This window comes from Bacillus sp. EB106-08-02-XG196, assembly GCF_013396335.1.
Lineage (GTDB): Bacteria > Bacillota > Bacilli > Bacillales > Cytobacillaceae > Neobacillus.
The window spans coordinates 230,982-345,586 of record NZ_JABWSY010000002.1 but is presented as its reverse complement, the minus strand read 5'-3'; the positions used below and the strand labels follow the sequence as shown (position 1 = coordinate 345,586).

The 114,605-nt window shown below is 37.5% G+C and carries 129 protein-coding genes, 1 pseudogene, 1 riboswitch and 1 other annotated feature (2 of these 132 cut by a window edge); of the genes and pseudogenes, 107 read left to right on the top strand and 23 right to left on the bottom strand.

Features of this window, described 5'->3' with window-relative positions; all coding sequences use genetic code 11:
- The 5 genes from MLOOGBEN_RS05335 to MLOOGBEN_RS05315 form a co-directional block, all read left to right on the top strand.
- A protein-coding gene (locus MLOOGBEN_RS05335) for a peptidase U32 family protein (RefSeq protein WP_179157215.1) crosses the window boundary here: on the top strand, positions 1-1,214 show its 3' portion. 58 nt of this gene lie to the left of the window's left edge; 1,214 of the gene's 1,272 nt are visible here — the last part of the coding sequence; its start codon lies off the left edge, out of view; the stop codon is at positions 1,212-1,214.
- Between the two features lies 1 nt (position 1,215).
- Positions 1,216-1,851: a uridine kinase gene (udk, locus tag MLOOGBEN_RS05330; RefSeq protein ID WP_179157214.1), complete on the top strand. Its 636-nt coding sequence runs from the start codon at positions 1,216-1,218 to the stop codon at positions 1,849-1,851.
- Positions 1,852-2,012: 161 nt separating this feature from the next.
- Positions 2,013-2,489, top strand: coding sequence for a transcription elongation factor GreA (gene greA, locus MLOOGBEN_RS05325; protein WP_179157213.1), 477 nt, complete (start codon positions 2,013-2,015; stop codon positions 2,487-2,489).
- A 66-nt stretch (positions 2,490-2,555) separates the two neighbouring features.
- Positions 2,556-4,316 carry a peptidoglycan D,D-transpeptidase FtsI family protein gene (locus MLOOGBEN_RS05320; protein WP_179157212.1) on the top strand — a complete coding sequence of 587 codons (1,761 nt, stop codon included), beginning with the start codon at positions 2,556-2,558 and terminating at the stop codon, positions 4,314-4,316.
- Between the two features lie 111 nt (positions 4,317-4,427).
- Positions 4,428-5,090 carry a YrrS family protein gene (locus tag MLOOGBEN_RS05315; protein WP_179157211.1) on the top strand — a complete coding sequence of 221 codons (663 nt, stop codon included), beginning with the start codon at positions 4,428-4,430 and terminating at the stop codon, positions 5,088-5,090.
- 30 nt (positions 5,091-5,120) lie between these two features.
- Here the strand turns inward: MLOOGBEN_RS05315 and MLOOGBEN_RS05310 are convergent, their stop codons facing one another.
- The gene (locus MLOOGBEN_RS05310) at positions 5,121-5,327 is read right to left on the bottom strand and encodes a DUF2536 family protein (RefSeq protein ID WP_179157210.1); all 207 of its coding nucleotides are present in this window, start codon (positions 5,325-5,327) and stop codon (positions 5,121-5,123) included.
- Between the two features lie 215 nt (positions 5,328-5,542).
- Between MLOOGBEN_RS05310 and mtnN the strand changes: the two genes are divergently transcribed.
- From mtnN to MLOOGBEN_RS05270, 8 genes are all read left to right on the top strand, one after another.
- Entirely contained in the window at positions 5,543-6,238 is a 696-nt protein-coding gene (gene mtnN / locus MLOOGBEN_RS05305) for a 5'-methylthioadenosine/S-adenosylhomocysteine nucleosidase (protein WP_179157330.1), read from the top strand.
- Between the two features lie 125 nt (positions 6,239-6,363).
- Positions 6,364-6,612, top strand: coding sequence for a YrhC family protein (locus MLOOGBEN_RS05300; protein WP_179157209.1), 249 nt, complete (start codon positions 6,364-6,366; stop codon positions 6,610-6,612).
- 417 nt (positions 6,613-7,029) lie between these two features.
- A complete protein-coding gene (locus MLOOGBEN_RS05295; RefSeq protein WP_179157208.1) occupies positions 7,030-7,170 on the top strand; it encodes a YrzI family small protein in 141 nt (46 codons plus the stop codon).
- Positions 7,171-7,200: 30 nt separating this feature from the next.
- A complete protein-coding gene (locus MLOOGBEN_RS05290) occupies positions 7,201-7,341 on the top strand; it encodes a YrzI family small protein (protein WP_179157207.1) in 141 nt (46 codons plus the stop codon).
- A gap of 26 nt (positions 7,342-7,367) precedes the next feature.
- Positions 7,368-7,511, top strand: coding sequence for a YrzI family small protein (locus tag MLOOGBEN_RS05285; protein ID WP_179157206.1), 144 nt, complete (start codon positions 7,368-7,370; stop codon positions 7,509-7,511).
- 545 nt (positions 7,512-8,056) lie between these two features.
- On the top strand, positions 8,057-8,773 hold the full coding sequence (gene sigK / locus MLOOGBEN_RS05280) for an RNA polymerase sporulation sigma factor SigK (protein WP_179157205.1): 717 nt from the start codon (positions 8,057-8,059) through the stop codon (positions 8,771-8,773).
- Between the two features lie 113 nt (positions 8,774-8,886).
- On the top strand, positions 8,887-9,048 hold the full coding sequence (locus MLOOGBEN_RS05275) for a hypothetical protein (protein ID WP_179157204.1): 162 nt from the start codon (positions 8,887-8,889) through the stop codon (positions 9,046-9,048).
- Positions 9,049-9,167: 119 nt separating this feature from the next.
- The gene (locus tag MLOOGBEN_RS05270; RefSeq protein WP_179157203.1) at positions 9,168-10,967 is read left to right on the top strand and encodes a M3 family oligoendopeptidase; all 1,800 of its coding nucleotides are present in this window, start codon (positions 9,168-9,170) and stop codon (positions 10,965-10,967) included.
- A 39-nt stretch (positions 10,968-11,006) separates the two neighbouring features.
- Here MLOOGBEN_RS05270 and pssA read toward each other — a convergent pair whose 3' ends face one another.
- Entirely contained in the window at positions 11,007-11,546 is a 540-nt protein-coding gene (gene pssA, locus MLOOGBEN_RS05265) for a CDP-diacylglycerol--serine O-phosphatidyltransferase (protein ID WP_179157202.1), read from the bottom strand.
- Positions 11,547-11,680: 134 nt separating this feature from the next.
- Here pssA and MLOOGBEN_RS05260 point away from each other — a divergent pair, with 134 nt between their 5' ends.
- Positions 11,681-12,481: a phosphatidylserine decarboxylase gene (locus tag MLOOGBEN_RS05260; protein WP_179157201.1), complete on the top strand. Its 801-nt coding sequence runs from the start codon at positions 11,681-11,683 to the stop codon at positions 12,479-12,481.
- Between the two features lie 53 nt (positions 12,482-12,534).
- Here the strand turns inward: MLOOGBEN_RS05260 and MLOOGBEN_RS05255 are convergent, their stop codons facing one another.
- A complete protein-coding gene (locus tag MLOOGBEN_RS05255; protein WP_045517793.1) occupies positions 12,535-12,675 on the bottom strand; it encodes a sporulation histidine kinase inhibitor Sda in 141 nt (46 codons plus the stop codon).
- A gap of 399 nt (positions 12,676-13,074) precedes the next feature.
- On the opposite strand from MLOOGBEN_RS05255, the gene MLOOGBEN_RS05250 reads away from it, so the two are divergent.
- Genes MLOOGBEN_RS05250 through MLOOGBEN_RS05215 form a run of 8 tightly spaced genes read left to right on the top strand, consistent with a single transcriptional unit; the run spans position 13,075 to position 18,109 of the window.
- On the top strand, positions 13,075-13,590 hold the full coding sequence (locus MLOOGBEN_RS05250; protein ID WP_179157200.1) for a YqeG family HAD IIIA-type phosphatase: 516 nt from the start codon (positions 13,075-13,077) through the stop codon (positions 13,588-13,590).
- A gap of 30 nt (positions 13,591-13,620) precedes the next feature.
- Complete coding sequence (gene yqeH / locus MLOOGBEN_RS05245) at positions 13,621-14,703, top strand: ribosome biogenesis GTPase YqeH (protein WP_218781062.1); 1,083 nt, start codon at positions 13,621-13,623, stop codon at positions 14,701-14,703.
- Between the two features lie 28 nt (positions 14,704-14,731).
- Complete coding sequence (gene aroE / locus MLOOGBEN_RS05240; RefSeq protein WP_179157198.1) at positions 14,732-15,571, top strand: shikimate dehydrogenase; 840 nt, start codon at positions 14,732-14,734, stop codon at positions 15,569-15,571.
- Entirely contained in the window at positions 15,565-15,855 is a 291-nt protein-coding gene (yhbY, locus tag MLOOGBEN_RS05235) for a ribosome assembly RNA-binding protein YhbY (protein WP_179157197.1), read from the top strand. Before aroE ends, yhbY begins: the two co-directional genes overlap by 7 nt.
- A gap of 17 nt (positions 15,856-15,872) precedes the next feature.
- Positions 15,873-16,442, top strand: a complete 570-nt coding sequence (locus MLOOGBEN_RS05230; RefSeq protein ID WP_179157196.1) for a nicotinate-nucleotide adenylyltransferase — start codon at positions 15,873-15,875, stop codon at positions 16,440-16,442.
- A complete protein-coding gene (gene yqeK / locus MLOOGBEN_RS05225) occupies positions 16,432-17,001 on the top strand; it encodes a bis(5'-nucleosyl)-tetraphosphatase (symmetrical) YqeK (protein ID WP_179157195.1) in 570 nt (189 codons plus the stop codon). Before MLOOGBEN_RS05230 ends, yqeK begins: the two co-directional genes overlap by 11 nt.
- On the top strand, positions 17,001-17,357 hold the full coding sequence (gene rsfS / locus MLOOGBEN_RS05220) for a ribosome silencing factor (RefSeq protein WP_179157194.1): 357 nt from the start codon (positions 17,001-17,003) through the stop codon (positions 17,355-17,357). The genes yqeK and rsfS overlap by 1 nt, the downstream gene beginning before the upstream one ends.
- Complete coding sequence (locus MLOOGBEN_RS05215) at positions 17,354-18,109, top strand: class I SAM-dependent DNA methyltransferase (protein ID WP_179157193.1); 756 nt, start codon at positions 17,354-17,356, stop codon at positions 18,107-18,109. The genes rsfS and MLOOGBEN_RS05215 overlap by 4 nt, the downstream gene beginning before the upstream one ends.
- Before the next feature lie 61 nt (positions 18,110-18,170).
- Here the strand turns inward: MLOOGBEN_RS05215 and comER are convergent, their stop codons facing one another.
- A complete protein-coding gene (comER, locus tag MLOOGBEN_RS05210) occupies positions 18,171-18,995 on the bottom strand; it encodes a late competence protein ComER (protein ID WP_179157192.1) in 825 nt (274 codons plus the stop codon).
- Positions 18,996-19,082: 87 nt separating this feature from the next.
- On the opposite strand from comER, the gene MLOOGBEN_RS05205 reads away from it, so the two are divergent.
- From MLOOGBEN_RS05205 to MLOOGBEN_RS05195, 3 genes and pseudogenes are all read left to right on the top strand, one after another.
- A complete protein-coding gene (locus tag MLOOGBEN_RS05205) occupies positions 19,083-19,718 on the top strand; it encodes a helix-hairpin-helix domain-containing protein (RefSeq protein ID WP_179157191.1) in 636 nt (211 codons plus the stop codon).
- A gap of 79 nt (positions 19,719-19,797) precedes the next feature.
- A pseudogene (locus MLOOGBEN_RS05200) lies at positions 19,798-20,244 on the top strand (ComE operon protein 2); the annotation flags it as partial.
- A 77-nt stretch (positions 20,245-20,321) separates the two neighbouring features.
- Positions 20,322-22,652 carry a DNA internalization-related competence protein ComEC/Rec2 gene (locus tag MLOOGBEN_RS05195; RefSeq protein WP_179157189.1) on the top strand — a complete coding sequence of 777 codons (2,331 nt, stop codon included), beginning with the start codon at positions 20,322-20,324 and terminating at the stop codon, positions 22,650-22,652.
- A 71-nt stretch (positions 22,653-22,723) separates the two neighbouring features.
- Here MLOOGBEN_RS05195 and MLOOGBEN_RS05190 read toward each other — a convergent pair whose 3' ends face one another.
- Positions 22,724-22,858, bottom strand: coding sequence for a YqzM family protein (locus MLOOGBEN_RS05190; RefSeq protein ID WP_179157188.1), 135 nt, complete (start codon positions 22,856-22,858; stop codon positions 22,724-22,726).
- A 309-nt stretch (positions 22,859-23,167) separates the two neighbouring features.
- Here MLOOGBEN_RS05190 and holA point away from each other — a divergent pair, with 309 nt between their 5' ends.
- Positions 23,168-24,184, top strand: coding sequence for a DNA polymerase III subunit delta (gene holA / locus MLOOGBEN_RS05185; protein ID WP_179157187.1), 1,017 nt, complete (start codon positions 23,168-23,170; stop codon positions 24,182-24,184).
- Between the two features lie 173 nt (positions 24,185-24,357).
- Here the strand turns inward: holA and rpsT are convergent, their stop codons facing one another.
- Complete coding sequence (gene rpsT, locus MLOOGBEN_RS05180; RefSeq protein WP_179157186.1) at positions 24,358-24,618, bottom strand: 30S ribosomal protein S20; 261 nt, start codon at positions 24,616-24,618, stop codon at positions 24,358-24,360.
- A gap of 213 nt (positions 24,619-24,831) precedes the next feature.
- On the opposite strand from rpsT, the gene gpr reads away from it, so the two are divergent.
- The 13 genes from gpr (at position 24,832) to deoC (ending at position 39,968) form a co-directional block, all read left to right on the top strand.
- Complete coding sequence (gene gpr / locus MLOOGBEN_RS05175; protein WP_218781040.1) at positions 24,832-25,968, top strand: GPR endopeptidase; 1,137 nt, start codon at positions 24,832-24,834, stop codon at positions 25,966-25,968.
- 94 nt (positions 25,969-26,062) lie between these two features.
- Positions 26,063-27,253, top strand: coding sequence for a stage II sporulation protein P (spoIIP, locus tag MLOOGBEN_RS05170; protein ID WP_179157185.1), 1,191 nt, complete (start codon positions 26,063-26,065; stop codon positions 27,251-27,253).
- A gap of 19 nt (positions 27,254-27,272) precedes the next feature.
- Complete coding sequence (locus tag MLOOGBEN_RS05165; protein ID WP_179157184.1) at positions 27,273-27,599, top strand: YqxA family protein; 327 nt, start codon at positions 27,273-27,275, stop codon at positions 27,597-27,599.
- Positions 27,600-27,877: 278 nt separating this feature from the next.
- Positions 27,878-29,713: a translation elongation factor 4 gene (gene lepA, locus MLOOGBEN_RS05160; RefSeq protein WP_179157183.1), complete on the top strand. Its 1,836-nt coding sequence runs from the start codon at positions 27,878-27,880 to the stop codon at positions 29,711-29,713.
- Between the two features lie 76 nt (positions 29,714-29,789).
- Positions 29,790-30,932, top strand: coding sequence for a radical SAM family heme chaperone HemW (gene hemW, locus MLOOGBEN_RS05155; protein WP_179157182.1), 1,143 nt, complete (start codon positions 29,790-29,792; stop codon positions 30,930-30,932).
- 124 nt (positions 30,933-31,056) lie between these two features.
- A complete protein-coding gene (gene hrcA / locus MLOOGBEN_RS05150; protein WP_179157181.1) occupies positions 31,057-32,088 on the top strand; it encodes a heat-inducible transcriptional repressor HrcA in 1,032 nt (343 codons plus the stop codon).
- 154 nt (positions 32,089-32,242) lie between these two features.
- Positions 32,243-32,833 carry a nucleotide exchange factor GrpE gene (grpE, locus tag MLOOGBEN_RS05145; protein ID WP_306430723.1) on the top strand — a complete coding sequence of 197 codons (591 nt, stop codon included), beginning with the start codon at positions 32,243-32,245 and terminating at the stop codon, positions 32,831-32,833.
- Between the two features lie 33 nt (positions 32,834-32,866).
- A complete protein-coding gene (gene dnaK / locus MLOOGBEN_RS05140) occupies positions 32,867-34,699 on the top strand; it encodes a molecular chaperone DnaK (protein ID WP_179157180.1) in 1,833 nt (610 codons plus the stop codon).
- A gap of 188 nt (positions 34,700-34,887) precedes the next feature.
- Entirely contained in the window at positions 34,888-36,018 is a 1,131-nt protein-coding gene (gene dnaJ / locus MLOOGBEN_RS05135) for a molecular chaperone DnaJ (RefSeq protein ID WP_179157179.1), read from the top strand.
- Positions 36,019-36,035: 17 nt separating this feature from the next.
- The gene (prmA, locus tag MLOOGBEN_RS05130) at positions 36,036-36,977 is read left to right on the top strand and encodes a 50S ribosomal protein L11 methyltransferase (RefSeq protein WP_179157178.1); all 942 of its coding nucleotides are present in this window, start codon (positions 36,036-36,038) and stop codon (positions 36,975-36,977) included.
- 104 nt (positions 36,978-37,081) lie between these two features.
- Positions 37,082-37,834, top strand: a complete 753-nt coding sequence (locus tag MLOOGBEN_RS05125) for a 16S rRNA (uracil(1498)-N(3))-methyltransferase (RefSeq protein WP_179157177.1) — start codon at positions 37,082-37,084, stop codon at positions 37,832-37,834.
- A 5-nt stretch (positions 37,835-37,839) separates the two neighbouring features.
- Positions 37,840-39,198 (top strand): tRNA (N(6)-L-threonylcarbamoyladenosine(37)-C(2))-methylthiotransferase MtaB, encoded by a 1,359-nt coding sequence (mtaB, locus tag MLOOGBEN_RS05120; protein ID WP_179157176.1) that lies wholly within the window; start codon positions 37,840-37,842, stop codon positions 39,196-39,198.
- A 95-nt stretch (positions 39,199-39,293) separates the two neighbouring features.
- A complete protein-coding gene (deoC, locus tag MLOOGBEN_RS05115) occupies positions 39,294-39,968 on the top strand; it encodes a deoxyribose-phosphate aldolase (RefSeq protein ID WP_179157175.1) in 675 nt (224 codons plus the stop codon).
- 30 nt (positions 39,969-39,998) lie between these two features.
- Here deoC and MLOOGBEN_RS05110 read toward each other — a convergent pair whose 3' ends face one another.
- A complete protein-coding gene (locus tag MLOOGBEN_RS05110) occupies positions 39,999-40,928 on the bottom strand; it encodes a Na/Pi symporter (RefSeq protein WP_179157174.1) in 930 nt (309 codons plus the stop codon).
- A 211-nt stretch (positions 40,929-41,139) separates the two neighbouring features.
- Here MLOOGBEN_RS05110 and rpsU point away from each other — a divergent pair, with 211 nt between their 5' ends.
- From rpsU to MLOOGBEN_RS04990, 24 genes are all read left to right on the top strand, one after another.
- Positions 41,140-41,313, top strand: coding sequence for a 30S ribosomal protein S21 (rpsU, locus tag MLOOGBEN_RS05105; protein ID WP_007087607.1), 174 nt, complete (start codon positions 41,140-41,142; stop codon positions 41,311-41,313).
- A gap of 15 nt (positions 41,314-41,328) precedes the next feature.
- Positions 41,329-41,775, top strand: a complete 447-nt coding sequence (locus tag MLOOGBEN_RS05100) for a GatB/YqeY domain-containing protein (protein ID WP_095250131.1) — start codon at positions 41,329-41,331, stop codon at positions 41,773-41,775.
- A 114-nt stretch (positions 41,776-41,889) separates the two neighbouring features.
- The gene (locus MLOOGBEN_RS05095; protein WP_179157173.1) at positions 41,890-42,522 is read left to right on the top strand and encodes an NfeD family protein; all 633 of its coding nucleotides are present in this window, start codon (positions 41,890-41,892) and stop codon (positions 42,520-42,522) included.
- Between the two features lie 53 nt (positions 42,523-42,575).
- The gene (gene floA, locus MLOOGBEN_RS05090) at positions 42,576-43,541 is read left to right on the top strand and encodes a flotillin-like protein FloA (protein ID WP_133367663.1); all 966 of its coding nucleotides are present in this window, start codon (positions 42,576-42,578) and stop codon (positions 43,539-43,541) included.
- 33 nt (positions 43,542-43,574) lie between these two features.
- Positions 43,575-44,006 carry a hypothetical protein gene (locus MLOOGBEN_RS05085; RefSeq protein WP_179157172.1) on the top strand — a complete coding sequence of 144 codons (432 nt, stop codon included), beginning with the start codon at positions 43,575-43,577 and terminating at the stop codon, positions 44,004-44,006.
- A 95-nt stretch (positions 44,007-44,101) separates the two neighbouring features.
- Positions 44,102-44,404: a sporulation protein YqfC gene (gene yqfC / locus MLOOGBEN_RS05080; RefSeq protein WP_179157171.1), complete on the top strand. Its 303-nt coding sequence runs from the start codon at positions 44,102-44,104 to the stop codon at positions 44,402-44,404.
- The gene (gene yqfD / locus MLOOGBEN_RS05075; RefSeq protein ID WP_179157170.1) at positions 44,401-45,594 is read left to right on the top strand and encodes a sporulation protein YqfD; all 1,194 of its coding nucleotides are present in this window, start codon (positions 44,401-44,403) and stop codon (positions 45,592-45,594) included. The genes yqfC and yqfD overlap by 4 nt, the downstream gene beginning before the upstream one ends.
- Positions 45,591-46,559: a PhoH family protein gene (locus MLOOGBEN_RS05070; RefSeq protein ID WP_179157169.1), complete on the top strand. Its 969-nt coding sequence runs from the start codon at positions 45,591-45,593 to the stop codon at positions 46,557-46,559. The genes yqfD and MLOOGBEN_RS05070 overlap by 4 nt, the downstream gene beginning before the upstream one ends.
- A 188-nt stretch (positions 46,560-46,747) precedes the next feature.
- Entirely contained in the window at positions 46,748-48,916 is a 2,169-nt protein-coding gene (locus MLOOGBEN_RS05065) for an HD family phosphohydrolase (RefSeq protein ID WP_179157168.1), read from the top strand.
- Positions 48,913-49,386, top strand: coding sequence for an rRNA maturation RNase YbeY (gene ybeY / locus MLOOGBEN_RS05060; RefSeq protein ID WP_179157167.1), 474 nt, complete (start codon positions 48,913-48,915; stop codon positions 49,384-49,386). The genes MLOOGBEN_RS05065 and ybeY overlap by 4 nt, the downstream gene beginning before the upstream one ends.
- Positions 49,370-49,747, top strand: a complete 378-nt coding sequence (locus MLOOGBEN_RS05055; RefSeq protein ID WP_179157166.1) for a diacylglycerol kinase family protein — start codon at positions 49,370-49,372, stop codon at positions 49,745-49,747. The genes ybeY and MLOOGBEN_RS05055 overlap by 17 nt, the downstream gene beginning before the upstream one ends.
- Positions 49,748-49,941: 194 nt before the next feature.
- Positions 49,942-50,340, top strand: a complete 399-nt coding sequence (locus tag MLOOGBEN_RS05050; RefSeq protein ID WP_179157165.1) for a cytidine deaminase — start codon at positions 49,942-49,944, stop codon at positions 50,338-50,340.
- Positions 50,333-51,253, top strand: a complete 921-nt coding sequence (era, locus tag MLOOGBEN_RS05045) for a GTPase Era (protein WP_179157164.1) — start codon at positions 50,333-50,335, stop codon at positions 51,251-51,253. The genes MLOOGBEN_RS05050 and era overlap by 8 nt, the downstream gene beginning before the upstream one ends.
- Before the next feature lie 168 nt (positions 51,254-51,421).
- Positions 51,422-51,565: a YqzL family protein gene (locus tag MLOOGBEN_RS05040; RefSeq protein WP_075686228.1), complete on the top strand. Its 144-nt coding sequence runs from the start codon at positions 51,422-51,424 to the stop codon at positions 51,563-51,565.
- A gap of 31 nt (positions 51,566-51,596) precedes the next feature.
- Positions 51,597-52,352 (top strand): DNA repair protein RecO, encoded by a 756-nt coding sequence (gene recO, locus MLOOGBEN_RS05035; RefSeq protein WP_179157163.1) that lies wholly within the window; start codon positions 51,597-51,599, stop codon positions 52,350-52,352.
- A gap of 48 nt (positions 52,353-52,400) precedes the next feature.
- Positions 52,401-52,586, top strand: a binding site (T-box leader).
- Positions 52,587-52,655: 69 nt separating this feature from the next.
- Positions 52,656-54,038: a glycine--tRNA ligase gene (locus MLOOGBEN_RS05030; protein ID WP_179157162.1), complete on the top strand. Its 1,383-nt coding sequence runs from the start codon at positions 52,656-52,658 to the stop codon at positions 54,036-54,038.
- 266 nt (positions 54,039-54,304) lie between these two features.
- Positions 54,305-54,940: a transcriptional regulator CcpN gene (gene ccpN / locus MLOOGBEN_RS05025; RefSeq protein ID WP_218781039.1), complete on the top strand. Its 636-nt coding sequence runs from the start codon at positions 54,305-54,307 to the stop codon at positions 54,938-54,940.
- 68 nt (positions 54,941-55,008) lie between these two features.
- Complete coding sequence (locus tag MLOOGBEN_RS05020; protein ID WP_179157161.1) at positions 55,009-55,818, top strand: pyruvate, water dikinase regulatory protein; 810 nt, start codon at positions 55,009-55,011, stop codon at positions 55,816-55,818.
- 382 nt (positions 55,819-56,200) lie between these two features.
- Positions 56,201-56,470, top strand: coding sequence for a DUF188 domain-containing protein (locus MLOOGBEN_RS05015; RefSeq protein WP_256988880.1), 270 nt, complete (start codon positions 56,201-56,203; stop codon positions 56,468-56,470).
- Positions 56,471-56,508: 38 nt separating this feature from the next.
- Entirely contained in the window at positions 56,509-58,317 is a 1,809-nt protein-coding gene (dnaG, locus tag MLOOGBEN_RS05010; protein ID WP_179157160.1) for a DNA primase, read from the top strand.
- Positions 58,318-58,359: 42 nt separating this feature from the next.
- Positions 58,360-59,487, top strand: a complete 1,128-nt coding sequence (rpoD, locus tag MLOOGBEN_RS05005; RefSeq protein WP_179157159.1) for an RNA polymerase sigma factor RpoD — start codon at positions 58,360-58,362, stop codon at positions 59,485-59,487.
- A 503-nt stretch (positions 59,488-59,990) separates the two neighbouring features.
- Positions 59,991-60,347 (top strand): cytochrome c550, encoded by a 357-nt coding sequence (cccA, locus tag MLOOGBEN_RS05000; protein ID WP_179157158.1) that lies wholly within the window; start codon positions 59,991-59,993, stop codon positions 60,345-60,347.
- A gap of 79 nt (positions 60,348-60,426) precedes the next feature.
- Entirely contained in the window at positions 60,427-61,158 is a 732-nt protein-coding gene (locus MLOOGBEN_RS04995) for a tRNA (adenine(22)-N(1))-methyltransferase (RefSeq protein WP_179157157.1), read from the top strand.
- Positions 61,136-62,251 carry a Nif3-like dinuclear metal center hexameric protein gene (locus MLOOGBEN_RS04990; protein ID WP_179157156.1) on the top strand — a complete coding sequence of 372 codons (1,116 nt, stop codon included), beginning with the start codon at positions 61,136-61,138 and terminating at the stop codon, positions 62,249-62,251. The genes MLOOGBEN_RS04995 and MLOOGBEN_RS04990 overlap by 23 nt, the downstream gene beginning before the upstream one ends.
- A 24-nt stretch (positions 62,252-62,275) precedes the next feature.
- Here MLOOGBEN_RS04990 and MLOOGBEN_RS04985 read toward each other — a convergent pair whose 3' ends face one another.
- Positions 62,276-63,214, bottom strand: coding sequence for a 4-hydroxy-3-methylbut-2-enyl diphosphate reductase (locus tag MLOOGBEN_RS04985; protein ID WP_179157155.1), 939 nt, complete (start codon positions 63,212-63,214; stop codon positions 62,276-62,278).
- 158 nt (positions 63,215-63,372) lie between these two features.
- The gene (vrrA, locus tag MLOOGBEN_RS04980; RefSeq protein WP_179157154.1) at positions 63,373-64,032 is read right to left on the bottom strand and encodes a VrrA/YqfQ family protein; all 660 of its coding nucleotides are present in this window, start codon (positions 64,030-64,032) and stop codon (positions 63,373-63,375) included.
- 261 nt (positions 64,033-64,293) lie between these two features.
- Between vrrA and MLOOGBEN_RS04975 the strand changes: the two genes are divergently transcribed.
- Together MLOOGBEN_RS04975 and MLOOGBEN_RS04970 are read left to right on the top strand one after the other, a co-directional pair.
- Positions 64,294-65,604, top strand: coding sequence for a DEAD/DEAH box helicase (locus MLOOGBEN_RS04975; protein WP_179157153.1), 1,311 nt, complete (start codon positions 64,294-64,296; stop codon positions 65,602-65,604).
- 24 nt (positions 65,605-65,628) lie between these two features.
- Entirely contained in the window at positions 65,629-66,522 is an 894-nt protein-coding gene (locus tag MLOOGBEN_RS04970) for a deoxyribonuclease IV (protein WP_179157152.1), read from the top strand.
- 38 nt (positions 66,523-66,560) lie between these two features.
- Here MLOOGBEN_RS04970 and MLOOGBEN_RS04965 read toward each other — a convergent pair whose 3' ends face one another.
- Positions 66,561-66,815, bottom strand: a complete 255-nt coding sequence (locus MLOOGBEN_RS04965; protein ID WP_179157151.1) for a DUF2624 domain-containing protein — start codon at positions 66,813-66,815, stop codon at positions 66,561-66,563.
- Positions 66,816-66,984: 169 nt separating this feature from the next.
- Between MLOOGBEN_RS04965 and tnpA the strand changes: the two genes are divergently transcribed.
- The 5 genes from tnpA (at position 66,985) to zur (ending at position 71,221) form a co-directional block, all read left to right on the top strand.
- The gene (tnpA, locus tag MLOOGBEN_RS04960) at positions 66,985-67,389 is read left to right on the top strand and encodes an IS200/IS605 family transposase (RefSeq protein WP_179157150.1); all 405 of its coding nucleotides are present in this window, start codon (positions 66,985-66,987) and stop codon (positions 67,387-67,389) included.
- Between the two features lie 4 nt (positions 67,390-67,393).
- Entirely contained in the window at positions 67,394-68,809 is a 1,416-nt protein-coding gene (locus tag MLOOGBEN_RS04955) for an RNA-guided endonuclease TnpB family protein (RefSeq protein WP_179157149.1), read from the top strand.
- Positions 68,810-69,174: 365 nt separating this feature from the next.
- On the top strand, positions 69,175-69,954 hold the full coding sequence (locus tag MLOOGBEN_RS04950) for a metal ABC transporter ATP-binding protein (RefSeq protein ID WP_179157148.1): 780 nt from the start codon (positions 69,175-69,177) through the stop codon (positions 69,952-69,954).
- Positions 69,951-70,814: a metal ABC transporter permease gene (locus tag MLOOGBEN_RS04945; RefSeq protein WP_179157147.1), complete on the top strand. Its 864-nt coding sequence runs from the start codon at positions 69,951-69,953 to the stop codon at positions 70,812-70,814. The genes MLOOGBEN_RS04950 and MLOOGBEN_RS04945 overlap by 4 nt, the downstream gene beginning before the upstream one ends.
- Positions 70,811-71,221, top strand: coding sequence for a zinc uptake transcriptional repressor Zur (gene zur / locus MLOOGBEN_RS04940; protein ID WP_045517657.1), 411 nt, complete (start codon positions 70,811-70,813; stop codon positions 71,219-71,221). Before MLOOGBEN_RS04945 ends, zur begins: the two co-directional genes overlap by 4 nt.
- A gap of 78 nt (positions 71,222-71,299) precedes the next feature.
- On the opposite strand, the gene MLOOGBEN_RS04935 is transcribed toward zur, so the two are convergent.
- On the bottom strand, positions 71,300-71,863 hold the full coding sequence (locus MLOOGBEN_RS04935) for a hypothetical protein (protein WP_179157146.1): 564 nt from the start codon (positions 71,861-71,863) through the stop codon (positions 71,300-71,302).
- A 108-nt stretch (positions 71,864-71,971) separates the two neighbouring features.
- Here MLOOGBEN_RS04935 and MLOOGBEN_RS04930 point away from each other — a divergent pair, with 108 nt between their 5' ends.
- The gene (locus MLOOGBEN_RS04930) at positions 71,972-72,340 is read left to right on the top strand and encodes a DUF4190 domain-containing protein (protein WP_256988879.1); all 369 of its coding nucleotides are present in this window, start codon (positions 71,972-71,974) and stop codon (positions 72,338-72,340) included.
- Positions 72,341-72,530: 190 nt separating this feature from the next.
- Here MLOOGBEN_RS04930 and ispG read toward each other — a convergent pair whose 3' ends face one another.
- From ispG to MLOOGBEN_RS04915, 3 genes are all read right to left on the bottom strand, one after another.
- Positions 72,531-73,637, bottom strand: coding sequence for a flavodoxin-dependent (E)-4-hydroxy-3-methylbut-2-enyl-diphosphate synthase (ispG, locus tag MLOOGBEN_RS04925; protein ID WP_179157326.1), 1,107 nt, complete (start codon positions 73,635-73,637; stop codon positions 72,531-72,533).
- Positions 73,638-73,755: 118 nt separating this feature from the next.
- Positions 73,756-74,085 carry a hypothetical protein gene (locus MLOOGBEN_RS04920; RefSeq protein WP_179157145.1) on the bottom strand — a complete coding sequence of 110 codons (330 nt, stop codon included), beginning with the start codon at positions 74,083-74,085 and terminating at the stop codon, positions 73,756-73,758.
- Between the two features lie 85 nt (positions 74,086-74,170).
- Positions 74,171-74,950, bottom strand: coding sequence for a DUF1189 domain-containing protein (locus tag MLOOGBEN_RS04915; protein ID WP_179157144.1), 780 nt, complete (start codon positions 74,948-74,950; stop codon positions 74,171-74,173).
- A gap of 139 nt (positions 74,951-75,089) precedes the next feature.
- Here MLOOGBEN_RS04915 and MLOOGBEN_RS04910 point away from each other — a divergent pair, with 139 nt between their 5' ends.
- Entirely contained in the window at positions 75,090-75,572 is a 483-nt protein-coding gene (locus MLOOGBEN_RS04910) for a DUF456 domain-containing protein (RefSeq protein ID WP_179157143.1), read from the top strand.
- Positions 75,573-75,612: 40 nt separating this feature from the next.
- Here the strand turns inward: MLOOGBEN_RS04910 and MLOOGBEN_RS04905 are convergent, their stop codons facing one another.
- Positions 75,613-76,308 (bottom strand): Crp/Fnr family transcriptional regulator, encoded by a 696-nt coding sequence (locus MLOOGBEN_RS04905; RefSeq protein WP_179157142.1) that lies wholly within the window; start codon positions 76,306-76,308, stop codon positions 75,613-75,615.
- A gap of 295 nt (positions 76,309-76,603) precedes the next feature.
- On the opposite strand from MLOOGBEN_RS04905, the gene MLOOGBEN_RS04900 reads away from it, so the two are divergent.
- The 16 genes from MLOOGBEN_RS04900 to MLOOGBEN_RS04825 all read left to right on the top strand — a co-directional run bounded on the left by MLOOGBEN_RS04900 (position 76,604) and on the right by MLOOGBEN_RS04825 (position 92,264).
- Positions 76,604-77,212, top strand: a complete 609-nt coding sequence (locus tag MLOOGBEN_RS04900; protein WP_179157141.1) for a superoxide dismutase — start codon at positions 76,604-76,606, stop codon at positions 77,210-77,212.
- A 103-nt stretch (positions 77,213-77,315) separates the two neighbouring features.
- Positions 77,316-78,533 carry an MFS transporter gene (locus tag MLOOGBEN_RS04895; protein ID WP_179157140.1) on the top strand — a complete coding sequence of 406 codons (1,218 nt, stop codon included), beginning with the start codon at positions 77,316-77,318 and terminating at the stop codon, positions 78,531-78,533.
- A 198-nt stretch (positions 78,534-78,731) separates the two neighbouring features.
- Positions 78,732-80,834 (top strand): peptidoglycan D,D-transpeptidase FtsI family protein, encoded by a 2,103-nt coding sequence (locus MLOOGBEN_RS04890; protein ID WP_179157325.1) that lies wholly within the window; start codon positions 78,732-78,734, stop codon positions 80,832-80,834.
- Positions 80,835-81,063: 229 nt separating this feature from the next.
- Positions 81,064-82,032, top strand: coding sequence for a PstS family phosphate ABC transporter substrate-binding protein (locus MLOOGBEN_RS04885; RefSeq protein ID WP_179157139.1), 969 nt, complete (start codon positions 81,064-81,066; stop codon positions 82,030-82,032).
- A gap of 60 nt (positions 82,033-82,092) precedes the next feature.
- Complete coding sequence (gene pstC, locus MLOOGBEN_RS04880) at positions 82,093-83,058, top strand: phosphate ABC transporter permease subunit PstC (protein WP_179157138.1); 966 nt, start codon at positions 82,093-82,095, stop codon at positions 83,056-83,058.
- Positions 83,058-83,936, top strand: a complete 879-nt coding sequence (gene pstA / locus MLOOGBEN_RS04875; RefSeq protein WP_179157137.1) for a phosphate ABC transporter permease PstA — start codon at positions 83,058-83,060, stop codon at positions 83,934-83,936. Before pstC ends, pstA begins: the two co-directional genes overlap by 1 nt.
- Before the next feature lie 25 nt (positions 83,937-83,961).
- Complete coding sequence (gene pstB, locus MLOOGBEN_RS04870; RefSeq protein ID WP_179157136.1) at positions 83,962-84,762, top strand: phosphate ABC transporter ATP-binding protein PstB; 801 nt, start codon at positions 83,962-83,964, stop codon at positions 84,760-84,762.
- A 12-nt stretch (positions 84,763-84,774) separates the two neighbouring features.
- Complete coding sequence (gene phoU, locus MLOOGBEN_RS04865) at positions 84,775-85,434, top strand: phosphate signaling complex protein PhoU (RefSeq protein ID WP_179157135.1); 660 nt, start codon at positions 84,775-84,777, stop codon at positions 85,432-85,434.
- A 211-nt stretch (positions 85,435-85,645) separates the two neighbouring features.
- The gene (locus tag MLOOGBEN_RS04860) at positions 85,646-86,329 is read left to right on the top strand and encodes a DUF4912 domain-containing protein (RefSeq protein WP_179157134.1); all 684 of its coding nucleotides are present in this window, start codon (positions 85,646-85,648) and stop codon (positions 86,327-86,329) included.
- On the top strand, positions 86,322-87,560 hold the full coding sequence (locus MLOOGBEN_RS04855; protein WP_179157133.1) for a glycosyltransferase family 4 protein: 1,239 nt from the start codon (positions 86,322-86,324) through the stop codon (positions 87,558-87,560). The genes MLOOGBEN_RS04860 and MLOOGBEN_RS04855 overlap by 8 nt, the downstream gene beginning before the upstream one ends.
- Positions 87,561-87,670: 110 nt before the next feature.
- Positions 87,671-87,820, top strand: coding sequence for a 50S ribosomal protein L33 (gene rpmG, locus MLOOGBEN_RS04850; protein ID WP_015594975.1), 150 nt, complete (start codon positions 87,671-87,673; stop codon positions 87,818-87,820).
- A 58-nt stretch (positions 87,821-87,878) separates the two neighbouring features.
- On the top strand, positions 87,879-88,445 hold the full coding sequence (locus MLOOGBEN_RS04845; protein ID WP_179157132.1) for a 5-formyltetrahydrofolate cyclo-ligase: 567 nt from the start codon (positions 87,879-87,881) through the stop codon (positions 88,443-88,445).
- Complete coding sequence (locus tag MLOOGBEN_RS04840) at positions 88,442-89,230, top strand: DUF92 domain-containing protein (RefSeq protein WP_179157131.1); 789 nt, start codon at positions 88,442-88,444, stop codon at positions 89,228-89,230. Before MLOOGBEN_RS04845 ends, MLOOGBEN_RS04840 begins: the two co-directional genes overlap by 4 nt.
- Positions 89,231-89,333: 103 nt before the next feature.
- The gene (locus MLOOGBEN_RS04835; protein ID WP_179157130.1) at positions 89,334-90,281 is read left to right on the top strand and encodes an L-lactate dehydrogenase; all 948 of its coding nucleotides are present in this window, start codon (positions 89,334-89,336) and stop codon (positions 90,279-90,281) included.
- A gap of 55 nt (positions 90,282-90,336) precedes the next feature.
- Positions 90,337-90,543 carry a hypothetical protein gene (locus tag MLOOGBEN_RS04830; protein ID WP_179157129.1) on the top strand — a complete coding sequence of 69 codons (207 nt, stop codon included), beginning with the start codon at positions 90,337-90,339 and terminating at the stop codon, positions 90,541-90,543.
- A 149-nt stretch (positions 90,544-90,692) separates the two neighbouring features.
- Positions 90,693-92,264 carry a rhomboid family intramembrane serine protease gene (locus MLOOGBEN_RS04825; RefSeq protein ID WP_483296377.1) on the top strand — a complete coding sequence of 524 codons (1,572 nt, stop codon included), beginning with the start codon at positions 90,693-90,695 and terminating at the stop codon, positions 92,262-92,264.
- Here MLOOGBEN_RS04825 and MLOOGBEN_RS04820 read toward each other — a convergent pair.
- Positions 92,227-93,060, bottom strand: a complete 834-nt coding sequence (locus tag MLOOGBEN_RS04820; RefSeq protein WP_179157127.1) for a hypothetical protein — start codon at positions 93,058-93,060, stop codon at positions 92,227-92,229. The two genes, MLOOGBEN_RS04825 and MLOOGBEN_RS04820, sit on opposite strands and share 38 nt — an antisense overlap.
- Before the next feature lie 187 nt (positions 93,061-93,247).
- On the opposite strand from MLOOGBEN_RS04820, the gene MLOOGBEN_RS04815 reads away from it, so the two are divergent.
- The 4 genes from MLOOGBEN_RS04815 to MLOOGBEN_RS04800 all read left to right on the top strand — a co-directional run bounded on the left by MLOOGBEN_RS04815 (position 93,248) and on the right by MLOOGBEN_RS04800 (position 97,060).
- On the top strand, positions 93,248-93,457 hold the full coding sequence (locus tag MLOOGBEN_RS04815; protein WP_095247089.1) for a YqgQ family protein: 210 nt from the start codon (positions 93,248-93,250) through the stop codon (positions 93,455-93,457).
- A gap of 9 nt (positions 93,458-93,466) precedes the next feature.
- Complete coding sequence (locus MLOOGBEN_RS04810; protein ID WP_179157126.1) at positions 93,467-94,441, top strand: ROK family glucokinase; 975 nt, start codon at positions 93,467-93,469, stop codon at positions 94,439-94,441.
- Between the two features lie 98 nt (positions 94,442-94,539).
- Positions 94,540-95,727, top strand: coding sequence for a M14 family metallopeptidase (locus MLOOGBEN_RS04805; protein WP_179157125.1), 1,188 nt, complete (start codon positions 94,540-94,542; stop codon positions 95,725-95,727).
- Between the two features lie 190 nt (positions 95,728-95,917).
- On the top strand, positions 95,918-97,060 hold the full coding sequence (locus MLOOGBEN_RS04800; RefSeq protein ID WP_179157124.1) for a YqgU-like beta propeller domain-containing protein: 1,143 nt from the start codon (positions 95,918-95,920) through the stop codon (positions 97,058-97,060).
- Positions 97,061-97,099: 39 nt separating this feature from the next.
- On the opposite strand, the gene MLOOGBEN_RS04795 is transcribed toward MLOOGBEN_RS04800, so the two are convergent.
- Entirely contained in the window at positions 97,100-97,273 is a 174-nt protein-coding gene (locus MLOOGBEN_RS04795) for a DUF2759 domain-containing protein (RefSeq protein WP_179157123.1), read from the bottom strand.
- Positions 97,274-97,468: 195 nt separating this feature from the next.
- Between MLOOGBEN_RS04795 and MLOOGBEN_RS04790 the strand changes: the two genes are divergently transcribed.
- Both MLOOGBEN_RS04790 and MLOOGBEN_RS04785 read left to right on the top strand, forming a co-directional pair.
- The gene (locus MLOOGBEN_RS04790; RefSeq protein WP_179157122.1) at positions 97,469-98,104 is read left to right on the top strand and encodes an MBL fold metallo-hydrolase; all 636 of its coding nucleotides are present in this window, start codon (positions 97,469-97,471) and stop codon (positions 98,102-98,104) included.
- A 195-nt stretch (positions 98,105-98,299) separates the two neighbouring features.
- Positions 98,300-99,382, top strand: a complete 1,083-nt coding sequence (locus MLOOGBEN_RS04785) for a class I SAM-dependent methyltransferase (protein WP_179157121.1) — start codon at positions 98,300-98,302, stop codon at positions 99,380-99,382.
- 45 nt (positions 99,383-99,427) lie between these two features.
- On the opposite strand, the gene MLOOGBEN_RS04780 is transcribed toward MLOOGBEN_RS04785, so the two are convergent.
- A complete protein-coding gene (locus MLOOGBEN_RS04780; protein WP_095247095.1) occupies positions 99,428-99,670 on the bottom strand; it encodes a DUF2626 domain-containing protein in 243 nt (80 codons plus the stop codon).
- 80 nt (positions 99,671-99,750) lie between these two features.
- On the bottom strand, positions 99,751-100,446 hold the full coding sequence (locus MLOOGBEN_RS04775; protein ID WP_179157120.1) for a helix-turn-helix transcriptional regulator: 696 nt from the start codon (positions 100,444-100,446) through the stop codon (positions 99,751-99,753).
- 292 nt (positions 100,447-100,738) lie between these two features.
- Between MLOOGBEN_RS04775 and comGA the strand changes: the two genes are divergently transcribed.
- The 8 genes from comGA to MLOOGBEN_RS04735 all read left to right on the top strand — a co-directional run bounded on the left by comGA (position 100,739) and on the right by MLOOGBEN_RS04735 (position 105,005).
- Positions 100,739-101,824 carry a competence type IV pilus ATPase ComGA gene (comGA, locus tag MLOOGBEN_RS04770; protein ID WP_179157119.1) on the top strand — a complete coding sequence of 362 codons (1,086 nt, stop codon included), beginning with the start codon at positions 100,739-100,741 and terminating at the stop codon, positions 101,822-101,824.
- A complete protein-coding gene (gene comGB / locus MLOOGBEN_RS04765; RefSeq protein WP_179157118.1) occupies positions 101,811-102,842 on the top strand; it encodes a competence type IV pilus assembly protein ComGB in 1,032 nt (343 codons plus the stop codon). The genes comGA and comGB overlap by 14 nt, the downstream gene beginning before the upstream one ends.
- Before the next feature lie 33 nt (positions 102,843-102,875).
- Entirely contained in the window at positions 102,876-103,190 is a 315-nt protein-coding gene (gene comGC, locus MLOOGBEN_RS04760; protein WP_179157117.1) for a competence type IV pilus major pilin ComGC, read from the top strand.
- Positions 103,190-103,624: a competence type IV pilus minor pilin ComGD gene (comGD, locus tag MLOOGBEN_RS04755; RefSeq protein ID WP_179157116.1), complete on the top strand. Its 435-nt coding sequence runs from the start codon at positions 103,190-103,192 to the stop codon at positions 103,622-103,624. The genes comGC and comGD overlap by 1 nt, the downstream gene beginning before the upstream one ends.
- The gene (locus MLOOGBEN_RS04750; RefSeq protein WP_179157115.1) at positions 103,608-103,946 is read left to right on the top strand and encodes a hypothetical protein; all 339 of its coding nucleotides are present in this window, start codon (positions 103,608-103,610) and stop codon (positions 103,944-103,946) included. The genes comGD and MLOOGBEN_RS04750 overlap by 17 nt, the downstream gene beginning before the upstream one ends.
- Positions 103,897-104,370 carry a competence type IV pilus minor pilin ComGF gene (gene comGF, locus MLOOGBEN_RS04745; protein ID WP_179157324.1) on the top strand — a complete coding sequence of 158 codons (474 nt, stop codon included), beginning with the start codon at positions 103,897-103,899 and terminating at the stop codon, positions 104,368-104,370. The genes MLOOGBEN_RS04750 and comGF overlap by 50 nt, the downstream gene beginning before the upstream one ends.
- A 38-nt stretch (positions 104,371-104,408) precedes the next feature.
- The gene (gene comGG, locus MLOOGBEN_RS04740) at positions 104,409-104,750 is read left to right on the top strand and encodes a competence type IV pilus minor pilin ComGG (RefSeq protein WP_368737762.1); all 342 of its coding nucleotides are present in this window, start codon (positions 104,409-104,411) and stop codon (positions 104,748-104,750) included.
- 69 nt (positions 104,751-104,819) lie between these two features.
- On the top strand, positions 104,820-105,005 hold the full coding sequence (locus MLOOGBEN_RS04735; RefSeq protein ID WP_179157113.1) for a YqzE family protein: 186 nt from the start codon (positions 104,820-104,822) through the stop codon (positions 105,003-105,005).
- A gap of 36 nt (positions 105,006-105,041) precedes the next feature.
- Here MLOOGBEN_RS04735 and MLOOGBEN_RS04730 read toward each other — a convergent pair whose 3' ends face one another.
- Complete coding sequence (locus tag MLOOGBEN_RS04730; RefSeq protein WP_179157112.1) at positions 105,042-105,833, bottom strand: YqhG family protein; 792 nt, start codon at positions 105,831-105,833, stop codon at positions 105,042-105,044.
- The gene (locus MLOOGBEN_RS04725; protein WP_179157111.1) at positions 105,811-107,499 is read right to left on the bottom strand and encodes a DEAD/DEAH box helicase; all 1,689 of its coding nucleotides are present in this window, start codon (positions 107,497-107,499) and stop codon (positions 105,811-105,813) included. The genes MLOOGBEN_RS04730 and MLOOGBEN_RS04725 overlap by 23 nt, the downstream gene beginning before the upstream one ends.
- Before the next feature lie 156 nt (positions 107,500-107,655).
- Positions 107,656-107,744: riboswitch (glycine riboswitch) on the top strand.
- A gap of 193 nt (positions 107,745-107,937) precedes the next feature.
- Between MLOOGBEN_RS04725 and gcvT the strand changes: the two genes are divergently transcribed.
- The 3 genes from gcvT to gcvPB are packed head-to-tail and all read left to right on the top strand — an operon-like array spanning position 107,938 to position 111,861.
- On the top strand, positions 107,938-109,041 hold the full coding sequence (gene gcvT / locus MLOOGBEN_RS04720) for a glycine cleavage system aminomethyltransferase GcvT (RefSeq protein ID WP_179157110.1): 1,104 nt from the start codon (positions 107,938-107,940) through the stop codon (positions 109,039-109,041).
- A 20-nt stretch (positions 109,042-109,061) separates the two neighbouring features.
- Entirely contained in the window at positions 109,062-110,408 is a 1,347-nt protein-coding gene (gcvPA, locus tag MLOOGBEN_RS04715) for an aminomethyl-transferring glycine dehydrogenase subunit GcvPA (protein WP_179157109.1), read from the top strand.
- Positions 110,401-111,861, top strand: coding sequence for an aminomethyl-transferring glycine dehydrogenase subunit GcvPB (gene gcvPB, locus MLOOGBEN_RS04710; RefSeq protein ID WP_179157108.1), 1,461 nt, complete (start codon positions 110,401-110,403; stop codon positions 111,859-111,861). The genes gcvPA and gcvPB overlap by 8 nt, the downstream gene beginning before the upstream one ends.
- Positions 111,862-111,954: 93 nt before the next feature.
- Here gcvPB and MLOOGBEN_RS04705 read toward each other — a convergent pair whose 3' ends face one another.
- Positions 111,955-112,338, bottom strand: a complete 384-nt coding sequence (locus tag MLOOGBEN_RS04705; RefSeq protein WP_179157107.1) for a rhodanese-like domain-containing protein — start codon at positions 112,336-112,338, stop codon at positions 111,955-111,957.
- A gap of 183 nt (positions 112,339-112,521) precedes the next feature.
- Between MLOOGBEN_RS04705 and MLOOGBEN_RS04700 the strand changes: the two genes are divergently transcribed.
- Positions 112,522-113,358 (top strand): lipoate--protein ligase family protein, encoded by an 837-nt coding sequence (locus MLOOGBEN_RS04700; RefSeq protein ID WP_179157106.1) that lies wholly within the window; start codon positions 112,522-112,524, stop codon positions 113,356-113,358.
- A 41-nt stretch (positions 113,359-113,399) separates the two neighbouring features.
- On the opposite strand, the gene MLOOGBEN_RS04695 is transcribed toward MLOOGBEN_RS04700, so the two are convergent.
- Complete coding sequence (locus MLOOGBEN_RS04695; protein WP_179157105.1) at positions 113,400-113,879, bottom strand: SRPBCC family protein; 480 nt, start codon at positions 113,877-113,879, stop codon at positions 113,400-113,402.
- A gap of 389 nt (positions 113,880-114,268) precedes the next feature.
- Here MLOOGBEN_RS04695 and MLOOGBEN_RS04690 point away from each other — a divergent pair, with 389 nt between their 5' ends.
- Positions 114,269-114,605, top strand: the beginning of a protein-coding gene (locus tag MLOOGBEN_RS04690; RefSeq protein ID WP_179157104.1) for a vitamin B12-dependent ribonucleotide reductase. The gene runs 2,213 nt beyond the window's last position; only the first 337 of its 2,550 coding nucleotides appear in the window; the start codon lies at positions 114,269-114,271; the stop codon falls past the right edge of the window.

The window sequence follows — 114,605 nt, the reverse complement described above, 5'->3', positions numbered from 1 at the left end:
AAAAACCAGAACTCCTAGCGCCGGCAGGAAATCTTGAAAAGTTAAAAATTGCTGTTCAATATGGAGCGGATGCCGTATTTATTGGCGGTCAGGAATATGGTCTACGTTCAAACGCTGATAACTTTACATTTGAAGAAATGAAAGAGGGCGTAGAATTTGCCAAAAAATTCGGGGCTAGAATTTACGTAACAACCAATATTTTTGCTCACAATGAGAATATTGATGGATTAGAAGACTATATCCTTGGGTTAAAGGAAACAGGAATAGCAGGGATTATCGTTGCAGACCCATTAATTATTGAAACTTGCCGCAGGCTGGCACCGGAAATTGAAATTCACATCAGCACGCAGCAATCCATTTCAAACTGGAAAACAGCTCAGTTCTGGAAAGAAAGCGGTGCAGAGCGCGTTGTTTTAGCACGTGAAACGAGTGCAGAAGAAATAAGAGAAATGAAAGAAAAAGTCGATGTCGAAATTGAGATCTTTATCCATGGTGCAATGTGTATTGCTTATTCTGGACGTTGTACATTAAGTAATCACATGACCGCAAGGGATTCAAACCGAGGAGGCTGCTGTCAGTCCTGCCGTTGGGATTATGATTTATATCAACTAGAAGGCAGTACAGATGAAGTTCCTCTTTATGGTGAGAATGACGCACCCTTTGCCATGAGCCCTAAGGACCTTAACCTGATTCAAGCGATTCCTCAAATGATTGAGCTTGGAATTGATAGCTTAAAAATTGAAGGCCGAATGAAGTCGATTCACTATATTGCGACGGTAGTCAGCGTGTATCGAAAAGTTATTGACGCTTATTGTGCCGACCCTGACCATTTCGTCATTAAGCGTGAGTGGCTAGAGGAACTGGACAAATGTGCGAATCGTGAAACAGCTCCTGCATTTTTTGAAGGAGTTCCGGGGTATAAAGAGCAAATGTTTGGTAATCATAGCAACAAGACAAAGTTTGAATTTGTCGGTTTAGTACTGAGTTATAACGAAGAAAGTCAAATCGTTACACTGCAGCAGCGAAACCACTTTAAACCGGGGCAGGAAGTTGAATTCTTTGGACCGGAAATTCAAAACTTTACACATGTGATTGATAAAATTTGGGATGAAAAAGGTAATGAACTGGATGCAGCAAGACATCCACTTCAAATTGTACAATTTAAATTGGACAAACCGGTTTACCCTAACAACATGATGCGAAAGGAGAACTAGGTTGATGCGCAAACCGGTTGTTATTGGTGTTGCCGGAGGGTCCGGCTCAGGAAAAACAAGTGTAACTAAGGCAGTCTATGAAAGCTTTAAAGGTCATTCCATAACTATGCTTCAACAGGATTATTATTATAAAGACCAAAGTGATGTACCCTTTCCGGAACGGTTAAAGACGAATTACGACCATCCACTGGCTTTTGACAATGATTTGCTTATCGCGCATATTGAAAAGCTGTTACGATATGAGCCAATTCAGAAACCAGTCTATGATTATTCGCTTCATACCCGATCAAAAGAAATTATTGAAGTTGAACCGAAAGATGTTATTATTTTAGAAGGTATACTTGTTCTTGAAGATGAGCGTTTGAGAAATCTGATGGACATCAAGTTATATGTTGATACCGATGCAGATATTCGAATTATTCGAAGGTTATCACGCGATATTAAAGAGCGCGGACGAACATTGGATTCTGTGATCGATCAATATACCAATGTTGTCCGTCCAATGCACAACCAATTTATTGAACCGACAAAGAGATATGCGGATGTCATTATCCCTGAAGGCGGTCAAAATCATGTAGCGATTGATTTAATGGTCACAAAAATTCAAACAATTCTTGAACAAAAGTCATTTTTATGAAACAATAGCCTAAAGATTAGGTTAAAATGAATCCATATTGGATAAATACAAGCTGCGCGCCCTTTAATGAGGACGCGCTCCTATGTATTTATGTAATACCTACATAACATTATCAAACACAATCTATGGGGGATTGTGAAGACTAGAAGGAGTGAGAAGTTTTGGCGATCGAAAAAGTATTTCCAATGACACAGGCGGGTAAAGACAAACTTATCCAGGAGCTTGAACATTTAAAATCTGTAAAGCGTAAAGAAGTTGTTGAAAGAATTAAAATTGCAAGAAGTTTCGGGGATTTATCTGAAAACTCTGAATACGATTCTGCAAAAGAAGAACAAGCATTTGTAGAAGGTCGGATTACAACTTTAGAAAATATGATTCGCAACGCTAAGATTATTGAAGAAGGCGACATGGCTAGTGATTCTGTTACATTAGGCAGATCTGTTACATTTGTAGAACTTCCCAATGGTGATGAAGAAACTTATACCATCGTGGGCAGTGCAGAGGCAGATCCGTTTGAAGGAAAAATTTCAAACGATTCTCCAATAGCGAAAAGCCTAATCGGCAAAAAAGTAGGCGATCAAGTATCCGTTCAAACACCAGGCGGTGAAATGAGCGTCCGTATTGTCTCTATTAGTTAATTGATTTTTTTAACTTTATGTTTGAAATGGGAACACCTCGTCAAAACTTTTGACGAGGTGTTTTTTATGATACGTAGACGAATTAAAGGTTTACTCGTTCTTTGTATAGCTGGGCTATTAATCCTCACTGGGCGATTAATTCAGATTCAGTTGGTTCAAACGGAGTCCTTTTCAAAGCACAATGTAAATCTATTGGAAGAAAGTGTAAAGCAAAGAACGCAGGAACTAGTCATCGATAACGGGCGTGGTAATTTTCTAGATCGGAATGGAGAGTTGCTAACCCATAAAAAAGTATCTGTTCTTGTTCTCTTTCCTTTTTTAAATAATATGGATTGGGATATAGAAGCAGTATCAACTATTTCTGGTATTTCAGAATATAGTTTGAAAAATGCCTTAAAGGATGCAAATAAACCTTTTGCATATGGAGAACCACAGCCTATGGAATTAACACCTTCGCAAATGGAAAAAATTAACAAGCTTGAAATACCGGGTGTATTTGCCATTGAAAAGAAATTTGAACGCACCGAAATACTCGCGGCGCAATTAATTGGTTTAACGGGGGAAAACGCCGAAGAATTAAAAAAGCGCTATTCAAATAAGGATCTCTCTGAGAAGACACTTATAGGTGTTTCTGGTCTTGAAGAAAGTTTTGATGAATTTTTACTTCCAGAAGGAAAGTCCAAACTTGTTTATCACGTAGATGGTGACGGGGCACCGTTATTCGGAATTAATGTAAAGTATGTTGATCCAGCTAATCCTTTTTACCCAGTAAATGTTCGAACAACGATTGATAAAGAGCTGCAGCAGAAATCGGAGGAATTAGTAGACCAGCATGCAATAAAAAATGGCGGGTTAGTGCTCCTTGATATTGAAAGCAATAGTGTCCTAGCATCGGTTTCGCGACCAGCTATCAATCAAAGTGATCCTTATAGCGGCTCTGGGATTACGAATCGAATGCTAAAGCAAGAAATAATGGGCTCAATCTTTAAAACCGTGGTGGCAGCTGCCGCCATTGATCAAAGTCTGGATGACCCAACAAGGCTATTTGATTGTAGTAAAAAAATTAATGGTGATCCGGAAAGCAAATATAATTATGGAATGCTCTCTTTTACGGATAGCTTTGCAAGAAGCTGTAACCGGACCTTTGGCGAGCTGGCAAAGGAACTTCAAAAAATAGATAAAAATATGTTGGAGGATTATGCTGAGAAATTGTCGTTAACAGGTACAGTAGGCTGGCAGGGTGAAGTTTACCATACCGATAATTTTAAACAACTTGTCGATGAAGATAAAGGCAGGGTGTTTTTAACTGAAGAGGCTAAGAAAGATCAAAACTATGCTGCCATGTCAGGGATTGGTCAGCATGAGGTTCGGGCAACGCCGCTGGCCATAGCCAATATGATGGCTACGATCGCAAGAGGTGGTAAAAAAGAAATGGTGAGTACCGCTTCGAAAATTGAGTATAAAAATGGGACGACGATGGTTACCTTTGATAATAAAGCGTTATCTGGCGATACTATTTCACCTTATACGGCAATGAAGCTTCAGAAATTATTAAGAGAAGTTGTTGTAAATCCGAATGGAACTGGGAAATGGTTTCTAGACCTTCCCTATGAGGTTGCAGGGAAGTCAGGAACCGCGGAGACAGGGAAATATGAGAATGAAAAGCAGTTGCATAACAAGTGGTTTGCAGGCTATTTTCCTTATCAAAATCCCAAATACGCGCTTGTCGCTGTTAATCTAGATGTTCTAGATACAGAAGGCGGTGTAAATTTATTATTTGCCGATATGGTAAAAATGTTATATGAATATGACAAAGGATTACAATAGTATTAACTTAAGGGAAAATCCTTCAAGTTCTTTTCAATTCATGTTAGAATGTTGACAGCCATAATAATTGTTTAGCGGCGCTTTCGCTTTTCTATTTGGAGGGATTTTTGTATGAGTAACGATTTCCAATCTGGCTCACGTTCTGGTTATCGGGCTAAAAGGAAGAAAACGAACATTATCTTGAATAGTCTAATTGTCATTGTGCTAGCACTCATTTTCTTTGTAGCCTATACGATCTTTTTATCAGGTGACGATAAAGCAGCTCCTGAAAAGGAAAATACAAAAACAGCAAATCAAGCCTCAGAAAAAGAGGATAAAGATACTGAAAAAAATGACGCTGCTCAGGAAACTGAGGAAGATACTGATACTGAAGAAGGTACGGATGAAGAAAGTGAAGAAGCTGCAGCGCCTGAACAGGAAGATGATTCACAAGCAGTTATAACAGAAGGCGATGGAACTACCAATGTAGTTAGAACCATCGAGAACCCTGCTTGGAAGCCTGTAGGTACCGTGCAAACAGGTGAACATACCCCAGTTTATGATGAATCACATGTTGATTGGCAGGAAATGCTAAAGGCTATTTCATATGCAACAGGCCTTGAAGAAAGTAATATGACTTTATATTGGTTAGGTCGGGATAAAACAACAGGTGCTGGATCATTCAGTACCGTGGCCTCTAAAGACAAACAGCTAAAATACAATGTTTACCTTGAATGGGTAGATGGCGAAGGCTGGAAACCTGTAAAGGTTGAAGAGCTTTCTGTAATTCAATAGAAACATAAAAAATAGGATGGGCTTTCCATCCTATTTTTTGCGTTTAAAGTGAACGACTGCGGTAAAATATGTCTGACCCTTTTCGTTAGCAAACATTTGATGAGAGACTGAATGAACTCCTAATAATATCGCTTTGTTTTCCTCGATTTTTACTTCGATTTTTTTTTCCAATACTTTAAGATCTGTTGCATCAAAGAATTCTACTTTATCCTCAATAAAATCAAGTTGGAAATTCATCATTTTGACCACCCTTTCCCTATGTACATTCTAGTTAATTCCTGCTGGTGAATCAATGAAATAATACCAACTTCCCAGAAAGGATAGTGAGGTTTTAACCTCTCATATTGGAAGATTTCTGTCGAATGATGGTAGAATAGTGTTTGCGGATATGATAGTTCAATCCGAGGAAGATTATTATGAAAGAAGTAAAACAAAAAGAAAGAGGTTTAAATATGAAAATCGCCATAATTGGAGCAATGGAAGAAGAAGTCAAGCTGTTAAGGGATAATATTGACGGACAAACTCAGGAAACAGTTGCAGGATGTGAGTTTACTTTTGGCCAAATGAAAGGAGCAGAAGTGATATTACTGCGTTCTGGAATTGGCAAAGTAAATGCCGCTATGTCAACAACCATTTTGCTTGAAAAATATAAGCCAGATTACATCATTAATACAGGCTCTGCAGGCGGCTTTAATCCTGATTTAAATGTTGGTGATGCCGTTATCTCTACGGAAGTACGTCATCATGATGTGGATGTAACAGCCTTCGGTTATGAATATGGTCAGGTGCCACAGCTTCCAGCAGCTTTTACAGCAGATGAAAAGCTAGTACAAATAGCTGAAAATGCTGCAAAGGAACTAGATAAATTTCAAGTGGCGAAAGGGCTGATTGTTACTGGGGATTCATTTATGGAAGATCCAGAGCGTGTTAAATTTGTCCAATCAAAATTCGATAAATTGCAGGCGGTTGAAATGGAAGCTGCAGCGATTGCACAAGTGGCACATCGTTTTGGTGTACCTTTCGTCATCATTCGCTCCCTATCTGATATTGCAGGGAAGGAATCAGAAATCTCCTTTGATCAATTTATTGACACAGCAGCAACCCATTCCGCTACGTTGGTCATGAAAATAGTCGCTGCAATAGGGTAGACTGTTCATAGAAGAGTCCGGTGGAAAAATCGGACTTTTTGTTTTTCTAAAATTTACATACTCTTTTAGGCTGTTTTTTATGTTAAAGTAGCTTAGTAGATTTTAAGAAAAGCAGGTGACCAACAGTGGACAAACAAACAAAAAGTCTTTTTGAAAAAATGGTGGATTTTAAACAATTTGCTGTCGTATTACTCGCTGTCGGTGTATTTTTCTTTTTAGGCGTAATTATTCCATCAGACTCTAAGAGTGAGATGGATGTAAATATAATGATGATCTCCTCTATGTCCTTTTTAGCGATTTCGATTTTACTTTTTATTCAATCGAAACAGTGCCAGCTTAAACTTATGGATATGGAAGACGGCAACCAGAGATAAACGTTCCCTAGGGACGTTTATTTTTTTTTGAATAAACCAGGCAATTTAACTATTTATTAAAAAGTTTCAAAAAAATGGTTTACAAAGGGTATGTTGATGGATATAATTACCGTAGTTAGTAAAAAATTCCGAAGGAGGTCGAAGAAAATGATGAAGAAGTTAATGGTTGCTTTCACTGGTAATGCTATTTGGATGACAACTGCATATGTAAATAATTTGCATTCGACCGACAGGAATGGATTGCTTAACTAATTTTTTAGTTACCTAACATATCCATGCCGCAGGGAGAGTGCTGCCCTGCGGTATTTTTGTGCCTAAAATTTTGGCCGCAAGGGAGTAATTTCTTGCGGCCTTTTTGTGTTCATTAAATGGATATTACTTACAAATTTGGTCGTAAAGGGAAGAGAGGTGATAGTTATGACACTAAATATATTTTTTATCTCGATTACATTAAAAAAACGTAAAGAAAGTCTACAAGAAGCAACTCGAAATGAAATGGTTGAAAAACTTTTTGAGCAAAACAAGGAACGTCAATTGTCAGTTTATCATTTACTATAAATTAACCCTAAAAAAAGGAAGTGTATTTAAATGACTCTTAATATATTGTTTTTTTCGATTACAGTTAAGAAACGTGAAGAAAGTCTGCAAGAAGCAATTCAAAATGAAATGGTTGAAAAATTATATGATCAGCACAAAGACCGTCAAGCTACTGCTTATCATTTAATGTAATAAACCCTTTATGGGAGGTGATAGTCATGACCTTAAATATTTTATTCTTATCCATTACCATCAATAAACGTGAGATCAGTATCGAAGAAGCAGCACACCAAGAACAAATTAAGAAAATATATGAAGCAACGAAGGATCGTCAGATATCCGTTCATCGCATTATGTATTAAGGCTATAAATGACAAAAAAGAAAGGTGGGTTTACAATGATATATTTAATTCAAAAACGCGGAGCAAGCTTATGGAGTATGAAAGATACCACCTAGTAGCCTATTAAGGAGGTAGTTGAAAAATGCCGGTGCATACCTTTTTATTGTTTCTTTTCGTGAAAGCAAAGAAGAAAAATAAAAAATGAAATCATATAACTGATTAACGATAAATGTTTGTTAACAAAATGTTCATATCCCCTTAAGTTAGATACTGTGAAAATGTGATAAATTCGAAGTAGATAAAAGGATCTATCTTAAGGGGTGGAGAATATGTTCATGATCGTGATGGCTTTGGTCATAACTGCGGCGATTGGTTGTGTAATTACAGCGGAGCTAAGTGTAGAATAACAAGAAGCATTGACCCTTTTCAAAGGTCAGTGCTTTTTTTTGTAGTGTGATAAAAGCCTTTATTTTCAAATAAAATCTTTTGGACAGACACAATCACCCAGTTTATAACATAGGAATTAGTTATAGGCAAAGCCCAAAAAAGCACGGGGGTGGATGTGCATGGCAGGGATTCTCACAGCACTTGGTTATCTCATAAAGGAATTTTTATTTCTTGTCTCTTATGTTAAAAACAATGCTTTTCCGCAGCCCCTATCTGCTGCAGATGAAAGGAAATATTTACGATTGATGGCGGAAGGGGACTCACATGCTCGTAATATGTTAATTGAACATAATTTACGGCTTGTAGCACATATTGTAAAAAAGTTTGAAAATACTGGTGAGGATGCAGAGGATCTAATCTCAATAGGAACAATTGGTTTAATAAAAGCCATTGAGAGCTATTCCGAAGGGAAAGGAACAAAGCTTGCGACGTATGCAGCACGTTGTATTGAAAACGAAATCCTCATGCATCTTCGAGCACTGAAGAAGACAAAAAAGGATGTCTCTTTGCACGACCCAATTGGACAGGATAAAGAAGGAAATGAAATCTCTCTCATTGATGTACTCAAATCGGAATCAGAAGACGTTATTGATACCATTCAGTTGAACATGGAGCTCGAAAAAATCCGGAAATATATTGATGTCCTGGACGACAGAGAAAAAGAAGTCATTGTTGGCCGTTTTGGCCTTGACCTACAAAAGGAAAAAACCCAGCGAGAAATTGCGAAGGAATTGGGGATTTCAAGAAGCTATGTCTCTAGGATTGAAAAACGAGCCCTAATGAAAATGTTCCATGAATTTTATCGTGCTGAAAAAGAGCGAAAGAAAAAGAACTAAGGAACAGAGCCGGAACCTTTCCGACTCTGTTTTTTTAATTAAAACGGCAGTTGCCTATACATAAAAGTATACAGGCACATAACCTAGTATTAAAAGGGAAAGGGGGTATTTACGTGTCATATGGCTACCCAAATCCATGTTGTTACCCAGCCCCTTATCCAGTTTATCCTGTTCCTTATTCAACTGGAGGAGGCGGATGGTACGCACTCTTCATCGTGTTATTAATACTGGTCCTAATCTTTGGCGGCTGGTGGTATTATACAACCTGCTGTTAAGAGGGATAAATGCTTGTGCACTCCTTGCACAAGCAATTTTTTATGCTAAAAGGCAAATAATAGAGTTTTTCAGATAATATATTTATAATGGTAAGGTACATAGACAAGGGGGTAATTGGATGACAGCCACTACATATTCAGATGTTTGGAATCTTGAAGTACTTTTTAAAGGTGGGAGCGATTCTACTGAACTAGCGGACCACTTAAAGGTAACAAAGGAATTAATTGTGCTATTTGAAACAAAAGTAAAAACCTGGTCCCCGCTCAATACAGCTGAGGATAAGATTTTTTTAAAAGAGCTATTATCAGACTTTGAAAGCGCTGGCAAAAAGCTTCGTCAGGCAGCGGCATTTGTGGGATGCCTTCAAGCACAAAATACTGATGATAAAAAGGCTTACACACTTGAGGCAACCGTAACAGAGTTTAGCGCTGCTTTTCAATCCGCACTTGGTGCATTTGACAACTTATTATCATCCATCAATGATGAAGTTTGGGCACTAGTGTTGGAAGATGATTACCTGCAAGAATTGACGTTTTCACTTTCTGAACGCCGCGAACGAGCAAAAGAAAAGCTTTCCATTGAAGAAGAATCGCTAATTAGTTCACTAGGTGTGGATGGTTACCATAGCTGGGGACAATTGTATGATCTCATTGTTAGTAAAATAAAGGTTCCTGTTGAGGAAAATGGTGAGGTAAAACAGCTATCTGTTGGGCAGGCATCAAATAGATTTGCTAGCTCCGAAAGAGAAGTCCGTAAAGCAGTCTTTAAAAGCTGGGAAAATTCTTGGAATGAACAAAGTGATTACTTAGCGAAAACATTAAATCATCTATCTGGGTTCCGTTTAAATGTTTATAAAAAACGTGGTTGGGATGATGTATTAAAAGAACCATTAAGTATTAATCGAATGAAAAAAGAAACATTAGAAACCATGTGGGCAGTCATTTCTGAAAATAAACAGCCCCTTGTTGAATATATGAATCGTAAAGCGAAACTCTTAGGTATTGAAAAATTAAGTTGGTTTGATTTAGATGCTCCCTATGGAAAAACAGAGTCAAAGGTTTCTTACCAAGAGGGTGCAGAATTTATTGAGCAGAACTTTGGCCAATTTGGTGAAAAAATGTCAGCTTATGCTAAGATGGCATTTGAGAATCAATGGATTGAAGCCGAAGACCGTCCTGGAAAAGCACCTGGTGGTTTCTGTACAGGATTCCCGGAAAGTGAAGAATCTCGAATTTTTATGACGTATTCTGGCACACCTTCCAATGTTTCCACTCTCGCACATGAACTAGGGCATGGCTTTCACTCCTATGCAATGAAAGGAGTCCATTATCTTAATCGCGGATTCGCCATGAATGTTGCAGAAACCGCTTCCACTTTTGCGGAAATGATTGTGGCAGATGCAGCTGTGAAAAATGCTAAGGATGAAGAAGAAAAGCTCTCCCTGCTAGATGATAAAATCCAGAGAACGGTTGCTCTGCTGATGAACATCCACGCTCGCTTTCTATTCGAAACTCGTTTTTATGAGGAGAGAAAACGGGGACCAGTATCAGTTGAAACTTTAAATGAACTGATGGAAGGAGCACAAAAGGAAGCTTATTGTGAGGCTTTAGACGAATATCATCCATTATTTTGGGCATCCAAGCTTCATTTCTTTATCACTGGAGTACCGTTTTATAACTTCCCCTATACATTTGGCTATTTATTCTCACTTGGCATATATGCGCAGGCACTTGAGGAAGGTAAAGGCTATGAAGAAAAGTATATTGCCTTATTAAGAGATACCGCTTCCATGACTGTTGAAGATTTAGCAGCTAAACATTTACAAGTTGATTTAGATCAAAAAGATTTCTGGGAAAAGGCAGTCAAAATCTGTATTGATGATATTGAAGAGTTCCTTGATTTAACGGAAAATAAATAAAAAATAGAGCCCAGCAGATACCTGCTGGGCTTTTCTTTGTTACATCTTTCTAAGTTTAAATGGGCTTACCATTAGGAATGATAAAATGATGATGATGAATAAAAACGTCTGAGCGGGCAGGTACGGGATAGCTAAAAAGCTTAATGTTGCCAAGCACCCAGCTGCTGTAATCGGAAGACCAGTAAAATAGCCATTACTTTCCGTGATATTAAAGCGAGCCAATCTAAAGGCACCACAGCCGATATAGAATACGGCGAAGAAGGATCCAGGTCCCCCAAATTCATTTAAGATTCCTTGATATAGTAATAGTGCAGGCGCCACTCCAAATGATATAATATCACTCATGGAATCTAATTGTTTGCCCAGCTCTGATTCAATATTAAATTTTCTAGCGGCCATGCCATCAAAACGGTCGGCTAATGCAGCGATAAAAATTAGTAATAAACTTAATCGTAAATTTCCTTCCATGGCGAAAATAATTGCAAATCCACCAAAAGATAAATTGGTTAACGTAATAACATTTGCAGTTTGGGACTTAAGCTTCTTAATTGTAGAATCAAAAACGTCTAATAAAAACATTTTGCTCCACCACTCCTTTTCAACAAGCCGGAAGAGAACTTTAATTTTTTTTGTTTGTTTATCTATTATATTTAATATTAAGCTTTTTAAGAAGTTTCGTAAAGAGTACTTTTACACTTTTTGGGGGTCATGTAATGTTTAAGCACGTATATCGACTAATGATAGAACTTACCAATGGGAAGTGGACATCGGTCATATTACAGGGTTTTGCCCGTTCTAGGATCAGCAGATTTGTTGTCCCATCGTTTGCGAAGATTTATAAATTAAATCAGGAAGAAATGGAAAGGTCGCTGCATGAGTATCCGACACTTCATGATTTATTTATTAGGACACTACGAAAAGAAGCTAGAAAAATTGATACAAATGAAAACTCGGTGGTCAGCCCTGTAGACGCAGTTATTGAGGATGTCGGTTCTATCAATCAAACAAGTGAAATGGTTGTCAAGGGTAAGACTTATTCCATACAAGAAATGTTAGGCAGTCAGGAAACAGTAAATAAATATTTACAGGGTACTTATATGATTCTATATTTAAGTCCAAGTCATTACCATCGGATCCATAGCCCTATAGAGGGTACCATTGTTAAACAGTGGACACTTGGCTCAAAATCATATCCTGTTAATAAAATGGGCTTAAAATATGGTGTTAGAACTTTAGCAAAAAACTATCGTATGATTACAGAAGTGAAAACAGCAAGTGGCCATATTGCTATCGTGAAAGTGGGAGCCATGTTTGTCAATTCCATTGAAAAGACGCATAAAGGAATGACACTTCAAAAAGGCGAGGAAATGGCCTATTTTAGTTTCGGGTCTACTGTTGTAATGTTATTCCAAAAAGAAACTTTTCAACTAGATCCTTCTATTCATACACCTAAGGACATTAGGATTGGCGAGAAACTTGGAGTCATGGCAACCCAAAATGGCGGCGCTAAATAGTGCCGTTGATTTTTTTTCAAAAGAAAAGACCCTCCAGGGTCATAAGTAAAATATTAAGATGAAATTTTCATTTTGTTGAATAAGGACCGACGATGAATTTCTGTTTCGATAAGATGAATAAACTCGGGACTTAGATTTAATTCTCTTGCTTTATAATAAGATTCAATTAATAACTCATCTGACAGTTTACGCAAGTGAGAAGCACCTCCATATAATAAATAAATGGTACTAAATGATAGTAAAGAAGCATAAAATGGTAGGTTCAATTGGTGTAACCTAAATCTACCAAATTAAGTTGAATTGGACAACCTTTCCAATTATTCACAATTAACAGTGGATAACTTGTGACTAATTTGTTTATAAAGTATAAAAATGTGACTGAAACAATGGGTATAATGTTAATAACTTTATCCACAGATGTGTAAAAACTGAGATTTTGTCGAAAAATATTTTTTATTTCGTTTTTACAGCAAAAATGTTAGGGTTTGACAAATAATAAATCCATACAGCTATAATAGTTATATTTTGATACTAAGGTTAAAATTGGTTATGATGGTACAGATAAACAGATGAATTAATGAGGTGTAAGCTGAGTGTTAAAGAAATTTTTGCCTGATGAGCATGTAAAAAGCATATTAGATATTCATCCCGAGGACTTGAAAAAAAGAGGGATTAAGGGAATCATTACTGATTTGGATAATACGCTTGTGGAATGGGATCGACCAAATGCCACGCCTGAACTAATAAAATGGTTCGAACAAATGAAAAAGCACAATATACTCGTTACAATTGTTTCTAATAATAATGAAATACGGGTAAAGGAATTCTCTGACCCATTACAAATACCGTTTATATTTCAAGCGCGCAAACCATTGGTGCGTGCATTTAATAAGGCACTATCCCAAATGGGAATCAAAAAGGAAGAAGCGGTTGTCATTGGGGACCAATTATTAACGGATGTTTTAGGTGGAAATCGAAGCGGGTTTCATACAATTCTTGTGGTACCTGTCGCCCAAACAGACGGGTTTGTTACTAAATTTAACCGCTTTGCTGAACGAAGAATTTTGAATTGGTTCAGGAAAAAAGGGATGATTCAATGGGAGGACTAAAGTGTGAGTGAACAAGAGCAATATTTATGTATGGGGTGCGGGGTCAAGGTTCAGACTGAAAACCCAGAGGAATTAGGTTATGCACCATCATCTGCACTCGAAAAGGAAAGTATCATTTGTCAGCGTTGTTTTCGACTAAAGCATTACAACGAAGTCCAGGATGTCAGTTTAACCGATGATGACTTCTTGAAAATATTGAATGGCATTGGCCAGACTGATGCCCTGATTGTTATGATTGTTGATATTTTTGATTTTAATGGAAGCTGGCTTCCAGGATTACACCGTTTCGTAGGAAACAATAAGGTTCTACTTGTGGGTAATAAGGTAGATTTATTGCCGAAATCAGTTAAACATAACAAATTGATTAATTGGATGAAACATGAGTCAAAAGAGCTTGGGTTAAGACCTGAAGAAGTATTTTTAGTCAGTGCAGAAAAAGGAAAGTACATTAGAGAAACAGCCGCTGCCATCGATGAGATGCGAAATGGAAAAGATGTCTATGTCGTAGGATGTACAAATGTAGGGAAATCTACATTTATAAATAGAATTATTAAAGAAGTTACTGGGGATGGGGATATTATTACCACATCACATTTTCCAGGAACTACTCTAGATATCATCAAAATTCCACTTGAGGATGGTAAAGCACTAATTGATTCACCAGGAATTATTAATCATCACCAAATGGCACACTTTGTAGATAAGAAGGACCTAAAAGTGATTACACCGAAAAAGGAAATTAAGCCAAAGGTGTTTCAATTAAATGAGGGTCAAACCTTATTTTTTGGTGGATTAGCAAGATTTGACTATATAAGCGGGGGCAGGAGTTCCTTTGTTTGCCATGTCTCAAATGAAATAAATATCCATCGGACAAAAACAGATAATGCAGATGAGTTGTATGAAAATCATCTTGGGGAAATGCTGGCTCCACCTCGAAAAGATGAATTAGGAACATTTCCTGAGTTAGTAAAACAAGAATTTACGATTAAGGATGCCAAAACAGATGTAGTCTTTTCTGGACTTGGCTGGATAACCATAAACGAACCGGGAGTAAAGGTAGCGGCATACGTGCCTAAGGGTGTACAAACCTTAACCCGTAAATCTTTAATCTAAAAAGACAGGGAAATGGGGGAGAAACAGGGTGAAGAAACTTTTTGCGGTGTTGGGAGATCCAATTGGCCACTCAATGTCACCAGTCATGCTCAATGATATCTTATCCTTATATGAAATCGATGCTCATTATCATCCTTTTCATGTAAGAAGAGATGAATTAGAAACTGCTGTAAAGGGATTAAAGGCGATCGGTATTTCGGGTTTTAATATAACGATACCTCATAAAAGCACGATCATTCCTTTTTTAGATGAAATCGATGAATTAGCTTTAAGTATTGGTGCCGTCAATACGGTTGTAAATGAAAACGGAAAATTTGTCGGCTATAATACGGATGGATATGGGTTTATTAAAGGATTGGAGCCTTATATCTCATCCTTTTCTGACAAGAAAGTATTAGTCATTGGTGCTGGAGGGGCAGCAAGAGCAATTTATTTTACTATGGCGAAAATGAAGCCATTGGCAATAGATATTGCGAATCGAACTGTCCTTAAAGGCCAAGAGCTCATTGAGTCATGTCCATATATATCAAACTCTAAAGCCTTATCTTTAGAGGAGGCAGATCTTCATTTAAATGAATATGATGTGGTGATTCAGACTACGATGATAGGGATGTACCCGGAAATTTCGGAAATGCCAATTAGCCTGAAGCGTTTAAAGTCCCAATCGTTGGTTTGTGATATTATTTACAACCCGTTAGAGACCCAATTTTTAATGGAAGCAAGAAAAAATGGTGCAACTGTTCAAAATGGCGTTGAAATGTTTGTTTATCAAGGTGCGCTTGCTTTTGAGAAATGGACAGGAATATTCCCAGATGTAAAAAGAATGCGAGAAAATGTACTACAACAGCTTGGAGGCGTGAAATGTTAACAGGAAAACAAAAAAGATATCTACGATCAAAAGCCCATCATTTAGATCCCATTTTCCAAGTAGGAAAAGGCGGGGTAAATGAAAATATGGTTAAGCAAGTGTCGGAAGCGCTAGAGGCAAGAGAACTTTTTAAAATAAGTGTTTTGCAAAATTGTGAAGAAGATAAAAACGTTGTTGCAGAGCAGCTTGCTGAGGGAACAGGTGCAAACATTGTCCAAATAATTGGTAATACAATTGTTTTATATAAGGAATCAGTGGAAAAGAAACAAATAACACTTCCATAAGTAAAGGAGGTTTCATCATGCCGAAGGTTGGGATATTGGGAGGGACTTTTGACCCGCCTCATTACGGCCACTTGTTAATCGCTAATGAGGTACTCTCCAAACTTAATCTTGATGAAGTATGGTTTATGCCAAACCAAGAGCCTCCTCATAAGAAGAAATCGGAATCAATTGAAAATCATGACCGCTTGCAAATGCTGGAGCTTTCAATTAAAGGAAATGAAGCATTTAAAATTGAAAAAATTGAGTTAGAAAGATCGGGTCCTTCTTTTACTGTCGATACCATGAGGATATTAAATGAAATGTATCCAAATCATCAATTTTATTTTATCATCGGTGCAGATATGATTGAGTATCTGCCTAAATGGCATAAAATAGATGAACTGATTGAACTTGTCCAATTTGTTGGTGTTGAAAGACCTGAATACAGCTTGAAAACGGATTATCCAATCACCTACGTGGATGTTCCGGCAATCGATGTCTCTTCAAGTATGATTAGAGAGAGAGTACAACAAGGCATGACAGTTCGTTATTTGTTACCCGACCCGGTTATTGATTTTATTAGGGAGAATCATTTATATGGAACGTGAAGAGGCATTAAAGATTGTAAAAGGACAGTTAACTGACCATAGATATCAACACACCTTAGGAGTCATGGAAACTGCTATTGCTTTAGCGAAGCAATATGGTGCTGATGAAAAAAAAGCTGAATTGGCTGCAATCTTTCATGATTATGCAAAATTTCGGCCTAAAGATGAAATGAAACAAATTATTTTATCGCAAAAGTTCCCTCAAGACTTACTCCACTACCATGCTGAGTTGTGGCATGCTCCAGCAGGGGCTTACTTAGTTGAAAAAGAAGCCGGGATAAAGGATAAGGAAGTACTGGATGCGATCCGATACCATACATCAGGAAGGCCAGGAATGACTCTGCTGGAAAAAGTAATTTATTTAGCAGATTATATTGAACCAGGCCGCCATTTTCCTGGGGTGGATGAAGTCAGAGCTTTAGCAAAGAAAAATTTGGACACTGCATTAATACAAGCAGTTAAAAATACAATACTATTCTTAATGAAAAAGAATCAAAGTGTTTATCCGGATAGCTTTCAAACATATAATGATCTAGTAATGAATCGGAGGATTGATTAATGTCTAATCAAGAGTTATTAAAAATTGCAGTAAAGGCTGCAGATGATAAAAGAGCAGAAGATATTCTAGCACTCAATATGCAGGGAATTTCCTTAATTGCCGATTATTTTATTATTTGTCACGGAAACTCTGACAAACAAGTACAGGCGATTGCAAGAGGAATTAAAGAAAAGGCAGAAGAAAGCGGATATAATGTGCGAAGAATGGAAGGCTTTGATGAAGCGACATGGATCCTAATAGACCTTGGTGATGTGGTTGCACATGTATTCCATCGTGATGAAAGAAGTTACTACAAGTTAGAACGCTTATGGGGCGATGCGCCATTAGAGGATATTCGCAGTGAGTTGACAACATGAGCTATGAGCAGTTTGCCTATTTATATGACGAGCTCATGCAAGATGCTCCATATGATGAATGGGTAAGATTTGTAAAAGAAAAATTGAATAAATATCAAGTGGATGGTAAAAGTCTACTTGATTTGGCATGTGGTACAGGAGAGCTCTCCGTTCGTTTTGCTAAGGAGGGCTTTTCCGTTACTGGTGTCGATCTATCCGCCGATATGCTTAGTGTTGCACAGGCAAAAGCACAGGAAGAAGGATTGAATATTCCTTTTTTTGAGCAGGATATGGCCAATTTAGAAGGACATGAAGAGTTTAATATTATTGGGATATTTTGTGATTCCTTAAATTATTTGAAATCTGAAGAAGACGTGATACATACTTTTACCAGTGCCTATAGGCATCTTAAAGATAACGGCATATTCTTCTTTGATGTCCATTCTATTTATAAGATTTCTGAGCTTTTTATCAATCAAACCTTTACGTTAGCAGATGATCAATTATCCTATATTTGGAATAGCTTTGCCGGTGAATTACCAAATAGTGTAGAACATGAACTAAGTTTTTTTGTTTTAGATGAACAGTCTAGAAAATATGATCGTTTTGATGAAATTCATAACCAAAGGACATACCCTATTCAACAGTATTCCGAATGGTTAAAGGATGCAGGCTTTGAAATCCTTGAGATTTGTGCGGATTTTGAGGACACTGAACCACAGGAACAATCAGAAAGAATATTTTTCATCGCAAGAAAAAGGCCATCAATTTAAAATTGATGGCCTTTTTTAAATTTTTTAAAATAAATAAAGGAATTTGACTAAACTTGGCGAATTAATGCTTATAGAACTGCAAGTTGACTTTTTCAATGTCTTCATTAAACTTTGTATGTGTCGCTTGGAAAATATGTTCAAAGAGATCTCCAAGCTCTTCCTCCATCACCTTAATGCCCTCACCAGTAATACCACCCTTAACACAAACTTTTTCTTGTAACGAAGGTAATGTATAATGACCTTGTTTTAATAACTCTCCGAGGCCAACAATCATTTCACTAGCCATCACTGTAGCCGTATCTTGATCAATTTCCGTTTCTTTCACAGCAGCAAGGATAAAACGCTGCAATAAATAACTGAAAAATGCTGGACCGCAGCTAACGATATCAGAAGCCACTCTTGTGATATTCTCCTCAATACTTACTGGTATCGAAATCTTCGCAAACATACTTTCCACTTTTGTTTTCCAATTTTCACTGCAATGTTCACCGTAAGTTATCAGCGAAACTCCCGCTAATGCACGGTTTGTAATGCTCGGAATAACCCTGATTACTGAACAAGCTGTTTTTGCTTCAAGTTGACTTGTTTCGATAGGACTTGTGATGGAAATAACACATTTTCTATTATTTAAATGTGGGTTAATTTCATTAATAATGGTATAAACATCTAAGGGTTTAACACAAATAAACACTAAATCGGATTGAGATGCCACTTCAGCTGCATTTTCCCCAACCCTTATTCCCTTATATTTATCTTTAAGCAGCTTCGCTTTAGTTTTTGATCTATTTGTAATTACCATTGAAGAAGGGGAAACTGCTCTTCCATCGATTAAGGCCTCAACCAAAATTGTCCCCATATTACCGGTACCAATGATACCAATTTTCATTATTCCGATCCTCCTTCGCATGCAGATTCTCTAATAACAATATGAAATATGATAGTGAAATATACCAATTGAAAGGATGGATTACTTATGAAGGACTGGATGTATGAGCATAAGATGTATGTGATTATTACTGCCATTATAGCTTTTGCTGCCATTTTTTATTTCTTAGAAGAAAGTAAATCTTCTGTTAGTAATGTAGAAAATATTGTCCAGCAAGAAATAAAGGATGAAAAGGATAATCCACCAGTACAAGAAGAAATTCAGGAACCGGAAATCATTATGGTTGATGTAAAGGGGCAGGTTGCCATGCCGGGTGTTTATTCATCAAATCAGGGTGAAAGGGTAATAGACGTGATCCAACGTGCTGGAGGGCTAACTGAAAACGCCGATGAAAGTCAGGTGAACTTTGCTGAGCATGTTCAGGATGCAATGGTTATTTATATCCCTGCAAAGGGCGAGGAAGGAGTAACTATATCTACAGGAACAAGTGTTAATCCTTCAATCACTGGCGGAGGTTCTGGTAATCAAGCAAAAATTAATCTAAATAAAGCAGATGAAACACAGTTGCAAAACCTTCCGGGAATTGGTCCCTCAAAAGCGGCTGCGATTACGGAATACAGGGAAACAAGCGGACCGTTTAAGAGTGTCGAGGATTTGAAAAATATTAGCGGGATTGGTGATAAAACATTTGAAAAACTAAAGGATCTAATTACAGTTCAATAAGAAAACTAATTGACCATTTAAAGTCTTAGATATTACACTTAAGAGAGAAATATATCGAAATTTGGAGGAGTTGGAGAAAGTGGAACGCATTTCGTGGGATCAATATTTTATGGCTCAAAGTCATTTGCTGGCGTTAAGAAGTACCTGCACACGGCTGACAGTGGGTGCGACAATCGTCAGAGATAAGAGAATTATTGCCGGTGGTTACAACGGTTCTATCGCTGGTGGAGACCACTGTATTGATAAAGGCTGTTATGTCATAGATAATCATTGCGTAAGGACGATACATGCTGAAATGAATGCCCTCCTGCAGTGTGCCAAATTTGGTGTCCCTACAGCTGAAGCTGAAATTTATGTTACTCATTTTCCATGCCTGCAGTGCTGTAAAGCGATAATTCAAGCAGGGATTAAGATAGTCTATTATGCAGAGGATTATAAGAATCACCCTCATGCAGTGGAGTTATTCCAACAAGCAAATGTGAAAACCGAAAAGGTAGAATTAAAAGAATCAGTGATTGATTTTCGTAAGATAAGTCAATAATCCCCAAAAATAACGCCGGTTTATCCGGCGTTAAAATACTCCCCAACAAATTGGAGAAAACAATGAATAGTAAATGCTTCTATTTTGCAATTGCAGCCGTATTAGGAGTCTTAACCTCACTTTTCTTTCTGCCTATCTTACTTTGTTCCATTATTTATGTTTATCTGCTTCATACGTATAAGAAATATTCAAAACAACAATTGTTCATCGTCATCTGCCTCTTTATTACTTTTTTCCTCACCGGTCAACATACGATTACACATAATAAGACTAAGCTGCACGATTCTCTGACAACCTTTTATCTACAATATACTGAAAATACCAAAGTTGATGGCGATTTACTCCAGGTTATTGCATTTGATATAAAGAATAAAGAAAGGCTTTTAATACGTTATAAAATAAAAACAGAGGCAGAGAAAGAGGCTCTAAAAGATACGAATTTTTACGGACGTTTATGTTATGTAACAGGAGTATTAACAGAAGCTTCAATTGCCAAAAATCCAAATGCCTTTAACTACCAGAAATATTTAGCTGCAAAACAGATTTATAAGATAGTTGAATTAGAAAATAACCCTCTAAATAAATGTGCTGAAGTTAAATCAACACCATTAACCATAATTAAGGAGGTCCGTTTTACTGGTATTAAATATCTCGAAAAACATTTCCCCGCAGAAATTGCAGCCCTATCAGCCGCGTTAATATTTGGAGATAGAAGTATGTTTGATTCTGAGGTGCTGATAAATTATCAAAAAACGGGCATTGTTCATTTACTAGCAATATCTGGACTTCATGTTTCCCTATTAATCGGGATGGTTTTTTATTTAGGAATAAGAATCGGATTGACTAAGCAGTTTATGATGAATTTTCTTCTCGTCCTCCTGCCGATATATGCGATTTTGACAGGTGCTTCACCTTCTGTTATTCGTGCGGTTTTAATGCTTTTTATTGTTTTATTTGTTTTACGTTGGAAGAAACCAATAAAATTGTCACCAATTGATGCCATAAGCCTTACCCTAATGATTTATGTATTTTTTTCTCCCTTGATTATTTTAGATGCAGGCTTTCAGTTATCGTTTTCAGTTAGCTATGCGATTATTTTATCTGTTCCTGGTATTTTACCTCGGTATCAAGAAACGATTTCATCGATGGTTGTTATCTCCGTTATTGCTCAGCTCGCAGCTTTACCGATTTTACTGTATCATTTTTTCGAAATTTCATTTATAAGCATTGCAGCTAACCTTCTCTATATTCCTCTCTTCTCGTTTGTATTTCTCCCTGGGTTATATATCTTGTATCTCATTCAGCTCATATTTGACGATACTCCGTCATTTCTTATTAACTTATTTATGAAAATTATTACCTTAGCCAATGGACTTATTGAAAAACTTGCAGACCTATCTTTTGCCCAGCTTGTGACAGGAAGACCCAATTTACTTCTCTTCATCATTTACATGGTGATCATCGTCTTCATTTTTTTAATATGGGAATCGGGTTTTCATCAAAAGAGGAAACTACAGGTCATTTTTTTAGCGTTTGCCTTGATTACATTCCAGAATATCTGGAATTGGGTAAATCCATTTGGGGAAGTCACAATGATTGATGTTGGGCAGGGAGATAGTATTTTAATCCATTACCCATTCGGTAAGGGTACCTATTTAATTGATACGGGAGGAACCATCCTATTTGAAGAAGAAGAATGGAAAAAGTCTGCAAAACCATTTGAAGTAGGGAGAGATGTTGTGGTCCCTTTTTTGAAAGGAAAGGGGATAACAAAATTAGATAAACTTATTCTTACTCATGGTGATGCTGATCATATTGGCGGCGCCCTTGCTGTTTTAAAAGAAATAGAAGTTACACAAATTTTAATGCCATCAGTTGCTGAACCATCAAAATCAGAGTTATCCATTATTCATGAAGCAAAAAAAAGAGGTATTCAGATTGTTATGGTCGCCGATGGGAGCCAATGGAAAAATGAAATGGGTTTATTCTATGTTCTAAGTCCTGAAGAAAATTATCAAGGTGAGCGGAATAGTGGATCGATTGCAATTATGGCGAATATTGGAGGGCTTAATTGGTTTTTTGGCGGCGATCTTGATCAAGCGGGAGAGGAAAGGATAATAAAGAATTATCCTAATTTGCAGATAGATGTACTAAAGGCAGGACACCATGGAAGTAAAACATCAACAAGTGAGCAATTTATAAATAAAATAAAACCTGCTATCTCATGGATTTCAGTTGGTGAATATAATCGTTATGGACATCCTCATACCGAGGTGTTAGAACATCTCGAGAATACAACTGTATACAGGACCGATGTCCATGGTGCGATTACCTATAGGTTTTATCAGGAGAGTGGAACCTTTTCTTCCGTTTTACATAAGATAAAGCAATAACTTAACTAAAAACGAAAAAGAGACTGTATGATTACAGCCTCCTAGAACTGATTATGTAGCAGTGCATAAGATTAGGACCCGACAACTTTAATAACTGTTGCAATAATAAACATTACAGCAAAAACACCAAAAGAAACAACAAAACCTATTCCAGAATCAATTGCGTCGTTGCCTTTACTTTGTACATTCTTTTCAAATTCATTCACAATATACCCCTCCTATTTCACATAATAGTATAAGCTTTTTTACTTGAAAAATCCAGCATGCTTTGAATATCTACTTCCTTTATTGACAAGAGTTGACACAAATACTTTATCCCAAAAAGGTGACACTAAATTTACACAAGGAACTCCGCCAGGCAATTAAAAGATCCTAGGGCTTTAATTGCAGGCGTTTATCATAGATCGGGAATTGGCGCTTTCCAAGAAAGCTGTCAATTCCCTTTTAACACTTGTCAAAATGTCCAAGCTTCATTACGATAGATAATGAAAGTGAATCGAAGGGGAGCTTGGAAAATGGTATTAGATATTTGGAAACAAATTAAACAACGGGAAATTGCTCCCATTTATTTATTATATGGTACGGAGGCCTTTTTAATCAATGAAACAAAGCAATTGCTGCTTAATCAGGTTTTAGATGAAGAGGATAAGGATTTTAATTTTACTGCGTATGATTTAGATGAAGCACCAATTGAAACGGCTCTAGAAGACGCAGAAACCTTTCCTTTTTTAGGTGAGAAAAAGGTAATTTTTTTACATAATCCTAAGTTTTTAACGGCTGAGAAGACAAAAGATAAAATGGAACATAATCTAGCACGGCTAGAGTTGTATTTAAAAGAACCTGCACCCTATACCGTCTTAGTGATATCAGCACCATATGAAAAGCTCGATGAACGGAAAAAAATCACCAAAGAGCTAAAAAGGACGGCAGTTACAGTTGAAGCAAAGAAGTTGAATGAGTACGAATTGAAAAATTGGGTGAAAGAAAGAGCAAAATTAAATGGAATTGTTTTCGACCCAGATGCACTTGAACTCCTGATTACACTTGTGGGTACAAATATGTTTATGATAACAAGTGAAGTTGATAAATTAGCTTTGTATGCTGCCGAAGAAAAACAAATTAATGCTTCTATGGTTGAGAAATTAGTGTCAAGATCGCTTGAACAAAATATTTTTACTTTAATTGAGAAGGTAGTGCAAAGAAAACCCGAAGACGCACTTAGAATTTATTACGATTTATTAAAGCAAAATGAGGAACCGATTAAGATATTAGCCTTGCTCGCGGGACAATTCAGGCTTATTTATCAGGTGAAGGAGCTTTCAAGGAGAGGTTATGGACAACAGCAAATGGCGGGTTATTTAAAGACTCATCCATTCCGGGTAAAGTTAGCCGCGGGGCAAGCTAATCAATTTACGGATGAAGAATTAACTAACCTAATGAGCATGCTGGCGAATGCTGACCTTCAGATGAAAACGGGCGGCATGAATAAATCATTACTAATTGAGATGTTATTGTTCAAAATAAAACGGTAGACATAAAAAAACGATTCCAATCAGGAATCGTTTTTTTATGCTCTCTTATTATTGTCTAGCTCCAGCGCCTAGGGGCTCGGGTCATAAGCCAATCCGTCAAAAAGGCTAAAGAACAGCCTTCTCGCCGGCTTGTCTTATGCCTGTCGCCCCTGAGCAAGGCGCTTCCGCTTTTATTATAGAGAGTTAGCTTTTTTAGCAAGACGTGATTTTTTACGGGCAGCAGCATTTTTATGGATAAGTCCTTTAGCAGCAGCCTTGTCTAGTTTGCTAGCAGCAGCAGTGAATGCTTCTTTAGCTACAGGAGCATCGTTAAGTGTAACAGCAGCTTCTACTTTCTTAACAGCAGTACGCATTGCAGATTTAACAGTTGTATTTTGAGCATTACGAGCTTCGCTTGTTTTTACACGCTTAATAGCAGATTTAATGTTAGGCATTACTTTCACCTCCTACAAAGAATCGAGATTATATGAACTCGACTTTACCTTCATTCACAATTAATCAGAACAAGAGATATTTTATCAAACCAAACCTTATTTTGCAATACTAGAATTATCTACATCTAAGAATAACCTGAATGTTTTAGCGGAAAAGGGGTAAAAATAGGGAATAGTTTCTAGTTTAGAACTTAAGGATAGGAGCGAGACATATTGCAGGAGAATAAAAACACCAATATCGATCTAAGCCAGTATTCAATTCGAACGGATTTAGCTATTGAAGCGAGAGAAATGGTTATTGCTGACAGGGAAGGCTCAGTTCAACAGGGAGAGAACCTCTCGCAAATTGAAGGAGTCATTATTAAAGAAAAAGATATAGATGATATAAAAATCTCTTTAGTAGAGATCACAGATGCAGGTGCAACACAGCTGGGTAAAAAAGCAGGACGCTATTTAACCCTTGAAGTACAAGGGATTAGACAGCAGGATACCCCTTTACAACAAAAAGTAGAAGAAATATTTGCTAAAGAATTTGCTCACTTTCTAGAAGGTACAGGGATTAAGAAAGATGCCTCTTGTCTTGTAGTAGGTTTAGGAAATTGGAATGTTACCCCAGATGCACTTGGTCCAATGGTCTGTGAGAACCTATTAATCACCAGACACTTGTTTCAATTACAGCCAGAAAATGTTGAGGAAGGTTACCGTCCAGTTAGTTCTTTAGTTCCTGGAGTAATGGGATTAACAGGGATTGAGACGAGCGATATTATTTTTGGAGTAGTCGAAAAAACAAAACCAGATTTTGTTATAGCTATTGATGCATTAGCAGCAAGATCGATTGATAGGGTCAATTCTACCATACAAGTTTCGGATACAGGCATTCACCCAGGATCAGGAGTAGGAAATAAAAGAAAAGAATTAAGTAAAGATACATTAGGAGTTCCGGTTATCGCTATTGGTGTTCCGACTGTTGTTGATGCCGTTTCGATTACAAGTGACACGATTGATTATATCCTGAAGCATTTTGGTAAGGAGCTTAAGGAAGGAAATCGTCCTTCACGAGCCCTCGCACCAGCGGGAATGACATTTGGGGAACGAAAAAAACTTACCGATGATGATCTTCCAGAAGAAAAGCACCGTCAGACCTTCCTGGGGATGATTGGAACCTTAGAAGAAGAAGAAAAACGTAAATTAATATACGAGGTCCTTTCCCCTTTAGGACATAATCTAATGGTTACCCCTAAGGAAGTAGATGTATTTATTGAAGATATGGCCAACCTGATTGCGAGCGGATTGAATGCATCGCTTCACAGTAATGTAGATCAGGGAAATACTGGTTACTATACGCGATAAAGTTTAAGTGACCACCTCTCAATTGCGATTAATGGTTCTAGCAATTCTAGTAATGTCATAAGTATTTACTAGAATCAAATTGAGAGGTGGAACCATGAAATCTACTAGGAATTCTGGATTGTTTTTGACGGTGCAAGGGACGAATCTAATAAAAGTAACCTCTTTTATCTTGCTGTTTATGCTTTTGGTGTTTTCCATCAGTGGGCTGTTAACATCATTAAAGCCCCAGTTTAGACCTATGTCTAATTCTGTTAATACAGCAACAAATCAAGTAAATGGGAAAATGCTCTATCAGCTTATGGCTTGGGAGAATCACCATTTTTTATCCATTGAAGATGATTTAACCGCAAGCCCCAAGCTGACTAACTTAATTTTTAAGCTTTCAAGTAATATTAATTTAAATGATCCAAGGAGCCTTCTAGGCAGAGAGCTTCCAGGCTTTGAACAGTTTGATGGGAAAATACTTGTTGCTGGGGAAGGATCAAATTATACGAACATGCCATTTGAATCCTCACCCCCATTAGAAATAATGAAAGCAGAACGAGAAGCATCACTGCAAAATATTGAAGGTATTGACAAAGGGAACGAGGATGAAATTCCTTCGAATCCTTCACTTACAACAGGTGATAAAAAGGTGGTACATCTTTACTTTACGCATAATCGCGAGTCATACCTTCCTTATTTACAAGGGGTAACAGATCCGAATCTTGCTTATCATTCACAATTAAATGTCACCAAGATAGGCGATCAGTTGAAGGAAAGCTTAGAGGCTAGAGGTATTGGAACCTCAATTGATAAATCTGATATTATGGGGTCCGTGAAAATGGCTAGTACTTATCAGAAATCTGGTGAATTAGTTCAGACGGCAATGGCCTCAAACTCTGAATTGGAATATTTTATTGATATCCATAGAGATGCACGACGTAAAGATAAAACGACGGTTATGATAAATGGTAAGGCATATGCACAGTTGGCTTTTGTTATTGGCGGGAAAAATCCAAATCATGAAAAAAATGAAAAGTTAGCTAGTGATCTGCATAAACTCCTTGAAGAGAAATATAAGGGATTGAGCTGGGGAATCCACATGAATCAGGGTGCTGGGCAAAACGGTGTCTATAATCAAAATTTGTCTGAGAATGTAATATTAGTGGAATTTGGCGGTGTTGACAATACTTTTGAGGAGTTAAACCGTTCAGCTGACGCACTTGCTGATGTTTTTAGTGAATATTTCTGGCAAGCAGAAAAAGTGAATCAAGATGTTGAGCAATCCACTGATAAAGAATAGAGGTAAAGGAGCATGTCATATGAAAATGTTCATGCTGAAGTTTTTCTGTATCATAGCCATTATGTTTATATCGGTACTAGCTGGGATGCAGCTGGCGAATGACGGCATTCATAAAATGAAGGGCTACGATGACCCGAATTTTCAAAATGCTGTTGGTATTAATGACAATGGCGAGCATGTACAAGCTACTTTTTTGGGAAATGAAATATCGAGTCATGATATTGATGAAAAGAAAAAGAAACTTGAGGAAATAAGTGCCTTTAATCTATTTTCTTCGATGGGAAAGAAGATTTCTGAAGGTGTCTCCTCTGCTTCGGAAAAACTGATTAGTCTAATAACCGAATAAATATTCCTAGCGGTTCCTTCTCTTGGATGCCGCTTTTTTTGTGTGATTTTTGTCTAGCTTCAGTGCCTAGGGGCTCGGGGTCATAAGCCAATCGCTTCGGAAGGCAAAGAGCGCCTTCTGTCAGCGCTCGTCTTATGCCTGTCGCCCCTGGGAAAAAATGAACTGCTTTTTTCTTTGGGCAAGGCACTTCCGCTTTTCAGTTTTGATTGAATCTTATTTCCCGTACTGCTATAATCAAAAATAGTGTAATTGTGCGAGTTATAGTAGGAGTGAAACACATGAACAGAGAAGAAAAATTAAAAAGACAATCTAAGATAAGAAATTTCTCTATTATTGCCCATATTGACCATGGGAAATCAACATTAGCTGACCGTATTTTAGAAAAAACCAATGCATTAACATCCCGTGAAATGAAAGATCAACTTTTAGATTCGATGGATTTAGAAAGAGAACGCGGGATTACGATTAAGTTAAATGCTGTACAATTAAAATACAAGGCAAAAGATGGTGAAGAATACATCTTCCATTTGATTGATACGCCAGGACACGTCGATTTTACGTATGAGGTTTCTCGTTCCCTTGCTGCCTGTGAAGGTGCTGTGTTAGTTGTTGACGCGGCTCAGGGAATTGAAGCGCAAACCTTGGCGAACGTTTACCTCGCACTAGATAATAACCTTGAAATAGTACCAGTTATTAATAAAATTGATCTGCCAAGTGCTGAACCTGAAAGGGTTCGTAATGAAATCGAAGAGGTTATTGGATTAGATGCCTCTGAAGCGGTACTAGCCTCTGCTAAAGCAGGTATTGGGATTGAAGATATCCTTGAACAGGTAGTTAAAACTGTTCCTGCTCCAACTGGTGACCCTGAATCCCCATTAAAAGCTTTGATTTTTGATTCCCTTTATGATGCCTATCGTGGTGTAGTTGCCTACATTCGCGTTGTTGATGGAAGTATAAAAGTGGGCGACAAAATTAAAATGATGGCAACAGGTGCAGAATTTGAAGTGAATGAAGTAGGAGTATTTACACCAAAATCGACCCAGTTAAACGAACTAACTGTTGGGGATGTTGGATTCCTTTCAGCAGCTATTAAAAATGTTGGAGATACTCGTGTCGGGGATACGATTACCAATGCAAAAAATGGTGCGACCGAACCGCTTCCAGGTTATCGTAAATTAAATCCAATGGTGTATTGCGGATTATATCCAATCGATACTGCGAAATTTAATGATTTACGTGAAGCACTTGAGAAGCTGCAGTTAAATGACTCAGCACTTCAATTCGAGCCTGAAACTTCCCAAGCACTGGGCTTTGGTTTTCGCTGCGGGTTCTTAGGTCTTCTTCATATGGAGATTATTCAAGAGCGGATTGAGCGTGAATTCAAAATTGATTTGATTACAACAGCTCCAAGTGTTATCTATAATGTACACATGACAGATGGCAATCAAATAAAAGTGGATAACCCTTCCAATCTTCCGGAACCACAGAAAATTGACCATGTTGAAGAGCCTTACGTTAAAGCAACGATGATGGCTCCAAATGAATATGTTGGAGCGATTATGGAGCTGTGTCAGCAAAAGCGCGGTATATTTATTGATATGCAATACCAAGGTGAAAACCGTGTAAGCATCATCTATGAAATTCCGTTAGCAGAAATTGTTTATGATTTCTTTGATCAACTTAAATCTAGCACCCGAGGCTATGCATCATTCGATTATGAATTAATTGGCTACAAACATTCTAGCTTGGTAAAGATGGATATATTGTTAAACTCTGAAAAGGTGGATGCCTTAAGCTTTATCGTTCATAAAGATTTTGCCTATGAACGCGGCAAAGTCATTGTTGAGAAGCTAAAGGAATTAATCCCAAGGCAGCAATTCGAAGTTCCTGTCCAAGCCGCTATTGGCCAAAAAATTGTTGCTCGTTCAACCATTAAATCCATGGGTAAAAACGTATTGGCTAAATGTTATGGGGGAGATATTTCCCGTAAACGAAAGCTGCTCGAGAAACAAAAAGAAGGTAAAAAACGGATGAAACAGGTTGGTTCTGTCGAGGTCCCACAAGAAGCCTTCATGGCTGTCCTAAAAATGGATGATAACAATTCAAAAAAATAAAAAAGAAACGGGAGGTTAGGAAAAGTCTAATATAGGCGAAATCCTGCCTCTTTTTGTTACTAGAAGAAGGTGTATTATGATTAAATCTGCTTATCTCCATATCCCCTTTTGTGAGCATATTTGCCATTATTGTGATTTTAATAAAGTTTTTCTAAAAGGGCAGCCGGTTGATGAATATTTACAGGCGCTTGAGCAAGAAATGGTCTTAACATTAAATAAATATCCAACTGACAAATTGCAAACCATTTTTGTGGGTGGAGGGACGCCTACTTCACTAAATGAAAAGCAGCTTGAACGGTTTTGCGATAGTATAAATAGGAACTTACCTATGAGCAGTAATCTAGAATTTACATTCGAGGCAAATCCGGGTGATTTAACAAAAGGCAAGTTGCAGATATTAAAAGATGCAGGTGTTAACCGGCTCAGTCTTGGTGTCCAAACCTTTAATGATGAATTATTAAAGAAAATTGGCCGTGTCCATCGTGCCAAGGATGTTTACCAAACAGTAGAGAATGCAAAGTCTCTCGGCTTCGAAAACATCAGCATTGATTTAATCTTCAGTCTGCCAACCCAAACAATAACTGATTTTAAAGAGTCATTATCAGAGGCTTTCACTCTTGATATTCAACATTACTCTGGGTATTCATTAATTATTGAACCGAAGACGGTCTTTTATAATCTTTTGCAAAAAGGTAAACTTCCTACTCCGGGTGAAGATATTGAAGCAGCAATGTATGAACTATTAATGGAGGAAATGGAAAAGCATGGATTTAACCAATATGAAATTAGTAATTTTTCAAAGCCTGGCTATGAAAGCAAACATAACCTAACATACTGGAATAACGATTACTATTATGGGTTCGGTGCAGGTGCTCATAGCTATGTGAATGGCTGGAGACGCTCGAATGCAGGACCATTGAAAAAATATATGGATCTAATTGCTGACGGAAGTCTTCCTATCTTTCAAGAACACCAGACTTCAAAAGCAGAACAAATAGAAGAAGAAATGTTTTTAGGTCTGCGAAAAACCGCTGGAGTATCTATCTCTCATTTCATCGGGAAGTTTGATGTGGATCCTATGCAATTATTTAAGAATGAGATAGCTGATTTAATTACTAAAAAATGGATAGAAGTGAAAGAAGATAATATATATTTAACAAAAACAGGGAGGCTATTAGGAAATGAGGTTTTTCAATCCTTTTTAGGGGTTACCAACTAACCCGCTATCTAGGTGCTTTTGTAATTTCTTAATGCCAAATGATTGACACCATCCCCCTATTTTTGATAATTTATTAATAGAATTAGCACTCGACTTCAATGAGTGCTAACAGAGGTGATGAAAGGTGTTAACAGATCGTCAATTATTGATTCTTCAGGTTATTGTTGATGATTTTATTCGGTCTGCACAACCTGTCGGCTCAAGGAGTTTGTCGAAAAAGGATGAAATATCATTTAGTTCGGCGACTATTCGGAATGAAATGGCTGATCTTGAAGAACTAGGCTATATTGAAAAAACACATACTTCTTCTGGTCGTGTTCCTTCTGAAAAAGGCTATCGGTATTATGTAGATCATTTGCTGTCGCCTCAAGCATTAAACAAGCAGGATATAACGATTATTCAATCAATTTTTGCTGAGAGAATTTTTGAATTTGAAAAAATTATTCAAAAGTCAGCTAGGATATTATCTGAGCTAACCAATTATACTTCTATCGTTTTAGGTCCTGCGGCCAGCTTTAATAAACTTAAACGGATACAAATCATTCCTCTAAACAAGGAAAGTGCAGTAGCAATCTTTGTAACGGATTCGGGCCATGTTGAAAACCGAACATTTTATTTGCCTCCAACCGTGGATGCAAGTGATTTAGAAACGACAGTCAATATTCTAAATGAGCGTTTGACTGGGGTTGCGCTTGAAGATTTAAATGATAAAATCTACAAAGAAGTGGCAATGTTACTAAGGCAGCATATCCGTAATTACGATTTAATGATGCACACCATTGCTGATTCGCTAAAAATGCCGGTTAATGAAAAACTCTTCTTTGGCGGAAAGACAAATATGTTAAGTCAGCCAGAGTTTCATGATATCAGTAAAATTCGTGAACTATTACAAATGATTGATCACGAAGAGTGGATTTACCCTCTAATCAAAAATGAATCAGCTGGTATTCACGTGAAAATTGGCAGGGAAAACAATAATAGCGCTATGGAAAATTGCAGCCTTATTACCGCAACCTATTCAGTTGGAGCAGAGAAATTGGGAACCATTGCGATTCTTGGGCCAACTAGAATGGAATATTCACGAGTCATAAGCTTGCTGCAGTTTTTAAGTAAGGATTTAACCTCAGTGTTAACAAACCTGTATCAAAAATATTAGGGGTGGAAATATTGAGTAAGGGTGAATTACTGCGTATTCCACCTAGGTGAATGACAGCGTATTTCACTAGGTGAAAACCTCTATTTTCGCCCTCCTTTTCATGAAATTAACTTTTACAATAAATGTTTTAAAATCCTTTAAGGAGGTGAGTAAGTTGACAGAAGAAAAGAACAACACGCTAAATGAGGAAGTTGAATCTGAAACGAATGAACAAGTGGAACTTACCAATGAGGAAGTTGAAACTGTTTTTGATGAAGCAGGGGATTCCAATGAAGATTCAACGGATGTAGACTATGCTGCTGAGATTCAAAACCTCACCAGTAAATTAGAAGAAGCAGATAATCGTTACCTGCGGCTTCAAGCGGATTTTGATAACTTCCGCCGTCGAACTCGATTAGATATTGAGGCGGGTGAAAAATATAAAGCACAAAAGTTAGTAACTGAACTGCTTCCAGCTTTGGACAATTTTGAAAGAGCCTTGCAAATAGAAGCAGACAATGAGCAATCTCGTTCCTTGCTTCAAGGAATGGAGATGGTCTATCGCAGTTTAGTAGATGCCTTAAAAAAAGAAGGCGTTGAAGCAATAGAAGCAGTTGGGAAAGAATTTGATCCAAATTTCCATCAAGCAGTAATGCAGGGAGAAGATGAGAATTTTGGCTCAAATATCGTAAGTGCTGAATTTCAAAAAGGATACATGTTAAAGGATCGGGTTATCCGCCCATCAATGGTTCAGGTAAATCAATAACCCTACATATTAATACTTAGGAGGAAAAGGGAAATGAGTAAAATTATCGGTATTGACCTTGGTACAACAAACTCATGTGTTGCTGTTCTTGAAGGCGGCGAACCAAAGGTTATTCCAAATCCAGAAGGAAACCGCACAACACCATCTGTAGTAGCGTTTAAAAATGGCGAACGTCAAGTAGGGGAAGTAGCAAAGCGTCAAGCAATCACTAACCCAAATACCATTATGTCTATTAAACGCCATATGGGTACAGATTATAAGGTAGAAGCTGAAGGGAAAAATTATACTCCACAAGAAATGTCAGCCATTATCCTTCAATATTTAAAATCTTATGCTGAAGATTATTTAGGGGAGCCAGTTACAAAAGCTGTTATTACCGTACCAGCTTACTTTAATGATGCAGAGCGTCAAGCAACTAAGGATGCAGGTAAAATTGCTGGCTTAGAAGTTGAACGTATTATCAATGAGCCGACAGCTGCAGCACTTGCATTCGGTCTAGATAAAACAGATCAAGACCAAACTGTGCTTGTTTACGATCTTGGCGGCGGTACATTCGACGTATCCATCCTTGAACTTGGAGATGGCGTATTCGAAGTAAAATCAACTGCTGGTGACAATCGTCTCGGCGGAGATGACTTTGACCAAGTAATTATTGATTACTTAGTAGAACAATTCAAAAAAGAAAATGGCATTGACCTTTCTAAAGATAAAATGGCATTACAACGCTTAAAGGACGCAGCAGAAAAAGCGAAAAAGGATTTATCAGGTGTCACTTCTACTCAAATTTCCTTACCGTTTATCACTGCTGGAGCAGCTGGACCACTTCACCTTGAAGTGACAATGTCAAGAGCTAAATTTGATGAGCTATCTGCTCACCTTGTTGAGCGGACAATGGGACCAACTCGCCAAGCATTAAGTGATGCTGGTTTATCTCCATCACAACTTGATAAAGTTATTCTCGTTGGTGGGTCAACTCGTATTCCTGCTGTTCAGGAAGCAATCAAAAAAGCAACTGGTCAAGAGCCACACCGTGGGGTTAACCCAGATGAAGTAGTAGCAATGGGTGCTGCCATTCAAGGGGGCGTAATCACAGGTGATGTTAAAGATGTAGTATTACTTGACGTTACACCACTTTCACTTGGTATTGAAACAATGGGCGGTGTATTCACAAAGTTGATTGACCGTAATACAACAATCCCAACGTCAAAATCTCAAGTGTTCTCTACTGCTGCTGATAATCAAACAGCCGTTGATATCCACGTTCTTCAAGGGGAACGACCAATGGCGAATCTGAATAAAACATTAGGTCGCTTCCAATTATCTGATATTCCACCAGCACCACGTGGAATTCCACAAGTTGAAGTAACTTTTGATATCGATAAGAACGGTATCGTTAATGTACGTGCTAAAGACCTTGGCACAAATAAAGAGCAGCAAATTACAATTAAATCTTCAACTGGTCTTTCTGATGAAGAAATTCAAAAAATGGTTAGAGAAGCAGAAGAAAATGCTGAAGCTGACAAACAGCGTAAAGAAGAAGTGGAACTTCGCAATGAAGCAGACCAATTAGTGTTTACGACTGAAAAAACATTAAAAGACTTAGAAGATAAAGTGGATGCTTCTGAAGTTGCAAAAGCTAACGAAGCAAAAGATGCTTTAAAAGAAGCAATTGAGAAAAACGACCTTGAAGAAATCCGTGCTAAAAAAGACGCTTTACAAGAAATTGTCCAAGCGTTAACGGTTAAGCTTTATGAACAAGCGGCTCAGGCAGCACAAGGAGCACAAGGTGCAGAAGGCGGAAATGCTAGTCCTAAGGATGACAATGTAGTCGACGCTGAATTTGAAGAAGTCAAGGACGAAAAATAGAATTGGCTATGTAATTTTTGAAAAAGTCAAAGTCAGCAAAGGGGCTTTGGCTTTTTCTTTGTTAAGGGTATAGACAAATTATTGTTCAGCTATAGCCGATGAGCAAGCGCCTTGCGCTTTTCTTATTGCAATCATCTTCTTATAGATGTTAAAATAATCTTTATGTGAAAGATTCGGGAGTGGTAATCATGAGTAAACGGGATTACTATGAGGTGCTAGGTGTCAGTAAGAGCGCCTCTAAGGATGAACTTAAAAAAGCATATCGGAAGCTCTCCAAACAATATCATCCTGATATTAATAAAGAGTCCGATGCTGCAGATAAATTTAAAGAAATTGCTGAAGCTTATGAGGTTTTAAGCGATGACCAAAAAAAGGCACATTATGATCAATTTGGTCATACCGATCCAAACCAAGGCTTTGGAGGCGGCGCTGATTTCGGCGGCGGCTTCGGTGGTTTTGAGGATATCTTTAATACGTTTTTCGGTGGCGGCGGAGGATCACGCAGGCGTGATCCTAATGCCCCTAGACAAGGTGCTGACTTACAGTACACGATGACAGTTTCGTTTGAGGAAGCAGCATTTGGAAAAGAAACAGATATTGAAATTCCACGTGAAGAAACCTGCGGTACATGCAGCGGATCTGGTGCTAAAAAAGGAACAAAAGCTGAAACATGTCAGCACTGTCATGGAACAGGACAGTTAAATGTTGAACAGAACACACCTTTTGGCAGAGTGGTCAATCGCCGTATTTGTCACCATTGTAATGGCACAGGAAAAGAAATTAAGCATAAATGTGCTACCTGTGGCGGTAGTGGTAAGGTGAAAAAACGCAAAAAGATTCATGTGAAAATTCCTGCAGGTATTGACGATGGACAACAGTTAAGGATTTCTGGACAAGGTGAGGCCGGTATAAACGGAGGTCCATCTGGTGATCTTTATATAGTTTTCCACGTAAGAGAGCATGAGTTTTTTGAAAGAGATGGCGACGATGTTTATTGTGAAATGCCTATCACCTTTGTTCAAGCATCGCTCGGAGATGAAATTGAAGTCCCAACCTTGCATGGCAAAGTAAAAGTTAAGGTCCCATCTGGTACACAGACAGGAACAAAATTCCGACTCAAAGGTAAGGGAATCCCAAATGTACGCGGATATGGAACCGGGGATCAGCACATAATCGTCCGTATTATTACTCCAACTAAGTTAACGGATAAACAAAAGCATCTTCTTCGTGAATTTGCAGAACTTAGTGGAAATTCACCAATTGGTGAACATGAAGAAGGTTTTTTCTCAAAAGTAAAACGAGCCTTTAAAGGCGAGTAAGGATTGGAGCTGGTAGAATGAAGTGGTCTGAATTTAGTATTCACACTACAAACGAAGCGATTGAACCAATATCACATATTTTACACGAGGCCGGTGCCAGCGGTGTAGTTATTGAAGATCCTTTTGAGCTAACAAAGGAAAGGCAAGATCAGTTCGGGGAAATCTACCAACTCAATCCAGATGATTACCCTGAAGAAGGTGTTATCGTTAAAGCATATTTACCTGTTAACAGCTTTCTAGGTGAGACCGTGGATGGTATTAAAGAATCCATTAATAATCTAATCATCCACAATATCGATATTGGAATAAATAAAGTAACCATTAGTGAAGTAAATGAAGAAGAATGGGCAACAGCATGGAAGAAATATTACCATCCTGTTAAAATTTCAGAGAAGTTTACGATTGTTCCTACTTGGGAGATATACACGCCAGTCAGCAGTGATGAATTAATCATTGAACTGGATCCTGGGATGGCTTTCGGAACTGGAACGCATCCGACTACGGTCATGTGTATTCAAGCATTAGAAAGATCTGTTAGGCCGGGTGACAGGGTAATAGATGTTGGTACTGGCTCGGGTGTCCTTAGTATTGCTGCTGCCATGTTAGGCGCAGAGGATGTTCGTGCCTATGATTTAGATGAAGTTGCTGTAACTTCAGCGCGACTCAACATCAAGCTTAATAAAGTAAGCGACAAAGTAGCCACTTCGCAAAATAATCTATTAGATGGTGTAGAAGAGAATTCTGCTGACGTTGTCGTTGCAAATATTTTAGCGGAAGTTATTCTACGTTTCACAGATGATGTAGCACGTGTTGTTAAGCCTGGAGGAACTTTTATTGCCTCAGGAATTATTCAGCAGAAGAAAGATCAAGTAAAAGAAGGACTCGTTCAGTCTGGATTTGAAATCATTGAAACCATCTTGATGGAAGATTGGGTTGCAATTATCGCTAAAAGGACATAATTTTTAAAAAAGGGGATAAACCCCCTTTTTTCTATTTCACTGCTTTAAAAGTGAGATTTAATGCAGTACAATAAAGAGTAAAATCTTTTAGAGGGGTGCATCGTGTGCAACGCTACTTTGTTAAACAACGAGCAAATGAAAATAGTTTTGTGATTGATGGTGATGACCGCCACCATATTATCAAGGTTATGCGTATGGAAATCGGAGACAAAATCATTTGTGTTGATCCAAATGGGAATGGTGCAGTGTGTGAAATTGCAAAAATTACCGATGAACAAGTCGTTGCAGACGTTGTACAATGGAAAGATGAGAAGTCAGAGCTTCCTATTTCAATTACGATTGCCAGCGGACTTCCAAAAGGGGACAAACTTGAATGGATTATTCAAAAAGGTACTGAACTTGGTGCCAGCGAATTTATTCCTTTTTCTGCCCGTCGTTCCGTCGTAAAATGGGATGATAAAAAAGCCGGTAAAAAAGTAGAGAGATGGCAAAAAATTGCCAAAGAGGCAGCAGAACAATCCCATCGTGGATTTGTCCCTGAAATTATCAGCCCAATGAATTTTAAAGCTTTGATAGAGAAAAGCAAAAATTTTCATTATAAATTAGCTGCTTTTGAAGAAGAGAGCAGAAATGGTGAAACATCTGTTTTTTCAGCAACATTACAAAAAATGAAACCAGGGGAATCGCTGTTTTTGGTATTTGGTCCTGAGGGTGGACTAGCTGAAGAAGAGGTTAACGTACTACGGGACAATGATTTTGTCCTTTGCGGATTAGGTCCGCGTATATTAAGAACGGAAACTGCGCCACTGTATGCTCTAGCGGCGATTTCCTACCATTTTGAATTAATGAGGAGATGAATACAATGCCAACAGTCGCTTTTCATACACTTGGATGTAAAGTGAATCATTATGAGACTGAAGCAATCTGGCAATTGTTCAAGCAAGAAGGCTACGAACGAGTTGATTTTGAATCAATCTCTGATGTATATATCATTAATACTTGTACGGTTACAAATACAGGCGATAAAAAAAGCCGTCAAGTGATTCGCCGTGCGGTCCGCAAAAACCCTGACGCCGTTATTTGTGTGACAGGATGTTATGCGCAGACATCACCTGCAGAAATTATGGCAATACCTGGCGTTGATATCGTAGTTGGGACACAGGACCGGGTAAAAATGCTTGAATATATTGAACAGTATAAAACAGAACGCCAGCCAATAAATGGTGTTGGTAATATCATGAAGAATCGTGTCTATGAAGAGCTTGATGTTCCTGCATTTACCGATCGTACACGCGCTTCATTGAAAATTCAAGAAGGCTGTAACAACTTCTGTACTTTTTGTATAATCCCATGGGCACGCGGGCTAATGAGATCTCGTGATCCAAAGGAAGTCATTCGCCAAGCACAGCAGCTTGTGGATGCTGGTTACAAAGAAATTGTATTAACCGGAATTCATACAGGTGGATATGGAGAGGATATGAAGGATTACAACCTAGCCTTGTTGCTTCGTGATTTAGAAGCTCAGGTGAAGGGACTTGCACGTCTCCGAATTTCTTCTATTGAAGCAAGTCAAATCAGTGATGAAGTAATTGAAGTAATTAAACACTCAAATATTATTGTTCGTCATTTGCATATCCCAATTCAATCAGGTTCAAATACAGTATTAAAAAGAATGCGTCGTAAATATACGATGGAATTCTTTGGCGAAAGATTAGACCGCCTTAAAGAAGTACTTCCTGGTCTTGCTGTAACATCAGACGTAATTGTTGGTTTTCCTGGTGAAACGGAAGAAGAATTTATGGAAACATATAATTTTATTAATGAACATAAATTTTCTGAACTACATGTTTTCCCTTATTCTAAGCGTACAGGAACACCTGCTGCCAGAATGGAAGACCAAGTGGACGAAGAGATTAAAAATGAGCGAGTGCACCGTTTAATTGCTCTTTCTGATCAATTAGCTAAGGAATATGCTTCGAAATTTGAAAGTGACGTATTAGAAGTGATACCCGAAGAAGAATTCAGCGAGGGACTGTATGTAGGATATACAGATAATTATTTGAAAGTGGTATTCCCTGCAACAGAAGAAATGATTGGTAAACTTGTAAAAGTGAAGATTTCAAAAGCCGGCTATCCTCATAATGAAGGACAATTTGTCCGAATTGTTGAAGATGAACCAGTTAAATTTGAAGTATTTACAGAAGAAGAAGCTGCCATTTAAGGACCTATTTTGGTCCTTTTTTTTATCTTGATTTGGGTATTCTATTGTTAGAATCAACTTTCTTTCAACTACAGATTTGAAAAGGGGCTAAGAAAATGGCTACTGCTAATGTTGCTTCGATGATTGACCATACTTTGTTAAAAGCAGATGCTACGCGTCAACAAATTGAGACCCTTTGCCAAGAAGCTAAGGAGCACAAATTTTTCTCGGTTTGTGTAAACCCTACTTGGGTTAGTACTGCGAGAGGCTTATTGAGTGGAAGTGGCGTTAAGGTTTGTACTGTTATTGGGTTTCCACTCGGTGCTGCTACTCCGGAAACCAAAGCATTTGAGACAAAAAATGCAATAGAGAATGGTGCAGATGAAGTTGACATGGTAATCAATATCGGCGCATTGAAGGATAAAAATGATGAGTTAGTGGAAAAGGATATTCGTGCAGTTGTTGAAGCTGCAAAGGGCAAAGCATTAACGAAGGTTATCATTGAAACAAGCTTGCTTACAAGGGAAGAAAAAATTCGCGCCTGCGAGCTAGCAGTAAACGCAGGAACAGACTTTGTTAAAACATCGACTGGATTCTCGACAGGCGGTGCTACAGTTGAAGATATTAAGCTGATGAGAGAAACTGTGGGGCCTGATATTGGAGTTAAAGCCTCCGGAGGGGTTCGTAATACGGAAGATACCGAAAAAATGATTCAAGCAGGAGCGACGAGAATTGGCGCAAGTGCAGGAGTTGCCATTCTTCAAGGCTTAACTGTTACTTCAGATTACTAAAAAAGACGGCGATGGCCGTCTTTTTTGTGTTTATTTTATTTTTTCACCATGGACTTTCAGGATCATTTCACCAAACTTTGTCGCAAAAGGCAGGACCATGATGGATGAAACGACGTTAAATATAACACTAATATGTGCTAGTTGAATCATTTTTTCATCCGCTAATAAATGAGCATTTTCGGACAAAGCGGGGATAAAGGGAGTAAAAAGTAAAACACCAGCTACATTGAGCCAAACGTGTGCAAAGGCAGCTAATCTTGATTCTTTCCCGCCTCCAATAGATGCGATCATTGCCGTTATACATGTCCCGATATTAGCACCAAATACGATAGCGATACCTGCATCAAGGTGAAGAAGACCTGCGGTTAAAAAACCCATGGTGATACCGGTCATCGCTGTACTAGATTGAATGATAGCAGTAATAACTGCTCCAGTTACTATACTTAATAAAATATTATCGTTAATAGAGAGGATAAAATTATTGATAAATGGGAGGGCGGTTAATGGCTGAGCTAACAGCTCAAAACCTTTCATAGCTGTAAAAACTGAGGCGATACCAAAGGTGACCATACCAATGCTTCTAATCTTGATCGGTTTAAAAAAGGTAAGTAAGGCTCCAATAATAGCAAGGGGTACTAGAATTTTATCAAGATTGAAGGTAATTAGCTCTGTCTTAAAGGTTGTTCCGATATTTGTACCCAAAATAATCCCGATTGATTGGGGAAAAGTCATGATTTTTGCTGAAATTAAGCCAATCGTGATAACCATGACTGCAGAACTGCTCTGTAATAATGCCGTAACAAAAGTGCCTGTCACCATACCTTTTAGTGGTGTGCTTGTTAATTTGGTCAGCCATCCTTTTAATTTATTCCCCGACAAATTAAATAATCCAAACCTAATAATGGTCATGCCAAAAATAAATAATAAGATAAATAAGATAAATAATACTATGTATAGCATGTCTTCACCCCTCTCTTCATTGTATGCCTGAGGGAAGGGGACATGCCAGATTTATAGAGGTTGTTCAAAAAATTGTGGATTTATGAATAAAATTAGTAAAAGCTTGTTTCATCTCTATAAATACAGTTGACCTTGATTACAGGTTATATTATAATTGCAAGGTACATGGATTGAGTGTAAGTGTGTTGTGTTTCGGAGGGAGGGAAAGAGAATGTCTAAAACCGTCGTTCGTAAAAACGAATCGCTTGAAGATGCTCTTCGTCGCTTCAAACGTACAGTATCAAAAACTGGTACTTTGCAAGAGGCAAGAAAGCGCGAATTCTACGAAAAGCCAAGTGTAAAGCGTAAGAAAAAGTCTGAAGCAGCAAGAAAACGTAAGTTCTAAGAGAGGGTGTAATTTATGAGTCTTCTCGAGCGTTTAAATAGTGACATGAAACAAGCGATGAAAAATAAGGAAAAAGACAAACTCATAACGATTCGGATGGTCAAAGCTTCATTGCAAAATGAAGCGATTAAGCTTGGAACAAAAGAGCTTTCCGAAGAGGTTGAGTTAACTATCCTTTCTCGCGAAGTGAAGCAACGCAAAGAATCCCTCCATGAATTTGATAAAGCAGGTCGTCAAGACCTTGTTGATAAATTGCGTGCAGAATTGGCTATCGTCGAACTGTATTTACCGAAGCAGCTTTCCGAAGAGGAGTTGTCAGAAATTGTTAAAGAAACAGTCTCTGAAGTCGGTGCAAAATCAAAAGCGGATATGGGAAAAGTGATGGCTGCGATTATGCCTAAAGTAAAGGGTAAAGCAGACGGGTCACTTGTAAATAAATACGTACAACAACACCTTTCATAATTATTCTGACAACCAAAGCCGCAAGCGTAAAGCTTGCGGTTTTTCATTTTGGAAAGTTGAAACTTATTTGGATTTAAAACGTATACATAGTGTCGACATGAAGGGAGGATAAATATGGTTGAATTTCTAACAAACCCAGTCGTTGTAACGCTGCTATTAACGATTGCAGGGGCAGCTATTGTCTATGAGCTGTTTTCGTCAAAGTTTGGAATATCAGGATTCATCGGTTTATTTGCATTACTTCTTTTCTTTTATGGACATTTTCAAGCAGGTCTTGCTGGTTTCGGAACGATCATGTTATTTGCTGTAGGAATCATGCTTATTTTCTTAGAATTTTTTCTTCCAGGGGCCATTTCAGGAACACTAGGATTGGCAGCATTAATCGCAAGTCTTTTTCTAGCAGGAGAAAATCCATTGAGTATCGGAATATCCATTTTCATTTCTATTTGTGTATCGATTGCCATGCTTTTTATTATGGTTAAGGTTTTACGAAAAAAAATAGTTTTATTTAATCGTATGATTCTATTTGATTCAGCAAAAAAAGAGGATGGCTATGTGTCTAATGTGAATCGTACAGATTTAATAGGAAAAGAAGGGATTGCACTGACAGTATTAAGACCGTCTGGAACAGCAGTTTTTAATAAAGAAAGAATCGATGTTGTGACTGAAGGCGATTTCATTGATCAAAACTCAAAAATCACTGTAGTTAAGGTTGAAGGAGTTCGTATTGTAGTCAGGAAAGTATAATGAAGGACTAAAAGGAGGTAAGTGCTGTGGAATTAACAAGTGGAACTTTATTTATGATTGGTATTATCGTTGTGGCGTTAATTTTTCTCGGAATATTATTATCTTTTGTTCCGGTAATGCTTTGGGTTTCTGCTCTTGCTGCAGGAGTTCGAATCAGTATCTTTACACTAGTAGGGATGAGGCTTAGACGGGTTACACCGAGCAGAGTAGTAAATCCACTCATTAAAGCGCATAAGGCAGGATTGAACGTAACAACAAATCAGCTCGAAAGTCACTACCTAGCAGGTGGGAATGTGGATAGAGTGGTGAATGCTTTAATCGCTGCCCATCGTGCAAACATTGAGTTATCATTCGAACGGTGTGCCGCAATTGACCTTGCAGGACGTGACGTCTTAGAAGCAGTGCAGATGAGTGTAAATCCAAAAGTAATCGAAACCCCATTCATAGCTGGTGTTGCCATGAACGGTATCGAAGTAAAAGCAAAAGCGAGAATTACCGTACGTGCAAATATCGACCGTCTTGTCGGTGGCGCGGGTGAAGATACTGTCGTTGCACGTGTTGGTGAAGGTGTCATATCGACGATTGGTTCCTCCCTGGATCATAGTAAAGTGCTAGAGAGCCCTGAACTGATTTCGCAAACAGTCTTAGCTAAAGGATTAGATTCTGGTACCGCTTTTGAAATTCTTTCGATTGATATTGCCGATGTTGATTTAGGCAGAAATATCGGTGCTGAGCTGCAAACGGAGCAGGCGGAGGCCGATAAGAAAATTGCCCAGGCAAAAGCAGAAGAGCGCAGGGCGATGGCTGTCGCAACTGAACAGGAAATGAAGGCAAAAGTAGAAGAAATGAGAGCAAAAGTTGTAGAGGCAGAGGCAGAGGTGCCGCTGGCTATGGCAGAAGCATTAAAATCCGGTAATATCAGTGTCATGGAATATATGAATTATAAAAATATTTCTGCTGATACCGATATGCGCGGTTCTATCGGCAAGATGACAGGTGATAAAAAAGACGACAAATAAACCACCAATTTTTCCTAAAGAAGGAGGGTGGATATGGAGACCATTTTATTTTTAATTATTGCTGGAATCCTCTCATCAATCTTTGGTAAAGCGAAGGGTAAAAGTAATCCGGGAAGAAGAACAAAGACATTTCCTGCAAAAGGGTTTGATGATTTTCGCACAAAGGTTGAACAACAAATGATGGGCATTCCAAGAAACAAAGGACAGATATCTACAGGCCAGCCTGCAAAGCAATCTAATATGCAGAGTATGGAGGAGAAATATCAAGAGATAAAGCAGATCCCAGTTATCTCGAAAACGCAAGTAAAGCAAATGCAGCCTAGTAAACCAGCCAGAATCGAAGTGGAATCTGACGACATCCCATTTGAAAAACCAGGTGATAAAACGATTATTAATGGAATTATTTGGGCTGAGATACTAGGTGAACCACGAGCTAAAAAGCCATACTTCCCGAGAAAAAGCTAAATAATTCATTTTGAAAGCCTTCTAATTCAATAGAAAAAGGTGTGCTAGAACGCCCTTTCATTTCATATTATGAGATGAAAGGGGGTTCTTTTTTTATGGCAAAAAAATGGGGCCTGCGTGTCCGGAACTGGATGGCACAAAAAATGGATCTTCCTCAAGATGTCATGATGGATTTACCCCGGATCACCATGATTGGGCAAATCCATATATACATTGAGAACCATAGAGGATTGATTACTTTTACAGATAAAGAATTGCGTCTGTTGTTAAAACAGGGTCAATTGCAAATAAGAGGGAATTCTTTCGTGATTAAAACCATATTACCTGAAGAGATTTTACTTGAGGGGAAAATTGATCAGGTCATTTATATAAATGAAAATCCAGGAGGAGCAAAATGAAAAACCAATGGATCGAATTTTTTACTGGCAAAGTAACGGTTAAAGTTTCGGGAAGGGGAATAGAAAGATTTTTAAATGTTCTTACTAGAAACGGACTATTGATTTGGAATGTGAAACGACATGGGACTGAAACGATTACTTTCACAATGAGACTCGGTGATGCTTTAAAAATCAGACATTATGCAAGAGAAAAAGAATGCTCCATTACATTCTTAAGGAGGGCAGGGCTGCCTTTTTTATTTAAGCGATTATTGAAAAATAGCGGGTTTGTTGGTGGAGCTATTCTTTTCCTCATGATTATTATGTTTTTATCTAATGTTATATGGGGCATTGAAATTAAGGGGGCTAAACCTGCAACGGAGTATCAGATTCGCAAAGAATTGGACAAGATGGGTGTAAAAATCGGAAAGATTCAGTTTTTTGTGGATAATGTAGAGGGAATTCAAAGGAAATTAACTAATAATATTGGTAACCTTACCTGGGTTGGTGTGGAGTTAAAGGGGACAACCTATCATCTTCAAGTGGTCGAGAAAAAGGAACCAGAAAAGCCAGAGCAGCTTCCGCCAAGAAACCTTGTTGCAAAAAAGAAAGCCATCATAGCATCTATGTATGTAGAGACCGGACAGAAAGTGGTTGATCTCCATGATCATGTGGAAGCAGGGGATTTACTTGTTTCCGGTGTAATTGGAAAGGAAGGTCAAACGCAGCAAGTTGCTGCAGTCGGTGAGGTTTGGGGGGAAACGTGGTATAGAAGCCATGTTGAACTGCCATTGAAAACGAATTTCTTTGTATTTAATGGACAAGAAAAGCAAAAGCACTCATTAATCCTAGGAAATTTAGAGATTCCTATTTGGGGATTTGGTGAACCGGAATTTAAGGAATATGAGGCAGAAAAAAATGTTAAGAGTATTCATTTTCTCAAATGGGAGCTGCCAATTTCCGTCGGGAATGAAACAATAAGAGCCCGAGAACAGATGACCCGAACTTATAATAAAGAGGAAGCTGAAAATATTGCAATTGAATTAGCAAAAAATAAAATAAAAAGTGGGTTGGATGAAGAAGCTATTATAAAAGATGAAAAAATTTTACAAAAAGAGTTGAAAAATGGTAAAGTTATCCTAGATATTCACTTTAAAATTATCGAAAATATTGCGGTTGGACAACCAATACCCAAGGAGACTCCTGAATGACAGTAAAGTTAAAAACAATAAATGTACAACTTGAAAATCCAACTGAAGCGATTGCCCTTATTGGCAATGCGGATGCAAATCTAAAAATAATTGAAGAAGAACTCGAAGTATCGATTGTCACACGCGGAGAATCTGTCAGTCTTTCTGGAGATGAAGAAAGAGTGATGCTTGCCAGTCAAATTCTAGATAAGCTTATTTTTGTTATAAGAAAGGGTGTAACCATTAGCCAGAGGGATGTTTTGTCTGCCATCCAAATGGCTCAAAAAGGTACTCTCGATTACTTCGATAATCTCTATGATGAGGAAATCGCAAAGAATGTAAAAGGAAAGAGTATTCGTATCAAGACGCTGGGACAAAGACAATATATAATGGCGATCAGACAGAATGACCTTGTGTTTGGAATTGGCCCAGCGGGTACCGGCAAAACGTATTTAGCCGTGGTAATGGCGGTAAATGCATTAAAAAATGGTCAGGTAAATAAAATTATTCTAACAAGACCTGCGGTAGAAGCTGGAGAAAGTCTGGGATTTTTACCTGGTGATTTAAAAGAAAAGGTGGATCCATACCTACGGCCTCTCTATGATGCACTGAATGACGTTTTAGGTACCGAACATACTCAAAGGTTAATCGAACGTGGGACCATTGAAATTGCGCCGTTAGCCTATATGAGGGGTCGGACACTAGACGATGCCTTCGTTATATTAGATGAGGCCCAAAATACCACTCATGCTCAAATGAAGATGTTCCTGACAAGGCTTGGATTCGGTTCAAAAATGGTTATAACCGGTGATACAACGCAAATCGATTTACCTAAAGGTGCAAAATCAGGGCTAATAGCCGCTGAAAAGATCTTGTTAGGTGTAAATGGAATTTCTTTTGTTTTCTTAGAACAAAGCGATGTTGTTCGTCACCCGCTTGTCGGCAGGATTATCGAGGCATACGAAAAGAAGCCCCTGCAAAGCTAAAGTACAGGTAAAGGGATAAACCGTCTAATGGTTTATCCCTTTTGCCATATAATCATAACAATTGGCTTGCAAAAATAACCTATCTTTTATTAGAGGATGAAACTTCAGGAAAAAACTGTTATCATTTTACATAAAGCGTGTTTACATACTTGACTACGGTTATTTTTGGTGCTTTTGGGGGGAGTTAGTTGAAAAAAATACAGCAATACTTAATTCAAATAAAAAAGCTTCTAGATTATACCTTCTTCAGAGTATTAGTGTTTGTTGTTTTAGGAGTCATTCTATTTACCTCTATGTATGGAAATGTAAAGCCTGAAAAACTCGATATTAGTCTATTAACAGTAGCTGAGAAAACCATTCGTTCCCCTGCAACGGTAGAGGATAAAATTAGTACAGAAAAAAAACGTCAAGAAGCATTGGACCAAGTTCAAGACGTATACACATTAAAAAAAGAATATTCATCCAATCAAGTAGATTTGATTTCATCCATTTTTGACTCAGCTGTAGAAGTAACTGAAGAAATCGAGGATGAAATGAAAAAACAGATTGCGACAGATGAAGAACCTTTAGATTTACAGCAGCCAACCGTTGAAGAAGAAGTAACCATGCTAAAGGCGAAATTAACAGATCGTGTAATCAAGGATTTATCAGCGCGTGTTTTTTCCGCACTTGTCCAAGCCAGCAATGATGAATTAGCGATTGCAAAAGACTTGACGGTAACAGCCATTAACAATGTTATGAACAAGCGAATTTCTGCAGATGATGTAGAAAATGCAAAAAAAAGCCTGGAAGAAGAATTAAAATTCACGACCTTAAATAGTGACTTAAAGAATGCAGCCATAGAATTAGGCAGATATGCAGTCATTCAAAATGAGTTTTATGATCCAGAGGCAACGGAGGAGCTGCGTAAACAAGCAGCAGAATCTGTCGAGCCTGTTAAAATCCTGCAGGGGCAAATTATTATTGAAGAGGGTAAATTAATCCGTCAGGAAGAATTTCGACAGTTAGAACTAGTAGGATTATTAGACAACAAACAGTCGTATAAACCATTCATTGGTTTAATTATCTTAATTTCAATTATTCTTTCGTCACTTTATTATTATTTCTATCAAATGAAGGAGCACCCTGAAAAGAGACATACCAACCTGCTCTTGTTTGGGATTATTTTTATCCTGACATTTTTTGTTTTGAAAATTGTCAGCATGCTTCAAATTTTCAACTATTCAGGGATTGGATATTTATTCCCTGCTGCAATGGGCGGAATGTTAATTAAGATATTAATTGATGAAAAACTTGCGATTCTTTCATCGATAATCATTTCTATTTTTGGCAGTCTTTTATTCAATGAAGGGGTTTCTGGAACGCTTAATTTTTCAGTGGGAATCTATATATTGTTTAGTGCTCTCTCAGCTTTGCTCTTTTTAAGTGATCAAAATCAGCGCTCTAAAATACTGCAAGCTGGTTCCTTTGCAGCTGCAGTAAATCTTTTTACCATTTGGGCACTTATGTTTTTACCGAATGGACAATTTTCAGGATTGGAATATGGGTATTATATCTTAACAGCCATTTTTTCAGGAATCGGTTCAGCTGTTTTGACGATGGGGTTATTACCGCTCTTTGAAACAAGCTTTGGAATTCTATCAACCATGAAGTTGATTGAGCTTTCAAACCCTAATCATCCACTTCTGAGGAAAATTTTAATGGAAGCACCTGGGACTTATCACCATAGTGTTATGGTTGCTAATTTAGCGGACGCAGCCTGTGAAGCCATTGGTGCAAATGGGCTGCTTGCTAGGGTAGGCTGTTATTACCATGATATTGGGAAAACAAAACGTCCGAACTTTTTCATAGAAAATCAGATGCACCGTGAAAACCCGCATGACCGGCTGCCGCCTGATAAAAGTGCTAATATCATTATTTCACACGTAACAGATGGGGCAGCAATATTAAAAAAATACAATATGCCAAAGGAAATTATCCATATAGCTGAACAACATCATGGAACTACATTATTAAAATTCTTTTACCATAAGGCTATACAAGGCGTACAGGATGTCAAGGAAGAGGATTACCGTTATCCTGGTCCAAAGGCACAGACGAAAGAATCAGCAATTGTGGGTATTGCTGACAGCGTGGAGGCTGCTGTTAGATCCCTTAACCAGCCCACGCCTGAAACGATTGAATCGCTCGTTAAGAAGATTGTTTCAGAACGGCTTCAGGATGAGCAATTAAATGAATGTGATTTAACTTTAAAAGAATTAGAAATGGTGTCGCACTCGTTTTGTGAAACGTTAAAGGGGATTTTCCACTCGAGAATCGAATATCCAGAAATGACGAAGAAGGTGGTCCAAGTATGAACAAGTTGATGATTGATTTAGAGGACGAAACAAATCAACTTTCTACCGAGCAAATGGAACAAATCGAAAAACTGCTGAATTTTGCAGCTGGTATAGAAAATGTTGAAGACAGTAGCGAGGTTTCTGTTACATTTGTATCCAATGAAAGAATTCACGAAATTAATAAGGAATTCAGGGATAAAGATGCCCCCACGGATGTTATTTCATTCGCGATGGAAGAGCTTGGTGAGGGAGAAATACAGTTGATAGGGGCTGAGCTTCCGCGTGTCTTGGGGGACATCATCATTTCTATACCAAAGGCAGAAGAACAGGCAAAGGAATATGGGCATTCATTTATTCGCGAACTAGGCTTTTTAGCTGTCCATGGTTTCCTTCACCTACTCGGCTATGATCATATGGAAAAGGATGAGGAAGAAAAAATGTTCTCTCGACAGAAAGAAATTTTAGACGTTTATGGACTTACACGATAAGCCTGTTCGTTTATGGAAATCCTTTTCTTTTGCTTTAACAGGAATTAAGGCAGCCCTTTTGACGGAAAAGAATATGCGCATTCATTTTTTTGTCTCTCTTGTAGTGATTGGGTGTTCAATATTATTTTCCATTAGTAAACTGGAATGGTTATTTGTGTTTCTAGCAATTGGAGGAATTTTCTCTCTTGAATTAATGAATACAGCTGTCGAGAGGGTTGTAGATTTAATTACAGAGGAGTACCACCCACTTGCTAAACAAGCAAAAGATTTAGCTGCCGGAGCGGTTTTTATTTATGCTATTATTGCGGTTGTGATTGGAATTATGGTCTTTACACCATATTTTTTTAGATGGTTGTTCTGATGTAATTTGAAATGGAATTACGAATTCGGTACAATAACTTATCAGCCCTAACCTAATCTAGATGAATTAGCTGATTTTTATGAAAATTCAAATTTTTTATATTACTTTTTCGCTACAAGTGATGATTTTGTAACATTTTTAGGGTAAAATAAAGAAAGCGGCAGATAATTACTGCTGGAAGGGAAGATTGAATTTTGAACACCGAGAAATTAATCGAAGAGTCAAAAAAAGCAAGAGAAAAAGCCTATGTTCCTTACTCTAATTTTCAAGTAGGAGCTGCCATTTTGACAACTGATGGAAAAGTATATCATGGCTGTAATATTGAAAATGCCGCTTATAGCATGTGCAATTGCGCTGAACGTACTGCATTATTTAAAGCTTATTCTGAAGGTGATCGAGACTTTAAAATGCTTGCAGTAGTGGCTGATACTGATCGACCGTGCTCGCCTTGCGGGGCATGCCGGCAGGTAATCTCGGAACTATGTCCAAGTGACATGAAGGTTGTACTTACCAACTTAAAAGGCGATATTTTAGAACTTACTGTAGCTGAGTTACTTCCAGGTGCCTTTTCTCCGGAGGATTTACATGCATAGTAACGATAATAAAGGTTATAAATCAGGTTTTATTTCAATTATTGGACGTCCAAATGTAGGGAAGTCAACATTTCTTAACCGGGTTATTGGTCAGAAAATTGCTATTATGAGTGATAAACCACAGACAACTCGAAATAAAATTCAGGGTGTATTAACCTTAGATGATACCCAAATGGTCTTTATTGACACTCCAGGGATTCATAAGCCGAAGCATAAACTAGGCGATTTTATGATGAAGGTTGCACAAAACACATTAAAAGAAGTTGATTTAATCCTTTTTATGGTAAATGCTGAGGAAGGGTTTGGCCGTGGGGAAGAATTTATTCTTGAAAAGTTCGAAACCGTCAACACACCAATCTTCCTTGTTATAAATAAAATCGATCAAATACACCCAGATGAATTACTGCCACTAATTGAATCATATAAAGAAAAGTATCCTTTTAAAGAAATTGTTCCTATTTCAGCGCTTGAAGGAAATAATGTGGAACGTTTACTAGAACAGATTAAAGTTTATTTACCTGAAGGACCGCAGTATTATCCTGCAGATCAGGTTACCGATCACCCAGAAAGATTTATTATCACAGAGTTAATTCGAGAGAAAGCATTGCACTTAACACGTGAAGAAATTCCTCATTCCCTTGCTGTTGTTCTAGATAAGATGGAACGTCAACACGGAGGTAAGGATATCATTCATGTAATGGCTACTGTTATTGTGGAGAGAGATTCTCAAAAGGGCATCATTATTGGGAAACAAGGGAGTATGCTTAAGGAAATAGGAAAACGTGCCCGAGTGGATATTGAAAATCTTTTAGGGTCAAAAGTTTTCTTGGAGCTTTGGGTTAAAGTTCAAAAGGATTGGCGTAATAAAATGTCCCAACTTCGCGATTATGGCTTTAACGAAGATGAATATTAATACTAACAATCTAGACCCTAACTAAAATATTAACGCTTATATAGAATTATGCATGGACAACATTAACAAAATTTTCGTCTTATGATTTTTGCTAAGGCAGGCTATGATAATTGTAAGGTTTGGGATTCTTTAAAAGGCTAGTCTAAATCATGAAAGGTGGGGTTTTCGATGATGGATTTTACGTGGAAAGTATTCCTACAGACAGGTAATATTGACACATATCTTCTCTTTAAAGAGCTTGAGAAGGAAAACCAAGAAATACCCGGAAATCAGAATGAAGATCTAGCGCAAATGGATTTTCCCGTTTCATAAGTTTGTCTAATGTATCGGGATGGTGACATATATGCTCCAAAAGTGTGAAGGCATCGTCATTAGAACTACAGATTATGGTGAAACCAATAAAATTATTACCTTATATACAAGGGAATGGGGAAAGATTGGTGTTATGGCAAGAGGTGCTAAAAAGCCAAACAGCCGACTTTCCTCTATTACCCAGCTATTTACTCACGGTTACTTTCTAGTCCAAAGAGGTACTGGATTAGGGACTCTTCAACAGGGAGAAATGATTACTAGCTTTCGGAGTATTGGTGAAGATATATTCCTAACTGCCTATGCTAGTTATATTGTAGAATTAACAGATAAGTGTACGGAGGATAAGAAACCAAACCTATTTCATTTCGAACTGCTTTTTCACACACTTAATTATATGAATGAAGGATATGATTCAGATATTCTAATGAATATCTACGAGATGAAAATGTTGAATGTATTGGGATTATATCCAATTCTTAATCAATGTTCCGTTTGCGGCAGCACAGACGGACTTTTTTCTTTTTCAATTCGTGAGGGAGGCTTTATCTGCCACCGCTGTTTACAGAAGGACCCGTACCATTATAAATTATCGCCATCATCTGTAAAATTATTACGGTTATTTTATTTTATTGATCTTTCAAGACTAGGAAATATCACTGTTAAACAGGAAACAAAGGATGAATTAAAAACCGTAATTTCAGCTTATTATGATGAATATTCAGGTCTTTATTTAAAAACAAAGAAATTTCTGCAGTCCATGGAAAAATTTCGAGATCAATTATTGTGAATGATTGACTTTTATTTTAGATTTCGATATGATGTGTTTTAATAATAAATAGATGCGTTGATGGAAAAGAGTACTTAGCAATCTTTATAAAAGCGAACCTAGGATGGTGTGAGCTAGGGTATAGGGACCTAAGGAAGGCGTTCTTGAGCATATCATGTGTGAAATTACACATCAAAGAGGCTGCATTAATATGCAGCAAATAGGGTGGAACCGCGGGTAACTCTCGTCCCTATGCTTATTTTAAGCATAGGGACGAGAGTTTTTTATTTTCAATTTTTTATTAAACGAAGAGGAGTTAGGAAAATGAAAGTATCAATGGAGCAAATTGTTTCTCATGCGAAGCACAGAGGATTTATCTTTCCAGGATCCGAAATATATGGAGGACTTGCAAATACATGGGATTATGGACCATTAGGTGTTGAATTTAAAAATAACATTAAACAGGCTTGGTGGAAAAAGTTTGTTCAAGAGTCTCCATACAATGTCGGTTTAGATGCAAGCATCTTAATGAACCCGAAGACTTGGGAGGCTTCTGGTCATATCGGTAACTTTAATGACCCAATGATTGATTGTAAAAACTGTAAAGCCAGACACCGTGCCGATAAATTAATTGAAAATGCTCTTGATGAAAAGGGAGTCGAGATGATCGTTGATGGACTTCCGTTTGATAAGATGGAAGAGCTTGTAAAAGAACATAATATTGCTTGCCCAGATTGCGGCAGTCATGATTTTACAGGCATTCGCCAATTTAACCTTATGTTTAAAACCTTCCAAGGGGTAACTGAATCTAGCACGAATGAAATATTCCTACGCCCTGAGACAGCTCAAGGGATATTCGTTAATTTTAAAAATGTTCAGCGTACAATGAGAAAGAAATTACCTTTTGGGATTGCACAAATCGGAAAAAGCTTCCGTAATGAAATCACTCCTGGTAACTTTACTTTCAGGACTCGTGAGTTTGAACAAATGGAGCTTGAGTTTTTCTGTAAGCCTGGCGAAGACTTGAAATGGTTCGATTATTGGAAAAACTTCGCAGAACAATGGCTTCATTCTTTAGGGCTAACCAAGGAAAATTTAAGACTTCGTGATCATTCAGAAGATGAACTTTCACATTATAGTAATGCGACTACTGACTTTGAATATAAATTCCCATTTGGCTGGGGAGAACTTTGGGGTGTTGCTTCACGGACGGATTATGATTTAAAGCAGCATATGCAATTCTCTGGTGAAGATTTTAATTATATTGATCCAGAGACAAATGAAAGATACATTCCTTATTGTATCGAGCCTTCTCTAGGTGCTGACAGGGTAACATTAGCATTTTTAATAGATGCCTATGACGAAGAACAGCTTGAAGATGGTACATCCAGAACGGTTATGCGCTTCCATCCGGCACTGGCACCGTTTAAGGCAGCGATTCTTCCGTTGTCAAAGAAACTCTCCGAAGAAGCAAGAGAAGTCTATGCAACACTAGCAAAGCATTTTTCCGTTGATTATGATGAAGCAGGTTCGATTGGAAAGAGATACCGCAGACATGACGAAATTGGTACTCCATTCTGTATCACCTTTGATTTTGATTCAAAAGAAGACAAAATGGTAACCATCAGAAATCGTGACACAATGGAGCAAACCCGTGTACCAATCGCAGAACTAGTCACATTCATCCAAGAAAAGATTATGTTTTAATTCTATTTTTTGAAAAGCTAATTTTATTTGTGCACTCTGTTGATTGGAACGGAAGGCACGAGACTCCTCGAAAATGCTATCGCATTTTCTTCGTGCGTGGGAGGATTCGAGGAAGTAAATTCAAAGTCCTGCAGGAGGACGGGACAGGGGAGACCCCGCAGGCGCTTTAGCGCCGAGGAGGCTTCCCGAACCGCCTGCGGAAAGCGAAGTGCCTGGAGTGGAAATCAACAGACACGTTAAAAAGCAAGTTACATAATGGATTAAATATGGTGGTGAGAAAAATAGAACTGACCAAACGCCAAGAAACTATTATTCAAATAGTAAAGGATAATGGGCCGATAACTGGGGAAAGCATTGCTGAACAGCTAAACCTAACAAGAGCAACATTAAGACCCGATTTATCCATATTAACAATGGCAGGATATTTGGACGCAAGACCTCGTGTAGGTTACTTTTATACAGGGAAATCTGGAACGCAGTTATTGACAGAAAACCTCCAGAAGATTCTTGTACGAGATTATAATTCAATCCCTGTCATAGTGAGGGAAAATGTTTCAGTTTATGATGCGATTTGTACAATGTTCCTTGAGGATGTGGGAACATTATTTGTTGTAGATCAAAACGCTCTGCTAGTTGGGGTTTTATCAAGAAAAGATTTGCTTAGAGCCAGTATCGGCAAACAGGAGCTTACGGCACTGCCAATAAACATCATTATGACTAGAATGCCTAATATTACAATGTGTGAAATGGATGACTTATTAATCGATGTCGCTAAGTTACTAATCGATAAACAAATTGACGCGTTACCTGTAGTAAGGCAGTCAGAAAATGGTTATGAAGTAATCGGCAGAATAACTAAAACAAATATCACAAAAGCATTTGTTGCCTTGGGTGATGAGTGATTTGTAATATCTATGGCCCAGACCTAGATAAATAATAAAAGTAATTCCAGAGGAGCTGTTGAGGAAGAATGATCACACCAGTCATATATGTAGTATCTGATTCAGTGGGGGAAACAGCTGAATTAGTTACAAAAGCAGCAATCAGCCAGTTTAATGGATCAGGAATGACATTGAAAAGATTCCCTTATGTGGAGGACAAGGAACATATTGATGAAGTAATTTCGCTAGTTTCAATGGACCACGCTATGATTGCATTTACTCTTGTAAAACCTGATATGAGGATTTATATGAAGGAAAAAGCGGATGAAGCGGGAATTTACGCTGTTGACTTAATGGGACCAATCATGGATCAAATTCAAATTTTTAGTGGGAAAACCCCTCTGTGCGAACCCGGACTTGTAAGAAAACTTGATGAAGACTATTTTAAAAAAGTAGAAGCCATTGAGTTTGCTGTGAAATATGATGATGGAAGAGACCCACGGGGAATATTAAAAGCGGATATTGTCTTAATTGGAGTATCTAGGACGTCAAAAACTCCTTTGTCTCAATATTTAGCTTTAAAACGTTTAAAAGTTGCCAATGTACCCCTAGTTCCAGAAGTGGACCCTCCAGAGGAAATATATAAAGTGCCCGCTGAAAAATGTTTTGGACTAAAAATCAGTCCGCAAAAACTAAATAATATTAGGCGTGAACGGTTAATCTCACTCGGATTAAATGACCAGGCAAGCTATGCAAATATTGAACGAATTCGTGATGAATTAACCTTCTTTGAAAAAATAGTAAATAGAATTAATTGTCCAGTTATTGATGTTACCAATAAGGCTGTGGAAGAAACAGCAAATGTTATTCTAAATTACTTTCATAAAAGAAGGTCCTAACACATAATCTTAGATTATGTGTTTTTCAAATAAGGCTAAAAAAGTATGGAAATGTAGAAAAGAATGTACTATAATAAAAAATTGTGATAAAAATGCATCTTTTAGGTTTAGACTTGCATGTATACGAATAAACTATTTATTGTTAGATGTCAAGGGAACCTAAAGAAAAAAATTCGACATAAGTCTTTTAAGGGCTATTCAGATCTCACATTTATTAATTCTGAATATTTAAGTACAACTACCCTAATGATGCGCCATTTAGGGCTTGCTAATTGGCAAGTTTACTTAAAAAAGTTAACATCTTAAAGAAGGAATATCCTGAGAGATGTAGAATTAATACTTATACAAATGGGGTTCGAACAAAATTTGTCGATGCAGATTCATGCCCGTTGAAAGAGGAAATTGTCGAAATTGCTTCTACTTTTTCCATTTTATTGCTTCTTATGATCATCTTGGAAACAATACGACTACATATGGTAATGCTACATGGAAAGTTGATTCCAGAAAAGAAGCGGCGGACTTATTCATTATGAATCATACTGCAAAGGGGGATATTACTGTAACACAGGATATTGGACTTTTTAATTCTGTTGATTGTACAAAATTTATCAAAGAACTAACTAAAATTTTGTCGAAATATGCAGGAATTTAGAATTCTTTGCAGAATAAGTATAATTGGAGATGTTTTTCATGGCAGAACGGATTGCCGAAGAAAAAATTAATCAAATTCGTCAGTCTGTTGATATTGTTGAAATTATTAGCGAATATGTTCAACTTAAAAAACAAGGGCGAAACTACTTCGGATTATGTCCTTTCCATGGAGAAAACTCCCCATCATTTTCCGTTTCAACCGATAAACAAATTTATCATTGCTTTGGCTGTGGAGCGGGAGGAAATGTTTTCTCATTTTTAATGGAGCTTGAAGGAATTTCATTTCTAGAAGCAGCCGTTAAATTAGCTGAAAAGGCTAATGTTGACTTACAAGTAAACTTCTCGGTTAATGGCAAGGGTAAGAGTGTTTCTCCAGAACTTCAGTCAATGCTGGACGCGCATGAGCTTTTGCGTAAATTCTACCATCACTTATTGGTAAATACGAAAGACGGTCAACATGCTTTAGAGTATTTATTGAACAGAGGCTTTACCCGAGAATCGATAGATAAATTTCAAATTGGTTATTCATTAAATTCATGGGATTTTGTATACAAATTTCTTACGAAAAGAGATTTTTCTCCAGAATTAATGGAAAAGGCCGGATTGATTATCAAACGAGAAAGGGATGGGACTTACTTTGATCGATTCCGAGATCGGATTATGTTCCCGATTTTTGACCGCAATGGAAACTGTATTGCTTTTTCTGGGAGATCATTAGGGGCTGATGAGCCCAAATATTTAAACAGTCCAGAAACAGTAATCTTTAATAAAAGTAAAATTTTATATAATTTTCATTTGGCCAAACCAACTATACGAAAAATGCAGCAAGCTGTTCTCTTTGAAGGATTTGCTGATGTCATAGCTGCAGATAAATCTGGTGTGGAAAATGGTATCGCCACAATGGGTACTTCTTTAACAGAAGAGCACATTAACCTCATAAGGCAGAATACTGAGTCGATAACGATTTGTTTTGATTCAGACAAAGCAGGAATTGAAGCTGCATTTAGAGCTGGGAATATGCTCATTGATGCGGGTTGTTCAATAAAAGTTGCTATGATGTCTGATGGACTTGATCCAGATGAATATATAAAAAAGAATGGTCCGGAAAAGTTTCGTAATGAGGTAATAGGTGCAAGTCATACATGGATGGCATTTAAATTTCTTTATTTTCGAAGAGGAAAAAATCTTCAAATAGAAGGAGATCGACTTGCCTATATCGAAACAATACTTAAAGAAATAAGTAAATTGACAAAAGCTGTTGAAAAAGATCATTATTTGCGGCAGCTTGCCTCTGAGTTTTCAATTTCTCTTGACGCATTACAGCAACAGTTGAAACAAATTTTTTTCACAGAAAAAAAGAAGTCAAATGGTCAAACACCGACAATAAATAAGCCCAGTGTTATGGTTAAACAGGATAAGAAATTAAAGCCTGCTCATTACACCGCTGAAAGACGGTTAATGGCCCATATGTTAAGAGATCGAGACACAGCTTACAAGGTTCAGGATTTATTACGGGGTAATACGTTTAATATCGATGAACATCAGGCAATAATAACATATCTAATTGGTTTTTACGAAGAGCATTTGAATCCTGATTCTAGTGCATTTTTAACCTGTATTCAAGATGAAAATCTTAGAAGAATAGTCGCTGATATTGAAATGATGTCAATTAATGAAGAATTAAGCAATCAAGAATTAACTGATTATATCAAACAGGTGTTGAATTATCAAAAATTGTTAAAGATAAAAGAAAAAGAAGTGGAACAAAAAGAAGCTGAGCGACAAAGTGATTTTAGTAAAGCTGCCGCAATTGGGAATGAAATTATTCAATTGCGTAAATCGCTATAGATTCCATTTTTAATGTCTTTGATTCTGGAAGGAGGGGGACATATGGCTGAAAAATCAGCCCGTTCAAAAGAGGCCGAGAACGAATTGACTTTTGAACAAGTAAAAGACCAGTTAACGGTACTGGGAAAGAAAACCGGCGTCCTTGCCTATGATGATATTGCGGAAAGAATGGCAAATTTTGATTTAGAATCCGATCAGATGGATGACTTTTTAGAATCCCTAACTGAGCAGGGAATTGAATTAGTGGGTGAAAGTGAAGATGAAGATCCAAACCCTAAGCAATTAGCAAAAGGGGATGACGATGAGTTTGATTTAAATGATCTGAGCGTTCCACCTGGAGTTAAGATAAATGACCCTGTCCGTATGTATTTAAAAGAAATTGGCCGTGTTGATTTGCTTTCCGCCGACGATGAAAAAGAGTTGGCACTTCGTATCGAAAAAGGTGACGAAGAAGCGAAGCGACGACTAGCTGAAGCAAACCTCCGTCTGGTGGTTAGTATTGCAAAGCGGTATGTTGGACGTGGTATGCTTTTCCTTGATCTGATTCAAGAAGGCAATATGGGATTAATTAAAGCTGTTGAAAAATTTGATTATCAAAAAGGCTTTAAGTTCAGTACCTATGCTACATGGTGGATACGTCAAGCGATCACAAGAGCAATTGCTGACCAAGCGAGGACTATTCGTATTCCGGTTCATATGGTTGAAACCATTAATAAACTTATCCGTGTTCAAAGACAATTACTTCAGGACTTAGGTCGCGAACCTACACCAGAAGAAATTGGTGAAGATATGGATTTAACACCAGATAAGGTAAGAGAAATTTTAAAGATTGCTCAAGAGCCTGTATCCCTTGAAACGCCTATAGGTGAAGAGGATGATTCACACCTAGGCGATTTCATTGAAGACCAAGATGCTACTTCACCTTCTGAGCATGCTGCCTATGAATTATTAAAGGAGCAGTTAGAAGATGTCCTTGATACATTAACAGATCGTGAAGAAAACGTCCTTCGTTTACGATTTGGATTGGATGACGGCCGCACGCGCACGCTAGAAGAGGTAGGAAAGGTTTTCGGTGTTACCCGTGAACGTATCCGCCAAATTGAGGCAAAGGCTTTGCGTAAATTACGACATCCTAGTCGCAGTAAGCGTCTAAAAGACTTTTTAGAATAAATAACTAAATATTAAAAAGTAGTTTACTTCTAACTAAGAGGTAAACTATTTTTTTGAGCTAATTGGAAATGAAAGCACTTTCTTCATTTGTATTTATTTTACTGAATTGTTTTACACTTTGCAAATAGGTAAAAGTAATCTTTTTGATTTTAATCACAATTCATTTTTGTAAGAAAGGGTATTCCATTGCTCATTCCCCAAGACAATAGATGTTGATAGTATGTAATTCATATTCAAAAATAACAAAAATTAATTAAAGGTTTTTTAATACTTCGAATATTACATGCACAATTGTACGAAAAATTGGTTGATAAAAGGAATAAAAGGGAAGAATAAACAGGGTGACATTTCCTGTGAAAATCAGCTGGTTTCGTTTTTTTTATAAATATTATCGTGACAAAGTAAGTTTAGGGCTTTTCCTTCTTAAGTTTTTAAAGTAAAATAGTAGTTGTTTGTAGAAGACTATTTATTTACAGCTATACGTACATAAGGGAGGTTATATGATGAATCGAAATCCGGTAATTCCATACATCCTAATCTTTGTATTTGGAATCGGACTAATGTTCTTATTGTCTTTCAAAGGCCTCGGGGATAGTGAGGAGCTTGCCAAGGAAAAAGAAGGCGGTACCGAAACAGAACAGGTTGCAAGAGGTCCAGAGGAAATTTACAATTCTTGTATAGGGTGTCACGGAGATGCATATCAAGGGGGAATGGGTCCTGCTCTAACAGGAGTTGGCGACAGGTTATCCCAAGATGAGATTAAGGAAATTGTAGTTAATGGTAAAGGTGCTATGCCAGGGGGCATGGTTAAACCTGAGGAAGCCGATGCAATGGCTGAATGGTTAGCAAATATTAAATAATGTTAGAATGAAAAGGTCCTTTGCTAATGTAAAGGACTTTTTTTATACTGTAAGTAATTCATAAAAAGTGGTGAATGATTTGAATACAGATAAATTATCCGTAAGGTTAGAAACGGTAGCAAAATTTGTTCCAAAAGATTCAAAGTTAGCAGATATTGGTTCTGACCATGCATATTTACCAAGTTATCTTGTTAAGAATGGTGTGATAACCTTTGGGATCGCTGGAGAGGTAGCAAAAGGCCCATTTCAGTCTGCTGAAAAAAATGTAAGGGCAGAAGGACTTACTGATATGATTTCAGTGAGAATGGGAGATGGTTTGGAGGTAATTCAGCCAGGTGATGTGGATTGTATTACCATTGCCGGAATGGGCGGCACTCTTATTGCCAATATTTTAGAAAATGGCAAGGGGAAGCTCTCGGGAGTTAAGCGACTTGTGTTGCAGCCCAATCTAAATGCAATTGCCATTCGAAACTGGTTAATAGATAACAATTGGGAACTGATCGCAGAAGAAATCATTGAAGAGGATAGCAAAATATATGAGATATTAGTGGCTGAAAGTGGCGACCCATTAAAGCCATATAGAGATATAAATTTAGAAACTGGCCTTTTAGTGGGACCTTTTCTCCTTCAAAGGAAAGAAAGTGCGTTTAAGAAGAAATGGAGCCTAGAAATAAAGAACTGGAAGCGGATTTATGAACAGCTTGAAAGTGCTGTACCTTCTGCAGAAACAGATGAGAAAAAGCTAGAGATTTCAGAAAAAATCACTTTAGTAAAGGAGGTATTGGACGATGAAGAAAGCGAATGGGCATGAAATCATTCAATTATTTGAACAGTTTTCACCTAAGGGTCTTGCAATGGAGGGTGATAAGATAGGTTTACAAATTGGCCGTTTGAACAAGAAAATTGATAAAATCATGATTGCCCTTGATGTCCTTGAAGAGGTGATTGATGAAGCCATTGAAAGGAATGTCCAGCTAATCATTGCCCACCATCCGCCAATCTTTCGCCCTCTAAAGAATGTCCTAACAGACACGGTTCAGGGAAGAATGATTGAAAAACTATTAAAGCATGATATAGCTGTCTATGCTGCCCATACAAACCTTGATGTGGCTAAAGGCGGGGTAAATGACCTCCTAGCGAACGCACTGGGATTGGAAAGCTCTGAAGTACTAGTACCTACATACGAAACGAAACTTAAGAAACTAGTTGTCTACACACCGGCAAGTCACGCTGATGAGATTAGAAAGGTCCTTGGGGATACTGGTGCTGGTTATATCGGTCATTACAGCCATTGTTCCTTTTCAACGGATGGAACGGGGAGGTTTGTACCTGGGGAAAATACGAACCCGCATATTGGACAGCAAGGTCGTTTAGAATCAGTGGGTGAAGTAAGAATCGAAACCATTGTACCTGAGCATCTGTTAAAAAGGGTAATTACGGCTATGATAAAAGCTCATCCATATGAAGAAGTTGCTTATGATATTTATCCTGTTGAAAATAAAGGGGAAGTTCTTGGGCTTGGCAGAATCGGAACTGTTAAAGAAATGACACTCGGAGAATTTGCTGGAAGGGTAAAAGAAGCTTTAGAAGTTGATAAGGTTAGGGTGGTTGGTGATTTATCATCACGTGTCAAGAAAGTGGCCGTATTAGGCGGAGATGGTAATAAATATTTCATGAGCGCAAAGTTTAAGGGGGCAGATGTCTATATTACGGGAGATATTTATTATCATACTGCTCATGATGCAATAATGCAGGGACTAAATATAATAGATCCTGGTCATAATGTCGAGAAAATTATGAAAAAGGGACTAACGGCAACACTTTCAAAAATGTGCAGGGAATCTGGCTATGAAGTTGAAATTTTTCCTTCAGAAGTGAACACGGATCCGTTTCAATATGTATAAAAAATAACCGGTCAACACGACCGGTTATTTTTTAACTTTAGGTAATATTTTATTTAACGGAACGTTTTTCCGGCGTTCCCAGGTTGCTTCGTTATTGGGATCAAATTGCTCTATGAAGGTAATGACTTCCTTGGTGATTGGTGTAGGTGTAGAAGCACCAGAAGTTACGGCGACGTTCTTTGCATCCTTAATCCACTCAATTTCTAACTCTGAGATATCGGCAATTCGATAGGCCTTTGTACCAGCAATTTCCTCTGAAACTTGTGCGAGTCGATTGGAGTTGTTACTCATCGGATCTCCTACCACGATGGTTACATCTGCTTCAGTGGCTTGTCCAGCAACAGCTTCCTGACGAACTTGTGTGGCGTTGCATATTTCATTATAAGCCTCTGCATGCGGATATTTTTCCTGAACCTTTTTCATTGTATCAGCTACATCCCACTGGCTCATGGTGGTTTGATTGGTAACAATCAATTTATCACTATAAATGTTTAAGGCTTCTACATCGCTTGGTGTTTCGACAAGGTGTACGAGATCAGGTGCTACACCAACAGCACCCTCAGGCTCTGGATGGCCTTTTTTTCCAATATAAATGACTTGAAATCCTTGCTTTGTTTTCTCTTCAATCAAATCATGCGTTCTTGTTACATCTGGACATGTCGCATCAATAGTAACAAGTCCCTTCTTTTTCGCAAGCTCTCTTACTTCAGGGGATATACCATGAGCTGTGAAAATTACAGTTCCAGTATCTACCTTATCAAGAATGTCTTTGCGGTTTTTTCCGTCGAGTGTAATAATTCCTTCTTCGGCAAATGCATCTGTTACGTGTTTATTATGAACGATCATCCCTAAAATGTAGATAGGGCGTGGTAATGATTTATCTAATGCAGCATTTCTTGCAATGACCATGGCGTCAACGACACCATAACAGTATCCGCGCGGTGAAATCTTAATGATTTGCATATAATAAAGTCCTCCTAAAGAACGTATGACTTTGAATCTATGTATTTATTATATAAAACTAATAGAAATAATACAAAGATACATTTTTCCTATGAAATTTCTGTAAAAATTTCCTGCAAAAAAAATAAAAAGATGCTGTTTTCTCAGCATCCATTTGTTTAAATGTATAGTTTAGGAACAGATGGCCCATTTGGTCGTGTTTTTGCTTCTTCAACACTTTCAGATTGAACAACCTTTTTCTTTTTAGATCTTTTATTGGGTTCTGCAGGAGATGGAGAAGACTCCTCTGACATTACTTGGGTATCTGACTTGTTTTCTTCACCTTGTTCCTCAGTTGGTAGATCTTTAAAACCTTTATACAATTTCCACATCATAGGGATGTTCTTGACTAAGGGTCCATATTGCTGAATCATGGGTGTTATCGATTGAACTGAATTCAAAACCTGTTGGGTGTTGTTAAGAAATCCTGTCAGACTGTTCGGATTACTTAGTGTTTGAAGTATCGAACCAACTCCTCCTCCGCTGGGAGCAGCTCGGCCGGCTGTCTGCACACCTCCAAGACCTCTTGCTTGATTGCCTTGCTTTTTCCCGCCAAGAATTTTCGAAAGTAAGCCACCGCCATTTCGTCTTCCTTGCCCTCTTCCCATCGTTTGTCCCATCATAGCGCTGCCACTGTTATAATTCTGCTGAAACCCCATCATCGGTCCTCTGCCGCCATAAGGATTCAACATGTGCTGTTGACCTCCGTATGGTCCTCTTCCCATCATGTTTGGACTCATATGCCCGTACATGGGATATCTCGGTCTAGGCTGCTGCATACGTAAGTCCTCCTCTCAAAAAAGCCTTATAATTTAAGGTATGCAATTTCCTAAATTTGGTTTAGAAATAAACACTAGGATAAACTGTAAATTTTCATGATTAAAAGTAGTCCAAAAGTAAAAGATGATAATAACTGGTTATTTAGACGAAACTTTACTATAATTACGAGATGGAAATAAAAGTGGAAGCTCTTGCTTGGAGAAAACTTGTAAGAAAACTACTCCATTAACGGTAGATATTAATATATAAGGAGCAATTACATGAAGGAAAATCGTTTTGAACGTTTTAATTTTCAACCTTTTATAATAGACGCAATGAAGGAACAAGGTTTTTATGAACCCACTGAAATTCAGGAACGAATGGTACCATTGGTTCTGAAAAATGAAAGTGCCATCGGTCAATCACAAACTGGTACAGGTAAAACACTTGCCTTTGTATTACCAATTCTAGAAAAAATAAATCCAGAGCGACAAGAGGTACAAGCTGTCATTACAGCACCAACAAGAGAGCTTGCTTCACAAATCTATCATCAAATTTTAAAGGTGACAGAGCATTGCAGTCCTGACAAAGCGATCATGACTAGATGCTACATTGGTGGTACAGACAAGCAAAGAACCATTGATAAACTAAAAGTACAGCCCCATATTGTAGTTGGAACTCCTGGAAGAATTAAAGATTTGATGATTGAACAAGCACTATTTGTCCATACTTCGGAGATTCTTGTCGTTGACGAAGCAGATATGATGCTTGATATGGGCTTTATCGAGGATTTGGATCAAGTAGCAGCAAAAATGCCTGAGAAATTACAGATGCTTGTATTTTCGGCAACAATTCCCGAAAAACTGAAACCGTTTCTCAAAAAATACATGGAAAATCCAAAATCTATTCAAATTGATGCCAAGAGAAAAAGTGCTGAGAATTTAACACATTATCTATTGCCCTCTAGGCACAGAAATAAAAAACAGCTTGTTCATGATGCTCTTATTCAATACAATCCGTATTTAGCGATTGTTTTTACAAATACAAAAAAGATGGCGGAAGAGGTTGCTAACTTTTTGATTAATAAGGGGCTAAAGGTTGCTCGTGTCCATGGAGATCTTAACCCTCGTGAACGGAAAAAAATGATGAAACAAATTCAAGATTTAGAGTACCAATATATCGTTGCGACTGACCTAGCTTCAAGAGGAATTGATATTGAAGGAATCAGTCATATAATCAACTATGAATTACCTACAGATTTAGACTTTTATATTCACCGGGTAGGAAGGACGGCAAGAGCCGGAAACTCAGGAATTGCCCTCACCATTTATGATATCTCCGATGAAGATGCATTAAACCGCATTGAAAAGATGGGGATTCAGTTTAAATATGTCGATCTTAAAAAAGAGGAATTTGTGGAATTAGAGGATCGCAATAAGAGAAAAACAAGGGTAAGGAAAGAGGATGAAGCAGATAAGACTGCTAAAACAATGGTCAAGAAACCTCAAAAGGTTAAACCAGGCTACAAAAAGAAAATGCAGTGGGAAATGGACAAAATAAAAAAACGTCAGAGAAGATTAAAGAAGAAGTAAGAATTTGAAGGGAGAGAGAAGGTTTTGTTGAAAATAGGATCACATGTTTCAATGAGCGGTAAAAAAATGCTGCTGGCAGCGAGCGAGGAAGCCGTTTCATATGGTGCTAATACATTCATGGTCTATACAGGAGCACCGCAAAACACTAGAAGAAAAAAAATTGAGGATTTGAACATTGAAGCAGGGAGAAGGCATATGGAAGAGAACGGTATCTCTGAAATTGTTGTCCATGCTCCATACATCATCAACATTGCTAATACCACGAATCCAGATACTTTTGAGTTAGGTGTAAGGTTCCTGCGAACAGAAATTGAAAGAACTGAGGCAATTGGCGCTAAACAAATTGTGCTGCATCCAGGTGCACATGTTGGTGCTGGTACTGAGGCTGGGATAAAGAAAATTATCGAAGGCCTAAATGAAGTACTAACTGGAAAAGAGCAGCTGCAAATTGCTTTAGAGACAATGGCAGGTAAAGGCTCTGAATGTGGGAAGTCATTTGAGGAATTGGCGATGATTATCGATGGTGTAAACTATAGCGACAAGCTTTCTGTTTGTTTTGATACCTGTCATACTCATGATGCTGGATATAACATTGTCGAAGACTTTGATGGTGTATTAAATGATTTTGATAAAATTGTCGGCTTAGATAAACTAAAGGTACTTCATATTAATGATAGTAAAAATGCAGTCGGGATGAGAAAAGACCGTCACGAAAATATCGGCTTTGGTCATATCGGCTTTGATGCTATCAATTATATCGTCCACCATCCACAGCTGAAAGATGTACCAAAGATTCTAGAGACACCATATGTTGGTGAGGATAAAGATAATAAAAAGCCTCCGTACTTATTTGAAATTGAAATGCTGAGAGAGAAAAAGTTTAACGAAAATCTTTTAGATAAAATCATGCTTTCGTAAGAGGAAAAGCTGTGCTCAAGAGCACAGCTTTTTGATTTTCATTTTGTGAATTGAACAAATAGCTTATTTACTTCTCTTGCTACCTCTGGACCAGCTATCTTTGCAATTTCTTTAATTAATACTGCTCGTTCGCGGGCGTCAAAAATATTTACATTTTTTCCTCTTAAGTATTGAGCAACTTTATATGCTTGCTGTCTATTCACTCGGATATTAAATTGTTCTGCATATTTGAATAGTTCATCACCAGTAATGGTATTAATCTTATGATTAATGACGCTCTCAAAAATCTTCACACTCATCACTCCTTCATCTAATGTATGAAAGGTGAAAATAGAGTGTTACAAAATGACTAAAAACATACAACCGGAAGCCCCTGCATTCATGTATGGGGTAAGGTGTATTTTTAGAACGAATGTTCCTGAAAATATTGTATTCGTTTTATCTATCTGATATAATAAGAATATGAAAAGTATAATACATTATAAAAGTAATAATAACGTAGTATATTCATGCAAGTATCATGTGGTTTGGTGTCCTAAATATAGAAGAAGTGTATTGATAGATGGAGTAGATGAGCGACTTAAATCTATTCTATTTGAGATTGCAGAAGAGACGCATTCTGAAATAATTGAAATGGAGATTATGCCCGATCATGTCCATCTTCTGGTTGAGTGCGATCCGCAGTTTGGCATAAATAAACTAATAAGAATGATGAAAGGAAGAAGTTCTCGTTACCTCCGCAGCGAATTCCCATGGTTAAAAAGTAGAATCCCTTCCCTATGGACGAATAGCTATTTTGTTTCCACTGTTGGTGGTACCACACTTGATATCGTAAAACAGTACATAGAAAATCAAAAAGGAGTGTAAAGCCATGACAACATCAAAAGAGCGAACACCCTCTTTTATTGCGACGATTCGGGTAAAAACGGATACGAAGTCAGAAAAGCAGCTTTTGGTGATGTCAGACTGTGCAAGACAACTGTACAATACTTGTTTAGGGGAAAGTTTGAAGAGACTTAAAGGTATTCAATCTACAGAATTATATAAGGAGACGGTTCAATTATCTAAAACTTCGGGAGCGGATATTGAAAAACGTCGAGCGAACTTTAAACATCTGAATGATACATATGGTTTTACCGACTATTCTATTCAATCTTTCGGGACTAAAACGAAAAATGATTCCAAGTTTATCGCCGAACATTTAGGGACGCACATCTGTCAAAAAATCGCTACAAGAGCCTTTAAAGCTGTTCAAAAGTTCGCCTTTAAGAAAGCCAAAAAGGTATGGTTTAAACGAAAAGGTGAGTATGTTTCCTTAGAAGGGAAAAATAACAGAACATTTCTTACCTACTCCAATGGTTATGTTTTTGTCGGTAAAAACCATTCGTTGAAATGCCTAATCAATCCAAAAGATCAATGGATGCAGTACGCCTTAAAGCAAAGAATAAAATATTGTCGGTTGATCAAAAAGGAAGTAAAGGGGAAAAATCGGTTTTATGTTCAATTAGTATTGGAAGGACACCCATATCGAAAATATGAAATAGGTAAAGAAGTGGTTGGAGTAGATGTTGGTCCTTCCACCATTGCTATTGTAGGGGAATCAAATGCCGAGTTAAAGGAATTTTGTCAGGAAGTTGTTTTTCTTGATAAAGAAAAAAGAAGATTAAATCGCAAATTAGATCGACAGCGTCAAGCAAATAATCCAAACCATTATCAAAGCAATGGCGTTGTGAAAAAAGGAAAAAAGAAATGGAACAACTCCAAAAACTACATAAAGACTCGTTCAGAACACAGAGAATTGGAACGAAAGATAAAAGAAGTCAGAAAACAGCTCCATGGTCGAGATACCAATCAAATCCTTCAACTAGCCTCTTCCATTCAAACAGAAAAACTCTCCTATAAAGCATTTCAGAAAATGTTCGGCAAAAGCATAGGTAGAAAAGCTCCAAGTATGTTTATGAAAATGTTAAAACAAAAAGTTGTATCACAGGGTGGAATATTCCGAGAGTTCCCTACCCGCTCCACAAAGCTATCTCAGACCTGTCATTGTGGGGCAATAAAGAAAAAAAGACTAAAAGACCGCTGGCATATTTGCAAATGCGGGGTCACGGCACAACGGGATTTGTACAGTGCGTTTCTAGCTAGGTATGTAGCAAAAAACAATCGGTTAGAAATAAAAGAAGCGGAACATAATTGGGAACAACTCTCCATTGTTTTGGATGATTGTGTAACGAATTTGAAAAAAATGAAGCCAGAAGGAAAATTCATATCCACATTTGGATTATAAATCCAACTAAGATTAGAAGGTTAAATCTCTCGGTGCAGACGTACCCCGGAACAGTCAATAAGTTGTGAGCGGCAAGGGAATCCGAGCCCGTGTAGATAGTCATGTTTCGATTATTTGCATTAGAACAATTTCGGCTGTAGAAGCCTTTTAAACCGAAGTGAAGTCCCTCTTTTAGATAGATACTAAAAGAGGGAAGAGCCTAGGTTGTTTGAAGGTGGAACCCCCTCCATTTATGGATGGGAGAGCGTCAGTAACATCAACTCTTTGATACTTCGTGTAAAGGTAAAAGCTTTACATTAGGAAGTTCCTATTGTATACTACTTTAAGTTAAATCGGAATGATTCTTAAAATTAAGGTGAGAAACCATGAAATCACAGTCAATTATTGAAATCAAACAAATATCCTATCGATATGAAAAAGATACAGTTCTTGAAAATATTAACCTAGTCATACCAAATGGTTCCTTTCTGGCAATTGTCGGTCCAAATGGTTCAGGAAAATCAACATTATTAAAGTTAATCTTGGGACTATTAAAGCCACAAAAAGGAGAAATTCGCTTATTTGGGCAGGAAATGAGTAAATTTAAGGATTGGCAGCAAATCGGTTATGTATCTCAAAAAGCAAATTCCTTTAATACAGGTTTTCCAGCCACAGTTTTTGAAGTGGTTTCCAGTGGATTAACAAAGAAACTGGGATTATTTCGCTTTTTTAAGAAGGAAGATTCCCAAAAAGTATATGATGCTCTAGAATCTGTGGGAATGAGAAAGTTTAGTACTCGAAATATCGGAGAGCTTTCAGGCGGGCAGCAGCAAAGAGTATTCATTGCCCGTGCCCTTGTAAGTGAGCCTAAGCTATTGATCTTAGATGAACCAACGGTTGGGGTTGATGCTGAAAACGTAAATTCATTTTATCAAATGCTTGCTGATTTAAATAAAAAGCAGGGAATTACACTTCTATTAGTTACACATGATGTTGGAACCATTTCAGATAAAGTCACCCATGTTGCTTGCCTGAATAAACACTTGCATTTCCATGGGGATACACGTGAATTTGAAAAGCACCAAAGTGAAGGGATGTCTGAATTTTATGGTACGGATGTCCAGCTAATATCCCATCAACATGACCACGGAGGCGTTTTTAAATGATTCAAGGAATATTTCAATATGAATTTTTACAAAATGCCTTCCTAACAGGGATCTTAATTGGTTTTCTTGCACCATTATTAGGTGTTTTTATTGTGGTAAGGAGGCTTTCCTTAATTGCCGATGCCTTAAGTCATGTAACCTTGGCGGGAATTGCTGCAAGCCTTCTTCTTGAGAAATACTTTGTTGCGTTAAGCGGTTTAAATCCACTCTATTTAGGAATGGTTTTTTCAGTCGGAGGCTCGTTGTTTATTGAAAAACTACGGGGAGTATATAAGCATTACCAAGAGCTTGCTATCCCAATTATCTTATCTGGCGGTATAGGTCTAGGAGTAATCTTTATTTCACTCGCTGATGGATTTAATACGGACTTGTATAGTTATTTATTTGGAAGTGTCTCTGCAGTCAGCCGAACAGATTTATGGGTTATTTTTATTATTAGTATCGCTGTCGTAATGACAATCATTTTATTATATAAAGAGCTATTTTTATTATCATTTGATGAAGAGCACGCAAAAGCCTCAGGAATAGCAGCAAAAAGCATCCACTTTATTTTTATCATCATGGTTGCTCTTGTGATTGCTGCTTCCATGCGAATAGTGGGAATCATGCTTGTTTCTTCATTGATGACATTACCGGTTGCAGCAAGTATACGCATTGCTAAAGGCTTTAAGCAAACCATTTTTTTGTCCATCATATTTGGTGAAGTATCTGTTCTTGGAGGACTATTTGCCTCTTATTACTTAGACCTTGCTCCAGGTGGAACAATTGTCATGATAGCTGTGGCCATATTAGTGTTTACCATCATTTATAAAAAAATTATGATTAAAAATCATGTTTCACAAGGGGGTGCAGCAGGGTGAATGTTAATGAAGCCATTCAATTCTTAAAAGAAAACGGATTTAAACAAACAGGAAAAAGAGAAGATATGCTTCAACTGTTTGCTGACAGTGATAAATACTTAACAGCAAAGGATGTCTTAGATGAGTTAAAAGAGGACTATCCAGGGTTAAGCTTTGATACGATTTATCGAAATCTTTCTCTTTTTGTCAAAATGGGAATTCTAGAGATGACGGAACTATCTGGCGAAAAGCATTTTCGCTTTTCCTGTTCACGCCACCAGCATCACCATCATTTCATCTGTATGGATTGTGGTAAGACGAAGGAAATTGAAACTTGCCCAATGAACAGCTTAAGTGAGGATTTAAAAGGATACGATATCTCAGGACACAAATTCGAAATTTATGGACGTTGTCCAGAATGTAATTAAAATTGAAAAGCTGCAGCGCCTAGGCACTGCAGCTAGACAAATAAACAGCATGGGGTTGTCCATGCTGTTTTTTGCCATTTATTGAAGCCATTTTTTAACCCAATTATTAGCTTCAAACCAATTATTAACACGTATTACACCTTTCGGAATAGGATCCTGATTGTAAGGGGTATTAAACAATAGAACAGGGATATCGCACTCTTCGTGAATCATGACAGCATTGTCGTGTTTATCCTCCAGAAATATATCCACATGATGGTGTTTAGCTGTTGACACCTTATCATGGGACCCAATTAATTCTATGTGGTTATAGGACAAGCCTTTTTTGTTAAACCACTTCTTGGTATTTTCTAAAAGGTGTGAACCCCTTGCACTTATAAAGAATAATTCATGCTCCTTTTTCCATGTGTTAAGTATAATTTCTGCCCCTTCTGCAAGAGGAGACTCCTCATAAATTACGGGTTCGTTTTCAATAAACCACTTTGAAAATTTTTCCTTTGGAACATTTACCACTTTATTTAAATCATATTCCTTAACATCAGCGAGTGTTATGTTTAGCCCGAACCCCTCATTAATAAAGGGAACAAGTGCTGATGGACATGTAACTGTTCCATCAATATCAATTCCAAATCTTTTCCTCATACGTAGTCACCTTCAATTGCCAAGTTTTTAACTTTATTTTACCATACTAAAATGATGAAAGTTACAAACAATAATAAATGCTCCTATTACTGAAAGTGAGGGATTCGGATGGAAGATAAAAAAGACACGAAAATACGTGGGTATCTCCCAAGTCCAAACACTGATGTAGATAGTCCAGATTACCCTTCTGATTATAGAGAAGAAACAGCAGCTGAAATTGCAGCTCCAGTTCCTTTAATTCGAACTAGGGACCGAGAAGAAAATCGGGAAAGAGCAGAAGGCGGCACAGGTATGGGATGGGCAGCTTTAGTTCTATCTATACTATCACTGTTTGTAATGCCGATTCTTTTTGGTGCAGCAGGTATTGTGTTAGGGTTCATTGCAAGACGCCGAGGGGCCGAAGGGCTAGGAGCGTGGGCAATCGGGATAGGTGCCATATCCATAATTGTTGGTATCTTTATCCTCCCGTTCTTTTAAACGGTAACCTGTAAATATAGGGGCAAATGGAAAAGCGTAAGCGCCTTGTCCAGGGCGACAGGCATAAGACGAGACGGCTAGAAGGTGGTTTTTACCTTCTTGACGGATTGGCTTATGACCCCGAGCCCCTAGGCGCTGAAGCTAGTCAAAAAAGGAAACCCGGCAGCTTTGCCGGGTTTCTTCATGCGGTTTATTTGCTTGTTACTTCAGCTTCTTCTGCTGCTTTTTTCTGGAAATATTCTTCTGCAATTTGATCGATTTCTTTCTTTAATTCATCGACCAACTGATCTTCTGGCACTTTACGAACAATCTCACCTTTACGGAAAAGTAAACCCTCTCCTCGTGCACCAGCAATTCCAATGTCAGCTTCTCTTGCCTCACCAGGACCGTTTACGGCACAACCCAAAACAGCTACTTTAATTGGCGCTTTTATGGTTGAAATATATTCTTCAACTTCATTTGCAATACTGATTAAATCAATTTCGATTCTTCCGCAGGTTGGACACGAGATTAACGTTGCAGCATTGGAAGAAAGCCCAAATACTTTTAAAAGCTCTCTAGCTACTTTGACTTCCTCAACAGGATCGGCACTTAGAGAAATACGGAGTGTATTACCGATGCCTTTACTCATAATCGCTCCAAGTCCGGCTGCGCTTTTAACCGTTCCTGCAAAAAGAGTTCCTGATTCAGTAATACCTAAGTGCAAAGGATAATCAAATGCCATTGAAGCTTTTTCATAGGCTTCAATGGCAAGGCTGACATCCGATGCCTTCATGGAAACAATAATATCATGGAAATCTAGGTCTTCAAGGATTTTGATATGATGGAGGGCACTTTCAACCATTCCATCGGCGGTAGGATACCCATATTTCTCAAGAATTCTTTTTTCAAGTGATCCCGCATTTACACCAATTCGAATTGGTATTCCGCGTTCCTTTGCAGCTTTAACAACAGCTTCAACTTTCTCACGCTTACCAATATTTCCTGGATTAATCCGGATTTTATCAGCGCCGCCTTCAATAGCCTTCAGCGCTAATTTATAATCAAAATGGATATCGACAACTAAGGGGATATTAATTCTTTTTTTAATTTCAGGAATGGCATTCGCTGCTCGTTCGTCTGGACACGCTACACGAACAATTTGGCAGCCTGCCTCTTCAAGGCGTTTTATTTCAGCAACAGTTGCTTCAACATCATGCGTTTTAGTAGTTGTCATACTTTGTATAAATAATTCGTTACTGCCGCCAATGGTTAAATTGCCAACTTTTATTGGACGGGTCTTTGTACGATGAATAATTTCACTCAAGGGAAATTCGCTCCTTCAAATTGGATTCGAATAATAGTTTAGTTTTTACACGCACCTATTATTTTATCAGTCCTTTACTAATCTTGACAAGACTGACGCCTTGGTTTCCCTATTTTGAGTAATCAGGAAATTGATAGGAGGCTCCAATTTGAATTTTCTCCGGAGATTGACCTGGGTTTAGGCTTTTGAAATCCCCAATTAATTCGTCAATAGAGACAGGTAAAGGCTTTTTAATATGACCTTCGACAATGGATATGAGTGTTTCACCAGGTTCAACTTCGGCCTCAAATGCGGCAATCGTATTTTCAGGGACAGCCATTGTCGCTAAAGTTTGTTCAGGCGCTTGGGATTCATCCTTGGGCAAAGTACCAGCTGTTAAATCAATATATATAACATAAATGGTTAGAAGTCCAAGAAGAAATAGAGAAATTCTTTTCATGATACAAGCCTCCAAAATGGAATGTTTGTACATTCCTATGCTTGTCCAATGCGTTATAGAACAAAAAAACGCACCCAAGGATGCGTTAGTTCTCGATCGTTGCTTTTTCTTTTGGTATTTCTTTTATTGCTAAGTATAGGATGATTATTTCAACAAACCAATTGATTAAGAAACTATTTGGTACAGGTGTATTAATAGCACTCATAATAGTAAAGAATACCGTTGGCAGCGTTACACTGTAAGCGGCCATTCTCCATAGGCGGCGATAACTAATATCTCTGCCTGCAAGATTTTTTAATGCTAATCCAAATAAAGCCAGTATGGACACTTCAATGAAATTTATTGCACTTGAAAAGAGGAAGATTAAAGCAGACATGACTGGAATAATAATTCCTTTGACTCCATCTACTGTATCGACTATGTCAATAAAATCATTTTTCGTAAGTGTTAAGTCTTCAAGCATTGAGTAGGAATAGGTATCGATTCTTCCCCCTGCTGATACTACAATTTCATTCTTAAGTAAAGCGAAGGCATTCACTTCATCTTCCACATCATCGGTTGTAATAACTCCCGTTGGATCAACAATAATGGAGAATTCTCCTTTATCGATAGTAATGGGTACATCTGTTTCTGCAGATAAACTCCCATTATCTATCGTAAAGGAGGGAAGTTCATTATTCATAACTGATTTGGTACCTTCGATTCCAGCAGTAAGCATTGTACTTAAGTAATAAATGGACGGCAATATGGATAGTAATGTGAGGAGAAATACATATAAAATTGTTTTTCCAATTCCCTGAAAGCGAAAAGAGGCAATGTCCTTTGGGGAATGAGTACTTTTATAAAATTGTTTGAAAATATTCATATTTTACCACCCTAATAAAGATTCACCATTCTATTGTAGCTTTAGGAGCTGATATTAACAAGAATGATGTATTATGAAACCAATTAGGGAATGAATCCGTATATTTCTTAAAATAAATTTTCTAAAGGAATGAAAATTAATGGAGATAGTTTATTGGTCAGTTATCGTCATTCTATTTATCATTGGGTTTGTTGGACTCATTTATCCCATCATCCCTAGTGTATTATTCTTATTAGCTGGATATCTATTGTATGGTGTCTTTTTTTCCTTTGAGCCTTTTGGCTGGTTCTTTTGGTTGATTCAAAGTTTTTTTATCATTCTTTTGTTTATCGCGGATTATATTGCCAATATGATTGGAATTCAAAAATATGGCGGTTCGAAGGCTGGAGTCTGGGGAAGTACGATAGGTCTTATAATTGGCCCATTTGTCATCCCGTTCTTGGGAATTCTGCTTGGTCCCTTTATTGGTGCGGTAGGAGCAGAACTTTTAGTAAATAAAAGGGATTTCAAAAATAGTTTGAAGATTGGCTTCGGATCTGTTGTCGGCTTTATCAGCAGTGTCATTACAAAAACAATCATTCAAATCCTCATGATTGTTTATTTCTTCTTAGTAGTACTCTAATTAAATAAGCTCCTGCTCATGACTATGAGCAGGAGCTTATTTAATTTACTCCACAAATTTCAAATGGACAGTTTTGACAGTCTACTTCTTGTTTTAAATATTTAAGATTTTTTATAATGAATTTTTGCTGATCATAGGATAGCACATCTTTTTCCCGCAACTCTTTTAGCGAACGTTGAATAACTTCTCTTGTTCCAAAGGTTAGGTTGGCAAGCTCTTGATGCGTTAATGGCATATCAATGAGAATTCCATCTTCTGTTTTAACCCCGTAGGTATTACATAGACGGATAAGTATGGAGTATAAACCTCCCTTTTTTCCGTTCATGATCAGGTCCTGGCATTTCATTTGAGCTTTTAGGTAGCTTGTGCTCAACCATGCCACAAAAGCATTCATTGCATCAGGGTCATTCATAATAAATTCTTCAAATTGGTCTTTTTTTATCGCAAGTATTTCACAATCAGAAAGGGTCTTTGCATAAAACTGATAACGTGGATTATCTTTAAATATTTGATATTCTACTATTAATTCTCTGCTATTTACTATTTTTAAAATAAAGTCTTTCCCGCGCATGTGAACTCTTCCTAGTGAAACGCTTCCACTTAGCAGTAGATATACATATTCAACAGCATCCTTCTCCTGAAAGAGTACGGTATCCGCTTTCACCTTTTGTATTTGCTCTGCTTTACGAAAGAATCGATCCAGTAAACTATATATAGAAAAACTGCTTTTTAGCATATTTCCCACTCCTTTTATCCCTACAATTTGATTAAAACATGTATTACAACCTTTCACCGGTTGAAACATGACAATTTATCGAAAACTTTGTAATCATAACTGTTTTCATTTATATGTATAAAATTTTTCCGGGAAGGATATTGTATATTTGTTAGGTACAAAGCATTTTATTTGAAACAATAGACTATCTCTGATAATCTTAAGCTACAAAGCTTTAGGAATATTCTAATATCGTTTTGATTTTAGACACAACTAAGGCTGGAAAAAATTTTTATTTACATAGGAGGAAATGACAATGGCATTTGAATTACCACAATTACCTTATGCGTATGACGCACTTGAGCCTCACATCGACAAAGAAACAATGAACATCCATCACACTAAACATCACAACACTTATGTGACAAATTTAAATAATGCACTACAAGGTAATGAGGAATTATTATCTAAATCTGTTGAAGAAGTAGTAGCAAACCTTGACGCTGTTCCTGAAGCAGTTCGTACAGCCGTACGTAATAATGGCGGAGGTCATGCGAACCATGCACTTTTCTGGCAAATCCTTTCTCCTAATGGTGGCGGTGCGCCAACTGGTGAACTAGCAGACGCAATCAATAATAAATTTGGCACCTTGGAAAGCTTTAAAGAGGAATTCGCGAAAGCGGCTACAACTCGTTTTGGCTCTGGCTGGGCTTGGTTATCTGTAAGCAATGGTGAACTAGAAGTGTCTAGCACACCTAACCAAGACTCTCCTCTAATGGAAGGTAAAACACCTATCTTAGGTCTTGATGTTTGGGAGCATGCTTATTACTTAAACTACCAAAACCGTCGTCCTGATTACATATCTTCTTTCTGGAACGTTGTAAACTGGGATGAAGTTTCTAAGCGTTACAGCGCTGCGAAATAATAATATATTAATGAAGACAGCTGATTTAAGCTGTCTTTTGTTTTTTTCGTATAAAGGCCCTCTGCTTGTTAAAGACTAACCCTTATCACAAAGGGGAGTTTTTATGGCGAAAAAATTTAAGTTGTTAGGAGACGTACAATTAACGAAAGATTTAACCTTACTGTTATTCATCGGTGGGACTTATTCTTTAAGTGTTGCACTATCAAATACTTTTGTGAATATTTATTTATGGAAGCAAACAGGTGAATATTCTGACCTTGCACTTTATAATCTTTCGATTGTCATTTTACAGCCCTTAACCTTTATCTTAGCTGGCAGATGGGCAAAGAAAATTGATCGCGTTAAGGTGTTAAGAATTGGAGTTAGTTTTCTAGCGCTTTTCTACTTAATGGTATTAATTACTGGCAAAAATGCTTCAACTTATTTATTACTGTTGGGAAGTCTCCTTGGAATAGGATATGGGTTCTATTGGCTTGCTTACAATGTTTTAACCTTTGAAATAACCGAGCCTGAAACGAGAGATTTTTTTAATGGCTTTTTAGGAATCTTATCCTCTACTGGCGGGATGATCGGACCGATTGCCGCAGGATTTATTATTACACGATTTGAAAAATTCACAGGGTATACCATAGTATTTGGAATTTCCTTATCGTTATTTGCACTTGCTGTGTTCTTGAGCTTTTCGTTAAAGCCGCGGCCTGCGAACGGTAAGTATTGTTTTAAACGGATTCTGGAGGAAAGGAAGAAAAATGAAAATTGGCGTCTTATTACCAATGCGAATTTTTTTCAAGGACTTAGAGAAGGTACATTTTTATTTATTATCTCCGTATTCGTCTACATTTCCACAGGAAGTGAGCTGGCTCTCGGAACGTTTGGACTTATTAATTCCGGAATTTCTTTCGTAGCCTATTATGCTGCTTCCCGGTTAATTAAGAAAAACAAGCGGAAAAAGGCCATTCTTGTTGGCGGTATTATCCTTTATTTAGCTGTTTTGTTAATTGTCTGGGATATTAATTATGTAAAACTATTAATTTACGCCGCCATGATTGCGGTTGCTTATCCTCTCTTGCTTGTGCCTTATATGTCAACTACATATGATATTATTGGAAGTGCTTGGAAAGCTGCAGAAATGAGAATAGAGTATATTGTTGTTCGTGAGATTTTTATAAATTTGGGGAGAATTGTTTCGATTTTGTCTTTCCTAGCAGCAGTAACTTGGTTTGACGCCGAAAAAAGCATTCCAATCCTCCTTTTATTTATTGGGGCAGGACATTCATTGATATATTTGTTTGTAAGAAGAGTCCAAATGCCCACAGTGTAATGCGATGAGTAATTCATATTACTCATTGTATTTTTTTATTTATAAGTGTTTTCTAGCTGTTATCAATTGGTAAGTGTTTTTCGTAGTAAACAGGGTGACTTTCAGCTAAAATAAGGCTTATAATGTCGAGATGACAAGGAAGTGGAGAACTTGAATTTTAAAAAGAAGAAGAAGCAGCATGTTACTTTTCGCTTAAACATGCTTTTCTTTGTTGTATTTATGCTGTTTTCTGTACTAATTCTACGTTTGGGTTTAGTACAAATCGTTTACGGCGAGGATTTTAAACGTGAAATTGAGCGGACAGAAGATATAACCGTTAATAATCCAGTACCTCGGGGAAAAATGTTTGACCGTAATGGGAAAATTATTGTTGATAATACTCCGTTAAATGCCATTACTTACACAAAATTTCAGGATACTAGCCAAGAGGAAATGCTTGAAACTGCTGAACGTTTGGCACAGCTGATTGATAAAGATACATCTAAAGTTCGAGATCGTGATAAAAAGGATTTCTGGTTGTTAAAGAATCCTGAGAAAGGTAAGGAAAAAATTACAGAAAAAGAATGGGACTTATACGAACAAGACGAATTAGATGATAAAGAACTATATAACCTTCAGTTAAAAAGAATAACTGATGATGACCTTAAAAGTTTATCTCAACAAGACTTAGAGACCCTGGCCGTTTTCAGGGAATTTAACAGCGGGTATGCTCTAACCCAGCAAATCGTAAAGAACGAAAATGTCACACCTGAAGAATTTGCGGTTGTCAGTGAAAATTTAGAGGATCTGCCTGGTGTTGATACTACAACGGATTGGGAACGATATTATGCATTTGGGAACACATTAAAAACTGTACTCGGAAATGTAACATCCTCTGATGAAGGCTTACCTAAGGACAAACTAGAGGAATATCTTGCTCGGGATTATAGTCGAAATGATCGGGTCGGGAAAAGTTATATTGAGCTGCAATATGAAGATGTCTTACACGGTCAAAAAGGTAAAGTTAAAAATGTCACTGATAAAGGCGGTAAAATTCTGTCTACAGAAGTTGTTTCTGAAGGACAGCGCGGAAAAGATCTTGTTTTGACGATTGATATGAATCTTCAACTTGAAATAGAAAAAATTATTGAAGAGGAACTATGGAAAGCAAAGCAGAATTCTAAATCGGCACTATTAGACCGCGCCTTTGTTGTTCTTATGAATCCACATACTGGTGAAATATTAACAATGGCTGGAAAGCAAATTGCTAAGAATGATGAAACAAATAAACAAGAAATGCGTGACTTTGCTCTGGGAAATATAACGACCTCTTATGCAGTTGGGTCTGTTGTCAAAGGAGCGACGGTTTTAACGGGTTATAATACTGGTGCAATTAGCCCTGGTTCTACTCAGTATGATTCACCTTTATTAATAAAAAATACACCGCCTAAATCATCTTGGAAGAATTTTGGATCTATTAATGACCTTAGAGCGCTACAAGTGTCATCAAACGTATATATGTGGAAGACAGTGATTGAGATGGCAGGTGGAACCTATTCACCGAATAAGCCGCTGCCATTAGATTTAACTGCTTTTGACACGATGCGTCAATCTTTCAGCCAGTTTGGACTTGGTACAAAAACCGGAATTGACCTTCCAAATGAGAGTACTGGATATGTTGGACCTTTAAAGCAGCCTGGTTTATTACTTGACTTAGCAATTGGCCAGTATGATACCTATACAGTTATGCAATTAGCGCAATATGTTTCAACCATTGCTAACGGCGGGTACCGTGTCCAGCCTCATATTGTAAAGGAAATTCGTGAACCTGTGCTTGAGAACAACCAACTTGGTCCGATTGTTCAAGAAATTGAACCTACTATATTAAATCGGATTGATGGTAAGGATGAATGGATTGATCGGGTACAGGAAGGCTTTAGAATGGTTATGCAAGTAGGGGATGGTACCGGTGTTAGTACCTTTAAGGGTGTGGAGTACAATCCTGCAGGTAAAACTGGAACTGCCCAAGCTTTCTATGATGGTCCAGAGCGAAAGAAATTTGGGAAAATACCGCCTGAAGTGATGAATCTTAGTCTTATAAGCTATGCACCATCTGCTAATCCAGAGGTCGCCATGGCTGTTTTAGTTCCTTGGGCATATCAGGGGAACAGTGGTCCAGCTACAGCTAATATAATTGGTAAAAGGGTATTGGATACCTATTTTAATTTAAAGAAGCAGACTCCTATGGGTGAAAACCAAGCCGCTGCAGAGAATGCTGAAGATACAAATGAAACAACAGATGCTCAACAAAACAACCAATAGTTTTTCACCAAAACCTGTCTCCATAACTGAGACAGGCTTTTTTATAGTTTTTTTTAAAAAGGAACATAATATAAGAGTACTTTTTTATTTACGATTTACAAAAGTCATACACACATTTACAAAACCTTTACAATTCATTAAAACAAGCTTTACAGAGGAAGTTTATTATTAGTCTTGTAAGAAAACGAACAAGCTAAAACAAACCAATTTTCATAGGGGGAATTAAGTAATGAAAAGCTTTAAAAAATTAGCACTAACAGCAATGATGACTGGTGTGCTAGCGGTAACTGCAGCTTGTGGAGCACAAGGAACTGAAGGTAACAAGGAACAAGAACAAGCTGGCGAAGAAGTAAAGCAACTTCAAGGTGAAATTAAAATAGACGGTTCATCTACAGTTTTCCCGATTATGGAGGCAGTGGTTGAAGAGTATGGAATGATACAACCTAATGTAAAAGTACCTGTTGGATCATCTGGAACCGGAGGCGGTTTTGAAGCATTTATTGCAGGCGAAACTGAACTAAGCAATGCTTCTCGTCCAATTAAAGATGAAGAAAAAGCTGCACTTGAAGAAAAAGGTATTGATTATACAGAAGTGAAATTAGCATATGACGGACTTTCAGTCGTAGTAAATAAAGATAATGACTGGGTAGAAAGCTTAACAATCGAAGACTTACAGAAAATCTGGATTGAAGATGGAACGACTAAAAAATGGTCGGATATCAATCCTAATTGGCCAGCTGAAGAAATCAAATTATACTCTCCAGGAACAGATTCAGGAACTTTTGATTATTTCGATGAAGTAATTCTTGATGGGAAACCAATTGTTGAAAAAGCAACACTTTCTGAAGATGACAATACACTAGTTCAAGGTGTTCAAGGTGATAAGAATGCTATTGGTTACTTTGGTTATGCTTACTATGCAGAAAACAAAGATACTTTGAAAATTGTTCCAATTGATGGCGGAAATGGTCCTGTTGAACCAACCAATGAAACAATTGAATCAGGTGAATATGCGCCGCTTTCACGTCCATTGTTTACTTATGTGAAAAACTCTGCGATTAAAGAACAAGAAGAAGTGTATGATTTCATGAAGTTTCTTTTAGAGAATGCTGCAGTATTATCTGAAGATGTTGGATATGTACAATTACCTGAAGAAGAGTATACAAAGCAGTTAGAGACATTAGAAACTCTTAAGTAAGATCTAGAATAATTTTATAGGTGAGAAGCATAAAAATATGCTTCTCATCTTGTCATTGGAATGAAAGGGGTTTTCAATTTGACCACTCAAAACACAAATTCTTTCTCTGTTCAGAAAATGATTCAAGAGAAGAAAAAAAGGAAGAGTGCTGGAGGAATTACTGAAAAAATAATGCCATATATTTTATTCCTCACAGCGGCTGTCTCTGTTTTGACAACGATTGGTATTGTTCTTACGCTCATCTTTGAAACATTTCTATTTTTCGATGCAGTATCTATTAAAGAATTTTTTACAGCTAAAAAATGGTATCCTTTTTCCGAAACCAATGGATCCTTCGGTATTCTGCCATTAGTAATGGGAACTTTAAAGGTAACTGTTATTGCTGCTATTGTTGCTGTTCCAATCGGACTAGCTTCAGCCATTTATTTGAGTGAGTATGCATCAGATCAAACTCGCAGAATTATTAAACCGATATTAGAGGTTTTAGCTGGAATCCCAACGATTGTTTATGGATTTTTTGCACTAACCTTTGTTACTCCTATCTTACGTGAAATAATTCCATCCCTTGAAATTTTTAATGCTCTAAGCCCAGGTATCGTAATTGGAATCATGATAACACCAATGATAGCTTCTCTCTCAGAAGATGCGATGACTTCAGTTCCTAACGCAATGCGAGAAGGTGCACTTGCACTTGGGTCGACTAAATTTGAAGTAGCCATTAAGGTTGTACTGCCAGCTGCTATTTCAGGAATTATTGCATCTATTGTATTAGGGGTCTCACGAGCAATCGGTGAAACCATGATTGTAGCTGTGGCAGGTGGTTCAACACCGAATCTTGATTGGGATTTGACAGGCTCGATTCAAACGATGACTGCATATATTGTCCAAGTCAGCCAAGGGGATGCAGGTTATGGTACGACGATATACTATAGCATTTATGCAGTTGGTATGACATTATTTGTCTTTACATTGGTGATGAATTTATTAGCACAATATATCACCCGTCGTTTTAGGGAGGAGTATTAATGAAATTAATTAATCATGAATCCGTTGTTAAACGGATGACACTAAGATTATCTAAAAATTCATTTTCAAAATGGATATTTTTTGCTTTAACCATGTTTGTTTTATTAATATTAGGAGTATTATTATATCGGATATTCTCTCAAGGACTTGGCTATTTAGATTTTCAATTTCTGCAAAGTCTTCCTTCAAGGAAACCTGAAAATGCTGGTGTTTATGCTGCATTAATTGGAACCATATGGCTTATGGCTGTTGTTGCACCTGTATCTTTACTTCTAGGTGTGGGTACTGCCATCTATCTCGAGGAATATGCAAAAGACAATGCGATAACAAATTTTATTAAAGTGAATATCTCTAATCTTGCAGGTGTCCCGTCAATTGTTTTCGGATTACTCGGTTTAACAATATTCGTACGTGCATTAGCACTTGGGACAAGTGTTCTGGCCGCAGGACTTACCATGAGTCTCCTTGTTTTACCAGTCATAATTGTAGCTTCACAAGAAGCTATTCGCGCAGTTCCTAATCAATTAAGAGAGGCTTCATTTGGATTAGGGGCTACAAAATGGCAGACCATTGTTCGAATTGTACTTCCTGCTGCCATTCCAGGAATACTTACTGGCGGAATTTTGGCGCTTTCTCGTGCAATCGGTGAAACGGCGCCGCTTGTTGTCCTTGGGATGCCTTTATTCCTTGCATTTTTACCAAGAACAGTTCTTGATAGTATGACCGTATTACCTTTACAAATTTATAATTGGACAGGTCGTCCTCAAGTTGAGTTTCATGCTTTAGCTGCAGCAGGTATTATCGTTTTACTTGTGATGTTAATTATCATGAATTCAATTGCTGTGTTAATACGAAATAAATTCCAAAAAAGATATTAAGGCTAGGATAGGGAGGCAAACTACTATGGAAACAACATCAGCCACTGTAAAAATTATTAATCCACAAGAGAAACAAATTGTATATAAAACAAGCGACTTAGATTTATGGTATGGTGATAATCAAGCGCTAAAGAAAATAAACCTAGATATTATGGAAAATGAAGTCACGGCTATTATCGGACCTTCAGGTTGTGGTAAATCAACGTATATTAAGACATTGAATCGTATGATTGAACTAGTTCCTGGCGTTAGAACCTCTGGTGAAATTCTCTATCGAGGAAAAAATATCCTCGATAAATCTTACCAAGTAGAAGAATTAAGAACGAAGGTCGGCATGGTGTTCCAAAAGCCAAATCCATTTCCAAAATCAATTTATGAAAATGTGGCTTATGGACCAAAAATACATGGTATCCGTGATAAAAAAATCTTAGATCAGATTGTTGAAAAAAGTTTACGAGGGGCGGCGATTTGGGATGAAGTAAAGGACCGTCTCAATCAGAATGCTTACGGGTTATCCGGGGGACAGCAGCAGCGTCTTTGTATTGCCCGCTGTCTTGCAATTGAACCGGATGTTATCTTAATGGATGAGCCAACTTCTGCCCTAGATCCAATTTCAACATTAAAAGTAGAAGAACTTGTACAGGAATTGAAGAAGGAATTTAGTATTATTATCGTTACTCATAACATGCAGCAGGCTGCACGTATATCTAAGAAAACTGCTTTCTTTTTAAGTGGAGAAGTTGTAGAATTTTCAGAAACAAATAAAATTTTCTCTACTCCAGAAGATAAGAGAACCGAGGACTATATTACAGGAAGATTTGGATGATGAGGTGAAAAGATGAGTACTAGATCAAAATTTGATAGTAAATTAACGGATTTAAAAGAAAAGCTCCTAGAAATGGAAAGTTTAGCGGAGACAGCCGTTCGTGATTCGCTAAGTGCGCTTATTAATCACGATATTGAAAAAGCCAATCGGGTCATCGATGGTGATGATAAAATAGACGCCTTGGAACATGATATTCATGATAAAGCGTTGCTTTTGATTGCAAGAGAATCGCCTGTAGCAAAAGATTTAAGAACTCTCAATGTCGCGCTAAAGGTTTCATCTGAAGTAGAACGAATGGCTGATATGGCAGTTAATATTGCAAAAGCTACCATTCATATCGGTAATGAAAAGCATTTTAAAGAAATTTTGGATATTCCGAAAATGATGGATATGGCCCTTGAAATGGTATCGATGTCCGTGAAAGCTTATGTTGACGAAGATGTGATGCTAGCACAAAAATGTGCTGAAAAAGATGATGAAGTAGATAAAATGTTCGGTAAACTTGTTCATGAACTAATCAGCATGGTACCTGACAATCCGAATGCTACCAACCAGATTATTCAACTATCTTTTGTTTGCCGATTTATCGAAAGAATTGCTGACCATTCAACGAATATTGCTGAGAATGTCATTTACCTAGTAACAGGTAAAAAATTCAATCTAAATGAGTAAAAAATAAATAGTTCACCTAAAAGATGAGACCTATCAATGATGGCTCATCTTTTTTTATGCTGAGAAAATTGTCTTATTATGTACAAGCAAAATACGACAAAATACGTTCATTGTACAGTTTGTTTACTGATGTTACCATTAATAGTATCTATGATAGAATATTTTGATTACTTTTGCATATAGTATTTGTTTGCAGAAATGGAGGAGAACAATGATTGAAGAAATTATTAAACTAAGAGAGGATGGTTTATCGTTCCGAAAAATCGCCTCACATTTGAATACCACCGTTGGGAAAGTTCAATATCGATGGAATAAATATACCAATACTCAGGAAAATCACATAGAAGCTGGTTCTGTTGAAGAGAAGACCCAAAAGGAATACAGTGAGATAAATCCTCTAACGATTGATTATACTCCTATTAAAGGGGAGCTACAGGCTAAACTGGTTACCCCTCGAAAGGTAATACTTTATTGGGAGGCATCAAATATTCCCGGCAAGGTCATCACTTCATTTTACGAGAGGCCTTTTGAGGATCTAGTTCATATCGTTAGAATTTATGATGTTACGGATATTATTTTCACAGGAAATAATGCTCATCATTACTATGATATTACTGTTCCTTATAAAAAGGGCTATTGGTTTATTAAAGGATTGACAGCAAATCGGAGTTATATTGCTGAACTTGGTGTGAAATTAAATGAAAATGAGTTTTTCCCGTTACTCCGCTCAAATTCAGTTCAAACTCCGGCTATTGGCAATTTAAATGGCAGTGAAATTTATACTAACTTAGTGAACTTTCAACAGATTGATGATTACTCACCAAAATGGATTGATCATGTAAGTACCTACAGTTATTATGGAGAAACCAAAAATACGGAGCAGAAGAATGGATGATTATATAAATACTGCACTGACCCAAAAGCATTCCTACGACTGGCAATTAAAAATTCTGATGTTAACCTGGGAGTACCCTCCTCATGTTGTTGGCGGGCTCTCGAGGCATGTCTATGGTCTTTCTGCCCAATTAGCCCAACTAGGTCACGAGGTACATGTGATTACCGCTGGGAATGGCGGTCTCACGTCAAATGAGAAAGTAAATGGAGTTCATGTCCATCGTATCATACCACTTAACAATCAGGATGATAATTTTCTCTCTTGGATTGCAGGTCTAAATTTAGCTATGAGCTATAAAGGGGTAAAAATTGCAGAAGATATCAAGTTTGATATCGTCCATGCTCATGATTGGCTCGTAGGAACTTCTGCAGTTACGTTAAAAGAAGAAATGTCCATTCCATTATTAACAACTATTCATGCTACCGAACATGGCAGGAATATTGGAATTCACACAGATATGCAGCAGTTTATCCATAATAAAGAAAAAAAGTTAATTATGGAGTCCGATCAAATAATTGTTTGCAGTACCTATATGAGAGAAGAATTATTAACAAACTTCCGACTCGCTGAGAAAAAACTGGAAATAGTTCCTAACGGAATTGAACCAAGTACTGTAGAGGTAAACTCAAACGAAATTTATCCTTTCATTAAGCATAGAAAGTATGTCTTCTCTGTAGGAAGAATGGTTAAGGAAAAAGGATTTGAAACGATTATTGAGGCGGCACAACTGGCAAAGGAAAACCAAAGGGATATTTATTTTGTAATTGCTGGCAAAGGACCAATGCTCGAAAGATACCGTAAAATGGTTTCGGAAAGACAATTAGATTATTTCATTGCTTTTATTGGTTATGTGTCGGACGAGCAAAGGAATGCACTGTTAGTAAATAGTGAAATCGCTGTTTTCCCGAGTCTTTACGAACCCTTTGGAATCGTGGCTCTAGAAGCAATGATTTTGGGTAAACCAACGATTGTTTCAGACACAGGCGGGTTAAAAGGAATTATTATGGATAAGCAAACAGGCCTGCTAATGAATCCTGGTGATGCCGAAAGTCTCCTATCTAATATTGACTTCTTATCACAAAATCTTGATAAGGCAAAGGAAATAGGCGAAACAGGCAGGCGGGTTGTTAAAAGCCTATATGGATGGAAACGAGTTGCTTCACAAACAGTTAAAGTTATGGAAGAAACGATGTTAAATAAACGGGTAAATGTCAATGATAATCCTAGATAATGAGGGTTACTTTATACTTTTAAAAAACACACTAGCATTTCCTTTTGAAAAATGATATTATAGAAAAGTCGTATGAACGAACTAGCTTAATCGTTTGGAGGGAAATTAACATGCGTGTAAATATTACGTTAGCTTGCACTGAGTGTGGAGATCGTAACTATATTTCAACAAAAAATAAACGTAACAACCCTGATCGTCTTGAGCTTAAGAAATATTGCCCAAGAGAAAAGCGTACAACAGCACATCGCGAAACAAAATAAGCAGTAGGGCTTCCTGCTGCTTTTTTTGTTGCAAAAAAATAAGGAGAAAACGATTTATATGAATGAAAAAAATATCATACGCAAAGAAATGCAAGAGAGACTTTCTAAACTTACTAAACCTAATTATGAAGATTACTCCTATAAAATAGCTAGGAACCTATATAATGAAGATGACTGGAAACAAGCTAAAGTAATTGGGATTACCATCTCGAAGGAGCCAGAAGTCGATACATATCAAATTATTAGAAGAGCGTGGGAATCAGGAAAAGTGGTTGTCGCTCCGAAGTGTCACCCAAAGGAAAAGGTTTTATCCTTTCATAAAATAACCCAATTTTCGCAGCTTGAATCTGTTTTTTATGGTTTACTTGAACCCATAAAAGAGCAGACGATAGAGGTAAAGGCTGATGATATCAATCTGCTAATTGTGCCTGGTTTGGTTTATACAAGAGAAGGATACCGGTTGGGCTTTGGCGGTGGATACTACGATCGCTATCTACCCAATTTTAAGGGGAAAACAATCTCTCTTGCCTTTCACTTTCAGCTTAATCCACAATTTCCTATTGAAAAACATGATATTCCAGTCTCGAAACTTATCACTAATGATGAGGTAATAACTATAAAATGATCCAAAATCTAATCATTATCTCAATTATTATATTAGGTGGTTTTGCTGGTTATCGGGAACGATCCTTAAGTAGTGATGGGGCTATTGCAGCAGTAGCAGTAGGAGTCGCAGTCAATTTCGGGTTCGGTTTAAAGGGGCTTTTCCTTCTTGGATTATTTTTTGCAACATCCAGCTTTTGGTCGAAATATAAAAGCTCAGCAAAAAAAGAAATTGAAGAAAAATTAGCAAAGGGAGCTACCAGGGATTGGCGTCAGGTTTTAGCGAATGGTGGTTCTGCTGCATTGTTAAGCATCATTTATTTTATTCAACAGGACATGATTTGGCTGATTGGTTTTATTGTCTGCCTTGCTAGTTCTAACTCGGATACGTGGGCGTCAGAAATTGGCACGTTAAGTAAAAGAAAACCTGTATACATACGGACTTTTAAACCAATAGAAAAAGGAACCTCTGGAGCAATCAGTTTATTGGGTACTGCAGCTGCACTATTTGGATCTATGTTAATAGCTTTTGCAGGTGCTTGGCTATTTCATTTGGGTATATCACACATTTTTATCATTTTCCTGTTCGGTTTTTTGGGTAATATCATTGATACTTTATTTGGGGCCTATTATCAGCAGGTCTATATTTGTAATGAATGTGGGATTGAAACGGAGAAAAAGGTCCATTGCCAAACAGTTGCTAGAAGAATAAAAGGGTATCATTTAGTGGATAATGATATGGTGAATTTCTTATCTGGATTTATAGCTGCACTATTAGCAATGATCTTCATTTATTTTATTACATAATAGATACAAAGCTGGTTTGATACTGAAAAAAGTTGTGCATTATTGTACAATTTAAGTCTAGGTAAAATAATATACCCGCTATTCCCTAAGAGGAGGAAAAACCATGGTAAAAGTGAATAGAGTTGTCCTTGTTGGAACAGGTTTTGTTGGATCCAGCTATGCCTTTGCTTTATTAAATCAAGGAATAACAGAAGAACTAGTATTAGTTGATTTAAACGAAGCAAAAGCTGAAGGAGATGCGATGGATTTAAATCATGGTCTGCCATTTGCTCCTTCACGCACCAAAATTTGGTACGGAACCTATGCGGATTGCGATCAAGCAGACCTAGTTGTGATCACAGCTGGTGCTAACCAAAAACCAGGTGAAACACGCTTAGACCTTGTGGAGAAGAACACTAACATTTTTAAAGGTATAGTTGAACAAATAATGGCTAGTGGTTTTGATGGTATTTTCTTAGTTGCAACGAACCCAGTTGATATATTAACCTATGCTGTCTGGAAATTTTCTGGTCTTCCAAAGGAACGTGTAATCGGTTCGGGAACTATCTTAGATACAGCAAGATTCCGCTTTTTATTGGGTCAGTATTATGATGTTGATACACGTAACGTTCACGCCTACATCATTGGCGAGCATGGAGACACTGAACTTCCCGTATGGAGCCATGCCGATATTGCTGGGATGAAGATTTCCGAATGGACAAGTAAACATGAAACGAACCAAGAGGACCTAGATAATATATTTATTAATGTTCGCGATGCTGCTTATCATATTATTGAGCGAAAAGGTGCCACCTATTATGGGATTGCAATGGGGCTTGTTCGCCTGACAAAAGCGATATTACGAGACGAGAATTCAGTATTAACTGTCTCAGCCTATTTAGATGGAGAATATGGTCATAAAGACGTCTATATTGGTGTACCTGCAGTAGTAAATCGCAGTGGAATTAGAGAAGTTGTAGAGCTTGACCTGAATAAAAAAGAAAAAGAAAAATTCACAAACTCTGTAAACGTTCTAAAACAAACAATGGACCCTGTGTTAAGTAAGTACTGATAAAAAGTGGATAAAAACAAACTCCTATTCACATAATATCGGTAGGAGGGATGATATGTCTCGTATGCTGACATCCATATTTATGATTGGATCCATTGGCTATTTTGCATTCCGCTTCAGATATCGGATTATTAACCTTTTACTTAGATCGGGCTGGATGCGTCGAATCGCTGTAGGCTCGTTCATGAGCTTCCCAGGTGTTAAAAGTAAAATGATGCAGACTGTATTTGGGGGAGCAGGTCAAAGACCATCTGAATGGTGAAAGCCACAGATGGTCTTTTTTTGTTTTAAAAAATGCCCATCTTATCCTCTTGTTTAGTCATTCTAAGGCTCGTTTATCGTTTATAATGTAATAAACAGGTGCAAGATGGATAAAAAATAATTATGACAAGGATGTCCTAATAGAAAGTAGTGGGAGTATTGAATTATAGAGAGGATTATGTCTTTTGGAGATTGGCACATTTCTTTATTTCGGAGCAGGGCTACCGAATTATTCAATTATTTGAGAATCAGAAAGAATTATGGCTGGAAAAACTCGAAATAAAAAAGGCGCCAATACTTCGATTGGTACGGATTGATTTAGACTGGAGCAGCTCATTGCAAAGAGATATAGATTTTACAGCCTCAAATGCGGAACAGATACGGAAACAAATTGGGCGTGGGGAGCTTTCGGTTGTGAATATCTATATTAGTCAATTTCCTCCGGTTGATGACTATGAGCATCGTCTGCAAAGTCCATTTATCTATCCACAGGGAAATAAAACAAGTGTAAATTCTGTATTAATAGCGGGCAGTCATTACGAATCAGGATTTAAAGTATTATCAGAAAGACTGGAAAGAGAAGTCTCCTTCCCGATACACGATGAGTATTCAGACCAAGACGTTATGGCTCAAAAGAAAGCAGCATTGGATTCTGAACTCCAAAGGTCTAAAAAAGAAAAAGAAATATTTTCGAATGGTAAGCCATTTTTTACATACCTTTTTATGATTATCCAGGTTGTACTTTTCTTACTGTTAGAGCTTCAAGGGGGAAGCACGAATACCTCTACTCTGATTAAATTTGGTGCCAAATTTAATCCTTATATCTACGAGGGAGAATGGTGGAGATTCATAACGCCGATCTTCCTTCACATCGGCTTTTTACATTTAGCAATGAATACCTTGGCTTTATACTTTTTAGGCCCGGCTGTCGAAAAAATATTTGGTAATACCCGATTTTTATTGATCTATCTTTTTGCGGGGATATCAGGGGTTATAGCCAGTTTTATCTTTAGCCCGAATATTTCAGCTGGTGCAAGTGGTGCAATCTTTGGCTGTTTTGGGGCATTGCTTTATTTTGCCCTCATTTATCCAAAGCTTTTTTTCCGGACAATGGGTCCTAGTGTCATTACAGTATTGGCCTTTAATTTAATTTTTGGATTTACCGTTTCCATCGTAGATAATGCTGGTCATTTAGGAGGTTTGGCTGGAGGTTTCCTTGCTGCAGGAATCCTTCATTTCCCTAAGAAGAAAAAGCCATTCTTACAGACGCTATTTTTGTTACTATCTGCCTCCATTATATATGGCTCCCTAGTATATGGTTTTCAACAATCTGCTACAAGCGGGAATGAGAGCTCTACTATGATGTTAGCGCAAGAATATATTAAACAAGAGAACTACGAACAAGCATATGACGTATTAACGAAATATGTGGAGGACGCTCGAAAACCATCTCTAGAAGTATATTTTGCATTATCTTTTGTAGAAATTAAGATGAACAAACTCGATGATGCTAAATCTCATCTGCTCAAAGTGATACAATTAGACCCTGATTTACCCGAAGCCTACTATAACTTAGCCTTACTCCATTTAGAGGAAAATGACCTAAATGAGGCGAAAAAAAATGCTGAAAAGGCGGCAGAATTAAAACCAAGCCAACAGGAATATTCTGACTTGGTTCAGGAACTTAATCGTTTACTGCCATCATCTGACGAAGGAGAATAGGGTCACCTAAAGCGGACTCTGTTAATACTAATAAATGTGTTTTGTCGGTTGCAATTAAAATAAGTGGAAGGGTACTGCCTTTGGGATTTTCAATGGCACCCTCTGCTTTTTTTATTCCAAGGATATAATTTTTATACAAGCCCTCCCAAAGGTTTCCTACAATTGCGGCGGTTTCTGATTTTGTAAAACCCGGTAATGTATCCTTGGCCATTTCATTAAATTCGCTGAGGGGAAAAGCTTGATAGTTGCTCAAATTAATAGAAAAATGACGCAAACCTTTGTTCCAGCTGAGCTGCAGCATTCTTTCTACCTTTTGTTCCAACTGTTTCTTCGCATTTGACTCATTAGCAATAGCTGTTAAGAAGAAAGTTTGATCCGAGGACATTGCTTGGGAACTGAAAATTTGATTTTCATTTTCATGGAGCTCTGCATGGTGAAAGGTAATGGCTTGTAAAAGAACATTTTTATCCATGGTTATTCTTTTTTCTTGCTCAATTAATGCAGTATTCTGCTTCCAGTTCCAAAGTTCATCGATAAGACGTCCGTTGGCATATAGCAATGCAGCATCCTGCCTTAAGTATGCTTTCCGATCCAAAGTGGAATGTTCTTTCCATAAAATTGTATTTGTTGGTTTATTCATCAATGTAAGCGTGGTTTGTGCTGTTTTAAAGCTTACCTTTGGATCAATCGGGAAGTAGGTGATACTCTCCTGTACTTTCGGATTTTTATAATGATGTATCGTAAAAGCTAGAATAACAATGATAAATACGCCTAGCACTAAATAGGCTTTTTTCATCTAATCCCATCCTTCCTTTTTCCTATTGAGAGATTAATAGCAGGTATATTTATGTTATATGGGAACAATTGGCTGGACATGCCATATTCTTGTTTCATTTCTTAGCAAGAACAGCTTGAGCGTGGTAGGGGCTTAAGGTATACTTTACATGTAATGTTTCTCATTCCTTATGTAAGAGGGCTAAATAATGAAGTCAATCTATGATATTCAACAATTTTTAAAACAATATGGAACAATTATTTATATTGGTGATCGTATCGCTGACCTTGAATTAATGGAGTCAGAATTAAAAGATTTGTATCAAGCTCAGTTAATTGAACCGAAAGAATACTCAACAGCACTGTTAATTTTAAGACATGAAATTAGATTTTTAAAAGAAAAAGAAGAAAAAAGATAGGTGATTATGGTGTCGGAACAATGGATTGTTGGTGTTGACCTGGGTGGAACTACTACAAAAATAGCTTTTATTAACTTGAATGGAGAAATCCTTCAAAAGTGGGAAATTCCAACTGATAACGCAAATGAAGGTCAAAATATTACTAGGAATATTGCAAATGCAATCAATCAAAAATTAGCAGACCTAAATGAACAAAAGTCCAAATTAATTGGAATTGGTATGGGTGCACCTGGACCTATAGATTATGAAACTGGTGTTGTTCTGAATGTTGTTAATCTAGGTTGGAAGGATAACTTTCCTTTACAAGAAAGCTTGCATTCACTAACAGATTTGCCAGTGGTTATTGAAAATGATGCTAATTGTGCAGCATTAGGGGAAATGTGGAATGGTGCGGGTAAGGGTGCCCGAGATCTAGTGTGTGTAACACTCGGAACGGGTGTAGGCGGCGGCGTAATTGCTAACGGAGATATCGTACGAGGTATTAACGGTGCGGCTGGAGAGATTGGTCATATTACGTCTATCCCTTTTGGAGGAGCGTCTTGTAACTGTGGAAAGTCTGGCTGTCTTGAAACAATTGCTTCCGCAACGGGGATTGTTCGTTTGGCAAAGAATGAACTATCAAAAGATGATGCAAAGGGGCCGCTAGCCGTAATACTTTCTGAAAATGGGGACGTTACAGCAAAGGATGTCTTTGATAGCGCTCGAAATGGTGATGAACTGGCTAAAAAAATTGTCGATGAAGTTGCCTTCCATTTAGGATATGCTCTTGCGAATATTGCTAATACACTGAATCCGGAAACGATTGTACTTGGCGGCGGGGTATCTCGTGCAGGTGGTCTTTTATTAGACGCAGTAAAAGTAAACTTCTCTATGTTTGCTTTCTCAGCAGTTAGAGATTCTACAGCTCTTTCACTGGCAACATTAGGTAATGATGCAGGAGCAATTGGTGCAGCTTGGCTTATAAAAAATAAACTAAATTTATAAAGAGCAAATTAAACCTGCAATAACATGCAGGTTTTTATTGTGCTCATTTTCTGCTTCTTTTCTTCATATGATTTTTATGATGGAAGGAGGCAGAAAAAATGGAAGTTCGAGTCCGTGAAGGTGATTCATTTTCGTATTATGGCCGATTATTTATGGTTCCGCTTGAACTTATTACCGATTCAAACGAGAAGGTAGAAGCTTTTAGTTTGAAATCAGGTGCAAAAATAGTCATTCCAGGCTACGTTTCTGTTCCGTACACAATTAAAGAAGACGATACTTTGTGGAAAATCGGAAATGAAAAAAAAGTACCGATTGACGCTATGATGATTCTAAATCAAATGAAAGATCCCAATCGATTAATTCCAGGTGAATTTCTCTATCTGCCAGAACGAATTTCAAAGCAAAATCTTATTCCGAAATTACCATTTGATTCAAGGATACTAGTGAAGCAAATAAAAACTCTTAAGAAGTATTATCCATTTATTCATGTTGATACAATAGGCACTAGTGTTTTAGGGAAGCCCATTCAAGAAATTAGAATAGGAAAAGGGTTAAAAAAGGTTCATATGAACGCCTCTTTTCATGCAAACGAATGGATTACAACGATGGTATTAATGACCCTAGCGAATCAGTACCTCCATTCATTAACAAATCGGACTGCAATAAGGGGAATTAATACAATAAATTTATATAATGAAACGGAGTTATCAATTGTACCATTGGTAAATCCAGACGGGGTAGACCTAGTATTAAATGGTCCACCTACAAGCCGTCGGGATGAAGTCGTAAATATTAATGAAGGCAGCAATGAATTTGTTCATTGGAAGGCAAATATAAGAGGGGTAGACTTAAACAACCAGTTTCCGGCGAATTGGGAGATTGAGCAGGAGCGGAAGGAGCCTAAGTCTCCTGCACCTAGAGATTATCCAGGCAAGTCTTCATTATCAGAACCAGAAGCAATTGCGATGGCAGATTTAATGAAAGAAAATCATTACGATCGAATTCTGGCCTTTCATACTCAAGGCGAAGAGTTCTATTGGGGATATGAAGGCTTCGAACCTCCAGAATCAGAAGTCCTGGCAAAGGAATTCGAACGAGTCAGTGGATACAAGGCGATACGAAATGTAGATAGTCATGCGGGATTCAAGGATTGGTATATTCAAGAGTTTAAACGCCCTGGTTTTACTTTAGAACTTGGAAGGGGAATAAATCCATTGCCCCTATCTCAATTTAATGACATTCTCCAAAAAGTTGAGGGTATTTTTCTAGCCTCACTTTATTTGTAAATAGTACTTCCACTACTTGTAAAATGAAATCAATGACATTAAAATAAACTATTGTGATGGTTATTTGAAAATAAGAAAAGTCGTACAGCTGCGACTTTTTTCTTATTTTTAAAATAATTCTGTTATTATTGAAACATTTTTGTAATAATAACGTACTAATTATTAAGAAGAAATGGGAGGGAGGAGAAAAGTGGGTTTAAATAGTAGTAAAATGAATATTAAATATATGTTCCAAATCATGTTTTTACTCATTTTTGTCTCCTTATTTAGTGCTTGCACGCACCAACAAGATGCCAAGCCCAGCCCTTCTAAAGAAATTGATAAGGGTCATAACAAACCCTCTCAGCCAGTAGAAGCTTGGAAACTCCCAATTGAAATTCCTAAAGGTGAATTCTATAAAATAGGGAGCTGGTTTTCTGACCATCAGTTACTCTATATTACTAATCTTGAGCAATCATCATCTGTATATTTTTATAATCTTTTAACTGGTAAAAGTGAATTACTATATAAGTGTGAGGACCCAATTGTCACCTTACAGGTTAGCCCATCAAAAAAGAATATACTAATACAAACTTCTCCTTCCACCTATGAAGGACAGGTTATCATCCTATCTCCTGAGGGCTCTGAACGAATAAAGAAATCTTTCCCCTCGTATGAATTAGCCTTTGAATGGAACCCATTTAATGAGTCGGAGATTCTAATCTCTTCTTTTAATGAAGATTGGACATATCAAATGCTTCTGCTTAATATTGAACAAAGTAAAACAACTGAATTATCAATTCCTCAGCCATTTATTAAGTGGATAGGGAAAGATGAAGTGGCCTATCTGAAATGGGATGAAACGAGCCCTTCACTTTTTGCGCCACTCATGTTAAAGAAAATGGGAGTAGAAAGTGAGGAAGTACTATTCAATGATGTACTTCAGTTCTCATCCTATCAAAATACTCTAATGACTGTCACCGCCGAAGATGAGGAGCAGTTACAAGCATCATATCGTTTTTATAATAAGGACAAAAAGCAGCTATTTTCTTTTTCTATCCCTCATCTGACAATGTTCTCAGGCTGGTTAGTTCCTTACCATGACTTTAATGAAAGTAAAGGGAAATTCATTACCTTTAAGCCCATAAAAAGTGTAGAATCCGATGCTTACACAGAAGGCTTTGAACTTGTAAGCTATGATATTAATAAGGGTGACAGCGATATGATTTTACAAGGACAGAAGAATGAACCAATTCTGCTCTCACCTACTGGGGAAGCTGCACTGTATGGAAATCGTTTTGAAAAAATCATTAATTTAGAAACAAAAGAAATATCTGAGCTCGTAGAAAAATAAAAAGACTGCCGGTTGGCAGTCTTTCATTTTTCCCCGAGCTTAGTGTGCTGTAGGAAAACCACTTTCAATAAGGGTCATGATTGCAAACCAGCCAAAAACAGCCAATGTTGCTACTGCCCAAAATGCCCCTAAGAAATTTTTATTTTTTAGGGCAGTGAATGCACCATAAGCAGCAAGTAAGGCAACCAAAGCAAAAATAATAACTACTCCCATTAATAAAGCCCCCTTTATTAGATAATACTTGGGCTTAGCCCAAATCTCTAAAATAGTTATGTAAGAATATTATATACATTCGATTCTTATTTTATATTCTTTTTTATCATTTGTCGAGGGCTAAAAAAGTTAGCAATGATGCTTTCATAGTGTAAAATAATAGTAAGGTAAAAATAGTTGGAGGTAATGAAAGAAATGAAATGGTCTCAAATCCCTCTAGGGGTATTACAAACAAATTGTTACATAGTTGAAAGACCTGACAAATCCTGTTTAGTCTTTGATCCAGGCAGTGAAGGGAAAAAGCTAATTAAGTGGTTAACAAAGAGAGAACTCAGACCAATTGCAATTTTTTTAACTCATGCACATTTTGACCATATTGGTGCCGTTGATGAGGTAAGAGAGTACTTTAAGATTCCTGTTTATATTCATGAAGAGGAAGAAGATTGGCTGATAGATCCTGCTTTAAATGGATCGAAGTTTTTTCAAATGCAAGAGTTGATGAAAATGAAAAGAGCAGACTATATCTTAAAACAAGAGGAAACGTTAACTATAGGTGATTTTACGTTCTCTATTTTTGAGACTCCAGGGCATTCGCCTGGGAGTGTATCCTATTACTTTGAGTCCGAGGGATTTGTGGTATCAGGGGATGCACTATTTAAGAGCAGTATTGGTCGAACAGACCTCCCAGGGGGTAACCATAAACAATTAATGAAGAGTATCCATGAAAAATTATTATTTTTACCTGAAGAAACAGCTGTTTTATCGGGGCATGGACCTATAACCACAATTGGAGAAGAAATGGATAGTAATCCGTTTTTGAATGGTTTTTAAATCCCAAAGCGGTAGCGCCTAGGCTGCTTGCGCTAGACGGATTTGTTCCATAGAAAAGCCCTTCTCGTCGGAGAAGGGCTTTTCTGGGGGATGTCCTATTATAAATAATGGGAGGGATATAGTTAAGCTACTAAATTTACAATATAACAAAGTTATCACTGTGTCAATGATGTAAAATGAAAGAAGGAAAAAATTATGTTTAGCTATTTAAAGAGGTTAATTTCAAACTCAGAACTAAACTTAATATCCTATGCAGAGTATATTGAGGCAGTCCTCTATCATCCTGAACTAGGATACTATATGAAACATAAACAAAAAATTGGCAGCCAAGGAGATTTTATTACGACAAGTAATATTTCTGATATTTATGGGAAAATAATTGCAAAATGGTTCGCAAATGTTTGTAAAGAAAATGATTTAGAACCTATATTTTGTGAAATTGGTGCAGGAAATGGCCGCTTTTCTCATGCCTTTTTACAGGAATGGGAGGATTCCATCAAAACTCCATTAAAATACATAATTGTAGAGAGCAGTCCCTATCATTTGAGTTTGCAAAATGAATTATTAAAGCCTGCCTATACTGTAACGCAAGTAACCAGGCTTGATGAACTTGAAGCGTTTGAAGGGATGGTCTTTTCCAATGAATTATTTGATGCCATGCCTGTTCATGTAATTGAGAAAGTGAACGGTCAATTGTATGAGGTTATGGTGGGAATGAAAAATGAAACCTTATATGAGGAAAATGTTCCGCTAACCAATTCATCGATCTATACTTTTTTAGAGGAAAGCGGTTTGGTATTAAAGGATAAGCAGCGAATAGAAGTGCCTTTGTTAATGGAAGGGATGGTGCAAGATATATCCCTCGTGTTAAAGAGGGGGCTTGTAGTAACAGCGGATTATGGATATACCAAGGAGGACTGGAAGCAGCCTTCAAGAATAAAGGGTAGCTTAAGGGGATATTATCAGCACCAAATGATTCATGATGTTTTGGAGCACCCTGGAGAAATGGACATAACAACACACATTCATTTTGATTGGCTAATACAAAAGGGTAAGCAGGCAGAATTGTTATTCCATTCAAAGCTTAGGCAGGATGAGTTTTTACTTAAAGCAGGAATATTAAAGGAGTTAGAAAACCATTATGATCCAAATCCATTTTCAGAGGTAAGCAAACGAAATCGTGCTATTCGCAGTTTGATAATGCCGTCTGGTATGAGCTCGTTTTTCCATATAGTTATTCAACAAAAAGGTATTAAAGGTAATCTATTTATAGAATAAAAAACACCGGAATAGGTCCGGTGTTTTTTATGTGTTAATATCTTCTCAATGTCCTCCACCCAGCGGCATCATAAATGTTGTCCAATAAGTGAAGCCTGCGAAGAATACTGTCAAATACCCACAGAAAACATACATGTACATACGTTCGGATAATTTTAGATAGCTTAACAAAACAAAGAATCCAGTTTGGGCTAAGAAAAGCATGGCAGTTTTATCCATATCACCTAAATAGAACATTACGGTGAAAATACCTGTCCAGAAACCCAAGACCCTGTACATACGATCCATATGTATCCCTCCTTTTCCCCTACGGTACCATCAAGAAATATTATAAAGAAAAGGAGTTCAAATGTAAATAAAGTTTCAAATTAGTTTGAAACAAGCGCCTGGTAAGAGCAAGTTTCACATCCAGATATGATATTTTCTTTCTCAACTAGCTCCACATTGTCAAATAATGCTTCAAACATTCCTTTTAGGAACTCATGATGCATAGCACAAACACTTTCGTGTTCCTCTGCAACTTCTTTGAACGGACAATTGTAAATCTGGAAGTAAATTTTTGTGTGATCCCCATTAACTTCGAATTCTGGATAGAATCCTGCTAATGTTGCCGCACTTTTTAATATGGTTAGCTTTTGATCAAATTCTATTTCTTCCCCAAAGGATCTTCTTGTCAATTCCTGCTCAATTACTTCAGTTCCAAAACGCTTACCAGTTAAATAAAGAGCTTGTTTACCAGCTTCACCTAATGTAAGCATCGTAGTAATTGCTACTTTGGATAGAAGCATATAATCCCGGAACGGGAAGTGCAATTGAATTACATCGTCCGATAAACGGTATAATCTACTTGGTCGGCCGCCCTTACCAGTCTTTTTAGTTTCAGAAGCTAACATGTTAACATCTTCAAGTTTTGATAAATGTAATCTTGCAACATTTGGATGAATATTAAAGTTCTCAGCCACCTCTTGTACAGTTACTTCTTGGTGACGTTTTGTAATGTATTGATAGATGTAATACCTAGTTGGATCTGATAAAACATTTGTTATCTTTAATGTTTGTTCCATCTCTGTTCACCTCGAACCCCCATAATTTAATCCAATTATAATACAGCTATTTAAACATGGGAATGAGGTTAACAATGTTAACACTATATGTTTAGAAATTGTTCACATTTGAAGAATGTACATCGGGGTTTGGTTAAACAAGTGTTATACAAAAATTATACATCCTGTTTGTCAATAGTTGTTTTTTAGGGGATTACGAAGTAATAAACTCCAAAAATATTTTTTTAAAAAAGAAAGAATCTTGAAGGAATAGCATGAATGATGTCGAATTACTACAAAGACAAAATAAAAGGTGGTGTTACTCATTGTAAGTTCAATCGAGATACTAGCAAACAGGATTATCACAGATGCTGCTAGAAACCAAGCTACAGATATTCACATTGTACCCAGAAAGAAAGACACTCTCATTCAAATCCGCTTAACGAACAAACTCATTCCCCGGTTATCACTTCCAAAAGATGAATGCGACAGGTTAATTTCACATTTTAAATTTACTGCAAATATGGATATCGGAGAACGAAGACGCCCACAAAGCGGTGCGATTTTTTGTGAAGTGGATGGGAAATTAATGGGTCTTAGACTTTCAACCCTTCCATCTAACAATCGAGAAAGTCTGGTGATCAGACTACTTCCTCAACAAGAACAGATTCCCTTTCACCAACTCTCACTTTTTCCTGGAATGACCAGAAAACTACTTGCCCTTCTCAAACACGCACATGGATTAATTATCTTTACTGGTCCAACCGGATCAGGAAAAACCACAACTCTTTACTCCCTTTTAAATGAAACCGCACATCTATTTCATCGTAACGTAATCACACTTGAAGACCCTATCGAAAAAAACTACGATTCTGTTTTACAAATACAAGTGAATGAAAAAGCGGGCGTAACATATGCAGCGGGCCTAAAGGCAATTCTCCGTCATGATCCCGACATTATTATGGTCGGTGAAATACGTGATGCGGAAACAGCTAAAATTGCAGTGCGGGCTGCATTAACAGGACATTTGGTGCTCAGTACAATGCATACAAGGGATGCTAAGGGGGCAGTATACCGTCTCCATGAGTTTGGTGTAAATTGGTTAGAGGTAGAACAAACCCTCATTGCAGTTACAGCTCAGCGATTAGTGGAGCTGACATGTCCATATTGCGAAGGGGAGTGTTCACCCTTCTGCTATTCGTACGGAAGATGGAAAAGAGCGAGTGTTTTTGAACTTCTATCAGGGAGAAATCTTAATGCTGCGATGAAACAGGCGAAAGGAGAAAATATTATTTCGCGATACACGACAGTAAGAGAAGTAATAAAAAAAGGGATTGTTCTGGGGTATATTAAAGAGTCTGAATACGATCGTTTGGTGTATGATCATGAAGCGCCATAATTGGTCTGTTAATGAGCAGGCTAATTTCTTAAAAAGGATAGGAGAATTATTGGCACGCGGGTACCCTATTGCAGAAGCAATTGAAAGCTTATCCTTGCATTTACCAAAGAATCGAAAGGAGGAGCTATACCAATGTTTGGTTGATTTGAAAAATGGGATATCATTCCATGATGTCTTAGGTAATCTAGGCTTTCACAAAGACTTAATTGGTTATGTCTATTTTGCAGAACAGCATGGCAGCTTTGCGGAGGCACTTCTAGAAGGGAGCAGTCTAGCATTAGTAAAGGAGAATGATAGAAAAAAATTAGTAAAACTTATACAGTATCCAGCCTTACTTATCTTTATCACTGGTTTTTTGTTAGTGTTTGTACAGAAATCATTGCTGCCCAAATTTACTAGTCTCTTTGAATCTATGAGTCTTGAAGCAAATTTCTTTATGAAGATACTCTCCTCTTTCGACACATATGTTCCAATATTAATGGCTATCCTCCTGCTTCTGTTAACATCAGGTGCAACTTATTATATTTTTGTGTTTCGAAAAGTCTCCGTCCTGAAGCAACGGTCACAACTCGTAAGAATTCCGATTGTGGGAAGAATCCTCAAATTGTTGTTTACCCATTATTTTTCTGTCCAGCTAAGTTTTCTTTTATCAGGAGGAATATCCGTATTTGAAGCCCTGCTCTTATTTGAGAAGAATCACAGGCAGCCATTTTATAGCGTGCTAGGATTGGAGATTAAGCAAAAGCTTTTAACCGGTGAAAAACTTGAGTCAATCCTGTCTTCCTTCCCATTCTTTGAAAGAGAATTTCCGATGATAATAAAACATGGACAAGAAAATGGGAAATTAGAACAAGAATTACTTTTTTTTAGCGAGCACTGTTTATTAAACATGGAAGAACGGATTGAAAAAAGCTTAAAAATGATTCAGCCTGTTCTCTATCTTTTTATTGGCTTTCTTGTTGTATCAATGTACTTAGCAATATTATTGCCGATGTTCCAGCTATTAGATGGAATATAGAAAAGCTAACAATATAAAATGGAGGAATTAATGATGAAAAATGAAAAAGGTTTTACACTTGTTGAAATGATGATTGTGATGCTGGTTATTTCGGTTTTATTAATTGTTACAATTCCAAATGTAGCCAAGCATAATACAAATATTAACAACAAAGGCTGTGAGGCATTTGTGAAAATGGTTCAAGCACAGGTGCAGTCTTATATTATGGAAAATAATAAGGTGCCTACGATGGCAAATCTAATTACTGATGGCTATCTTATTGAAGATACCGGTTGTCCAAATGGAACAAAGAATGTACAGATTGATTCAGAAGGTAAAGTAACAGCTGTAGCCAAACCAACAACGTAATGCATTACAATCAAAACGGATTTACATTGATTGAATCTTTGATTGTTCTCTCCATCTTTTTAATTATCTCTTCGATAACTGTCTTTAGCATAAAGCCACAATACCAAATAGCTACTACCAAGTCCTTTATTTCCCAATTAAAAGCAGATTTATTTTATGGTCAGCAGTATGCCATCGCTAATCAGACTGAAGTGAGTGTTATCTTTATAGAGAATGAGCATACGTATGTCATCGCAGCGGGTGTTAATAGCATAGTCGAAAGAAATTATTCTCCGAGGGTAACTGTAGGTCAGGGCACCATCCCACTATATTTTAAATATAATCGGAATGGGAATGTAGACAGATTCGGTACAATATTTATTCGGACGCCTCAGGAGGATTACAAATTAACTCTTTTGATTGGAAAGGGACGGTTTTATGTTTTGGAAGAATGATGGCTTCTTTTTACTCGAGCTCCTATTATCCTTGTCTGCTTTGTTTATGCTGAGTATGTTTTTTGTGCCTTTGTTAATAGATTTTGCAAATCAATCTCAGCAGCATGTAAGGGAAAAAAGAGCTAAACAGTTTTTATTTGAAGAACTTCAAGCAAATTTAATGGAGGACAGGACCAATACCCATTCCTCCATCACTCTTAATGGAACAGAATATAAGATTTACTGGCGTTTGACCTCAGTTAGTGGACAAAAGGAGGTGTGTGTGAAAGTTGATGAAAATACACTTCTCCCAAGTTTTGAAGCCTGTGCGATACCCGAATGAAAAAGCTTTTACTCTCCTCGAGGTGCTTTTTGCATTCTCAATCTTCACAACGATCGTATTTTTCATGTTTCCGGTATTTCAAATCATATTAGACAATAAAGATTCAAATGGAAGACTCCAAAACATGGAGTGGGACGTATTTTGCAGTCAGATAAAAAAGGAAATCCATATTAGCTCTAAAGTGGAAGTGGTTTCAGGTAACCTAGTATTAACCCTAGGTAATGAAAAAGTTTTATATGAAAAGTATGGCAGTAATATAAGAAAGCGAGTGAATTCTACTGGACATGAAACATTACTGCAGAATGTTTCTATGGTCACTTTTACGAGGATAAATAACTCAGTGAAAATTACCGTAAAAGATGTCTGGGAAAGAGAATACAGTGTTGTAGTACAATCCTATATTGAATGGTTTCCAGTAATATGAGGAGTAGTGAACGAGGATTTACATACCCATTGACCTTAGTGGTACTCATTTTGTTTCTATCTATTTTTTCCTTTCGTGTAGAACAATTGCTATCTGAAAGGAAATTGTCATATGAAACAACTGTGATTCTTCAGGAGGAATATTATTTCCATTCTTCTTTTAAAAAAATCGAAAAAATATTGCAATCCGGTGGTGTTGTACCAGTTAAGGGATCATTCTCCTATCAAAAAGGGATTATGGGATATCAAGCAGACATTCCGATTGGATCAGTACAGAAAATCAACTTTACTCTTAAAATGCACACTGGTGAAACAGTGGCAGGACGCGGCTTTTTTGATCTTGCCGCAAAAAAAATGATTAAATGGGCAGAAATTTATTAAGGGTGTTAGTAGTTTGAAAAAATAAAATATGGACATACTTTTAGGGAAGAAATAAAGGCAGGTGTGTCCATGAAAACAAATGATTATGTAAAATATATGACTCAAACTCTTGTTAAATATGCGGACCAGCCAAAAGATGAACGAAAACGGCTCCGGGAAGAGAGAAAGCAGGCCAAGGCATCTTTTTGGTATCGTTGGTTTGGGATTCTTCCCTATATTTTTTATATCGAAGTGAAAAATAGGAGAAAAAGGTAAAGAAGCAGAATCATGTCTGCTTCTTCTTTATTGTATTTAAACAGCCTTATCAGTTAAATAAAACAATCCGCCATTAATAAACGAGATGTTTATTTTTGGTTCATACTGTTCCTGTAAAGCTTTTTTCTCTGTTTCGTAACTTTCATTTTCTTCTTCTGCATCCTCATAAAAATGGTGAAGAAGCTGCAAATCCTTCTCCCAACGCTTCCTGGCATCCTCTGCCCAAGAATGATCATCTTCATCAATTACTGCTTTTAGATAATTTTCAATTCGTGCCAAACCGCTTTTGGGTTTTACAAGCGGCGATAGCGTAAATGAATAATCTGGTATTTTCGGTGTAAGCTGAACATTCTGCAGACGATCATGGAAATCCTCTACCATTTGTCCATTTATGAGCTGCAAACCGATCGATTTAAAAATATCCCGTTTCCGGTCGCATTGATACGATATCTTAACATTCATACACAACCAAGGCATTAATGGCGTTTGTTGATTGTTATTCTGGTGATTCTCATAAAGTCTGATGTAACTCGATAGTTTCTTTGTTGATTGAAATATTTGATGCAGTCTTGGAGACCCAAAATGAATGGTTTCCCCTTTTATATTTTCGGGCGCTATCTGTGGATTCGTAATAAGAGTAAGCATCATTGGATTAGCTATTCCACCCGTTTTTTCTAAATAGTGCCAATAAAAAGGTCTATTCATTAATTCCTTATCAAGCTCAATCGATAACTGAACAGATAAGTATCCAGGGCCATTTTCAGTTATTTCACATTCATTAGCCTGAAAATAGCGTATGAGAAAGTTATGAATTTCCAGCTGCTGCATGTGAATCCTCCTTCTGCATGTCTTTAGCCAAATCAATCATAGATGTAAGGTTTTCCATCTTAATTCGCATTTCACCTTCAGAGCAGGATTGTCCAAATATATCAATTAAATGATCTTCAATACTTCCAAAGTCTAGCTTCGTTAAGATATCGTCTAAATCACCTATAACTTTTTCAAATAGTTCAATTTTTTCATATAGAAGCTTTAATATATGTTCTTCAACTGTGTTCTGGATGGCAAAATTATAAATCATTACGTCCTTTTCCTGGCCAAGACGATGAATCCTGCCGATTCTTTGCTCAAGCCTCATTGGATTCCAGGGTAAATCGAAATTAATTATATGATTACAGAATTGGAGGTTAATTCCCTCGCCGCCAGCTTCAGTTGCTATGAGGACTTGTGCATGTTTTTGAAATAGCTCACGCATCCAGTCTTTTTTCCCGCGCTTAAAACCGCCCCGGAAAGGAACAGATGATATCCCATTTTGTTTTAAATACCATTGAAGATACATTTGGGTCGCTCTGTATTCGGTGAAAATGATTACCTTATCATCGATTTTTTGGATTAACTCCAATGCCTTTTCTGCTTTTGAGTTTGTTGTAACTGCTTCTACCTTTGAAATTAAATATTGAATTTGATCTTCGTATGACTTTGTTGGATATTCCTTCTTTTGCAGCATATTTTTAAGAGTATAAAATACGGACTCCCTGCTGCTGCAGGCTTCACGCTGTAGGGTCATCACCGAGAAAGCACTTGCTTGAACCCAATCACCCTCACTTTTTAATTCAGTAATGGCTTCATACAATTCTTTCTCTTGAGGTGAAAATTCAATCGGAATCGTTTCTACATGTCTTTTGGTCCATTCGATACCTGTATCGGCACGCCGGTTTCGAATCATTACCTTATTTACCAGCTCTTTCAAATGCGCATTGTCATTTAATGAGCGGGCATCCCGTTTGTATTTTTCATAAAATGCTGTTTCACTGCCTAAATGTCCCGGTTTTAATAGGGAAACAAGATTGAAGATTTCTTCAATCCGATTTTGTATCGGAGTTGCAGTGAGAAGAAGACAAAACTTCTTTTTTAGATTTTGAACAAACTCATAGTTTTTAGTCTTATTGTTCTTCAGTTTGTGTGCCTCATCAATAATAATTAAATCGTAGTCTTGTTTATAAATGATATCACGATGAGGGTCCCGTTTAGCGGTATCAATCGAAGAGACAACTACATCGCATTGCTCCCATACATAGCTTTTTCTTTGAGAAACAGCAGGAATAAAAAACTTACTATTTAATTCATAGGACCATTGGGTCACTAGGGAAGCGGGAACGAGAATTAATACTTTTTTAACGAGGCCGCGAATCATGTATTCTTTTAATATAAGTCCGGCTTCTATTGTTTTTCCAAGCCCCACTTCATCTGCAAGAATAGCTTTTCCATTCATGTTTTCAATTACCTGCTTTGCGGTTTCGAGCTGATGGGGCAGCGGGGTTAGATTAGGCAGATGACTTGGTGCTTGTAAGCCTTCAAAATCAGGAATTATCAGATGTTTTTCAACTCCAACCGCCAGCTTAAAAAGCTCACGATTTCCCCAAGGGCCATCGTTTTCAATTCTATGTAAAAATTCATCCTGCCAAGAGGAATCAAATTCTATTTGAACTGTCATGTTTTTCATCTCCCTTTTGCAGAAAAATTTATTGCTCAATATTATGCTTTAATGGTAGGATGTAAATAGCTTTGAAAGTTTTAAATATTGTAATAAAATAATTTTTTTCAGATGTATATTTTAGTATGACCCGAATTTGAAATTATTATAATGCGGATGATGACAAGGGGAGAGACTACTGATGTAGCGCCGAAGGAGCAAGCACAATGTGTGAATCTCTCAGGCAAAAGAACTCTTGTTTGACGCAGCTCTGGAGAGTGCTGACTAAAGGGCAGCCACCAAAGGGGAAAGCCTAGCCTAGGTAAACTTTCAGGTGCAAGGACAGAGACCTTCTTTTTCGTAAAAGGGAGGTTTCTGTCCTTTTTGTTGTTTATGCACTAAAGTATTTAACAAGGTATCAACGTATGAAAAACATCTTTGATTAAAGGGGGATTATTGATGACTGAATTAAAACGCACGCCGCTATTCGAAGTGTATAAGGAATATGGCGGGAAAACGATTGATTTTGGAGGCTGGGAGCTGCCTGTTCAATTCTCAAGCATCAAGGAAGAACATGAAGCAGTCCGCACAAAGGCTGGGTTATTTGATGTTTCGCATATGGGGGAAATCATCGTCACAGGACCCGACAGCTTAAACTACTTGCAAAAGATGTTAACAAACGATATTTCAAAAATTAAAAATGGCGGAGCACAATACAATGCAATGTGCTATGAAAATGGCGGCACTGTTGATGACCTGCTAGTTTATAAAATAGAAGACAATCATTATTTACTTGTTGTGAATGCCTCGAATATTGATAAGGATTTCAAATGGCTTGAAGCCCATTTAGAGGGCCATGTTTTGATAGATAATTTATCTGAAAAAATGGCTCAATTGGCGCTGCAAGGCCCACTTGCTGAAAAAGTACTTCAAAAGCTTGCAGGTGATAGCGATTTAACTGAAATTGGCTTCTTTAAGTTCCAACGGGAAATGAAAATTAATGGAAAAAATGCACTAGTTTCACGAACTGGGTATACTGGTGAAGACGGCTTTGAAATTTATTGCGATGCGTCAGATGCTGTAGAACTTTGGAAGGCGATTTTATCTGCTGGAGAAGAGGAAGGCGTTGTTCCATGCGGGCTTGGTTCTCGGGATACACTTCGCTTTGAGGCAACTTTAGCTCTATATGGCCAAGAATTGTCTCCTGAAATTTCGCCATTAGAAGCTGGAATTGGCTTTGCAGTTAAGTTGAACAAAGAAGCAGATTTTATTGGTAAAGAAGTACTTAAGCAGCAAAAAGATGCAGGGGCGGCTAGAAAGTTAGTAGGAATTGAAATGATTGATCGTGGTATACCACGTCACGGCTACCCAGTATATAAAGGCGAAGAACTAATTGGTGAGGTTACAACTGGAACTCAATCACCATCCTTGAAAAAGAATATTGGACTTGTCCTTATTAAAAGTGAACATGCAGGTATTGATTCAGAAATTGACGTGGAAATTCGCGGAAAACGCCTAAAGGCGAAAATAGTCCCAACACCTTTTTATAAACGAGAAAAGTAAACACGAGGGGAGATTAGGTTATGAAACATCGTTATTTACCTATGACTGAAGAAGATAAAAAGGCAATGCTTGATACAATTGGTGTTAGTTCCGTTGATGAATTATTCAGCGATATCCCAGAAAAAGTACGATTTAAAGGTGAATATAACATTAAGGCAGCAAAGTCAGAGACTGCTTTGATGAAAGAGCTTTTTAACATGGCTTCTCGTAATGCCGATTTAAAACGAAATGTATCCTTTTTAGGAGCAGGGGTTTATGACCATTACATGCCAGTCATTGTCGACCATGTTATTTCCCGCTCTGAATTTTATACAGCTTATACACCATATCAACCAGAAATCTCTCAAGGAGAGCTTCAAGCTATTTTTGAATTCCAAACGATGATCTGTGAATTAACAGGCATGGATGTTGCGAACTCCTCTATGTATGATGGCGGGACAGCTCTAGCTGAAGCAGCAATGCTAAGTGCTGGTCATACAAAACGTAAAAAAATCCTTGTTTCAGGTGCCGTTCACCCTGAATCAAAGGAAGTCCTCAAAACGTATGCAAAAGGACAGTATCTTGAAGTGATTGAAGTTCCTGTTGATAACGGAGTAACAGATATTGAAGCCTTAAAAGGTTTGGCAAACGAGGAGATTGCAGCAGTGATCGTTCAGTATCCAAACTTCTTCGGCCGAATTGAACCCTTAAAGGAACTGGAAGAAATCATCCATGCTCACAAGTCACTGTTTGTTGTTTCAAGCAATCCGCTATCACTAGGTGTATTAACACCTCCTGGTAAGTTCGGAGCAGATATTGTTATTGGTGATGCACAACCGTTTGGTATCCCTACTGCGTTTGGCGGTCCACACTGCGGATATTTTGCAGTAACCACTAAGTTAATGCGTAAAGTTCCAGGCCGTCTAGTCGGCCAGACAACTGATGATCAAGGACGCCGTGGTTTTGTACTAACTCTTCAAGCCCGTGAACAGCATATCCGTCGGGATAAAGCGACATCTAATATTTGTTCTAATCAAGCATTAAATGCCCTGGCAGCCTCAGTAGCAATGACAGCACTGGGTAAAAAAGGAGTTCGCGAAATTGCCGCTGCTAACCTGCAAAAGGCTCACTATGCGAAAACTGCATTTAAAGAAGCTGGTTTTGAAGTCATCCATGATGGTTACTCGTTTAACGAATTTGTTGTTAAATTAAATAAACCTGTAAAAGAAATTAATCAAGAGCTGTTGCGAAAAGGAATGATTGGCGGATACGATTTAGGCCGTGATTATTCGGAGCTCGCAAATCACATGCTCGTTGCGGTTACAGAACAAAGATCGAAGGAAGAAATTGATACTTTTGTGAAAGAAGTGGGGGATTTACATGCATAACCAAGACCAGGCACTCATTTTTGAACTTAGTACACCAGGAAGAATTGGATACAGCCTCCCTGAAATGGATGTTCCTGAATTAGAACTTAGCAGTCTTCTTCCGGAAGGGTATTTGCGCGAAGAAGAGCCAGAGCTGCCTGAGGTATCTGAGCTTGATATTATGCGTCATTACACCGCCCTTTCACGTAGAAATCATGGTGTTGATTCTGGTTTTTATCCATTAGGCTCCTGCACAATGAAATATAACCCAAAAATTAATGAAAATGTAGCTCGGTTTAATGGATTTGCTCATGTCCATCCGCTTCAAGACGAAAGCTCTGTCCAAGGTGCTCTTGAGCTGCTGTATGATTTGCAGCAGCATTTAATTGAAATCACAGGAATGGACGAAGTGACATTACAGCCAGCAGCTGGTGCCCATGGTGAATGGACTGGATTAATGATGATTCGTGCCTTCCATGAAGCAAATGGGGATCTAAAGCGTACAAAGGTTATCGTACCCGATTCAGCACATGGAACAAATCCAGCATCGGCAACGGTAGCTGGGCTTGAAACGATTACAGTTAAATCAAATGAGAATGGTTTAGTTGACCTTGACGATTTAAAAAGAGTGGTTGGCGAAGATACAGCTGCTTTAATGTTAACCAACCCGAATACACTTGGTCTATTTGAAGAAAATATCGTTGAAATGGCTGAGATTGTTCACGCTGCAGGCGGTAAGCTCTATTATGATGGTGCAAACTTAAATGCGGTTCTATCAAAAGCTAGACCGGGAGATATGGGATTTGATGTTGTTCACTTGAATCTTCATAAAACCTTTACCGGTCCACATGGCGGCGGAGGTCCGGGTTCAGGTCCTGTTGGTGTAAAAGCAGACCTGATTCCTTTCCTTCCGAAGCCAGTGATAGCAAAACGTGGTGAAGAGTATGTGTTTGATTATGACCGTCCGCAATCTATCGGCCGTGTGAAGCCTTTCTATGGTAACTTTGGAATTAATGTACGTGCTTATACCTACATTCGTTCTATGGGGCCAGACGGTTTAAAGGCGGTAACAGAGTATGCAGTATTAAATGCAAACTATATGATGAGAAGACTGGCTGAGTATTATGATCTTCCGTTTGATAAGCATTGCAAACATGAGTTTGTACTAAGTGGAAGAAGGCAGAAAAAATTAGGTGTTCGTACTTTGGATATTGCAAAACGACTGCTTGATTTTGGCTACCATCCGCCAACCATCTACTTCCCGCTGAATGTAGAAGAATGTATTATGATTGAGCCGACTGAAACAGAATCGAAAGAGACTCTAGATTCATTTGTAGATATCATGATTCAAATTGCGAAAGAAGTAGAAGAGAACCCAGAAATCGTCCAAGAAGCACCTCACACTACCGTAGTAGGTCGTATGGACGAAGCAACAGCAGCTCGTAAACCAATTCTTAGATTTCAAAAGGCTTAACATATAGAAGGGCCAGATTCTGACAGCAGAATCTGGCCCCTTTTCTATGCACAAAATAAAAAGACTTCCACTTAAAAGGAAGTCTTCATTGGCTTATTTTTTTACTTTTACTTTACCGGACCATTTTTTAAACCCGCCTTGAAGCTGGGTTAGGTCTTTGTAACCTTTACGGTGTAGAAACTGTGCTGCACGGGCACTGCGCATTCCGTTTTGATCATATAAGTAAACAGGTAAATCTGGGCGAAGCTCCTTCATTCGTGTTCTTATTTGGGAAATCGGAATATTACGAGCTCCTAAAATATGACCTGCTTCGAAATCGTTAGGTTCACGAACATCGATTAGCTGTGCCTTCCTATAACCAGCACGAAACTCCTCTTCCGTTACCGTTTTAACAATCCTTTTTTGATAAAAATAGGTGAAAACGGAATAAGCTATAACTGCTACAATGATGATTAATAGAGGTATAAGTGAATTCAATTTCTTTTTGCTCCTTTCAAGCTTTGGTACACTATGTTTTATTATATAAGTCAATCGTGCAAAGATAAAGAATAAACGACAAAAAACTTCTTCTTCATTATACCAAATACTTCTCGTTTTGAATTCATATCAGATTTTGGTAGACTAAAACAAGAGTAAACTACATAAAGATGAGGTTTTTAAATGGATAAAGAGGTATGGCGATTTATAGATTCTGGAAATTGTTCACCATCATTTAACATGGCGTTGGATGAGGCATTGCTTGATTGGCATAGTGAAGGGAAATTCCCACCGATTATCAGGTTTTATGGCTGGGAACCTGCGACTCTATCAATAGGATATTTCCAAAAGGTTGAAAAGGAAATTAACTTGGAGGCAGTAAAAGCCCATGGATTAGGGTTTGTAAGACGGCCTACTGGCGGCCGTGGTGTGCTGCATGAGCATGAGCTTACTTACAGTGTCATTGTTTCTGAGGATCACCCAGAAATGCCTAAAACGGTAACAGAGGCTTATCGTGTTATTTCAGAAGGGATCTTAAAAGGATTCCATCAACTTGGATTAGAAGCATACTTTGCAGTTCCAAAAACAGACGAAGAGCGGAGTGCATTGAAGGATCCACGCTCAGCAGTGTGCTTTGATGCACCAAGCTGGTATGAACTCGTGGTTGAAGGTCGTAAGGTCGCAGGAAGTGCACAGACAAGGCAAAAGGGAGTCATTCTCCAACACGGATCGATACTTTTAGATTTAGATGAAGATAAACTGTTCAGTTTATTTAAATATCCAAATGAGAGAGTAAAGGAACGGATGAAGTCTACTTTCAAAAATAAAGCAGTTGCTATTAATGAAATCAGTCCAAGAAGAATTTCACTTGAGGAAGCAAAAGAAGCTTTTTATAAAGGATTTGCTGATGGGCTTAATATCGAACTTGAATCCTATCAATTAACAGAAGAAGAACTTGCATATGTAAATAAAATTGCAAAAGAGCGATATGAAAGCGATGACTGGAACTTCAAAAGATAAAAAAATCAGGCGAACCCATTTATGATGTTCGCCTGATTTTTTTATTGTTGTGTGACTTTTTCTATTTCCTTTATATACTTTTCATACCAGATTTTCCATTCTTCTTTACGTTCAATAGTCCGGCCATCCAGTAATGCTTCTATTACATCTAAGCAGACATGCCAACCTGCAAGATCTCTTGGAGTGTGGTTAGTTATGGTATGTATTTTTTCAATTAACTTCAGTAAGCAGCCCCCAGACTCCTCGGACAATTCGAACCTCACTGTGTCTACCCACCAGGAGAATTCCAAAACAGAATTTAATTTTAATTCTAGGATAGAAAGCTCATCAAAGGTACCATCCCCCATGTCAAACTTAATAACCCCGCCTTCACGAAGTTCATCAACAAGGAGCTCAGAAAACCATTTTTGCAGTTTCTCGTTATCGGTTAAATAAGACCACACTTCTTCTACAGGATGTTTAAGATGGCGTTCATATATGGCAAGATAGCCGTTTTCCACTTTTTCAATATGTGCTATCATCTATTTTCCCTCCCTTAAAAAGCTTATAAAATAAGTATACCTTTTTTAATATTCTCGTTAATCACTTTAAGTCCTCTTTTTTCGTGATTTTCCCTATAATTTAAAATCGCAACCTGCGAAATTTGTTATATTTTCTTGTTTTATGCCGAAATCAATGAGATATCTTGTCTTTTCTCCTGTTTCTAGTTTATTTTAAGTTTGACAAACTTATTTATTTCTGCATAAAACACAATATGTAGTGGTGTCGAAAATATTTTCGGTACTATATATTGATTTGTATATCCAACCTGTGTTAATTTATTTATATCGAGTCAGCAAGATATACAAGATATAGTCTCACTTACTAGAATTTCATACAAGATATAGAATTTTTTGAAGGAGTTGTTCTCATGTCTGTAGTTTTTAGACAAAAAATGAATATTGATTTTGAAAGGTTGAATGAGGATATCCACTTATTCCCCCAAGTGCACCCGGTTACCCCAGATATGAAAATAACTCATAAGGGTGTTTCACGATTGGTCATGTTGGACCGTTACACCTTCAAAGACACTGCGAAAATAACCCTAACAAATGGCGACTTTGTTGTACTCACGATAAAAGAAGATCCAAAATTCCCAGCACGCGGACTTGGATACATCATGGAGATAGATTGGGAGAGTAAAAAAGCAAAGGTTTTAGTGGAAGAGGAATTTAGAAGTGTTCTTGATGACCCTGTAGAAAGTGAAA

Coding starts and splice junctions, on each gene's coding strand:
- MLOOGBEN_RS05320 (WP_179157212.1), top strand. CDS start 2,556: ATGATACGTAGACGAATTAAAGGTTTACTCGTTCTTTGTATAGCTGGG.
- MLOOGBEN_RS05315 (WP_179157211.1), top strand. CDS start 4,428: ATGAGTAACGATTTCCAATCTGGCTCACGTTCTGGTTATCGGGCTAAA.
- MLOOGBEN_RS05310 (WP_179157210.1), bottom strand. CDS start 5,327: ATGAATTTCCAACTTGATTTTATTGAGGATAAAGTAGAATTCTTTGAT.
- mtnN (WP_179157330.1), top strand. CDS start 5,543: ATGAAAATCGCCATAATTGGAGCAATGGAAGAAGAAGTCAAGCTGTTA.
- MLOOGBEN_RS05295 (WP_179157208.1), top strand. CDS start 7,030: ATGACACTAAATATATTTTTTATCTCGATTACATTAAAAAAACGTAAA.
- MLOOGBEN_RS05290 (WP_179157207.1), top strand. CDS start 7,201: ATGACTCTTAATATATTGTTTTTTTCGATTACAGTTAAGAAACGTGAA.
- MLOOGBEN_RS05285 (WP_179157206.1), top strand. CDS start 7,368: ATGACCTTAAATATTTTATTCTTATCCATTACCATCAATAAACGTGAG.
- sigK (WP_179157205.1), top strand. CDS start 8,057: ATGGCAGGGATTCTCACAGCACTTGGTTATCTCATAAAGGAATTTTTA.
- MLOOGBEN_RS05270 (WP_179157203.1), top strand. CDS start 9,168: ATGACAGCCACTACATATTCAGATGTTTGGAATCTTGAAGTACTTTTT.
- pssA (WP_179157202.1), bottom strand. CDS start 11,546: ATGTTTTTATTAGACGTTTTTGATTCTACAATTAAGAAGCTTAAGTCC.
- MLOOGBEN_RS05260 (WP_179157201.1), top strand. CDS start 11,681: ATGTTTAAGCACGTATATCGACTAATGATAGAACTTACCAATGGGAAG.
- yqeH (WP_218781062.1), top strand. CDS start 13,621: ATGGGGTGCGGGGTCAAGGTTCAGACTGAAAACCCAGAGGAATTAGGT.
- yhbY (WP_179157197.1), top strand. CDS start 15,565: ATGTTAACAGGAAAACAAAAAAGATATCTACGATCAAAAGCCCATCAT.
- MLOOGBEN_RS05230 (WP_179157196.1), top strand. CDS start 15,873: ATGCCGAAGGTTGGGATATTGGGAGGGACTTTTGACCCGCCTCATTAC.
- yqeK (WP_179157195.1), top strand. CDS start 16,432: ATGGAACGTGAAGAGGCATTAAAGATTGTAAAAGGACAGTTAACTGAC.
- rsfS (WP_179157194.1), top strand. CDS start 17,001: ATGTCTAATCAAGAGTTATTAAAAATTGCAGTAAAGGCTGCAGATGAT.
- MLOOGBEN_RS05215 (WP_179157193.1), top strand. CDS start 17,354: ATGAGCTATGAGCAGTTTGCCTATTTATATGACGAGCTCATGCAAGAT.
- comER (WP_179157192.1), bottom strand. CDS start 18,995: ATGAAAATTGGTATCATTGGTACCGGTAATATGGGGACAATTTTGGTT.
- MLOOGBEN_RS05205 (WP_179157191.1), top strand. CDS start 19,083: ATGAAGGACTGGATGTATGAGCATAAGATGTATGTGATTATTACTGCC.
- MLOOGBEN_RS05195 (WP_179157189.1), top strand. CDS start 20,322: ATGAATAGTAAATGCTTCTATTTTGCAATTGCAGCCGTATTAGGAGTC.
- holA (WP_179157187.1), top strand. CDS start 23,168: ATGGTATTAGATATTTGGAAACAAATTAAACAACGGGAAATTGCTCCC.
- rpsT (WP_179157186.1), bottom strand. CDS start 24,618: ATGCCTAACATTAAATCTGCTATTAAGCGTGTAAAAACAAGCGAAGCT.
- spoIIP (WP_179157185.1), top strand. CDS start 26,063: ATGAAATCTACTAGGAATTCTGGATTGTTTTTGACGGTGCAAGGGACG.
- MLOOGBEN_RS05165 (WP_179157184.1), top strand. CDS start 27,273: ATGAAAATGTTCATGCTGAAGTTTTTCTGTATCATAGCCATTATGTTT.
- lepA (WP_179157183.1), top strand. CDS start 27,878: ATGAACAGAGAAGAAAAATTAAAAAGACAATCTAAGATAAGAAATTTC.
- hemW (WP_179157182.1), top strand. CDS start 29,790: ATGATTAAATCTGCTTATCTCCATATCCCCTTTTGTGAGCATATTTGC.
- dnaK (WP_179157180.1), top strand. CDS start 32,867: ATGAGTAAAATTATCGGTATTGACCTTGGTACAACAAACTCATGTGTT.
- dnaJ (WP_179157179.1), top strand. CDS start 34,888: ATGAGTAAACGGGATTACTATGAGGTGCTAGGTGTCAGTAAGAGCGCC.
- prmA (WP_179157178.1), top strand. CDS start 36,036: ATGAAGTGGTCTGAATTTAGTATTCACACTACAAACGAAGCGATTGAA.
- mtaB (WP_179157176.1), top strand. CDS start 37,840: ATGCCAACAGTCGCTTTTCATACACTTGGATGTAAAGTGAATCATTAT.
- deoC (WP_179157175.1), top strand. CDS start 39,294: ATGGCTACTGCTAATGTTGCTTCGATGATTGACCATACTTTGTTAAAA.
- MLOOGBEN_RS05110 (WP_179157174.1), bottom strand. CDS start 40,928: ATGCTATACATAGTATTATTTATCTTATTTATCTTATTATTTATTTTT.
- rpsU (WP_007087607.1), top strand. CDS start 41,140: ATGTCTAAAACCGTCGTTCGTAAAAACGAATCGCTTGAAGATGCTCTT.
- MLOOGBEN_RS05100 (WP_095250131.1), top strand. CDS start 41,329: ATGAGTCTTCTCGAGCGTTTAAATAGTGACATGAAACAAGCGATGAAA.
- MLOOGBEN_RS05095 (WP_179157173.1), top strand. CDS start 41,890: ATGGTTGAATTTCTAACAAACCCAGTCGTTGTAACGCTGCTATTAACG.
- floA (WP_133367663.1), top strand. CDS start 42,576: ATGATTGGTATTATCGTTGTGGCGTTAATTTTTCTCGGAATATTATTA.
- MLOOGBEN_RS05085 (WP_179157172.1), top strand. CDS start 43,575: ATGGAGACCATTTTATTTTTAATTATTGCTGGAATCCTCTCATCAATC.
- yqfC (WP_179157171.1), top strand. CDS start 44,102: ATGGCAAAAAAATGGGGCCTGCGTGTCCGGAACTGGATGGCACAAAAA.
- yqfD (WP_179157170.1), top strand. CDS start 44,401: ATGAAAAACCAATGGATCGAATTTTTTACTGGCAAAGTAACGGTTAAA.
- MLOOGBEN_RS05070 (WP_179157169.1), top strand. CDS start 45,591: ATGACAGTAAAGTTAAAAACAATAAATGTACAACTTGAAAATCCAACT.
- ybeY (WP_179157167.1), top strand. CDS start 48,913: ATGAACAAGTTGATGATTGATTTAGAGGACGAAACAAATCAACTTTCT.
- MLOOGBEN_RS05055 (WP_179157166.1), top strand. CDS start 49,370: ATGGACTTACACGATAAGCCTGTTCGTTTATGGAAATCCTTTTCTTTT.
- era (WP_179157164.1), top strand. CDS start 50,333: ATGCATAGTAACGATAATAAAGGTTATAAATCAGGTTTTATTTCAATT.
- MLOOGBEN_RS05040 (WP_075686228.1), top strand. CDS start 51,422: ATGATGGATTTTACGTGGAAAGTATTCCTACAGACAGGTAATATTGAC.
- recO (WP_179157163.1), top strand. CDS start 51,597: ATGCTCCAAAAGTGTGAAGGCATCGTCATTAGAACTACAGATTATGGT.
- MLOOGBEN_RS05030 (WP_179157162.1), top strand. CDS start 52,656: ATGAAAGTATCAATGGAGCAAATTGTTTCTCATGCGAAGCACAGAGGA.
- ccpN (WP_218781039.1), top strand. CDS start 54,305: ATGGTGGTGAGAAAAATAGAACTGACCAAACGCCAAGAAACTATTATT.
- MLOOGBEN_RS05020 (WP_179157161.1), top strand. CDS start 55,009: ATGATCACACCAGTCATATATGTAGTATCTGATTCAGTGGGGGAAACA.
- MLOOGBEN_RS05015 (WP_256988880.1), top strand. CDS start 56,201: ATGCCCGTTGAAAGAGGAAATTGTCGAAATTGCTTCTACTTTTTCCAT.
- dnaG (WP_179157160.1), top strand. CDS start 56,509: ATGGCAGAACGGATTGCCGAAGAAAAAATTAATCAAATTCGTCAGTCT.
- rpoD (WP_179157159.1), top strand. CDS start 58,360: ATGGCTGAAAAATCAGCCCGTTCAAAAGAGGCCGAGAACGAATTGACT.
- cccA (WP_179157158.1), top strand. CDS start 59,991: ATGAATCGAAATCCGGTAATTCCATACATCCTAATCTTTGTATTTGGA.
- MLOOGBEN_RS04990 (WP_179157156.1), top strand. CDS start 61,136: ATGAAGAAAGCGAATGGGCATGAAATCATTCAATTATTTGAACAGTTT.
- MLOOGBEN_RS04985 (WP_179157155.1), bottom strand. CDS start 63,214: ATGCAAATCATTAAGATTTCACCGCGCGGATACTGTTATGGTGTCGTT.
- vrrA (WP_179157154.1), bottom strand. CDS start 64,032: ATGCAGCAGCCTAGACCGAGATATCCCATGTACGGGCATATGAGTCCA.
- MLOOGBEN_RS04975 (WP_179157153.1), top strand. CDS start 64,294: ATGAAGGAAAATCGTTTTGAACGTTTTAATTTTCAACCTTTTATAATA.
- tnpA (WP_179157150.1), top strand. CDS start 66,985: ATGAAAAGTATAATACATTATAAAAGTAATAATAACGTAGTATATTCA.
- MLOOGBEN_RS04955 (WP_179157149.1), top strand. CDS start 67,394: ATGACAACATCAAAAGAGCGAACACCCTCTTTTATTGCGACGATTCGG.
- MLOOGBEN_RS04950 (WP_179157148.1), top strand. CDS start 69,175: ATGAAATCACAGTCAATTATTGAAATCAAACAAATATCCTATCGATAT.
- MLOOGBEN_RS04945 (WP_179157147.1), top strand. CDS start 69,951: ATGATTCAAGGAATATTTCAATATGAATTTTTACAAAATGCCTTCCTA.
- MLOOGBEN_RS04935 (WP_179157146.1), bottom strand. CDS start 71,863: ATGAGGAAAAGATTTGGAATTGATATTGATGGAACAGTTACATGTCCA.
- MLOOGBEN_RS04930 (WP_256988879.1), top strand. CDS start 71,972: ATGGAAGATAAAAAAGACACGAAAATACGTGGGTATCTCCCAAGTCCA.
- MLOOGBEN_RS04920 (WP_179157145.1), bottom strand. CDS start 74,085: ATGAAAAGAATTTCTCTATTTCTTCTTGGACTTCTAACCATTTATGTT.
- MLOOGBEN_RS04915 (WP_179157144.1), bottom strand. CDS start 74,950: ATGAATATTTTCAAACAATTTTATAAAAGTACTCATTCCCCAAAGGAC.
- MLOOGBEN_RS04910 (WP_179157143.1), top strand. CDS start 75,090: ATGGAGATAGTTTATTGGTCAGTTATCGTCATTCTATTTATCATTGGG.
- MLOOGBEN_RS04905 (WP_179157142.1), bottom strand. CDS start 76,308: ATGCTAAAAAGCAGTTTTTCTATATATAGTTTACTGGATCGATTCTTT.
- MLOOGBEN_RS04900 (WP_179157141.1), top strand. CDS start 76,604: ATGGCATTTGAATTACCACAATTACCTTATGCGTATGACGCACTTGAG.
- MLOOGBEN_RS04895 (WP_179157140.1), top strand. CDS start 77,316: ATGGCGAAAAAATTTAAGTTGTTAGGAGACGTACAATTAACGAAAGAT.
- MLOOGBEN_RS04890 (WP_179157325.1), top strand. CDS start 78,732: ATGCTTTTCTTTGTTGTATTTATGCTGTTTTCTGTACTAATTCTACGT.
- MLOOGBEN_RS04885 (WP_179157139.1), top strand. CDS start 81,064: ATGAAAAGCTTTAAAAAATTAGCACTAACAGCAATGATGACTGGTGTG.
- pstC (WP_179157138.1), top strand. CDS start 82,093: ATGAAAGGGGTTTTCAATTTGACCACTCAAAACACAAATTCTTTCTCT.
- pstA (WP_179157137.1), top strand. CDS start 83,058: ATGAAATTAATTAATCATGAATCCGTTGTTAAACGGATGACACTAAGA.
- pstB (WP_179157136.1), top strand. CDS start 83,962: ATGGAAACAACATCAGCCACTGTAAAAATTATTAATCCACAAGAGAAA.
- phoU (WP_179157135.1), top strand. CDS start 84,775: ATGAGTACTAGATCAAAATTTGATAGTAAATTAACGGATTTAAAAGAA.
- MLOOGBEN_RS04860 (WP_179157134.1), top strand. CDS start 85,646: ATGATTGAAGAAATTATTAAACTAAGAGAGGATGGTTTATCGTTCCGA.
- MLOOGBEN_RS04855 (WP_179157133.1), top strand. CDS start 86,322: ATGGATGATTATATAAATACTGCACTGACCCAAAAGCATTCCTACGAC.
- rpmG (WP_015594975.1), top strand. CDS start 87,671: ATGCGTGTAAATATTACGTTAGCTTGCACTGAGTGTGGAGATCGTAAC.
- MLOOGBEN_RS04845 (WP_179157132.1), top strand. CDS start 87,879: ATGAATGAAAAAAATATCATACGCAAAGAAATGCAAGAGAGACTTTCT.
- MLOOGBEN_RS04840 (WP_179157131.1), top strand. CDS start 88,442: ATGATCCAAAATCTAATCATTATCTCAATTATTATATTAGGTGGTTTT.
- MLOOGBEN_RS04835 (WP_179157130.1), top strand. CDS start 89,334: ATGGTAAAAGTGAATAGAGTTGTCCTTGTTGGAACAGGTTTTGTTGGA.
- MLOOGBEN_RS04830 (WP_179157129.1), top strand. CDS start 90,337: ATGTCTCGTATGCTGACATCCATATTTATGATTGGATCCATTGGCTAT.
- MLOOGBEN_RS04820 (WP_179157127.1), bottom strand. CDS start 93,060: ATGAAAAAAGCCTATTTAGTGCTAGGCGTATTTATCATTGTTATTCTA.
- MLOOGBEN_RS04815 (WP_095247089.1), top strand. CDS start 93,248: ATGAAGTCAATCTATGATATTCAACAATTTTTAAAACAATATGGAACA.
- MLOOGBEN_RS04805 (WP_179157125.1), top strand. CDS start 94,540: ATGGAAGTTCGAGTCCGTGAAGGTGATTCATTTTCGTATTATGGCCGA.
- MLOOGBEN_RS04795 (WP_179157123.1), bottom strand. CDS start 97,273: ATGGGAGTAGTTATTATTTTTGCTTTGGTTGCCTTACTTGCTGCTTAT.
- MLOOGBEN_RS04790 (WP_179157122.1), top strand. CDS start 97,469: ATGAAATGGTCTCAAATCCCTCTAGGGGTATTACAAACAAATTGTTAC.
- MLOOGBEN_RS04785 (WP_179157121.1), top strand. CDS start 98,300: ATGTTTAGCTATTTAAAGAGGTTAATTTCAAACTCAGAACTAAACTTA.
- MLOOGBEN_RS04780 (WP_095247095.1), bottom strand. CDS start 99,670: ATGGATCGTATGTACAGGGTCTTGGGTTTCTGGACAGGTATTTTCACC.
- MLOOGBEN_RS04775 (WP_179157120.1), bottom strand. CDS start 100,446: ATGGAACAAACATTAAAGATAACAAATGTTTTATCAGATCCAACTAGG.
- comGB (WP_179157118.1), top strand. CDS start 101,811: ATGAAGCGCCATAATTGGTCTGTTAATGAGCAGGCTAATTTCTTAAAA.
- comGC (WP_179157117.1), top strand. CDS start 102,876: ATGAAAAATGAAAAAGGTTTTACACTTGTTGAAATGATGATTGTGATG.
- comGD (WP_179157116.1), top strand. CDS start 103,190: ATGCATTACAATCAAAACGGATTTACATTGATTGAATCTTTGATTGTT.
- MLOOGBEN_RS04750 (WP_179157115.1), top strand. CDS start 103,608: ATGTTTTGGAAGAATGATGGCTTCTTTTTACTCGAGCTCCTATTATCC.
- comGF (WP_179157324.1), top strand. CDS start 103,897: ATGAAAATACACTTCTCCCAAGTTTTGAAGCCTGTGCGATACCCGAAT.
- MLOOGBEN_RS04735 (WP_179157113.1), top strand. CDS start 104,820: ATGAAAACAAATGATTATGTAAAATATATGACTCAAACTCTTGTTAAA.
- MLOOGBEN_RS04730 (WP_179157112.1), bottom strand. CDS start 105,833: ATGCAGCAGCTGGAAATTCATAACTTTCTCATACGCTATTTTCAGGCT.
- MLOOGBEN_RS04725 (WP_179157111.1), bottom strand. CDS start 107,499: ATGACAGTTCAAATAGAATTTGATTCCTCTTGGCAGGATGAATTTTTA.
- gcvT (WP_179157110.1), top strand. CDS start 107,938: ATGACTGAATTAAAACGCACGCCGCTATTCGAAGTGTATAAGGAATAT.
- gcvPA (WP_179157109.1), top strand. CDS start 109,062: ATGAAACATCGTTATTTACCTATGACTGAAGAAGATAAAAAGGCAATG.
- gcvPB (WP_179157108.1), top strand. CDS start 110,401: ATGCATAACCAAGACCAGGCACTCATTTTTGAACTTAGTACACCAGGA.
- MLOOGBEN_RS04700 (WP_179157106.1), top strand. CDS start 112,522: ATGGATAAAGAGGTATGGCGATTTATAGATTCTGGAAATTGTTCACCA.
- MLOOGBEN_RS04695 (WP_179157105.1), bottom strand. CDS start 113,879: ATGATAGCACATATTGAAAAAGTGGAAAACGGCTATCTTGCCATATAT.